The 88,574-nt window shown below is 57.3% G+C and carries 86 protein-coding genes and 1 pseudogene; 46 read left to right on the forward strand and 41 right to left on the reverse strand.

Translation table 11 applies throughout. The annotated features are described in order from the left end of the window. Positions 1–39 precede the first annotated feature (39 nt). The 9 genes from ccoS to ccoN all read right to left on the reverse strand — a co-directional run bounded on the left by ccoS (position 40) and on the right by ccoN (position 9,023). Positions 40–198 carry a cbb3-type cytochrome oxidase assembly protein CcoS gene (gene ccoS / locus AKU79_RS01610; RefSeq protein ID WP_050521845.1) on the reverse strand — a complete coding sequence of 53 codons (159 nt, stop codon included), beginning with the start codon at positions 196–198 and terminating at the stop codon, positions 40–42. A 4-nt stretch (positions 199–202) separates the two neighbouring features. After that, the gene (locus AKU79_RS01615; RefSeq protein WP_050521846.1) at positions 203–2,407 is read right to left on the reverse strand and encodes a heavy metal translocating P-type ATPase; all 2,205 of its coding nucleotides are present in this window, start codon (positions 2,405–2,407) and stop codon (positions 203–205) included. 3 nt (positions 2,408–2,410) lie between these two features. Continuing rightward, positions 2,411–2,884 carry a FixH family protein gene (locus AKU79_RS01620; RefSeq protein WP_231580077.1) on the reverse strand — a complete coding sequence of 158 codons (474 nt, stop codon included), beginning with the start codon at positions 2,882–2,884 and terminating at the stop codon, positions 2,411–2,413. 1 nt (position 2,885) lies between these two features. Then, a complete protein-coding gene (gene ccoG, locus AKU79_RS01625; RefSeq protein ID WP_050521847.1) occupies positions 2,886–4,316 on the reverse strand; it encodes a cytochrome c oxidase accessory protein CcoG in 1,431 nt (476 codons plus the stop codon). A gap of 642 nt (positions 4,317–4,958) precedes the next feature. Then, complete coding sequence (locus AKU79_RS01630; RefSeq protein ID WP_050521848.1) at positions 4,959–5,516, reverse strand: uracil-DNA glycosylase family protein; 558 nt, start codon at positions 5,514–5,516, stop codon at positions 4,959–4,961. A 71-nt stretch (positions 5,517–5,587) separates the two neighbouring features. Further along, a complete protein-coding gene (gene ccoP, locus AKU79_RS01635) occupies positions 5,588–6,475 on the reverse strand; it encodes a cytochrome-c oxidase, cbb3-type subunit III (RefSeq protein ID WP_050521849.1) in 888 nt (295 codons plus the stop codon). Continuing rightward, on the reverse strand, positions 6,472–6,672 hold the full coding sequence (locus AKU79_RS01640; RefSeq protein WP_050521850.1) for a CcoQ/FixQ family Cbb3-type cytochrome c oxidase assembly chaperone: 201 nt from the start codon (positions 6,670–6,672) through the stop codon (positions 6,472–6,474). Before AKU79_RS01640 ends, ccoP begins: the two co-directional genes overlap by 4 nt. Positions 6,673–6,683: 11 nt before the next feature. Further along, positions 6,684–7,409, reverse strand: coding sequence for a cytochrome-c oxidase, cbb3-type subunit II (gene ccoO / locus AKU79_RS01645; RefSeq protein WP_050521851.1), 726 nt, complete (start codon positions 7,407–7,409; stop codon positions 6,684–6,686). Between the two features lie 12 nt (positions 7,410–7,421). Next, complete coding sequence (gene ccoN / locus AKU79_RS01650) at positions 7,422–9,023, reverse strand: cytochrome-c oxidase, cbb3-type subunit I (RefSeq protein ID WP_050521923.1); 1,602 nt, start codon at positions 9,021–9,023, stop codon at positions 7,422–7,424. Positions 9,024–9,219: 196 nt separating this feature from the next. Between ccoN and AKU79_RS01655 the strand changes: the two genes are divergently transcribed. Beyond that, positions 9,220–10,068: a universal stress protein gene (locus tag AKU79_RS01655; protein WP_050521852.1), complete on the forward strand. Its 849-nt coding sequence runs from the start codon at positions 9,220–9,222 to the stop codon at positions 10,066–10,068. A gap of 100 nt (positions 10,069–10,168) precedes the next feature. Continuing rightward, a complete protein-coding gene (locus AKU79_RS01660) occupies positions 10,169–10,774 on the forward strand; it encodes a pyridoxamine 5'-phosphate oxidase family protein (protein WP_050521853.1) in 606 nt (201 codons plus the stop codon). Between the two features lie 40 nt (positions 10,775–10,814). Here the strand turns inward: AKU79_RS01660 and sugE are convergent, their stop codons facing one another. Both sugE and AKU79_RS01670 read right to left on the reverse strand, forming a co-directional pair. Beyond that, complete coding sequence (sugE, locus tag AKU79_RS01665) at positions 10,815–11,129, reverse strand: quaternary ammonium compound efflux SMR transporter SugE (protein WP_050521854.1); 315 nt, start codon at positions 11,127–11,129, stop codon at positions 10,815–10,817. Next, positions 11,130–12,089 (reverse strand): acetyl-CoA carboxylase carboxyltransferase subunit alpha, encoded by a 960-nt coding sequence (locus AKU79_RS01670; RefSeq protein WP_050521855.1) that lies wholly within the window; start codon positions 12,087–12,089, stop codon positions 11,130–11,132. A gap of 165 nt (positions 12,090–12,254) precedes the next feature. Here AKU79_RS01670 and AKU79_RS01675 point away from each other — a divergent pair, with 165 nt between their 5' ends. The 3 genes from AKU79_RS01675 to pheT all read left to right on the forward strand — a co-directional run bounded on the left by AKU79_RS01675 (position 12,255) and on the right by pheT (position 16,444). Beyond that, entirely contained in the window at positions 12,255–12,719 is a 465-nt protein-coding gene (locus AKU79_RS01675) for an AraC family transcriptional regulator (RefSeq protein ID WP_050521856.1), read from the forward strand. Positions 12,720–12,831: 112 nt separating this feature from the next. Beyond that, positions 12,832–13,425 carry a DUF4304 domain-containing protein gene (locus AKU79_RS01680; protein ID WP_050521857.1) on the forward strand — a complete coding sequence of 198 codons (594 nt, stop codon included), beginning with the start codon at positions 12,832–12,834 and terminating at the stop codon, positions 13,423–13,425. A gap of 601 nt (positions 13,426–14,026) precedes the next feature. Then, positions 14,027–16,444: a phenylalanine--tRNA ligase subunit beta gene (pheT, locus tag AKU79_RS01685; RefSeq protein ID WP_050521924.1), complete on the forward strand. Its 2,418-nt coding sequence runs from the start codon at positions 14,027–14,029 to the stop codon at positions 16,442–16,444. Between the two features lie 63 nt (positions 16,445–16,507). On the opposite strand, the gene AKU79_RS01690 is transcribed toward pheT, so the two are convergent. The 3 genes from AKU79_RS01690 to AKU79_RS01700 all read right to left on the reverse strand — a co-directional run bounded on the left by AKU79_RS01690 (position 16,508) and on the right by AKU79_RS01700 (position 20,185). Beyond that, positions 16,508–17,968 carry a heme biosynthesis protein HemY gene (locus tag AKU79_RS01690; protein WP_050521858.1) on the reverse strand — a complete coding sequence of 487 codons (1,461 nt, stop codon included), beginning with the start codon at positions 17,966–17,968 and terminating at the stop codon, positions 16,508–16,510. A 9-nt stretch (positions 17,969–17,977) separates the two neighbouring features. Beyond that, entirely contained in the window at positions 17,978–19,372 is a 1,395-nt protein-coding gene (locus tag AKU79_RS01695) for a hypothetical protein (protein WP_050521859.1), read from the reverse strand. A gap of 78 nt (positions 19,373–19,450) precedes the next feature. Then, positions 19,451–20,185, reverse strand: a complete 735-nt coding sequence (locus AKU79_RS01700; RefSeq protein WP_197087185.1) for a uroporphyrinogen-III synthase — start codon at positions 20,183–20,185, stop codon at positions 19,451–19,453. Between the two features lie 46 nt (positions 20,186–20,231). On the opposite strand from AKU79_RS01700, the gene tsaD reads away from it, so the two are divergent. Genes tsaD through AKU79_RS01720 form a run of 4 tightly spaced genes read left to right on the forward strand, consistent with a single transcriptional unit; the run spans position 20,232 to position 22,941 of the window. Next, positions 20,232–21,311, forward strand: a complete 1,080-nt coding sequence (tsaD, locus tag AKU79_RS01705; protein ID WP_050521861.1) for a tRNA (adenosine(37)-N6)-threonylcarbamoyltransferase complex transferase subunit TsaD — start codon at positions 20,232–20,234, stop codon at positions 21,309–21,311. Continuing rightward, a complete protein-coding gene (locus tag AKU79_RS01710; RefSeq protein WP_050521862.1) occupies positions 21,308–22,243 on the forward strand; it encodes an NAD(P)H-dependent glycerol-3-phosphate dehydrogenase in 936 nt (311 codons plus the stop codon). The genes tsaD and AKU79_RS01710 overlap by 4 nt, the downstream gene beginning before the upstream one ends. A gap of 6 nt (positions 22,244–22,249) precedes the next feature. Beyond that, entirely contained in the window at positions 22,250–22,522 is a 273-nt protein-coding gene (locus AKU79_RS01715; protein WP_050521863.1) for a YciI family protein, read from the forward strand. Continuing rightward, positions 22,522–22,941: an EVE domain-containing protein gene (locus AKU79_RS01720; RefSeq protein ID WP_050521864.1), complete on the forward strand. Its 420-nt coding sequence runs from the start codon at positions 22,522–22,524 to the stop codon at positions 22,939–22,941. Before AKU79_RS01715 ends, AKU79_RS01720 begins: the two co-directional genes overlap by 1 nt. Positions 22,942–23,218: 277 nt before the next feature. On the opposite strand, the gene AKU79_RS01725 is transcribed toward AKU79_RS01720, so the two are convergent. Continuing rightward, positions 23,219–23,560: a DUF2853 family protein gene (locus AKU79_RS01725; protein WP_050521865.1), complete on the reverse strand. Its 342-nt coding sequence runs from the start codon at positions 23,558–23,560 to the stop codon at positions 23,219–23,221. 213 nt (positions 23,561–23,773) lie between these two features. Next, on the reverse strand, positions 23,774–25,162 hold the full coding sequence (gene ahcY / locus AKU79_RS01730) for an adenosylhomocysteinase (RefSeq protein ID WP_050521866.1): 1,389 nt from the start codon (positions 25,160–25,162) through the stop codon (positions 23,774–23,776). 110 nt (positions 25,163–25,272) lie between these two features. Between ahcY and AKU79_RS01735 the strand changes: the two genes are divergently transcribed. Continuing rightward, positions 25,273–25,863 (forward strand): HD domain-containing protein, encoded by a 591-nt coding sequence (locus tag AKU79_RS01735; RefSeq protein ID WP_050521867.1) that lies wholly within the window; start codon positions 25,273–25,275, stop codon positions 25,861–25,863. A gap of 4 nt (positions 25,864–25,867) precedes the next feature. Here the strand turns inward: AKU79_RS01735 and AKU79_RS01740 are convergent, their stop codons facing one another. The 3 genes from AKU79_RS01740 to AKU79_RS01750 all read right to left on the reverse strand — a co-directional run bounded on the left by AKU79_RS01740 (position 25,868) and on the right by AKU79_RS01750 (position 27,552). Continuing rightward, complete coding sequence (locus tag AKU79_RS01740; RefSeq protein ID WP_050521868.1) at positions 25,868–26,182, reverse strand: H-NS histone family protein; 315 nt, start codon at positions 26,180–26,182, stop codon at positions 25,868–25,870. 146 nt (positions 26,183–26,328) lie between these two features. After that, entirely contained in the window at positions 26,329–26,883 is a 555-nt protein-coding gene (locus tag AKU79_RS01745; RefSeq protein WP_050521869.1) for an ActR/PrrA/RegA family redox response regulator transcription factor, read from the reverse strand. Between the two features lie 54 nt (positions 26,884–26,937). Next, a complete protein-coding gene (locus AKU79_RS01750) occupies positions 26,938–27,552 on the reverse strand; it encodes an SCO family protein (RefSeq protein ID WP_050521870.1) in 615 nt (204 codons plus the stop codon). 115 nt (positions 27,553–27,667) lie between these two features. On the opposite strand from AKU79_RS01750, the gene regB reads away from it, so the two are divergent. The 8 genes from regB to trxA all read left to right on the forward strand — a co-directional run bounded on the left by regB (position 27,668) and on the right by trxA (position 39,670). Then, positions 27,668–29,056 carry a sensor histidine kinase RegB gene (gene regB / locus AKU79_RS01755; protein WP_050521871.1) on the forward strand — a complete coding sequence of 463 codons (1,389 nt, stop codon included), beginning with the start codon at positions 27,668–27,670 and terminating at the stop codon, positions 29,054–29,056. A gap of 455 nt (positions 29,057–29,511) precedes the next feature. Beyond that, entirely contained in the window at positions 29,512–30,786 is a 1,275-nt protein-coding gene (locus tag AKU79_RS01760; protein ID WP_231580078.1) for a PAS-domain containing protein, read from the forward strand. 48 nt (positions 30,787–30,834) lie between these two features. Then, complete coding sequence (tsaE, locus tag AKU79_RS01765; protein WP_050521872.1) at positions 30,835–31,314, forward strand: tRNA (adenosine(37)-N6)-threonylcarbamoyltransferase complex ATPase subunit type 1 TsaE; 480 nt, start codon at positions 30,835–30,837, stop codon at positions 31,312–31,314. After that, positions 31,307–32,317: an aminoglycoside phosphotransferase family protein gene (locus AKU79_RS01770; RefSeq protein WP_050521873.1), complete on the forward strand. Its 1,011-nt coding sequence runs from the start codon at positions 31,307–31,309 to the stop codon at positions 32,315–32,317. The genes tsaE and AKU79_RS01770 overlap by 8 nt, the downstream gene beginning before the upstream one ends. Next, the gene (locus tag AKU79_RS01775; RefSeq protein ID WP_050521874.1) at positions 32,293–33,000 is read left to right on the forward strand and encodes a nucleotidyltransferase family protein; all 708 of its coding nucleotides are present in this window, start codon (positions 32,293–32,295) and stop codon (positions 32,998–33,000) included. The genes AKU79_RS01770 and AKU79_RS01775 overlap by 25 nt, the downstream gene beginning before the upstream one ends. Continuing rightward, a complete protein-coding gene (addB, locus tag AKU79_RS01780) occupies positions 32,990–35,938 on the forward strand; it encodes a double-strand break repair protein AddB (RefSeq protein ID WP_050521875.1) in 2,949 nt (982 codons plus the stop codon). The genes AKU79_RS01775 and addB overlap by 11 nt, the downstream gene beginning before the upstream one ends. Next, on the forward strand, positions 35,935–39,291 hold the full coding sequence (gene addA, locus AKU79_RS01785) for a double-strand break repair helicase AddA (RefSeq protein ID WP_050521876.1): 3,357 nt from the start codon (positions 35,935–35,937) through the stop codon (positions 39,289–39,291). The genes addB and addA overlap by 4 nt, the downstream gene beginning before the upstream one ends. Before the next feature lie 58 nt (positions 39,292–39,349). Beyond that, entirely contained in the window at positions 39,350–39,670 is a 321-nt protein-coding gene (gene trxA, locus AKU79_RS01790) for a thioredoxin (protein WP_050521877.1), read from the forward strand. A gap of 53 nt (positions 39,671–39,723) precedes the next feature. Here the strand turns inward: trxA and AKU79_RS01795 are convergent, their stop codons facing one another. Beyond that, a complete protein-coding gene (locus AKU79_RS01795) occupies positions 39,724–40,680 on the reverse strand; it encodes an L-malyl-CoA/beta-methylmalyl-CoA lyase (protein ID WP_050521878.1) in 957 nt (318 codons plus the stop codon). A gap of 259 nt (positions 40,681–40,939) precedes the next feature. On the opposite strand from AKU79_RS01795, the gene dgcN reads away from it, so the two are divergent. The 3 genes from dgcN (at position 40,940) to AKU79_RS01810 (ending at position 43,861) form a co-directional block, all read left to right on the forward strand. Further along, positions 40,940–41,941, forward strand: coding sequence for an N-acetyltransferase DgcN (gene dgcN, locus AKU79_RS01800; protein WP_050521879.1), 1,002 nt, complete (start codon positions 40,940–40,942; stop codon positions 41,939–41,941). A 90-nt stretch (positions 41,942–42,031) separates the two neighbouring features. Beyond that, positions 42,032–42,994, forward strand: coding sequence for an N-acetyl-D-Glu racemase DgcA (gene dgcA, locus AKU79_RS01805; protein WP_050521880.1), 963 nt, complete (start codon positions 42,032–42,034; stop codon positions 42,992–42,994). Positions 42,995–42,997: 3 nt separating this feature from the next. Further along, positions 42,998–43,861, forward strand: coding sequence for a D-amino-acid transaminase (locus AKU79_RS01810; protein WP_050521881.1), 864 nt, complete (start codon positions 42,998–43,000; stop codon positions 43,859–43,861). Positions 43,862–44,018: 157 nt separating this feature from the next. On the opposite strand, the gene AKU79_RS01815 is transcribed toward AKU79_RS01810, so the two are convergent. From AKU79_RS01815 to AKU79_RS01825, 3 genes are all read right to left on the reverse strand, one after another. Next, positions 44,019–44,954: a YHYH protein gene (locus tag AKU79_RS01815; RefSeq protein WP_050521882.1), complete on the reverse strand. Its 936-nt coding sequence runs from the start codon at positions 44,952–44,954 to the stop codon at positions 44,019–44,021. Between the two features lie 286 nt (positions 44,955–45,240). Then, positions 45,241–45,552: a DUF1244 domain-containing protein gene (locus AKU79_RS01820; protein ID WP_050521883.1), complete on the reverse strand. Its 312-nt coding sequence runs from the start codon at positions 45,550–45,552 to the stop codon at positions 45,241–45,243. Continuing rightward, a complete protein-coding gene (locus AKU79_RS01825; RefSeq protein ID WP_050521884.1) occupies positions 45,545–46,300 on the reverse strand; it encodes an N-formylglutamate amidohydrolase in 756 nt (251 codons plus the stop codon). The genes AKU79_RS01820 and AKU79_RS01825 overlap by 8 nt, the downstream gene beginning before the upstream one ends. 210 nt (positions 46,301–46,510) lie before the next feature. Between AKU79_RS01825 and pyk the strand changes: the two genes are divergently transcribed. From pyk to aroC, 6 genes are all read left to right on the forward strand, one after another. Beyond that, positions 46,511–47,959, forward strand: coding sequence for a pyruvate kinase (gene pyk / locus AKU79_RS01830; RefSeq protein WP_050521885.1), 1,449 nt, complete (start codon positions 46,511–46,513; stop codon positions 47,957–47,959). A 33-nt stretch (positions 47,960–47,992) separates the two neighbouring features. Continuing rightward, positions 47,993–48,217, forward strand: coding sequence for a hypothetical protein (locus AKU79_RS01835; protein WP_050521886.1), 225 nt, complete (start codon positions 47,993–47,995; stop codon positions 48,215–48,217). Positions 48,218–48,337: 120 nt separating this feature from the next. After that, entirely contained in the window at positions 48,338–48,538 is a 201-nt protein-coding gene (gene rpmI, locus AKU79_RS01840; RefSeq protein WP_050521925.1) for a 50S ribosomal protein L35, read from the forward strand. A gap of 12 nt (positions 48,539–48,550) precedes the next feature. Continuing rightward, complete coding sequence (gene rplT, locus AKU79_RS01845; protein ID WP_050521887.1) at positions 48,551–48,940, forward strand: 50S ribosomal protein L20; 390 nt, start codon at positions 48,551–48,553, stop codon at positions 48,938–48,940. A 136-nt stretch (positions 48,941–49,076) separates the two neighbouring features. Then, positions 49,077–50,153, forward strand: a complete 1,077-nt coding sequence (gene pheS, locus AKU79_RS01850) for a phenylalanine--tRNA ligase subunit alpha (RefSeq protein ID WP_050521888.1) — start codon at positions 49,077–49,079, stop codon at positions 50,151–50,153. Then, positions 50,150–51,250 carry a chorismate synthase gene (aroC, locus tag AKU79_RS01855; RefSeq protein ID WP_050521889.1) on the forward strand — a complete coding sequence of 367 codons (1,101 nt, stop codon included), beginning with the start codon at positions 50,150–50,152 and terminating at the stop codon, positions 51,248–51,250. The genes pheS and aroC overlap by 4 nt, the downstream gene beginning before the upstream one ends. Before the next feature lie 82 nt (positions 51,251–51,332). On the opposite strand, the gene AKU79_RS01860 is transcribed toward aroC, so the two are convergent. The 3 genes from AKU79_RS01860 to AKU79_RS01870 all read right to left on the reverse strand — a co-directional run bounded on the left by AKU79_RS01860 (position 51,333) and on the right by AKU79_RS01870 (position 53,958). Further along, positions 51,333–52,910, reverse strand: a complete 1,578-nt coding sequence (locus tag AKU79_RS01860; RefSeq protein WP_050521890.1) for a gamma-glutamyltransferase family protein — start codon at positions 52,908–52,910, stop codon at positions 51,333–51,335. A 259-nt stretch (positions 52,911–53,169) separates the two neighbouring features. Next, the gene (locus tag AKU79_RS01865; protein ID WP_082223881.1) at positions 53,170–53,613 is read right to left on the reverse strand and encodes an ATP-binding protein; all 444 of its coding nucleotides are present in this window, start codon (positions 53,611–53,613) and stop codon (positions 53,170–53,172) included. A 9-nt stretch (positions 53,614–53,622) separates the two neighbouring features. After that, on the reverse strand, positions 53,623–53,958 hold the full coding sequence (locus AKU79_RS01870; RefSeq protein WP_050521892.1) for an STAS domain-containing protein: 336 nt from the start codon (positions 53,956–53,958) through the stop codon (positions 53,623–53,625). A gap of 87 nt (positions 53,959–54,045) precedes the next feature. Between AKU79_RS01870 and AKU79_RS01875 the strand changes: the two genes are divergently transcribed. The 4 genes from AKU79_RS01875 to AKU79_RS01890 all read left to right on the forward strand — a co-directional run bounded on the left by AKU79_RS01875 (position 54,046) and on the right by AKU79_RS01890 (position 56,951). Continuing rightward, positions 54,046–55,233: a thiolase family protein gene (locus AKU79_RS01875; RefSeq protein ID WP_050521893.1), complete on the forward strand. Its 1,188-nt coding sequence runs from the start codon at positions 54,046–54,048 to the stop codon at positions 55,231–55,233. An 85-nt stretch (positions 55,234–55,318) separates the two neighbouring features. Continuing rightward, entirely contained in the window at positions 55,319–55,774 is a 456-nt protein-coding gene (locus tag AKU79_RS01880; protein ID WP_050521894.1) for a GAF domain-containing protein, read from the forward strand. Positions 55,775–55,806: 32 nt separating this feature from the next. Further along, entirely contained in the window at positions 55,807–56,166 is a 360-nt protein-coding gene (locus AKU79_RS01885; RefSeq protein WP_050521895.1) for a VOC family protein, read from the forward strand. A 134-nt stretch (positions 56,167–56,300) separates the two neighbouring features. After that, positions 56,301–56,951, forward strand: a complete 651-nt coding sequence (locus AKU79_RS01890) for an RluA family pseudouridine synthase (protein ID WP_050521896.1) — start codon at positions 56,301–56,303, stop codon at positions 56,949–56,951. A 188-nt stretch (positions 56,952–57,139) separates the two neighbouring features. On the opposite strand, the gene adh is transcribed toward AKU79_RS01890, so the two are convergent. From adh to AKU79_RS01920, 6 genes are all read right to left on the reverse strand, one after another. After that, positions 57,140–58,663 carry an aldehyde dehydrogenase gene (adh, locus tag AKU79_RS01895; RefSeq protein ID WP_050521897.1) on the reverse strand — a complete coding sequence of 508 codons (1,524 nt, stop codon included), beginning with the start codon at positions 58,661–58,663 and terminating at the stop codon, positions 57,140–57,142. Between the two features lie 130 nt (positions 58,664–58,793). Further along, a complete protein-coding gene (locus AKU79_RS01900) occupies positions 58,794–59,750 on the reverse strand; it encodes a GAF domain-containing protein (protein WP_082223882.1) in 957 nt (318 codons plus the stop codon). Positions 59,751–59,913: 163 nt separating this feature from the next. Beyond that, complete coding sequence (locus AKU79_RS01905; RefSeq protein WP_050521899.1) at positions 59,914–61,416, reverse strand: FGGY-family carbohydrate kinase; 1,503 nt, start codon at positions 61,414–61,416, stop codon at positions 59,914–59,916. Next, on the reverse strand, positions 61,413–62,375 hold the full coding sequence (locus AKU79_RS01910; protein ID WP_050521900.1) for a transketolase family protein: 963 nt from the start codon (positions 62,373–62,375) through the stop codon (positions 61,413–61,415). The genes AKU79_RS01905 and AKU79_RS01910 overlap by 4 nt, the downstream gene beginning before the upstream one ends. Further along, positions 62,375–63,193 carry a transketolase gene (locus tag AKU79_RS01915; protein WP_050521926.1) on the reverse strand — a complete coding sequence of 273 codons (819 nt, stop codon included), beginning with the start codon at positions 63,191–63,193 and terminating at the stop codon, positions 62,375–62,377. Before AKU79_RS01915 ends, AKU79_RS01910 begins: the two co-directional genes overlap by 1 nt. A 9-nt stretch (positions 63,194–63,202) precedes the next feature. Continuing rightward, positions 63,203–64,669: an L-fucose/L-arabinose isomerase family protein gene (locus AKU79_RS01920; RefSeq protein WP_050521901.1), complete on the reverse strand. Its 1,467-nt coding sequence runs from the start codon at positions 64,667–64,669 to the stop codon at positions 63,203–63,205. 277 nt (positions 64,670–64,946) lie between these two features. Between AKU79_RS01920 and AKU79_RS01925 the strand changes: the two genes are divergently transcribed. The 5 genes from AKU79_RS01925 (at position 64,947) to AKU79_RS01945 (ending at position 70,064) form a co-directional block, all read left to right on the forward strand. Continuing rightward, the gene (locus AKU79_RS01925; protein WP_050521902.1) at positions 64,947–65,888 is read left to right on the forward strand and encodes a D-ribose ABC transporter substrate-binding protein; all 942 of its coding nucleotides are present in this window, start codon (positions 64,947–64,949) and stop codon (positions 65,886–65,888) included. Between the two features lie 6 nt (positions 65,889–65,894). Next, complete coding sequence (locus AKU79_RS01930; protein ID WP_231580079.1) at positions 65,895–66,596, forward strand: DUF2291 family protein; 702 nt, start codon at positions 65,895–65,897, stop codon at positions 66,594–66,596. Beyond that, complete coding sequence (locus AKU79_RS01935; RefSeq protein WP_050521903.1) at positions 66,593–68,122, forward strand: sugar ABC transporter ATP-binding protein; 1,530 nt, start codon at positions 66,593–66,595, stop codon at positions 68,120–68,122. Before AKU79_RS01930 ends, AKU79_RS01935 begins: the two co-directional genes overlap by 4 nt. Next, entirely contained in the window at positions 68,119–69,162 is a 1,044-nt protein-coding gene (locus AKU79_RS01940) for an ABC transporter permease (protein WP_050521904.1), read from the forward strand. The genes AKU79_RS01935 and AKU79_RS01940 overlap by 4 nt, the downstream gene beginning before the upstream one ends. 128 nt (positions 69,163–69,290) lie before the next feature. Next, complete coding sequence (locus AKU79_RS01945) at positions 69,291–70,064, forward strand: DeoR/GlpR family DNA-binding transcription regulator (RefSeq protein WP_050521905.1); 774 nt, start codon at positions 69,291–69,293, stop codon at positions 70,062–70,064. 249 nt (positions 70,065–70,313) lie between these two features. Here the strand turns inward: AKU79_RS01945 and AKU79_RS01950 are convergent, their stop codons facing one another. Further along, positions 70,314–70,745: a YybH family protein gene (locus AKU79_RS01950; RefSeq protein ID WP_050521906.1), complete on the reverse strand. Its 432-nt coding sequence runs from the start codon at positions 70,743–70,745 to the stop codon at positions 70,314–70,316. An 87-nt stretch (positions 70,746–70,832) separates the two neighbouring features. Further along, positions 70,833–71,468: a sulfotransferase family protein gene (locus AKU79_RS01955; RefSeq protein ID WP_050521907.1), complete on the reverse strand. Its 636-nt coding sequence runs from the start codon at positions 71,466–71,468 to the stop codon at positions 70,833–70,835. A gap of 113 nt (positions 71,469–71,581) precedes the next feature. Here AKU79_RS01955 and AKU79_RS01960 point away from each other — a divergent pair, with 113 nt between their 5' ends. Next, positions 71,582–72,541, forward strand: coding sequence for a LysR family transcriptional regulator (locus tag AKU79_RS01960; protein ID WP_050521908.1), 960 nt, complete (start codon positions 71,582–71,584; stop codon positions 72,539–72,541). Between the two features lie 179 nt (positions 72,542–72,720). Here AKU79_RS01960 and tal read toward each other — a convergent pair whose 3' ends face one another. The 6 genes from tal to AKU79_RS01995 all read right to left on the reverse strand — a co-directional run bounded on the left by tal (position 72,721) and on the right by AKU79_RS01995 (position 81,460). Next, positions 72,721–73,665, reverse strand: a complete 945-nt coding sequence (gene tal / locus AKU79_RS01965; protein ID WP_050521909.1) for a transaldolase — start codon at positions 73,663–73,665, stop codon at positions 72,721–72,723. 21 nt (positions 73,666–73,686) lie between these two features. Continuing rightward, positions 73,687–75,690 (reverse strand): transketolase, encoded by a 2,004-nt coding sequence (gene tkt / locus AKU79_RS01970; protein WP_050521910.1) that lies wholly within the window; start codon positions 75,688–75,690, stop codon positions 73,687–73,689. Positions 75,691–75,929: 239 nt separating this feature from the next. Further along, the gene (locus AKU79_RS01975; RefSeq protein ID WP_050521911.1) at positions 75,930–76,877 is read right to left on the reverse strand and encodes an ABC transporter permease; all 948 of its coding nucleotides are present in this window, start codon (positions 76,875–76,877) and stop codon (positions 75,930–75,932) included. After that, positions 76,874–78,358 (reverse strand): sugar ABC transporter ATP-binding protein, encoded by a 1,485-nt coding sequence (locus AKU79_RS01980; RefSeq protein ID WP_050521928.1) that lies wholly within the window; start codon positions 78,356–78,358, stop codon positions 76,874–76,876. Before AKU79_RS01980 ends, AKU79_RS01975 begins: the two co-directional genes overlap by 4 nt. Before the next feature lie 105 nt (positions 78,359–78,463). Continuing rightward, complete coding sequence (locus AKU79_RS01985) at positions 78,464–79,402, reverse strand: sugar ABC transporter substrate-binding protein (protein WP_050521912.1); 939 nt, start codon at positions 79,400–79,402, stop codon at positions 78,464–78,466. Between the two features lie 1,125 nt (positions 79,403–80,527). Next, positions 80,528–81,460 (reverse strand): LysR substrate-binding domain-containing protein, encoded by a 933-nt coding sequence (locus tag AKU79_RS01995; RefSeq protein WP_050521913.1) that lies wholly within the window; start codon positions 81,458–81,460, stop codon positions 80,528–80,530. Between the two features lie 92 nt (positions 81,461–81,552). Here AKU79_RS01995 and AKU79_RS02000 point away from each other — a divergent pair, with 92 nt between their 5' ends. Genes AKU79_RS02000 through AKU79_RS02035 form a run of 8 tightly spaced genes read left to right on the forward strand, consistent with a single transcriptional unit; the run spans position 81,553 to position 87,692 of the window. Continuing rightward, complete coding sequence (locus tag AKU79_RS02000) at positions 81,553–82,668, forward strand: NAD(P)/FAD-dependent oxidoreductase (protein WP_050521914.1); 1,116 nt, start codon at positions 81,553–81,555, stop codon at positions 82,666–82,668. Continuing rightward, positions 82,634–82,942, forward strand: a complete 309-nt coding sequence (locus AKU79_RS02005; protein ID WP_050521915.1) for a (2Fe-2S)-binding protein — start codon at positions 82,634–82,636, stop codon at positions 82,940–82,942. Before AKU79_RS02000 ends, AKU79_RS02005 begins: the two co-directional genes overlap by 35 nt. Beyond that, a complete protein-coding gene (locus AKU79_RS02010) occupies positions 82,935–84,302 on the forward strand; it encodes an FAD/NAD(P)-dependent oxidoreductase (RefSeq protein ID WP_050521916.1) in 1,368 nt (455 codons plus the stop codon). Before AKU79_RS02005 ends, AKU79_RS02010 begins: the two co-directional genes overlap by 8 nt. Further along, positions 84,299–85,066, forward strand: a complete 768-nt coding sequence (locus tag AKU79_RS02015; RefSeq protein ID WP_050521917.1) for an ABC transporter ATP-binding protein — start codon at positions 84,299–84,301, stop codon at positions 85,064–85,066. The genes AKU79_RS02010 and AKU79_RS02015 overlap by 4 nt, the downstream gene beginning before the upstream one ends. 30 nt (positions 85,067–85,096) lie before the next feature. Then, entirely contained in the window at positions 85,097–85,879 is a 783-nt protein-coding gene (locus tag AKU79_RS02020) for an ABC transporter substrate-binding protein (protein ID WP_050521918.1), read from the forward strand. A gap of 47 nt (positions 85,880–85,926) precedes the next feature. Next, a complete protein-coding gene (locus AKU79_RS02025) occupies positions 85,927–86,616 on the forward strand; it encodes an ABC transporter permease (RefSeq protein ID WP_050521929.1) in 690 nt (229 codons plus the stop codon). Continuing rightward, positions 86,613–87,338, forward strand: a complete 726-nt coding sequence (locus AKU79_RS02030) for an ABC transporter permease (protein ID WP_197087187.1) — start codon at positions 86,613–86,615, stop codon at positions 87,336–87,338. Before AKU79_RS02025 ends, AKU79_RS02030 begins: the two co-directional genes overlap by 4 nt. A 12-nt stretch (positions 87,339–87,350) precedes the next feature. Continuing rightward, positions 87,351–87,692: a RidA family protein gene (locus tag AKU79_RS02035; protein ID WP_050521920.1), complete on the forward strand. Its 342-nt coding sequence runs from the start codon at positions 87,351–87,353 to the stop codon at positions 87,690–87,692. Positions 87,693–88,074: 382 nt separating this feature from the next. On the opposite strand, the gene AKU79_RS02040 is transcribed toward AKU79_RS02035, so the two are convergent. Beyond that, positions 88,075–88,269, reverse strand: a complete 195-nt coding sequence (locus tag AKU79_RS02040) for a hypothetical protein (RefSeq protein WP_050521921.1) — start codon at positions 88,267–88,269, stop codon at positions 88,075–88,077. A gap of 170 nt (positions 88,270–88,439) precedes the next feature. Here AKU79_RS02040 and AKU79_RS02045 point away from each other — a divergent pair. Then, positions 88,440–88,574: pseudogene (locus AKU79_RS02045) on the forward strand (tyrosine-type recombinase/integrase); the annotation flags it as partial.

Here is an 88,574-nt window from a genome sequence, read left to right on the forward strand (position 1 = left end):
CCCCCACCCCGAGGATATTTGAGCCGAACAGAAAGAGGTTCAGCGCTTTGGGTGGTCGTCGTAATCGGTTTTAAGGATGCGTGCGGCATCGCCCTGCGGGTCGTCAAACTGCTTGGTTTTGAGCGCCCAGAAAAAGGCGGCAAGGCCAATGCCACCCAGCAAAAGCGAGACAGGGATCAGGATGGTGAGGATTTCCATTTGGCTACCTTAGGCGCAAAGCGTTCAGTGACACCGTAATCGAAGACGCCGACATCGCCAAGGCCGCCATAAGCGGGGTGGCGACGCCTATGAGCGCGAGTGGCACAGCGATGACGTTATATGCCGCCGAAAGCGCAAAGTTTTCACGGATGCGGCGGGTTGATTGTTTGGCAATGCGCAAAGCATCGGCCACCGGCGCAAAATCTTGCCCCAACAGCACGATATCGGAAGCAGTCCGCGCAGCATCGAGTGCAGAAGCGGGCGAGATGGAAACATAGGCCTGCGCTAGTGCCGCTGTATCGTTTAGACCATCACCGATCATCAGCACTTTGCGGCCTTTATCTTGCAATCCCTGCACATGGGCGCGCTTTTCGTCGGGGAGTTGGCCAGAGGCCCATTCGTCGATGCCGAGACGTTTGGCCAGTTCCGACACAGGGGCTTCTGCATCGCCTGATAGCAGGATAAGCTGTAGCCCCGCTTTCTTCATCGTGGCAACGGCTGTTTCAGCGCCGGGACGCAACTTATCGGCAAAGTGGATGGCAAAGGTTTGGCCAGCCAAGGCTAGATAGGTAGCCGTTTCGGCTACTGGAGGGGCGCCCACCCATTCGGCGCGGCCCAAGCGAACGATGTGACCGCGATAATGCGCCTCAACCCCGTAGCCCGGCACTTCACGTAGGTCGGTGACGGCTGCGGGTGGTTGTTGGGCCGCGCGGGTTAACGCGATGGCAAGCGGGTGCGACGAACCAGCCGAAAGGCCCAGCGCCACTGCCAACACATCCGCAGGCAATTGGTCCAGATTGGTCGGGGTTGGGGTGCCCAATGTCAGCGTGCCGGTTTTATCGAATACGACATAATCGACCTCGGCCAAGCGCTCCAACGCTGTGCCATCCTTGATCAGCAAGCCTTTGCGAAACAGCTTGCCGCTGGCCGCAGTAACCACGGCAGGCACAGCAAGGCCCAAGGCACAGGGGCAGGTGATGATCAGCACCGCCGCCGAAATGTTGATGGCGTAGCGCATATCGCCGCCGGTCGCCCACATCCAATAGGAAAAAGCGCCGAATGACAGTAAATGCACCAGCGGCGAATAGGCCCGGGCGGCACGTTCGGCGAGGCTGGTGTATTGGGTTTTACTGCTTTCGGCCACGGCAACCAGATCGGCCATTCGGTGCAAGCTGCTATCGCGCCCTGCGGCAACCACGCGCACCAATAGCGGGCCGGTCAAGTTGATTTCGCCTGCAGCTACCTCTGTGCCGGGCGCGGCCAACACGGGCAGGCTTTCGCCAGTTAGCAGTGAGCGGTCCACCTCGGACGCGCCAAAGGTTATGACGCCATCAACCGGCATCCGGCCACCGGGGCGCACGCGCACAACGTCGCCAACGGCCAGAGCTGAAATAGCGACGGTTTCCTCAACCCCGTCCACGACGCGGATTGCGCGGGGCACCTCGAGCGCGGCAAGTTCCTCGGCGGCTGAACGGGCCACAGCGCGGGTGCGGTGATCGAGATAACGGCCGGCCAGCAGAAAGAACGTCAGCATTACAGCCGCGTCAAAATAGGCATGATGGCCGGAATTATAGGTTTCAAACAAGCTGATCGATGACGCCAGAATGATCGCCAGAGAGATTGGTACATCCATGCCCAGCCGCCCAACGCGCAAACTTGCCCAAGCCGATTTGAAAAACGGTTGCCCTGCAAAAACCACCGTGGGCAAGGCAATGGCCGCCGAAATCCAGTGGAACAGATCGCGGGTCGCATCGCCCGCACCTGACCAGATCGCGACCGAGAGCAGCATCACGTTCATCATCGCAAAACCCGAAACGCCAAGGCGCATCAGAAGCTCGCGGCCTTGGCGGTCACTTTCGGTAGAGGACAAAAGGCCCGGATCCAATTCATGCGCCTCATAGCCTAGGCCGGCCAGAATTGGGATCAGGCTTTCCGCTGTAATCTCGGGCGAAGCGTCAATGCTCACCCGCCGTTGGGTCAGATTCACGCGGGCCGATTGCACGCCGGGCACGGCCTGCAACCCGTTTTCGACCGTAGACATGCACGCCGCACAATGCGCGGTGGGCAAAGACAACATCAGCCGCGCTTTGCTAGGGCGGCTCAACTCGGCCATCCGCTCGGCCGAGGGGGCAATCGCACATGCCGGGCAAGCCGAGGGACTTGCATGGCCCGGATCAAGCCTTACGTCATATTCCTCGGCCAAGGCCATGGTTTAGTTCCTTACGGTCAAGTTGATGCGCTGGCGAAAAGCGGTGCCATCGGGCGCGAGCGCCTCGACCTGCATCATCCACCTACCCATTGGCAATTCAACCTTAGCCACGAACACACCTGATTCACGCACAAATTCGGGGCGAACGTCTTGGCGCGCCTCGGTTGTACGCCCGACAAGAACGTCAAGATTAGAAAGCTCTGCGGGGTATCCGGCCTTATCGGTAAAGGCCAGACGCAGTTCTTTGGCGGTGGCGTCATATTCGGGGACCAACGTCCAACCCAGTGCCTGTTGGGCGCTCCGTTCGACATCGAATGTTTGGCTGGCAACGTAAGAGTTGCTGACTTCAAGTCCCGGAAAGGTTTTGACGGCCTGATATGCCATCAAAACATTCACCGCGATAATCACCGAAAACGCCGTAACAGTGAAAACCAGAACCTTGCGGCCTGTAATCCGAAATTCCGAAGTTTCAGCCACTTTATTCACCTTTTCCGTTAAAAATCGTGTCGTGATAGGCACGGTTAGAGGACTCAGTCTGTTCGACCCACAAACGCAGATCTGTTCTGTCAGACTTGGCAGCAGGTGAGTTTGGCTCGGCAGTCACATAGACACGTTGGGTTTTTTGCTCATTTGCCTTAACAGTTACAATCAGGTCTTTGGTACCCTCCAATGAAATCTGTAATGCTTTCGGCGATGTCAGCGAGATGTTGAACACCGCATCATTGCCCTGTTTGTTTAGCAAACGAACGTCATAGGTGTTGCGGATCGATCCGTCTGACAGCGTTACAAAGGTAGGATTTCGAACTGGCGTAACGTTCATATCAATATCGGATCGCAAAAACAACGCAACGACAAGCCCGATGCCGATAGCCGACCACAGCGTCGTGTACATAATCGTGCGCGGCCGCAGAATATGCTTCCAAACCGATTTCGGCTCTTTGCCCGCGACTTCGGCAACTTCATCGGTCAGGGCCATGTAGCTGATCAGATCACGTGGCTTGCCGATCCGGTCCATAACATCATTGCAAGCGTCGATACACAGCCCACAAGTGATACAGGCCATTTGCTGACCGTTTCGAATGTCGATCCCCATCGGGCAAACGTTGACGCAGGCCATGCAATCAATGCAATCGCCTTGTCCCTCTGCTACCTGGCCCTTGTGCAACTTGCCGCGTGGCTCTCCGCGCCAATGGCGATAGTTGATCGTTAGCGTGTCTTCGTCGATCATCGCAGCCTGAATCCGGGGCCACGGGCAGGCATAAATGCAAATCTGTTCGCGGAAAAAACCGCCGAAAAAGAAAGTCGTCGCCGTAAGGACAAGGATAGTCAAATAGGCGATGGGATGTGCTTGGCCCGTCACAAGGTTAACTGCCAGCGTTGGCGCATCCGTAAAGTAAAACACCCAAGCACCGCCTGTTGCGATAGCGATAAGCAGCCAAGCTGTCCATTTTGTTGCGGTTTTACGGATTTTCTCGGCGGTCCACTTGCTGCGATGCAGGCGCAAACGGGCATTTCGGTCCCCTTCGACCCAACGCTCGACTAGGATGAACAGGTCCGTCCACACCGTTTGCGGACAGGCATAGCCGCACCAAACACGCCCGGCAGCCGAGGTAAACAGGAACAACCCCAAACCCGCCATGATCAGCAGGCCCGCGACAAAGTAAAATTCATGCGGCCAGATTTCGATCATAAAGAAAAAGAACCGACGATTAGCCATGTCAATCAGCACGGCTTGGTCGGGCAAACTTGGCCCGCGATCCCAGCGGATCCATGGTGTGATATAGTAGATCCCCAAGGTAAAAGCCATTAAGAACCACTTGAGGTTCCGAAACGCCCCTTTGACCCGCCTTGGAAAAATAGGTTCGCGCTTGGCGTAAAGGCTTTTGGGTTCGATATCTTCACTGCTCACGGCATGTCTCCGGCGTCATTCATGGCTTGGGTATCTAGCATCAGCTAAAAGAGTGCTTTGACCTGCATCAATATGACATCAGAGATGCAAGTTTGCACTCTAACTTCTGTGCGACATCTGCGCGCGCACCCGCATGAGCGTAAGATCAATTCACCGACACCCCAAAGAGAATGCGCGAACAAGAAATGGGGTATCGGTGAAAGGGTCGGACGGGTCCAACGTGAACTGTCTAACACAGTCATTCGGGCGCAGGTTTGACGCAAATCAAACCACCAGCTTTTCGCGCGACTGCCGCAAAGCCCATTGCGCAAAAGCTTTGGCCACGGCCCCAGTTTAGGCAAAAGCCTTTAATGCGTTCAAGCGTGGCAATTCGCGCCAGTCATTCATGTAAAAATTCCTTACATAAGAATAACTTTCCTGACCTGATAATTAGAATAAAACTTTGGAGAATTGCAGGGACGAAATGCTAAAAATGAAAATGCCATGTAGGAAATACTTGCGCACAGTTTGATGACAGCAACACGTACCGAAAACAAGTTTTGGGCGCGCGGTGTCGGCCAAAGTGAAACTAACCGCTACAAGAACCGGCACTTCTGGAAAGGGCGCAAGTGGCGACAGATTGACATGGGGAAAACTGTGAAATCAGGCCATCACATCCGCAATCCGCGCCCGCAACTGCGGCAAAACCTCTTGCTCAAACCATGGGTTTTGCCGCAACCAGCGGGCGTTGCGGGGGCTTGGATGGGGCAAAACCTGGGTTGGCCCCATATGCTGCACCAACTCGGCCAAGGGCTTGGCCTTGTCGTGTGGTAGATGCCATGCAACGGCATAGCGGCCTATAACCAAAACCTGTTCAAGCACGGGCATTGCCGCCAACAAGCGCAGACGCCATTGCGGGGCACATTCAATACGCGGCGGCAAATCGCCTGACCTGCCAACGCCGGGAAAACAAAACCCCATCGGAAGGATCGCCACGCGGCTAGCATCATAAAACTGCGCGCGGCTTAATCCCAGCCATTGGCGCAAGCGATCGCCAGACGCATCGTCAAAGGGTATACCCTTTGCATGCGTCACCCGCCCCGGCGCCTGCCCGGCAATCAACAACCGCGCCGTAGCACTGGCCTGAACCAACGGGCGCGGGCCCAAGGGTAACCCTTTGCAAATCTGGCACGCCCGCACCTCAGCCAACAGCTGTTCCATCGCCCTACCCCAAAAATGCAAAAGGCCCCCCAGTGTAAACCAGAGGGCCTTTCAATTTCCAGAGAGAAAGATTACTCGCCGCCGCCCAAGCCGTGGACATAGACGGCAACAGCGCGGATATCGGCCTCGGACAAACGGGTGTTCCAGTTTGGCATTACGCCATGCCGCGAATTCGTGACTGTATAGGTCAGATCGGCAACATCGCCCCCAAACAGCCAGATTGCATCGGTCAGGTTTGGTGCACCCAAGTCGCGGTTACCTTTGCCTTCTTCGCCATGACAGGCTGCACAGTTCTCTTCAAACACCACCGCACCTTCGGCGGCCATTGCAGGGTCATTCTCTTGTTTCGAAATAGAGCGCACAAATTGCACAACATTATCGATCTGAGATTTTTCCAACAGCTCATCAGCGCCAAAACGTGGCATATCCGAGATGCGGGCCTCTTCATCGGTGGTGTTGCGGATACCGTGGGTGATCGTTGTGTGGATTGCTTCGATATCGCCACCCCAAAGCCAGTCGTCATCCAACAGGTTAGGGTAACCCTTGGCACCGGCAGCACCCGAGCCGTGGCACTGGGCGCACCATGTACGGAATACTGCAGCGCCTGCATTGTTGGCAAAACTCGACAGCTCTGGATCTGCCGAAATAGCCGTCAGTTCTGCAGCTTCCAATTTTGCGCGAATTGGCGCGTTACGGTCCGAGAACTCTTGAATCTCGGCCGCGACATCGGCGCGCGTAGATGCGCCCAGTAAACCCGGCGTTGCGCGGCTGATCATTGGCCAAGCCGGATACATGACCGAGTAAACCAGCGCAAAAGCGATACAGGCGTAGAAGGACCACAACCACCAGCGTGGCATTGGGTTATCGAATTCCTCAATACCATCCCAGCTGTGGCCCGTTGTGTTCGGATCACCTTCTTGGTGGTTTTTGGCTTGGTGACGTACAGAATTTTTACTCATGTCCGCGCCTCCTTGGAACGGTCCACCATTTCAGCGGCGGGTTTGTCATCATGGAGAAAGATGGATGATGCAATCTCATCGTGAACCTTGCGGCTGCCCGGGCGAAAAGCCCAGAAAATCACTGCAGTAAACACGGCCGTCAGAAAAATCAGCATCCAGCTATCCGCGAATTCACGCAGCAGGCTATAGGTATCCATATCGCCCCCCTTTACCGGCTTGCGTCAGGCTGGAAGGTCGAGAAATCAACCATCGTACCCAACACTTGCAAATAGGCGACCAAAGCATCCATCTCGCTAATCCCCGGCGCGCCATCAAAATTGCGCACAGTGGCTTTGCCATAGCGTTCCAGCAAACCGTCATAGTCACCATCAGGATTAGTCTGTGCTTTGAAATCCGCCGTAGCGTTTTCCAGCATGTCATCGGTATATGGCACACCAACGACACGATGCACTTTCATGGTATCTTCAATGTATTTGCCGTCGATCATGTTGCGCGACAGGAAACCGTATTTAGGCATTACCGATTCCGGCACAACAGATTGCGGGTTGGTCAGGTGGTCAACATGCCACGCGTCCGAATACCGCTCGCCTACACGGGCCAAATCCGGACCTGTGCGTTTAGATCCCCATTGGAACGGATGGTCATACATCGATTCCGCTGCGAGGCTGTAGTGACCATAACGTTCCACCTCATCCCGCATAGGACGGATCATCTGGCTGTGGCACACGTAGCAGCCTTCGCGCACGTAGATGTCGCGGCCGGTCAGTTCCAGTGGCGTGTAGGGGCGAACCCCTTCCACTTTTTCAATCGTGTTCTCAAGGTAGAACAGCGGTACGATCTGCACCAAACCACCAATGGTCACTACCAAGAAAGACAGTACCAGCAGCAAAGAGGCGTTGGTCTCAATGACCTTATGTTTGTCAAGAATTCCCATTATTGCCTCCGGTTATTCTGCTGGCACGAACGCGTTGTCACTTGCCTTTTCAGGCTGTGCTTTCACGGTCATCCACAGGTTGTAGCACATGATGATTGCGCCGGTCAGGAACATCAGACCACCGGTCCCACGCACCACATACATCGGGAATTTTGCGGCCACGGTATCGGCAAATGCGTTTACCAAGAAACCGTTTGCATCCACTTCACGCCACATCAGGCCTTCCATGATCCCGGTCACCCACATCGAGGACGCGTAAAGAACGATCCCGATGGTGGCGAGCCAGAAGTGCCAGCTGACGAGTTTCAGGCTATACAGACCCGAACGGTTCCACAGTCTTGGCGTCAAGAAGTACAGCGCGCCGAAAGTGATCATACCGTTCCAGCCAAGCGCACCAGAATGGACGTGACCAATGGTCCAGTCAGTGTAGTGGCTAAGCGAGTTCACAGCCTTGATCGACATCATCGGCCCTTCAAAGGTCGACATCCCGTAAAAGCCGATGGACACAACCATCATACGGATGATCGGATCGGTACGCAGCTTGTCCCATGCGCCAGATAGCGTCATCAGGCCGTTGATCATACCACCCCAGCTAGGCATCCACAGCATGATCGAAAAGACCATCCCGAGGGTCGAGGCCCAATCTGGCAAAGCGGTATAGTGCAAGTGGTGTGGACCAGCCCAGATATAGAGGAAGATTAGCGCCCAGAAGTGGATGATCGACAGCTTGTACGAAAACACGGGCCGTTCAGCCTGTTTTGGCACAAAGTAATACATCATCCCAAGGAAACCAGCGGTCAGGAAGAAGCCCACAGCATTGTGGCCGTACCACCACTGCACCATCGCGTCCTGCACGCCCGAGAACACCTGAACTGACTTGGATCCAAACAAAGATACCGGAATCGACAGGTTGTTGAACACATGCAGCATGGCCACAGTGATGATAAACGACAGATAGAACCAGTTGGCTACATAGATATGCGGCTCACGGCGCTTTACCAATGTCCCGAGGAATACAGCCAGATAGGCCAGCCAGACAACGGTCAGCCACCAGTCGGTCAACCACTCCGGCTCGGCATATTCCTTGCTTTGGGTTGCACCCAACAAATAGCCGGTTGCCGCTAGCACAATCACCAACTGGTAACCCCAGAACACAAACCAGGCCAGATTACCCCCCCAAAGACGCGCAGCGCTTGTACGTTGAACCACGTAAAACGAACTTGCGATCAGCGCGTTGCCACCAAATGCGAAGATAACCGCAGATGTGTGCAAAGGCCGCAAACGGCCAAAGTTGGCATAGCCTTGCGCCCACTCGAAGTTCAGGCTGGGAAAAGCCAGCTGGAAGGCAATGATAACCCCCACCAAAAAGCCCACCACACCCCAAGCGGCGGTTGCGATGACGCCTGCGCGCACAACACCGTCCATATACTCGTTTTGCGAGGCAACCGCTTTCGGCTCTCCCACACGACGGACCGTCCACAAAAACAGCCCCCCTGCAACAAGCATGATCGTCAGTGCGTTGACCAGATAGGCCGGATCGCGCGCGTAATTGGCCCCGATCGCGGCAAGCACCGCTATCAGGCCCAGCGCGATCAGTTTAAAGTAATCCCACATTTTGCGTCCCTTCGTCTTCGCCCAGTCCAAACCAAGGTTCGGCCAGACATTTTTTGTCATCCTGCTTTTGAACAGTTCAGCGGATTGGCGCTTTGATCCATGTCAAGCAATTGTGAACATATCTTTGACCCTGATCAAAGCACAAACTATTCGTCGGCGTTACCGTGGCTTATTGTCACAACAGGAGGCTTCATTCATGGCATACAAATCTTTGCTGACCATCTGTGCTGACCCGGCCCGCGCCCCGCAGACATTTGCAACCGCAGCTTCACTCGCTATCGCCCATGACGGGCATCTTGATGCCCTTTCGCTTGGTATTGATCGGGCACAGCTTGGCTATTCCTATGTTGGCGCCAGTGCAATTGTTATGCAGGCTGCACAAGAAAACGCCACGAATGATGCGAAAGCGGTTGAAGCGGCCATTAAAGGTGCTGCAGCTGCGGCAGGCCCATCGCTACGCTGGTCATCTGAAACCGCGCTCGCGATGGTTGGTGGGTTGGCAGATCTGGTCGCCTTGCGCTCTCGCTTTGCCGATTTGGTCGTTCTGGCCAAACCCTACGGCAAGAGCCATGGCGATGAGGAAGAGGCTATCGTTGAATCGGCGATGTTTGAAGGACAGGCACCCGTACTGGTGCTGCCCGATGCACCGATGGACGCCACAGATTTAGGCAAACGCATTGTCATCGCATGGAATCAAAGCCGCGAGGCGATGAATGCGATTCGTCGGGCGATGCCATTTCTCAAGCATGCCGAACAGGTCTGGATCACGATCATCGACCCGCCACAACATGGGGCCGAGCGGTCCGACCCCGGCGGCGCCTTGTGCCAAATGCTGGTGCGCCACGGCGTCAAAGCCGAAGTAACAGTATTGGCCCGCACGATGCCGAAAATTTCGGATATCTTGAACCGCCATAGCCGCGATGTTGATGCAGATCTGCTGGTTATGGGTGCCTATAGCCACTCGCGTTTCCGCGAGGCTATTTTGGGTGGCGCGACGCGCAACATGCTGGAAGCCGCCGAAATTCCGGTATTCATGGCCCATTAAAAACAAGGCGGCGATTTTAGGCAGGGGAACCCCCTGCCTTTTTTATTGCCACATTGCACAGCCCTACATATCGTCCGACTTGATCACAATGCGGGGGTATATGGATTTTATTGAGACTGAAGACGGTTTGCACGCACTATACGGCGCGCCCGCACAGGCATCTTTGCTAAAGGTGACAAATGCTCTAACCCCAGCCTATTCGGCTTGGGTGGCGCGCTCACGGCTTTGCATCCTGTCAACTATTGGCCCAGAAGGCACCGATGCCAGCCCGCGCGGTGATGACGGCCCTGTTATCCTCGTGTTGGACCCGCAGCACATCGCTTTGCCTGATTGGCATGGTAACAACCGCATCGACAGCTTGCGCAATATCCTGCGTGACCCGCGTGTCAGCCTGATGTTTTTGGTTGCAGGTGCAACAAATGTCGTTCGCGTAAACGGCACGGCCCGCATAACCAATGATGCCGATCTTTGCGCCCGTTTTGCCCGTTCCTCTAAACTGCCCCGCAGCGTCATAATTGTTCAGATTACCGAGGTTTACTTCCAATGCGCCCGCGCGCTTATGCGGTCTGGCATTTGGCAAACCGGCGACCAATCTGCAGGGCTACCCAGTATGGGGGATATCCTTGCCGAGATAACCTCGGGCGTATTTGACGGGGCCACCTATGATTCTGAATGGCCGGAGAAAGCCGTCAAAACCATGTGGTAAGCAGATCAAGGATCACACACTATCCGACACTTGCAACGGCCTAGGCCAGCTTCAGCGCGACGATCCCTGCAACGATCAACCCGATCCCGCCGATCCGCACAGCATTCACCGGTTCGCCCAGCATAACTACCGCCAGAATGGCCGTGCCCACTGTGCCAATGCCAACCCAAACGGCATAGGCCGTGCCCACAGGCAAGGATTTCATCGCATAACTAAGCAACCAAAAGCTGACAATCGCGCCCAACACGGTGACCACCGATGGGGTCAATTTAGTAAAGCCATGCGAATATTTCAGGCCCAGCGCCCAAACCACCTCAAACAGCCCCGCCAAAACCAACGCTGTCCAAGCGCCCATTTATGCGGCCAGCCCTTTTGAGCCCATGTTGATAAACTTTTGCCGACGGTCTTTGATCAAAGCGTCCGGCTTCATATCTGCCATTTCAGCCAGCATCGTTTCGATTGCCTTGCCTACAGCCGCGATGGTTTCGCGCTTGCCGCGTTGTGCACCGCCCAAAGGCTCGCTTACAATCCGGTCAATCACGCCCAGCTTTTGCAAATCTTGCGCAGTCAGGCGCAAGGCTTCTGCAGCTTCGCGCATCTTGTCAGAGTCCTTCCACAAAATGCTGGCACAACCCTCGGGTGAAATCACGGAATAGACCGAATGCTCTAGCATCGCGATCCGGTTGGCTGTGGCAAAGGCTACCGCCCCACCCGAACCGCCTTCGCCAATAATCACCGACACCAGTGGCACGCCAAGCTCCAGACATTTCTGGGTTGAACGCGCAATCGCCTCGGATTGCCCACGCTCTTCGGCACCCTTGCCAGGATAGGCGCCGGGCGTATCGACAAGTGTAATGACTGGCAGGCCGAAACGATGCGCCATATCAAGCAAGCGCACGGCCTTGCGATAGCCCTCGGGGCGCGCCATGCCAAAGTTCCGCTCGATCCGCGATTTGGTATCATGGCCCTTTTCATGGCCAATCACCATAACCGGCGCATCGTTAAAGCGTGCCAAACCGCCCATAACCGCATGGTCATCGGCAAAATTCCGGTCTCCGGCTAGCGGCGTATATTCTGAAAACAACGTGTCGATGTAATCTTTGCAATGCGGTCGGTCGGGGTGGCGCGCCACCTGACATTTCTGCCAAGGCGTCAAGCCTTTGTACAAATCACGCAACATGCCGGCGGCCTTGGCATCCAACGCCGCCGCTTCCTTTTCAACGTCCATCTCTTTGTTGGTTCGCGCCATTGCGCGCAACTCTTCAGCCTTGCCTTCAATAGCCGACAACGGCTTTTCAAACTCGAGATAGTTCATCTGGCTCTCCGCTTTCGCATTTCAGTGCTATATGCCGTCTGGACGGGCCAAATGCAACTGAACAGGCCGTTCACTGCGCAAATGCCTGCACAAAACTCTGTGCCCGGCTTGAAACTGTGCCAAACTGGCGCAAAGCAAACACAAGATACATAAGGACGCGACACAATGTACCCCATCACCGTGAAAAAACTCCGGTCTCGGACCCTGATCGGTTTGCCACATGCGGGCGATTACCAGCAGATGTCGCAAAGCTATGCCAAACTGTTTGACATCCTTGACGCACGCGACATGACGGAAAAAACCCGCCAAATGGTGGCGATCTTTTATGATGATCCTGCAAGAACAGTTCCTGCCGAGTTGCGATCATTCGCAGCCGTGACAGCACCGAAAACGATGCCCTGCGCGCCGCCCCTGCAATCGATTGTATTGCCCACCGGCCGCCACGCGGTTTTGCGCTTTACCGGGCATTATGCTGGTTTGCCTGCCGCATATGCTTACCTTTATGGCCCGTGGCTGACGCAATCGGGCGAAATGCCATCGGGCCAGCCCAGTTACGAGGTCTATCTTACCTCTCCGCGCGACAACCCGCCTGAGGAATGGGTGACAGAAATTTGCTTGCCGCTGAAATAGATTTGTATTCAGAAAATGGGGGGCGTTTGCATCAAATGATCCCTCTTTTCTTGGCGTCGTCGGCCCTATCAGCGCATGCTTGCCCCGCGCCCTCCGGATAAAGGTCAACCCAATGTCCCTTACTTCATTTCTAAATGCACTTTTTAAAAGGCGTTCAGAAAATGCTGTCGATTCTGCGGTGCCCGCCACAAAACCGCACGTATCACCCACGAACTCCAAAGCCGAAACCGTCGACAACGGTGTTCGCATGCATATTGCGGCCCATGATCCAGCGTTTCCCGCCAAGCGCGAAGCGGCTGTCGGCATAATTGTTGCTGGGATTGATGCCGTCGCACAGGCGCATGGTTTCGACAAAAAGGCGAAGTCTTGGGCAAAAAGCGGCGATTTAGGAACCGTCTCAATTCATTTGCAGCGCAGCCGGTTTGGTTTTGATTGCCAGGTAAACCTTGGGTTTCAATCGCTTGATAGTAACACCTCTGGCCCCTGGGCACAGGATGATTTCGTCCCGCTGGAACGATTTTTGTTACTGGATGTAGCCGCCTCTGAACCGTTGGCATTGCTTACATATCTGGATGTGTACGAGGATCCGACCATCCTTGCCAAATCAATGCGGATTTTGTCCGAAGATGCGTTGCCGTGGCTTTTGGCGCATTTGACCGACCCGAATGCTTCAACGCAGCCAATGCCACAGCGTGCGGCACCATAGGCCTGACCTTGTACTGTTTTGAAAATAATTGCCTCGGGCTTTGCTCAACCCCTTGGGTTGGGAAATGCGGTCATCAACAGGCCGCTGCCAAATTCATGGCTAGCGCCCCAAAAACGTGAGCAGCATCAAAATTGTTAACGCCAATATGAAACACAGCAGCCCAGCAGGTTGCCGCTTTCGATCCTTCGGAATTTCAAGCCATTTGTCCATATTATGGCTATAACATGGCAATCGCTAAGAATTTGGCACTTTTTTGCCATATTTCAGAAAAAACCCGTTTCCGAATTGGAAACGGCAGGCTTTTGGGCGCTAAAACCGCTCTGTTTCCACATTCTGCATCGTCAGCACATTTCACCCATTGGGCATCTGGCGCGATCCACTTTCAGGCCTGCCTGAAACCGCTCAAACCATGATTTGCTATGCCAACACCGCAACAATGCGCGTTGCCTCTGCAATCCGGTCTTTCCAATTCTTCAACATAATCGTACCACCCTTTCCCAACACCCCTGCTTGATGTAGGGAAAATTTGTATCGAGTTGGTTATTTGGCAGGGCATTCCCTGTCTGTTGCCCACCCTGCCGCGCTAATGAAGGAGCCTGCCATGAAATTCACCCTGTCCTGGCTCAAGGATCACCTTGAAACCACAGCCTCGCTGGATGACATCCTGTTTGCCCTTACCGATCTGGGGCATGAGGTTGAGGGCGTCGAAAACCCTGCCGATACTTTGGGTGCTTTTCGCATTTGCCGGGTGATCGAGGCAGTGCAGCACCCCAACGCCGACCGCTTGCGCCTGTGCCGTGTCGAAACCTACCCGAACGGCCCCGGTACCGCACCCGAAGAAGTGCAGGTTGTCTGCGGCGCGCCGAATGCCCGCACCGGCCTTGTGGGGGTATTTGCCCCCGTCGGAACCCATGTTCCCGGCACTGGGGTTGATCTGAAACCTGGCAATATTCGCGGCGTTGATAGCAATGGCATGCTGTGTTCCGAACGCGAGTTGATGTTGTCGGACGACCATGACGGCATTATCGACTTGCCCGAGGATGCCCCGCTGGGCCAACGTTTCATCGATTATCGCGGCCTGAATGACCCAATGATCTATGTAAAGATCACCCCCAACCGGCCCGATGGTCTTGGCGTGCGCGGCCTTGCGCGTGATTTGGCTGCACGCGGCATCGGCAAGCTGAAAGCCCTTGATATTGCCGAGATTAAAGGCGAGTTCCCCTGCCCTGTCGCCGTTAAAATCGACGCTGATCTGAAAACCAAGGCCGCGCCACATTTCACCGGGCGGCTGATCCGCGGCGTCAAAAATGGCCCGTCGCCAAAGTGGATGCAGGACCGCCTGCGGGCCATTGGCTTGCGGCCAATTTCGGCGTTGGTGGATATTACCAATTACTTCACTATGGGTCTAAACCGGCCATTGCATGTTTTTGATGCTGCCAAAGTTGCCGGCACGCTGCACATCCGCCCCGCGCAGGAGGGCGAGCAACTGCTGGCGCTTGATGCAAAAACCTATGCATTGCGCGCGGGCCAAATGGTCATTGCCGATGATAACGGCCCGGAATCTCTAGCGGGCATTATGGGCGGCGAGGCCTCGGGCGTGACCGAGGAAACCACAGATGTGTTCCTTGAATCCGCCTATTGGGACCCGATCACCATTGCCGCCACTGGCCGCGCGCTGAAAATCAATTCCGATGCTCGCTACCGGTTTGAGCGAGGCGTAGACCCTGCGTTCACCCTGCCTGGCTTGCACGCGGCCACACAGATGATCCTCGATCTGTGCGGAGGTACGGCTTCGACCGTGGTAAGCGATGGCGCAGCGATTGACACGACCCGCCAATACAAGTTTGACCCTGCACGGACCGGCTCGCTTGTCGGGATGGATATCCCCGAATCAACCCAGCGGCAAACGCTGACGGCCTTGGGCTTTACCCTGTCCGGCAACATGGTCACCCCGCCCTCATGGCGCCCCGACGTGCAGGGCGAGGCCGATCTGGTCGAAGAGATTGCCCGCATCGCGTCCTTGTCCAAGCTGAAAGGCATTCCACTGCCGCGCACCCAACCGGGTATCCCTGCGCCTATCCTGACAGCAGCGCAAATCCGCGAACGCAGCGCCCGGCGTACATTGGCGGCCTTGGGCTATAATGAATGCGTTACCTACAGCTTTATTGACCAAACTTCGGCCACGCTGTTCGGTGGCGGAACGGATGCTGTGCGGGTCGACAATCCGATTTCATCAGAAATGTCGCATCTGCGCCCCGATCTGTTGCCCGGCCTGCTGCGTGCCGCCGCCCGCAATCAGGCGCGCGGATTCATGGATCTGTCGTTGGCCGAAGTAGGCCCTGCCTTTTCAGGTGGCGAACCTGGTGATCAACAGACCCAAGCCGCTGGTATTATTGTTGGCCACGTAGCCCCGCGCGACCCCTACGGCTCGCGCCGCGCCGCCGATATTTATGATGCCAAGGCCGATGCCGAGGCCGTGCTGGCGGCCCTTGGTGCGCCCGCACGTGCGCAAATCAATCGTAAGGTGCCAGCTTGGTTCCACCCCGGCCGCGCGGGTACAATCGCTTTGGGGCCGAACACTCTGGCGACCTACGGTGAAATCCACCCGAAAATCGTGGCCGAGATGGACCTAAAGGGCCCCGTCATGGGCTTTACAGTTTACCCAGCCAATGTGCCGCAACCCAAAGCCAAAACTACCCTGCGCGCCGCCTTGCCTATCAGTAACCTGCAAGCCGTCGAGCGTGACTTTGCATTTGTTGTTGATGCAGGGGTCGAGGCACTGGCCGCTGTAAACGCGGCAATGGGCGCTGACAAAACGCTAATTGAATCCGTTCGGTTGTTTGACCAGTTCACCGGTGAAAAGGCCGCAGCACAGATGGGCGAGGGCAAAAAATCTATTGCACTGACGGTGCGTTTGCAGCCCACAACGACGACTCTGACTGACAAAGAGATTGAAGCTGTTTGCGCCAAGATCGTTGATAAAGTCAGCAAGGCAACAGGCGGCAGTTTGCGCGGGTAATTCGCGCTTCATCCCAAAGATAAACGGGGTGGCACTCAATGCCACCCCATTTTCATTTCCGGCCTATTTTTCGGCTTTTTCGTCCTGAACAACCTCGGCATCTTCGGGCTCATCCGTCACGTCTGTCACGTCGATCACCGGTTGCTCTGGCTTGCCAATGATTAGCGGCAGCAACTCGGTGCCCGTCGCGCTTGGCCCTGTGGCATCTGCAGGCTCGCGCCACGACAGGGTATCAAAACCGCCGCAGTTGTCACAAACAGGCACCCAAGCCGTATGGATCGCTTGGCATTTGTCACAGCACCACTGTGGGCCACGCGGGGCGGTCAGTGCACGCGCCAGCCAGCCGCGAATAACTGCATCATCCGCACCTTCGCCACGCTCAACCGCGGCCATAATCGCCAAGGTCCGCGCATTGGGATGGCTGGTTGCCAAATCACCCAAGGCACGACGGGCTGCAGGGAAATCCTCAGCCGTCAGGTTCAGCTCGGCCAACAGCAATCGGGTTTCCATGTTGTCGGGGTTTTGCTTGGTCAAAACCGCAAAGCGTTTCAGCCGCGCGGCGCTGCTCTCATCCGGTGCGATTTCTGCAAAGGCTGCGGCCAGATCGGGGTGCGGCAGCACTGACCATGCTTTTTTCAGCACTTTGGTCGCGTTGCGGCTGTCGCCTTTGGCGATATAGCTGCGGGCGGCCATTGCAGCGGCGGGGATCAGGTCGGGCGACAGGCGGTTCGCCTCAATCGCGGCTTCGCGTGCCTCGATGGTTGCGTCTTCGTCCAGCACACCGCTTGCCTCTTGCAGCGCCAGCACCGCATCGCGGCGGCGGAACACATCGCGCGGCAAAGCGCCGGCTTTCAGTTTGGCGCCCAAAGTCACCCGCGCACCTTTCCAATCGCCTTGGCCCGTTTGTAGGTTCAGCAAGGTTTCCTGCGTTTCCTCATGCTTGGGCTTCAAAGCAAAGGCTTTTTCGGCCAGCTTTAGCGCCGTCACGGTATCGCCCTCGGCAATCTTTTGGCGCATCAACCCACGTACTCCGACAAAGCGGGTTTTGTTGTCATCCAGCAGCAGCTTATAGGCCTCGGACGCGCGCTTGGTATCGCCGGTCATCTCGGACGCTTGGGCAATCAGCAGGGTTGTCAATTCGGGCCTGTCGAGCAGCTTGTCAGCTTTGGCCGCCCGCGCCAGCGCAACGCGCCCTTCGCCCGAGGCCAGCGCCATAAGGCCATCCGACAACGCCTGATAGCCTTTGCGTTCGCGGTTGCGGTCGAAATAGCGCGAAATGGCGGTTTCATCGCCATTCAAAAAGCGCAGAACTGCGACCATCAAACCAACCAGCTTTAACAACAGCCACAAGGCCGCCAGCAAAACCAACAGCGCGATGGCGGCTTGCAACGGCCCCAGCGTGAATTCCATGCCAAGCAAGGCGATCTGTATACCGCCGCCGGTATCCATCAACACACTCGCGCCATAGGACAGGCCAGCAATAGCGCCGACAAACAGCAAAACTTTGATGAGCGACCAAATCATTTCTATCAGTTACCTTTCGCTCAACGCTGTCGCCAACGCGGCAGTCGCTGCTTGTGCGTCAAAACGCAGTTTAGCCTGTGCAACCCATGCAGAAAGCGCCTCTTGCGCGGCTTCGGGCAGGGTGGTGATTTCTGTCAGGGCGGTTTGAATATCGCCCGTGGCAACAGCCGCATTCGCGCGGGACAGAATGGCGTCAGGGTCGGTACCCTCTTGCGGCGTCAGCGACCGGGCACCGGTTTGCGCCCGCAGGAACGACCCGACACGATCTGTCCATGTGCTACCCATATTGCCGCGCAGGCTCGCTTCCAATGCGGCGCGGGCGGGTTTGTCAAAGCTGGCCATCAAGGCCGCGACTGTCGGCACACCGTTTTCAGCATTTTCCGACAGGATCGCCGGAATTGTCAGGCCGGCATTTGTCAGCTCGGTCAAGGGTTCGGCAAAAGATGCACCGTTTTGCATCGCTGCTTCTACATTGGTCAACGCGGCTTTCAACAGCACCGTTTGCGCCTTGGCAGCGGCATCAGCGCGCACGGCCTCCGCCTCGGCAACCAGTTGCTCGGCCGCAGCTTTTTGGTCGGCAAGACCGCTGCGCAGCGTGTCAATCTCGACCGTCAGCTTGCCAAGTACCGCCGGATCAACAGCGCCATCCGCCGCGGGACGGGTTTCCAACGCGGTCAGACGTTCCTGCAAAGCTGTGATTTGCGGCGTGAAATCGGGGCCTTGCGCAGATTCGGGCAGTGCCGCAGCGGCAAGTTTGGCCTCTTCGGCTGTCGCAAGCGCATTGGCGGCAGTATCACGAACAGCACCCAGTTCATCCAGCACTGCCTTGGTGTCATCCTTGGGCATTGCCTGCAACTCGGCGCGCAAGGCTTTGATCTCTTCGGCTTGCTGGCTTAGTTGTGTCTGCAATGGCGAAGCACCGGGGACGGGCCAACCTTCGGGCGTCATTTGGGCAAGACCAAAACCCAACCCCGCGGCGACAACCCCACCCAGAACCAATGGCACAAAACCGGGGCCTGATTTTACCACTGCAGGGGATGCAGCAATTGCAGCAGGCTTTGGTGCAGCATGTTCGTTTCGCGACTTTTCTTGTGGCTTTTCATCGGGTTTTGGCTCTTCCCTCTCGGCCTTTGGCTCATCCAAAACGATGGCTTCTTCAGTGGCGCTGCCTGGGTCGGGAGGGCTTGGTTCGGCGCTTAACACGGGTTCGGCTTGGGGTGTATCGCTCTGGGCAATTTCTGCTGCCTCTGGCTCGTCCAAAGACAAAAGCTTGCCGGTTCCATCTGCTTCTTGGCTGGTTTCAACCATGGCACCCTCGGCCTTGGTCACATCAACTGACGGGTCCTCAGCCTTTTCCTGAACCGATTTGGCCGCATTTTTGCGCGGGGTCTTTGGGGTTGCCATCAATGCGCCTCCATATCAACGCCCCGGTTTTCGGGGATTTCCTCAATCTAGACTGACTGCGCCACAGGCTCAAGCCATCTACGCCACAGCATAAAATTGCGCGATTACATCAATCAGCGATGCAGCAGTCGGTTTTTCTGCATAGCACAAGTTTGCGTTTTGCACCTCGGACAAAGAGTCGCCCACAGCTTTGCTGAGAACGGCATAGGTCGGTCGCGACAATAGAGACAGCGCCGAGACTTGCTTGCAAAATAACCCTGCGCTGCGCGGCGAGAAAAGCGGAACCATCACTGCCCCTTCCCCTCGCAATAAGGCAACAGCAGCTTTGGTCAGCTTTTGTTCAATTTGGTCGTAGAGCACGCAGCTTTGCGTCGGTAGCCTGACATCGGTCAGGGTTTGCGCAACATCGCCGCGGGTGTGCTTGCCGCAAATATGCAGCAACGGGCCGCGCTGGCCCTTTTGCCGGATAAGTAAAATTAAGTTGGCCGCATCACCATCTGCCGAAACCGGCTCTAAACCCGCATTTTGCGCAGCTTTTGCAGTTCGCTCCCCCACGCAATAGGCCAGTTTGGGCAGGTCTTTGGGGCGGGCGGGATGGGCCAGAAACGCTACCACTCCGGTTTCTGACGTAAAGATAAGCGCTGAAAACGGGCCTTGCGGGATGGGCGGTTCCAGATAGTGCGGCGCAAGCAAAGGGCTGATGGTCACTGTGATGTCAGGGCCAAAGCGCTGATGCAGTTGCGCGGCAAAGCGGTGGCTCTGCGCGGCGGGGCGTGTTAGCAGAAAGGCGGGCAGGCGGGATTGTGTGGCCATGATGCAGGTGTTACCTGCTATAAAACCCTCTGGCAACGGGCCTGACATGCACAACACGATTACCCTTCTTGGCATTGAAAGCAGCTGTGATGACACGGCTGCCGCGATTGTGCGTGACGGACCTGACGGTCGGCAGATCCTTGCCTCGATTGTCGAAGGGCAAACCAGCCTGCATGCGGCCTTTGGCGGCGTCGTCCCCGAAATCGCCGCCCGCGCCCATGCCGAGCGCGTCGATGGCTGCGTAGCGCAGGCGATGGCGGCCGCAGGTTTGGGGTTTGGCGAACTGGATGGAATCGCTGTGACCGCAGGACCAGGGCTGATTGGTGGTGTGCTGGCGGGCGTGATGTGTGGCAAAGGGCTGTCGGCTGCGACAGGCCTGCCGCTGATCGGGGTCAACCATTTGGCGGGCCATGCGCTGACACCGCGTTTGACTGACGGGCTGGCGTTTCCCTATCTGATGCTGCTGGTTTCGGGCGGGCATTGCCAATATTTGCGCGTTGACGGGCCGGACAGCTTTACCCGCCTTGGCGGGTCAATTGACGATGCCCCCGGAGAGGCATTTGACAAAGTTGCCAAAGTGTTGGGCCTGCCACAACCCGGCGGCCCAATGGTCGAGGCCGAGGCGCGCAACGGCAACTCCAAGCGTTTCACACTGCCCCGGCCGTTGCTGGATAGGCCGGGCTGCGATATGTCATTCTCGGGGCTCAAAACTGCGCTATTGCGCGCACGCGATGCCGTAATCGCCGAAAAAGGCGGGATGACCCGTGCCGATCGCGCCGACCTCTGTGCAGGTTTTCAGGCGGCAGTCGTAGATGTGATGGCCGAAAAGACCCGCCGCGCCTTGGATGCGTCGCAAGTGTCGGCGCTGGCAGTCGCAGGTGGCGTGGCCGCAAACCAAGCCATTCGCGCCGCGTTAGAGACTGTTTGCACCGATCTGGGCGTAGAATTTCTGGCCCCGCCGATGGCGCTCTGTACCGATAACGCCGCCATGATCGCTTGGGCCGGGATAGAACGGTTTAGGATGGGCGAACGCGACGATCTGACGCTTTCGGCCCGTCCGCGCTGGCCATTGGACCAAACCAGCCCAGCATTGCTTGGCTATGGCAAAAAGGGGGCCAAGGCATGATTGGCATTATTGGCGCCGGCGCATTTGGTGGCGCGTTGGCGATCACTTTGGGGGCCAAACAACCCGTTACCCTATGGGGGCGGGGGCAAACAGGGCGCAGCATTGCGCGGCTGCCGGGGGCAGAATTGCCCGCGCTAGTGACGATTGCAGATGGTTTGGCACAGGTCGCCAAGGCAAAAACCGTGCTGCTAGCCCTGCCCGCGCAAGCGATGGGGCGGTTTTTGGCAGATCATTCGGCACTGTTTCAAAACCACAACCTTGTGGCCTGCTGCAAAGGTGTTGACCTAGGGACTGGCCTTGGCCCGACCGGCGTTATTGCCGCCCATTGCCCCAACGCCGTAGCGGCAATTTTGACAGGGCCAAGCTTTGCCAGCGATATCGCCAAAGGTCTGCCAACCGCGCTGACGCTGGCCTGCGCCGACGAAGGCGCGGGTGAAACATTGCAGCACCAACTGTCGACCGAGGTGCTGCGGCTTTATCGCACGACAGACGTGACGGGCGCCGAATTTGGCGGCGCGCTGAAAAACGTGATCGCGATTGCGTCAGGTGTGGTGATCGGCGCGGGCTTGGGCGAAAGCGCGCGGGCAGCCCTGATGACCCGCGGCTTTGTTGAGATGAAGCGGCTGGCATTACACCTTGGCGCGCGCTCGGAAACCCTAAGCGGGCTGTCGGGCTTTGGCGATCTGGTACTGACCTGCACGTCACAGCAATCACGAAATTTCCGCTTTGGTGCGGCACTGGGCGCGGGTGCCGTATTTGACGCAGGCGTGACCGTCGAAGGGGTTGCGACTGCGCAAGCCGTAGCTACACTGGCCCGGAAACACGAAATAGACATGCCGGTAACCCAGATGGTTGCGGCCCTGACCCAAAACCAGATCACGCTTGAGGATGCAATTCGCGCCCTCATGTCCCGCCCTTTGAAACAGGAGTAACCTTTGATGCGCGTCGCCCTTTTTTGCCATGACAAACCCGGTGCCTTGCAAGTGCGCAAGGATAACCGCGCCGCCCATTTGGCCTATATCGAGGCCACAGGCGTAGTAGAAATGGCCGGGCCATTGCTGTCACCCGAAGGCGAAATGAACGGCTCGCTGGTTGTGCTGAACGTGGAAACGCTGGCGCAGGCACAGGATTGGGCGGCAAACGACCCCTATGCCAAAGCAGGGCTGTTTGCTTCGGTTACGATCACCGAATGGAAAAAGGTTGTGGGCTGATGGCCTATTGGCTGTTCAAATCTGAACCCGATGCATGGAGTTGGGACGATCAGGTTGCCAAAGGTGACGCAGGCGAGGAATGGGGCGGCGTGCGCAATTATCAAGCCCGCAACAACATGCGCGCAATGAAGCTCGGCGACCTTGGGTTTTTCTACCATTCCAATGTCGGCAAAGAGATCGTCGGCATTGTTGAAGTATGCCGTACCAGCGAACCTGACAGCACAACCGATGATCCGCGCTGGGATTGCGTGATGATTAAGGCAGTCGAGCCACTGTTACACCCCGTTACTTTGGAAGATTGCAAAGTGTGGCCGGGGCTGGAGAATATGGCGCTGATCAAAAGTATGCGGCTGTCGGTACAGCCGGTTACAGCCGAAGAATGGGCAATTGTGCGCCGCATGGGTGGGTTGACTGAATAAGCCATCGCAGCAAATACCCTGGAAATAAATAGGAGGGCCCCGACCCCATCAGGACCCTCCTACCACACCACGTGCTCCCTTAGCACCACACGTGTTCTGTTTGAAAAGGTCCCGAGCGTCCTGCTCTGTTCTTCTTATGTACGTTAGAATCGCATTCACCGCAAAACCAAAGCCTTTAGAAATTAAGGCAAATGCGTTTAAGGTTTTAGCATTGGCAAAGCAAAACACCCGCGCCGGATGATCGGGGCGGGTGTTGTATTGGGCGTTACGTCCTTAGTCAGGCGTAAACGGATTCTTTGCTGAAATGCTTGGTCAGCATGTAGTAAATTACCGCACGGTACTTGTTGCGCTCGGATTTTCCATAGGTGTTGATAACAGCGTCAATGGCTTCCATCAAAGCCGGGCTATCAGCAAGGCCAAGCTTTTTCATTAGAAAGTTCTTTTTGACGGTTTCCAGTTCTGATGGATCAGTGCCCGCAACAGTCGAGCTATCAGCGTTATAGATTGCAGGGCCGCAGCCGATGGTCACTTTGGTCAACAGCGCCATGTCAGGCTCCATTTTGCATTTATTGCGCAGATCGTCGGCGTATTTCGCAATCAATTCGTCTCTCTTGCTCATTTCCTGTCGCTCCTGTGTTTGTTGCATAGTCGAACAAGCCCATCACGGACCCCCATATCGGACCTTAGGCACAAAGACTGGCACAGACAAAGGGAAAATAACGCAGTTTTCTCCCCAATTTGGGGCTGCAAAGCGCGTATTCATGCAAAAGGCCCGACAATTATGCCGGGCCTCAATCGCCAAAACTTACGTAATTACGCGCTAGGTAAGGTTTTAGTAGCGGTAGTGTTCGGGCTTGAAGGGGCCTTCGACAGGCACGCCGATGTAATCAGCTTGATCTTTGCGCAGCTCGGTCAATTTTACACCGATACGGCCCAAGTGCAGACGCGCCACCTTTTCATCCAAATGCTTGGGCAGAATGTAAACGCCCGGCGCGTATTCGTCGCCTTTGGTCCAAAGCTCAATCTGCGCCAAAACCTGGTTGGTAAAAGATGCTGACATCACGAACGAAGGATGGCCCGTTGCGTTACCGAGGTTCAACAAACGCCCCTGCGACAACAGGATAAGGCGGCTGCCGGAGGGCATCTCGATCATATCGACTTGATCTTTGATGTTGGTCCATTTGTGATTGCGCAGGCCCGCCACCTGGATCTCATTGTCAAAGTGACCAATGTTGCCAACGATCGCCATATCTTTCATCTCGCGCATATGCTCGATACGGATCACGTCTTTGTTGCCGGTCGTGGTGACAAAAATGTCGGCAGTTGCAACAACATCTTCCAGCAGCACCACCTCAAACCCGTCCATCGCGGCTTGCAACGCGCAGATCGGGTCAACTTCGGTCACTTTCACGCGCGCACCAGCGCCTTGCAGCGACGCTGCCGAACCTTTGCCCACATCGCCATAGCCGCACACAACAGCGACCTTGCCGGCCATCATCGTATCGGTCGCGCGGCGAATACCATCGACCAGCGATTCCTTGCAGCCGTATTTATTGTCAAACTTCGATTTGGTAACACTGTCGTTCACGTTGATCGCGGGGAAAGGCAGTTGGCCTTTCTTGTGCAGATCATAAAGGCGATGAACGCCTGTCGTGGTTTCCTCGGATACACCTTTGATCGCCGCGCGAGTTTTGGCAAACCAGCCGGGCGACTCTTTCATACGCTTTTTGATCTGCGCTTTGATCACTTCTTCTTCTTCGGATTGCGGCACAGCCAGCACGTCTTCGCCAGCTTCCATGCGGGCACCCAGCAGAACGTACAAGGTCGCATCACCACCATCATCAAGGATCATGTTCGCGCCTTCGGGGAACAGGAACGAACGGTCAAGATAATCCCAATGCTCGGTCAGGGTTTGGCCCTTGATCGCGAAAACCGGCGTGCCGCCAGCGGCAATCGCTGCGGCAGCGTGGTCTTGGGTCGAATAGATGTTGCACGATGCCCAGCGCACATCGGCGCCAAGTTCTACCAGTGTTTCGATCAACACGGCGGTTTGAATGGTCATGTGCAAGGACCCGACGATCCGCGCACCCTTCAACGGTTTAGCCGCGCCAAATTCCGTGCGCAGCGCCATCAAGCCTGGCATTTCGGTTTCAGCGATATTCAGTTCCTTGCGGCCATATTCGGCCTGTGCAATGTCTTTAACGATGTAATCTTGCGACATACCCCGTGCTCCTTGGCAAATGTTCAATTAACGGTCAGGTAGCACCGAAGTGGGGTCAGGGCAATGTCGGACAAGGTTTTCAGTGTGTCAAAGAGCCGGAGAATATCTGAATGAAACAACCGCGCGCATGGCAAAGGATGCTTTCTGGCCGCCGATTGGACCTGTTAGACCCGACACCGGTTGATATCGAGATCGAAGATATTGCGCATGGGTTGGCCTTTGTGGCGCGTTGGAATGGGCAAACCATTGGCGATTGGCCTTACTCGGTTGCCGAGCATTCCCTGCTGGTCGAACAGATTTTCCGCAAGTCCAATCCGGGAGAAGGCGCGCGCTGGCAACTTGCGGCGCTTTTACATGATGCGCCGGAATATGTGATTGGCGACATGATCAGCCCGGTCAAAGCAGCTGTCGGCCCTGGCTATGGCACGTTGGATGATCGCTTGACCGCGGCAATTCACATCCGGTTTGGCTTGCCCGCAGTTCTACCTGCCGCCATCAAAAAAGCCATCAAGGCGGCAGATACTGTTTCGGCCTGGCTCGAGGCCGTGCACATTGCCGGTTTTTCCACGGCTGAGGCTGATAAGATTTTTGGAAAGCAGGCGGCCCAGCTTATCAAAGGTCTGTCGATAGAACTGAGGCCGCCGGTACAAGTGCGCGCTGCGTTTATTGCACGCCACGCAGAGCTGTTGGCGAAAGTATAACGCCTTAAATAGAAAGCTGCTCCGGCGTTTTACCTGCTGCCAATGCTGCAACAAACCAACGCGGCTTGCGGCCGCGGCCCGACCAGGTATCCGTGGAATCGTCAGGATTCGCATATTTGGCAACAGCGGGTGACCGTTTGCGCGCGACAGTGGCACCCGTCAGTTCAGCCAAGGTAAATCCAAGTTCTTTTGCTTTTTCTTCCAGCATTAAAAGAGCGTTGTTCTTTTTGCGTGCTTCAAAACCAGCAATTTCTTTGGCAACCTTGGATTGCATTTCCTTTAGATCTTTTAAGGAATAAGTACTTAGGTCGATTTCCAATTCCGGGTTCCCTTCTTTATTGGATCCAAACCATTACCTTAAACCGATTGCGGCTTCAATCGCCGACGTATGGTCAATCAGAAAAATGCAATGTCTTTAGATACACAAGTATCTAAAGCCTGCGCATGAATTGAAAGCCATTATTTTTAACGCGGGCTGCGCTTGGCAAGAATACGCTGCAAAGTACGACGATGCATGTTCAAACGGCGCGCCGTTTCGGAAACATTTCGATCACACATTTCATAGACACGTTGAATATGTTCCCATCGCACCCTATCTGCCGACATCGGGTTTTCGGGCGGTTCGGGCAACGTCTCTCCTCGCGAAAGCAGCGCGTTTGTGACCTCATTTGCATCGGCAGGTTTTGACAAATAGTCAATCGCACCGATTTTTACCGCCGCGACAGCGGTTGCAATAGCGCCATAGCCCGTTAAAACAACAATCCGGCAATCAGGGCGCTTTTCACGCAGCACCTCAACCACATCAAGGCCATTCCCGTCTTCAAGCCGCAAATCAACTACCGCAAAAGCTGGCGGTCGTGACTGCGCAATCGCTTTGCCCATTGCTACGGTTTCAGCAGTTTCCACTGAAAACCCGCGCTTTTCCATCGCACGGGCAAGGCGTTTCAAAAACGGCTCGTCATCATCAACCAAAAGAAGCGTCGTATCAGCCCCAATTTCCAGCTTTAGATCCTCGGACATTTAAAAACCTTCTTTTGTTCCATTCTGACAGCTCGATTTAACACATACCTGTGATCAGCTTGCCCCGATAAAGCACGCAACCGTTTCGGCCAACTGATCTGGCGTAGTCTCTCGCTTAAAGAAATCCATAAAACCAAGCCCCGGCATCATCAGATAAGTAAAGGTCGAATGATCAACGAGATAATACTGATCCCCCGAATCTTGCTTTTTGAAATACGTTTTATAGGCAAGCGAGGCAGCTTTTACCTGCTCTTCGCTTCCGGTTAGCCCAATCATTTTTGGATGCATGATAGAAGCAAATTCGCCCATCTTTTCAGGTGTATCGCGCTCGGGGTCGATGGAAATAAAGATTGGCGTCACGTCCAGCCCCATTTCCTCCAGAATATCCACGGCCTCGGCATTGCGGGCATTATCAAGCGGACAAACGTCAGGGCAAAAAGTATAGCCAAAATAAACAAGTGACGGCTTGGTGATGACATCTTTATCTGTCACCGTCTCGCCTTTGGAATTTACCAGCGTGAACGGCCCGCCAATCGATCCGCCACCAACCTGGCCACCGCGACATTGGGCATATTTATCGCCCGACTGGTTGCTATAAACCCAATAGGCAGACCCTCCCAAAAGCCCGGCCATAGCTGCAACAGCAATTCCTGCGTAAATCTTGGTCATCTTCTTATCCTCACTCGCAACCCTTCCGGCAACACCTGTGGCGGGTTTGCGTTGAAACCCCAGCAAGCGCCTCTTATCAGTTGAGATAGTCTTTTTGTGCTGGCGGGGCAATGCAATGATAAAAACCGGAACAAGTGCCTTTTTCGGCGCAGGCGGCGAGAACAGATTGCGGTTGCGCACTTTGATCGTCTTGCGCTGGATGGCCATCGGCGGCCAGCTTTCCGCGATCACCGTGGCCTATTTTTTTCTTGGTATCGGTTTGCCACTCGGGCTGTGCTGCCTTGTGGTGGGCGCGTCGGTTATCGCCAATCTTGTGTCTTCGGTAGCCTATCCTATGAACCGGCGACTCTCGGATATGGAGGCAATGCTGGTCTTGCTATTCGATTTGGGGCAGCTTTCATTCTTGCTCTATTTGACCGGCGGCCTGACCAACCCATTTGCGCTGCTGATCATTGCACCTGTAATCATTTCGGCTTTTGCCCTACAATCACGAACAACCATCATTATCGGCCTTATGGCGATCTGGTTGGTCAGCCTTGCGGCAGTTTTCAACATTCCGCTGCACTATGCTGATGGAACCACTCTGACAGTGCCGCGTTTGCTAGAGGTCGGATTCTGGCTGTCCATCGTGATCGGCATTCTGTTTCTCGGGCTCTATTCGCACCGGGTTTCGTCTGAAATCCGGTCGATGTCCGATGCGCTTTTGGCCACGCAAATGGCGCTGGCGCGCGAGCAGAAACTGACAGATCTGGGCGGCGTCGTCGCCGCCGCCGCGCATGAACTGGGCACGCCGCTGGCAACGATCAAACTGGTTAGCGCTGAACTGATCGAAGAACTGTCCGACCACCCCGATCTGCGTGATGATGCGAAACTAATCAAAGAACAGGCCGACCGGTGCCGTGATATTTTGCGGTCTATGGGGCGGGCGGGCAAAAATGACCTGCATCTGATGCGCGCACCGCTTGGGGCGGTGTTGAAAGACGCCGCAGAACCTCACGCTGACCGCGGCAAAAAGATCTTGTTCGATCTGCATGCCACTGCGGGGGCGCCGACTTCACAGCCAATGATCCAGCGCAAACCCGAAGTGATCCACGGCATCCGAAACCTGATCCAGAATGCCGTGGATTTTGCAGAAACAACCGTTTGGATTGACGCCGAGTGGAGCACCAAGGCCCTGACTGTTCGCGTGGTCGATGATGGGCGCGGTTATAGCAATGACATCCTTGTCCGTATTGGCGACCCGTTTGTCCGCCAGCGCAATAGCGCGCAAAAACAAGAGACGCGGCCGGGCTATGAAGGCATGGGGCTTGGCCTATTTATCGCCAAAACCCTGTTGGAGCGCTCAGGCGCCGAGTTGTCTTTTGCAAACGGGTACGATTCGACCTCGCAAACCTCCGATCGACCGGCCCGTTGCGGCGCGATTGTCGAACTCATTTGGGCATTACCTGACATCGTGGCCCAGGGCGATGGTGCGTTGGGCGTTAACACCCCGATCGACAGCTAACCCCATATTCACGTCGCGACTGCAATACTGTCGCCATAATGTACATACCTTCAATCTATTGATGACGTATTAATGCCCCATTAACCCTCTGCAATGCAATCTTAGGATGTATTTGGCAAAAATGGGGGCCAGTCATGACAATAGATCATTCGCTTGCGATAACCTTGTTGGTGACCGGATTTTTTTCGGCCTTTCTGGGCCTTCTGTTGGTGTCTCTTTTACAAAGAAAGGCACTGCGCAGACCTGATAGCCTTTTCCTCGAAACTCATGGAAATGCGGAATATTTGTTCGACAACAAAGTATTGATCGACGCGACGCCCGTGGCGCGTAACCTGCTGCCAAAAGCGTGCCAAGACAAAACTTCCGCGTGGCCTGGGTTGATAAGCTATCTCGAACAAAAATTTCCTGGCGCAGCAACCAAACTCGATTCTCTTGCAACCCAAGGCAGTCTGACGATGGGTAGCGCCGAAGATGATAGCAGCGCGCCCTTGTTGTTGCGGGCCGAAATGCGCGGCGGGCTGACCAGAATCAGCGTGATAGAGACCGAGCATGCCGGCTCAAACACAGCTCTTGACCCCCTAACGCGGCGTGCCATCCGTGATGAGTTGGAGCAGCTGCGTCAAATTTCTGCCAAAGCGCCGCTGCCAATCTGGCGGGAATCGGAGGCCGGTGACGTCATTTGGGCCAACACAAGTTATCTGAACCTTGCAACCGAACGGCTGAATGAAGATGAAGATCTGACTTGGCCCTTGCCCAAGCTTTTTCCGCGATTGCCCCCCCAAACCGAACCCATGTTGGGTGAACGCAAGAAAATTCTTTCCCATGAGGGGGCCGAGCCACGGTGGTTTGACATCTTTGCATTCTGGCAGAATGAGGAACTGCAATGCTATGCGCTGCCGGCCGACAAAACCGTCAAGGCCGAAGAGGGCCTGCGGGCCTTTATGCAAACCCTGACCAAAACATTTGCGCATCTGCCAACCGGCCTTGCGATTTTTGACCATGAGCGCAAGCTGGTTTTGTTCAACCCGGCACTACTTGATCTGACAGGCCTGTCCCCTGATCTCTTGACCAAACGGCCCACACTCCCAACTTTTTTTGATGCCTTGCGAGAGGCGTCGATGATCCCCGAGCCACGCAACTATAAAAGCTGGCGCAACCAAATTACCGACATCGAAGAGGCCGCCGCCTCGGGCCTTTATGAAGAGACCTGGAGCCTGTCAGGCGGGCAAACCTATCGGGTAACAGGAAGGCCGCATCCGAACGGCGCGCTTGCGCTGTCATTTGAAGATATTTCCGGTGAAATGACCCAGACCCGGCGTTATCGGGCCGATCTTGAACTTGGGCAGGCGGTGATTGATGCTGTAGATGCAGCGATTGCTGTGTTTTCCGCTTCGGGTGTTTTGGTCATGTCAAACGCGGCCTATTCCGACCTCTGGGAACACGATCCAGCCGCGTCACTGGGTTCAGAGGGCAGTTTTGCAGCCGTCTGCAAGCATTGGCGCGCGGTATCTGCGCCAACCACACTCTGGGACCGTGCCGAGGATTTCGCCGTCGAAATGGGCCCGCGCCAAGCATGGCAAGACGATGTAAGACTGTCTGACGGGCGGCGCTTGGTCTGCAGGTTTTCACCATTGGCCGGCGGTGCCACAATGGCCACATTCCGATTGGAAGGAGGTGATGCAGAAGGTTCCGGATTCACGTCCTCGGCCCCTTGTAAATTGGCAGGTTAGGTCTGCTTCTCGCTTGCGCAGGAAACTGTAGCGCGTAAAACTACGCGCATGCCAATCAACACCCCGATCACATGTTACTTACCCGATGATGCCGCGACGACAGCTTTGGGGCATCTTTTGGCAACTCTTTTGCAGCCGGGCGATACGGTTTTGCTTGGCGGTGGCATTGGGGCCGGCAAAACCCACCTCTCGCGTGCGTTGATTCAGGCCAGGCTTAACCGCGCCGAAGATGTCCCCTCGCCCACATTCACATTGGTTCAAACCTATGAAGCGGATGATTGTGAAATTTGGCACGCCGATCTGTACCGCCTGTCACACCCGAATGAGGTGCTGGAACTGGGGCTGGAGGCTGCGTTCGAAAGCGGCATTTGCCTGATCGAATGGCCAGACAGATTGGGCGATCTAGTGCCCAAAACTGCCCTGAGCATAGTGCTCCGCCCCAAAAACGATGGACGCGAGGCCGTGCTATCCGGCGGCCGCACTGGCCTGCTGCAAGCAATTCAAAAGGCATTGCCACCACATGAATAGCCGAGCCAGCGCCGCAACCTCTTTTCTGGCCGATGCAGGGTGGGGCCAAGCAACCCGTACCTTTCTGGCCGGCGACGCTTCGGACCGGCGCTATGAGCGGCTGCATTTGCACGGTAAAACCGCGGTTCTGATGGATGCTCCGCCAGGAAAAGGCGACGACCCTGCCGATTTCATCGCCATTGCCACACATTTGAATGCACTGGGCCTGTCTGCCCCGCAGATCATAGCCCGCGAATTGCAACAGGGGTTCTTGTTGATCGAGGATCTGGGCGACGCCCTTTTTGCACGATTGGTTGCAGCAGACCCGTCGCAGGAACCCATGCTTTATGCCGCGGCCACCGATGTTTTGTTGCACATTCAATCCCATCCAGCGCCAAAAGGCCTCGCCAATTTGCAGACCAAAGAATGGGCCGAGGCTGCCGGTTTTGCCCTGACATGGTATCGGTTTGCCATAACCGGTGACGCTGGCAATACCACTGCTTTTGCCAGCTGCTTAACGCAAGCCCTAAAGGCCCATGCCGATGGCCCGCGCGTATTGATATTGCGTGACTATCACGCTGAAAATCTGCTCTGGCTGCCCGACCGGATGGGAAATGCGCGCGTCGGTTTACTTGATTTCCAACTCGGGCAAATGGGGCAGCCTGCCTATGATCTGGTGTCCTTGCTGCAAGACGCGCGGCGCGATGTTTCCCCCCGGACCGAGGCCGCAATGATTTTGCGGTTTCAGGCGGGCGCCAATAGCCCCAACTTTGACGCAGCCTATGCCACAATAGGCGCACAGCGGGCACTGCGCATTCTGGGCGTCTTTGCGCGGCTGTGTTTGGTCGCGGGCAAGGCGCAATATGTATCACTTATCCCGCGGGTCTGGGGCCAGCTGCAACGCAATTTAGCACATCCTGCGCTTGCCGATCTGGCCGAAATTTGCGCACTCTGGTTGCCAGAACCAAACCCTGACGCCCTTGAAAGGATACGCGCGCAATGCGGAACAAACCCGACGCGGTGATGCTGTTTGCGGCGGGCTTTGGCACCCGCATGGGGGCTCTGACCGAAAACCAGCCCAAACCAATGATCAAAGTTGCGGGCAAGGCCTTGCTTGATCATGCGCTTGATCAGGTTGCGGGCGCCGGGTTGACCAAAACAGTGGTAAATCTGCACTACAAGGGTGACCAAATTGCCGCACACCTGCAAGACAGGCCCGAAATCGCCCTGTCGTGGGAAACGGCGCAAATCCTGGAAACCGGCGGCGGCTTGCGCGCGGCCTTGCCCCAACTTGGCACGGGGCCGGTTTTCACACTGAACACCGATGCCGTCTGGACAGGGCCAAACCCGCTTGTCACCCTGCAAGATGCGTGGGATCCCAGCCGGATGGATGCGCTTTTGCTGCTGGCCCCGCCGGCGCAGATCAAAGGGTTTCGCGGGGCGGGTGATTTTATTCTGGCATCTGATGGCCGAATTTCGCGCGCAAATGGCGCCGCGGGTTTGGCCTATCTGGGCGCGCAAATTTTGTTGCCATTGGGCATCGATGCCATTTCCGCGCAATCTTTTTCTATCAACATCCTGTGGGATCAAATGATCGCACAGGGCCGCGCATATGGCGTGCTGCATTCGGGCGGTTGGTGCGATGTCGGCCGCCCCGAAGGCATCACCGAAGCCGGAAACATGCTGGACGCCGCCGATGTTTCCTAATCCAGGTCCGCATATCTTTGCCCTGCCTCCGGGTGCCGATTTCCCTGCCCAACTGGTCGCAGGGCTAAAGCAACGCCTGATGGGCGAACCGCCCGAGGCGATGGCGCGGGTCACGCTTTATGTCAACACCACCCGCATGCAGCGCCGCATACGCGAGTTGTTTATCGCCCAAGGTGCCAGCTTTTTACCGCGCCTACACCTTGTTACTGACCTTGAAACCGCCTTTCCCGCCGCAGGCATTCCGCCCTCTGTCTTACCTTTGCGGCTGCGCTTGGTGTTGGCACAGTTGATCGAAGGCTTGCTGCAGCAACAGCCCGATCTTGCGCCACGTTCAGCGCTCTATGACCTTGCCGATAGCCTTGCGACCTTGCTGGATGAAATGCAGGGCGAGGGCGTTTCGCCTGACACAATTGCCACGCTTGATGTCGCCAACCACTCGGCGCATTGGGCGCGGACGCGCGAATTCATGGCAATTGTTGCGCAGTTGCTGGCCCAGATGGACCAGCCCGACAGCCAAACCCGCCAGCGTATGTTGGTGCAAGCAATCGCTGCACAATGGAAAATCGCACCCCCCAGCGATCCGGTGATCATTGCGGGCTCAACCGGTTCACGTGGCACCACAGCGCTGTTCATGCAGGCTGTGGCAAAGCTGCCGCAAGGCGCAATCATTTTGCCAGGGTTTGATTTTGATCTGCCAACGGCGGTTTGGTCCGGCTTGGGCGATGCACTGACCGCCGAAGATCACCCGCAATACCGCTTTTACAAGCTGATGCAGATGCTTGGCCTTGGCCCCGACGATGTTCAGCACTGGCACCCCCAACCCGCCCCTAACCCCGCACGAAACCGGCTGATCTCATTGTCGCTGCGCCCCGCCCCTGTAACCGACCAATGGCTGACCGAGGGTCGGCATCTGCCCGACCTAACCCAAGCCTGCGCCGATATAACCTTGATCGAGGCGCCGACCCCACGCGCCGAGGCAATGGCGATTGCGCTGATCTTGCGCAAAGCTGCCGAAGATGGCGTGACGGCCGCGCTGATCTCGCCTGATCGTGGGCTGACGCGGCAGGTTACCTCGGCGTTAGATCGATGGCGCATCTTGCCCGATGACAGTGCGGGCCGGCCCTTGGCCCTCTCTGCACCGGGGCGGTTTTTGCGCCATGTGCTGGACCTGTTTGAAAACCGGCTGACGTCTGAGACCCTGTTGATTTTGCTAAAGCATCCGCTAACCGCCAGTGCCAAGGTGGCCGAGGGCGACATTACGCGCGGCGACCACTTGCTGTTCACCCGCAACCTGGAACTAAAGCTGCGCCGCCACGGCCCCGCCTTTCCAAAAGGTGCAGATTTGGTCGCTTGGGCAGGCGCCGAAAAAGACCCGAAAGTGTTGCCTTGGGCGCAGTGGTTGGCGGCAACCCTGACAGGCCCTACAATCGACTCGATGCCGCTGTCCGATCACTTGGCCCGGCACCGCAAACTGGCCGAGGCATTGGCCCTTGGTCCAGCCCCCAGCACGCAAGCCAGCCAGCTTTGGGAAAAAGAGGCGGGCATTAGTGCACTGGCCACGATGACGGAACTGGAATCCGAGGCCGCGTTTGGCGGCACCATGACCCCTGCCGATTACCGCCATTTGTTTGAGGCAATCCTGAACAAAGGTGAGGTGCGCGAATCTGTGCAATCGCACCCGCGCATCATGATTTGGGGCACCATCGAGGCCCGCGTGCAGGGGGCGGAACTGGTCATCCTTGGCGGGTTGAATGATGGCATCTGGCCACAATCGCCGCCGCCCGACCCGTGGATGAACCGCGCCATGCGGCTCGAGGCCGGGTTACTGCTACCCGAGCGCCGGATTGGCCTTTCGGCACATGATTATCAACAGGCAATTGCCGCGCCCCACGTTGTCATCAGCCGCGCAGTTCGCAGTGCCGACGCCGAGACCGTGGCCTCGCGCTGGGTGAACCGTTTGACGAACCTGTTGAACGGGTTGCCCGATCAAGGCGGCGTAACCGCCTTGGCGCAGATGAAAGCACGCGGCCAATACTGGCTTGGCCTTGCCGCAACGGCCGAACGCGCCGCTGAGGTCGCCAACGCTCGGCGCCCTGCCCCGCGTCCGCCTGTGGCCGCGCGGCCCGCCAAACTGGCGGTGACTGGCATCAAGACCCTTCTGCGCGATCCCTACGCCATTTATGCCCGTTACATCTTGCGGCTGTTCAAATTGAACCCGCTCCGCCCGTCTCCCGATGCGTTGTTGCGCGGGTCGGTTCTGCACAAGGTGTTAGAAACCTTTACCCGCAGCCGCCCACCGAACGAGACGCGCGATGCCGCCCATGCCCGCCTGATCGCCGTTGCCGAGACTGTTTTAGCAGAGGAAGTACCTTGGCCGGCCGCCCGTGCGCTCTGGCTGTCACGCATGCACCGCGCCGCCGATTTCTTTTTGGGGGTCGAGGCGTCGTTGGGTGGCACCCCCGTTGTGATCGAGGAACAAGGTGCGATCAATCTGACCGGCCTGCCCTTTACCCTAACCGCCAAGCCTGACCGGATAGATGCCCTGCCCGATGGCCGCGTGCATATATTTGACTATAAAACCGGCAACCCGCCAAATGCGAACCAACAAAAATACTTTGACAAGCAGCTGCTGCTAGAGGCGGCAATGGCCACGCGTGGCGCCTTCAAAGCGCTGGATGGCCCGCGCGATGTGCAGGGCATCACCTATATCGGTCTTGGGTCCAGCCCAAAACAAGACACCAGTACACCCGATGAAGCAACCCTTGGCCAAGTGTGGGAAGAGTTGCACCATCTTATCGCTGAATATATGTCGCCCGATCGCGGCTATGTTTCACGCCGCGCCATGCATGGCGAACGTTTCCCCGGCGATTATGACCACCTCGCCCGTTTTGGCGAATGGGAAATGACAGATGCGGCCAACCCCGAGGACATAACATGATCCGCAACGCAGCCTCGGAACGGCAGGTGCAATCGGCCAACCCGCGCGCCTCGACCTGGCTATCGGCCAACGCAGGTTCGGGCAAAACGCGGGTGCTGACTGACCGCGTGGCGCGGATGCTGCTGTCGGGTGTCGATCCGGGGCGAATTTTATGCCTGACCTACACCAAGGCGGCGGCGTCCGAGATGCAAAACCGGCTGTTCGCCCGCCTTGGCGAATGGGCGATGAAGGAAGACGCGGCCCTACGGCAGGCGCTGGCTGATCTGGGCGTGGATGATGCCATTGATGCCGCCCGTCTGGGCCGCGCCCGCCAGCTATTTGCCCGCGCGATTGAAACGCCGGGCGGCCTGCGCATCCAAACCATCCACTCGTTCTGCGCCTCGCTTTTGCGGCGCTTTCCGCTAGAGGCAAAGGTCTCGCCGCAGTTCACCGAGATGGATGACCGCGCCGCCGCCCTGCTGCGCGATGAAATCATAGACGAACTGGCCGATAGTGGCGCGCCCGAGGTCATCTCTGCACTCGCCGGCGCCTATACGGGCGAGGATTTCGGTGCACTTGCCGCCGAAGTTGCAAACCGCCGCAATGATTTTACCAGCTTTCTTTCCGATGCCGACTGCCGTGCCCTGTTTGACGTGCCCGACGACCAGACCGAAACCGCCATATTAGAGCAGGTTTTTCTGGGCGGTGAGGAGGAGTGGCTGGCCGAGGCCGCCGACATCATCGCCACGGGGTCAACCAATGACGCAAAGGCCGCTGGCAAATTGCACGCGCTAAACCTTGATACGCCCGACATGCGCCTGCTGTCGGGCCTAGAGGGTATATTGCTAACCGGTGCAGGGGCCAAAGCGCCGTTTAGTGCAAAAATAGGGACGTTTCCGACCCAAAAAACCCAGCCAAAACTCGGGGCATTGCTGGACCGGCTAGAAGCCCTGATGCGGCGGGTAGAGGCAGCGCGGGGCGCCCGCATCGCGATGAATGCCGCCAAACGCACCGCCATTTTGCACCGCTTTGCCGCCGCCTTCCTGCCCGAATACAAGGCCCGCAAAGAGGCGCGGGGCTGGCTCGATTTTGACGATCTGATCACCTATGCCAAGGCGTTGCTGACCGACCCTTTGGTCGCGCAATGGGTGCTGTTCCGGCTGGATGGCGGCATCGACCATATCTTGGTCGATGAGGCCCAAGACACCAGCCCCGACCAATGGCGCGTGATTGAGCTGCTGGCGGATGAGTTCACCTCGGGCCGTGGCGCACGCGACGAGCCGCGCACAATTTTCGTCGTGGGCGATAAAAAGCAGTCAATCTATTCGTTTCAAGGCGCCGATGTAGAGGCGTTTGACCAAAAGCGCGATCTGTTCAAAGCCAAGCAGAAGCAGGTTGAAGACCCTCTCCAAGAACTGCTGCTGGAACATTCCTTTCGATCCTCAAACACGATTTTGCGGCTGGTTGACATGACCTTTGACGAGCGCCGCGAAAAGGGTTTGGGCGGCGAGGTAAAGCATATCGCCTTTTTCCCCGACATGCCGGGGCGGGTTGATCTGTGGCCGGTGATCGAAAAATCGCCCAATCCCGAACCGGATAATTGGTACGACCCCGTTGATCTGATTTCCGAGGAACATCACGCCGCCAAACTGGCGCAGCGGGTTGCCGAAACCATCCGCCACACCATCGCCAAAGGCACGCAAATCCCGATCAAAGGCGGCAAGGAAACCCGCGCCGTGCATGCGGGTGATTTCCTGATCCTTGTGCGCCGCCGGTCCGAAATTTTCTCCAGCATCATTCAGGCCTGTAAGGCACTTGACCTGCCGATCGCAGGGGCAGACCGGTTAAAACTTGGGGCCGAACTGGCGGTGCGCGACCTTGCCGCCCTGCTGTCGTTTCTGGCCACGCCCGAGGATGACCTGGCGCTTGCCGCCTGTCTCCGCAGCCCGCTGTTTGGCTGGACGGAACAACAGCTTTACAGCCTTGCCCAGCCGCGCAAAGGCTTCCTTTGGCGGGCGCTGGAAAATGACCCGCAGCACGCCACAACAGTCTCTATCCTTGCGGATTTGCGCGATCAGGCCGACTTTCTGCGCCCCTATGATCTGATCGAACGCATGCTGACGCGCCATGATGGCCGCCGCAAGTTGCTGGCCCGTTTGGGGGCCGAGGCCGAGGATGGCATTGACGAACTACTGTCGCAGGCACTTGCCTATGAACGCAATGATGTACCCAGCCTGACCGGCTTTTTAGGCTGGTTAGAGACTGATGACGTCGAGGTGAAACGCCAGATGGACAGCGCGGGCGAACGTATCCGCGTGATGACGGTGCATGGCTCCAAGGGGCTTGAGGCGCCGATTGTTATTTTGCCCGATACCGCGCAATACAACGCCCGCGAGCGGAACGAACTATTCGTTTTGCCCGAAGGCCCCGCGTGGAAAACACCAAAGGACGAAAGCCCCGAGGCTATCGCCAACGCCCGCACCGCCCGCAAAGCCCGCGAAGACGCCGAGGCAATGCGCCTGCTTTATGTCGCAATGACGCGGGCGCAAAGCTGGCTGATCGTGGGGGCTGCGGGCTCTATCGGCAAAGACAAATCAGATGACGAAGATGCGTCAAACGTGGTCTGGTACCGGCTGATTCAAGAGGCGATGATCGCCGCCGGTGCCACCAGCGCCCCCGGCGGCGGCTTGTGTCTCGCCGAAGGTGACTGGCCCGCCGATATTGGGCCAATCGTGAAACCCGCTGCCGAAACGCAGGCGCTGCCTGCGTGGGTGCAGGACCATGCGGCGGTCGAAAACCGCCCCGACCTGCCGCTGAACCCGTCCAAGCTTGGCGGGGCAAAGGCGCTGCCCGGTGATTTCACCACCGATGATGACAATCGCGCGGCAAAGGATCGTGGCACCCGCCTGCATGTGTTGCTGGAACATCTGCCCAAACATCCGCCCGCCGATTGGCCCGGCTTGGCCGCAGCTTTGCTGGCCGATGCCCCCGATGCTGCCGAATTGCTGGCCGAGGCGCAAAACGTGCTGACGACCCCTGCCTTTGCCGACCTTTTCGGCCCCCGTGCATTGGCCGAGGCCCCTATCACCGCCACGCTGCTGGGCAAGCCTATGGTCGGCACGATTGACCGGCTTTTGGTCACCTCCGACCGCGTGCTTGCGGTGGATTTCAAATCCAACCTGTTGGTGCCCGATTCGATTGCGACGGTGCCGGATGGATTGCTGCGCCAAATGGCCGCCTATCACACAGCGCTGTGCCAGATTTACCCCGACAAACAGATCGAGGTTGCCCTTCTTTGGACGCGCTCGGCACAGCTTATGCCGATATGTCCCAATATCGTGAGGTCGGCGCTTAGTCGAACCACACTCCCTTGACGTCCCTTGGACGCCCCCTTACCTTCCTAGCAAATACATTCCATTCAGGAGATATGTAATGGCCACGATCCCAGTCACCGACGCAACCTTTGACGCCGAAGTCCGCAAATCCGACATCCCTGTTGTCGTCGATTTCTGGGCAGAATGGTGTGGCCCGTGCCGCCAGATCGGCCCAGCCTTGGAAGAGCTTTCTGCAGAATACGAAGGCAAGGTAAAGATCGTCAAAATCAACGTAGATGAAAACCCGAACAGCCCGGCCGAGCTGGGTGTGCGCGGCATTCCGGCGCTGTTTTTGTTCAAAGACGGCGAAGTTGTATCGAACAAGGTCGGCGCTGCACCCAAGGCTGCGCTGGCAACATGGATCGCTTCGGCAGTCTGATTTGACCCACAGTTTGAATTGGGGCGGCTTTTCAGCCGCCCTTTTTCATGGCCTTAGCCAGCCAGCATTTCCGATTGTTTTACAATCACTTCGGCCTGTTTGATCGAGGCAATATCAACCAAACGACCCTTATACACGGTGGCACCTTCGCCCCGCGCCTTGGCCTCTTCCATCGCGGCCAAAATCTCGCGCGCCTCATTCACGGCCTCGTCCGACGGGGTGAAAACCTCATTCGACAGGGCGATTTGTTTGGGATGGATGGCCCATTTTCCGACCATCCCCAGCACCGCAGAACGCCGCGCCTGCGCACGAAAGCCCTCATCATCTGAAAAATCGCCAAACGGACCATCAACCGGCAAAATGCCGTGCGTGCGGCATGCTGCGACAATCGCGGCTTGCGCCCAATGCCACGGGTCGGACCAGTGCTTTTGCCCCGCTTGCAGCATGTAATAGTTTTCTTGCGTACCGCCGATGCCGGTGGTCTGCATTCCCATCGAGGCGGCAAAGTCAGCCGCGCCAAGGCTCATCGCTTGCAAACGCGGCGACGAGGCGGCGATTTCCTCGACATGGGCGATGCCCGCCGCAGATTCGATAATCACCTCAAAGCTGATCGGCTTCTTGCGGCTTTTGGCACGTTCAATCGCTGTGACCAGCGCATCGACGGCGTAAACATCGGCAGCACAGCCGACTTTGGGGATCATAATCTGATCCAACCGATCACCCGCCTGTTCCAGCAAATCAACCACATCGCGGTACCAATAAGGCGTATCCAAACCATTAATCCGCACCGAAAGCGTTTTGTTCCCCCAATCCACCGCACCAATCGCCGCAATGACGTTGGCCCGCGCGCTGTCTTTGTCGCTGGGCGCCACCGAATCCTCGAGGTCGAGGTTGATGACATCCGCCTGTGACGCTGCCATCTTTTCGAACAGCGCAGGGCGAGAGCCTGGGCCAAAGAGCTGGCAACGGTTCGGACGGGCAGGTGGCGTGGGCTGAAGGCGAAAGCTCATGTCGGACCTCTTGGTAATGAAATGTCTTATTTTCCGCCACAATGGTTAGATTGTTGCGCAGCGCCCTGCAACCCAATTCTTTTTGCGGCGCAGCAATTTTGCGGCGGCGCGGCACATCTATCACGGAATATTACAGCGATATTTGCGATAAATGAGCAAGAATCTTGTCATATAGGCTTGAATTTTTGGAATAATAATTAACACATTTCAGAAAATATGGCACATTCTACGCCAGAAGTGACCGAAAGTGAGAGCCACCATGATTAACACACCTTACCTCTTGTTCCTTGGCGATGCCGCCGACCCGCTTGCTGCCAAAGTGGCACAGGGCATCAGGGATTGGCGCCCGGAATATGCGCTTGGCCAGTTCCGGATGGAAGGCTGCAAAGCTGATATGAAGCTGCCCGATATGACCTTGGCCGAGGCCAAGGCTGCCGGATGCAAAACGCTGGTAATCGGTGTGGCGAACCGCGGCGGGGTAATTTCGCAAGCGTGGAAAAAGGTGCTGGTTCAGGCGCTAGAGGAAGGGTTTGACCTGGCCTCGGGCCTGCACAACCTGCTCCGCGATGAGCCCGATTTGGCAGCGGTGGCGAAGGCGACAGGCCGGAAGCTGCATGATGTGCGCATTCCATCTGTAAAATACCCGATCGCGAACGGGGTTAAACGCAGCGGCAAGCGGATGCTGGCCGTTGGCACCGATTGTTCGGTCGGGAAAATGTACACCGCCCTGTGCATGGACCGCGAGATGCGCGAACGCGGGGCCAAGGCCACATTCCGCGCAACCGGCCAGACAGGGATTTTGATAACCGGCGGCGGTGTGCCACTGGATGCCGTGATCGCCGATTTCATGGCAGGGTCGATCGAGTATTTGACGCCCGACAATGATGCCGACCACTGGGATTTGATTGAGGGGCAAGGCAGCCTGTTCCATGTCAGCTATTCGGGCGTGACCTTGGCGCTGATCCATGGCGGGCAACCGGACGCACTGGTGATTTGCCATGAGCCAAAACGCGGCCATATGCGCGGCTTGCCGGATTATACTTTGCCAAGCATCGAGGCGGTGCGTGATATGGCGCTGTCTTTGGCGCGGGTGGCGAACCCTGCCTGCGTGGCGATCGGGTGTTCTATCAACACGGCAGCGATGCCGGATGATGAGGCGATCGCCTATTGTGCCGAGGTTGAGGCACGGACCGGCCTTGTGACAGTCGATCCGTATCGTCATGGTGCGGCGCGGTTGGTGGATGCTATGCTGGCTGTTTAAGGGCGGGTCTTGTGGCCAGCGCCGGAGGGCTGTCTGCCCTCCGGACCTCCCGAGGATATTTGAGCCGAAAAGAAAGCGCGGGGATTTGCTATGATTACGGTTACGCCAGATGTGTTTCGATTGGCGCAGGTGTTTACGATTTCGCGCGGGTCGCGGACGGAAGCCAAAGTGCTGACGGTGCGGATTACGCGGGGCGGTGTGACGGGGTGGGGGGAATGTGTACCATATGCCCGTTACGGTGAGACCTTGGAGTCGGTGACGGCGCAGATTGAGGGGTTGGACCCTGCGATTACACGCGCAGCTTTGCAGCTGGCACTGCCTGCAGGGGCGGCGAGGAATGCTGTGGATTGTGCGCTGTGGGATGTTGAGGCCAAGCTGGCGGGCAAGCGGGTTTGGGAGCTGGCGGGTCTGGCGCTGCCGGGGCCTGAAATTACGGCATTTACCCTTTCATTGGATACACCCGAGGCAATGCGGGCCGAGGCGGCCAAACATGCGCATCGGCCGTTGCTGAAGATCAAACTGGGCACGCCGGATGATATGCCACGGTTGGAAGCGGTACGGGCCGGCGCGCCGAAGACGCGGATTATCATTGATGCGAATGAAGGCTGGAGCGCCGAGGTTTATGCAGAGCTTGCGCCGCATTTGGTGGCGATGGGTGTCGCCTTGGTAGAGCAGCCTTTGCCTGCAGGGGCCGATGATATGCTGGCCGAGATGGCGCGGCCTTTGCCGGTTTGTGCCGATGAAGCGGCGCATGATTGTGCGAGCCTGCCCCATTTGAAGGGCAAGTATGATGTGGTGAACATCAAGCTGGATAAGACCGGCGGTTTGACCGAGGGGCTGGCATTAAAGCAAGCGGCGCTGGCCGAAGGTTATGAATTGATGGTCGGTTGTATGGTCGGGTCTTCGCTGGCGATGGCGCCGGCCACATTGCTTGCGCAAGGCGTGGCCTTTACCGACCTTGACGGGCCGCTGCTTTTGGCCGAAGACCGAGAGGACCCGCTGGTTTTTGACGCGCAAGGCGTCCATCCGCCCAGCGCCAAATTATGGGGATAGAGTATGTCGCGCATCGTTTATGTAAATGGCCAGTATTTGCCCGAGGCAGAGGCTACGGTTTCGATCTTTGACCGTGGGTTTCTGATGGCGGACGGGGTGTATGAGGTGACGAGTGTTCTGGATGGCAAACTGATTGACTTTGCCGGCCACTCGGTGCGCCTTGCCCGCAGCTTGAAAGAGCTGGATATGGCGGCGCCTTGTTCGGACGAGGACCTGCTGGAGATTCACCGCGGATTGGTGGCCCGCAACGATGTGACCGATGGGATGATTTATTTGCAGGTCACGCGCGGCAACCCCGGTGACCGTGACTTTGCCTTTCCGGACCCTGAGACAACAAAGCCAACGCTGGTTATGTTCACGCAATCCAAGCCCGGGATGGCGGAGAGCCCGATGGCGAAAACCGGGATCAAGGTGATCTCGATCGAGGATATTCGCTGGGGGCGGCGCGACATTAAAACCGTGCAGCTTTTGTACCCTTCGATGGGCAAGATGATGGCCAAGAAAGCAGGCGCGGATGATGCGTGGATGGTCGAAGATGGCCACGTGACCGAGGGGACCTCGAACAACGCCTATATCGTGAAAAATGGCCGGATTATCACGCGCCAGCTTTCGCATGAAATTTTGCATGGCATCACGCGGGCGGCGGTTTTGCGGTTCGCGAAAGAGGCACAAATGGTGGTCGAAGAGCGGCCTTTTACGATTGAAGAGGCCAAGCAGGCGGATGAGGCATTCTTTACCTCGGCCTCGGCTTTTGTGATGCCGGTGGTCGAGATTGACGGGGCCAGCCTGGGGGGCGGCACGCCCGGACCGGTGGCAAAACGGCTGCGGGAAATCTATTTGGAAGAAAGCCGCAAGACAGCGATTTAACGGCCAAGTTTTGCGATTTCAACCTGCGTGACCGCGCGCGGACAGAACGGGAAGCCTTTGATAAACAAAGGTTTCCCGTTTTTCGTTAACCTGATTTTAACCGTTGAGACCGCGGACGACCATCGCCAATCAGATTGCGATGCGCGTTTTCACCAACCTATCGGGTTCTGGCATTTGGGCCTTGGCCAAGATTACCCCGAACACCGCGCTGACGTGGCGGGCCCATGGCAGCGCGGATCGCGCTGATCGTATCGCGCTGCACCTTGCCGGTAAAACAGCCCAAAATGTAGGGATATTCTGGCGTCAGGCGATACGCATAGTCATAGGCGCGCCCTTTGATTGAAATATTTTCAGAGCGTCCGTGACAAGCATCAAGATCGGCGTTGTTAAGCGTGCGACCCGAGGCATCAACCATGCCAAGGATCGGATAGCCATCAAGGGCCCACCCTACCAGCGCATTGCGGTCAGCCCCTGCCAAACAGGGCGAGCTGCTGTGATAGTGATACTGCCCCTTGCCCTGCGGGTGGCCGTTGCACAGGTCTTGGACCTCATGCGCGGCAGCATCACGGCCCGCGTCATCAAGCGCGTTGTAAAACGCCACACCAGTGACGGTAAAGCCGATCATACCCATGGACAGGCAGCCGGGTTTATTTGCCTTTGAAGGCTGGCTGGGTATGCTGAATTCCATCGCGACCTTTGCGATGGAATTTGGATTTGTATCAAAGGCGTAGGCGGGATCAGACCGTGCAATCGGAAAGGTTCCGGTTGGCGCCCCGACAGGCAGCCCGTTGCCGGTGACGGTCAGTTGGTTGCCATCGGATTTGATATCAAACCGCGCTTGTGGCCAAGTTACCTTGCCCTGCACATGCGGCTTATCAAGCGGGTTCCACGTGTCACCATGAAACCAATCCCCTACATGGCGGGCCCCGCCCCCCCAGAAGTTCTGGTTGCAGGCAAAGACGTTTCCAACGGCAGGATAGGCTGTAACCTTGCCATCCCCTACCGGAAGGTCATGGGCAAAGGCAGGCGGTGCCAATGGTATCAGGGCCGACAGCGACGCAAGCGCGGCGAGGAATGTGCGATAAGGTTTCATTGGGCCTACTCGTTGGATTTAAGCATAGAGTGCATTGAAAAACATGTTGGGTTTCTGATTGGTCAGGCGGGTGTTGGTGTTTCAAACGATCCGCTTGGCCGAATCCGTCGCTGCGGCGGGCAGTTTTGCTGGCGCGGGCAAAGCGTTGGCATTTGCCGGACGATTATTCGCCAGACATGTACATGCCTTGCCAGCCCCCAAAACAGCGGCCGCAGGGGGCGGTAAATAAATATGGGGCTAGTAGAGTTGGGCGCGGGGCAGCGTTTTGCCGCATCCCGCGCGCGCCTTAGGCTTCGCCTACGTTTTCTTTGAAGGCTTTGGCAAAAGCTGCCTGCTTTTCGGCATCGGCGGGGGTTTGGTTGGCGGCGCGCCACTGCTCATACGGCATGCCGTAGATCACCTCACGGGCGGCGTCTTTGTCCATGTCGATGCCGCGCTCGTTGGCGGCCTCTTGATACCAGCGCGACAGGCAATTGCGGCAAAAGCCCGCCAGATTCATCATGTCGATGTTTTGCACATCGGGGCGCTTATCCATCAGATGCTCAACAAGGCGGCGGAAGGCGGCGGCTTCAAGCTCGGTGCGGGTGGCGTCATCCATTTTGCGTTTCCTTTTCGACATCGTTCAGCGCAGCGACAAGCAACGGTGCAAGGCGTTTTGCCCATGCGGTTTGATCGGCTTTTGTCACTATCAGGTCATTGCGCAATTCGATCAAGGTGTTGTGACGGCCCATTTGCAGGGCGTGACGATCAATCGCATCACCGGGCAGATGGCCGAGGTAGGGTTCGTTATCGCCGACGCAGAGGTCTGGTTGGGCGTTCAGATGCGCCAGAAAGGCACGGCTGAGGCGGCCATCCTGCGGGGCGTGCAAAATGCCGATTTCCCAAGGGCGGGGGCAGCGGCCTTGCAGGCAGGGGGTAAAGGAATGCACGGCGACGATAACGGTATCGGGGCGGCGGGCGGCCAGCGCTGCATAGGCCTGATGGTAGGGGGTATAGAGGCTGTCGCGGCGGGCCGCGATTTGATCAGCTGTGACATGGCGATTGGCAGGGATCAGGGTGCCGTCATACAGTTTCATCACCAAAGTCGGGTCGTCATCGCCGCGATTCGGGTCGATCACCAGACGGCTGAAATTGGACAGGATTGCCGGCGCATCCAAGGCCTCGGCAAGGGCCACGGTCACACCAGCGGCGCCGGGATCATAGGCGATGTGGCGGGCCATATCGGCAGCAGCAATGCCCAGATCGCCACCATTTACCGCCACCGGCACGCGATTTGTGGCATGATCACAGGTGATCAAAAACCGCGAAGGCCGATTCTCGCCGAGGATATGATATGCGTCTGTCATCTATTGTTTACCTGTTTCGCGTAGCAAGTTGCTAATATTTGTAATATCGATTGGGCTGTGAACCATGTAGACCCCGCTTATGATCGGGAAACAGAATGGGCGAAAGGCTGTTAGCGCTATCGACTTTCCGTTGCCCCCTGCGCCGATTTGGGCCATAACGCAGGTCATCCACGCCCTAAAGCAGCTTATAACAGATAGGAATGAGGCAATATGAGACGCCTTCGCAATGTTAAAATTGTGGCCACCCTGGGCCCAGCCTCTTCGACATATGAAACCATCCGCGCGCTTTTTGAGGCCGGCGCTGATGTGTTTCGCCTGAACATGAGCCACGGCACGCATGACGAACAGCGCGCCCGCTATGATATTATTCGCAAGATCGAGGCTGATACCGGCCGCCCGATCTGTGTGCTGGCCGACCTTCAGGGGCCGAAACTGCGCGTTGGTGTGTTTGCCAGCGATGATGGCGAGGAACTGGTTGAAGGTGCCACCTTCCGCATGGATCTGGACAAGGCGCCGGGCGATGCCAAGCGCGTAAACCTGCCCCACCCCGAGATTTTTGCCGCGCTGGAAGTTGGCTCTACGCTATTGGTCAATGACGGCAAAATCCGGTTGAAAGTGCAAAACTGCGGCGATGATTTTGCCGATTGCGTGGTCGAGGTTGGCGGCGTTATTTCGAACCGCAAAGGCGTGAACGTGCCGGACGTGCTGTTGCCGCTGGCCGCTTTGTCGGAAAAAGACCGTGCGGATCTGGAATTCGCCTGCGAAATGGGTGCCGACTGGTTGGCGCTGTCATTCGTGCAGCGGGCCGAGGATGTGCTTGAGGCACGCGAATTGGCCAGAGGCCGCGCTGCGATTTTGTCCAAGATTGAAAAGCCGGCTGCCGTGAAATCGTTTGATTCGATTCTGGCGGTATCGGACGGGATCATGGTTGCGCGTGGCGATCTGGGTGTGGAATTGCCGGTGCATGCGGTGCCGCCGATTCAGAAACGTCTGATTCGTGCAGCGCGGGCTGCAGCCAAGCCGGTTATCGTGGCGACACAGATGCTGGAATCGATGATTACCGCGCCTGTGCCAACCCGCGCCGAAGTGTCGGACGTGGCAACGGCGATCTATGAAGGTGCGGATGCGGTTATGCTCTCGGCCGAATCGGCTGCGGGGGACTACCCGGTTGAGGCCGTGACCACGATGAACAACGTGGCGATTTCGGTGGAAAGCGACAAGATTTACCGCGAAGTGATCGAGGCAAGCCGCCGTGGGTCGAAAACCACTGTGGCCGATGCGATTGTTTCGGCAGCGCGTGAAATTGCGGAAACCACCGACATCAAAGCGATCTGCTGCTTTACCCAATCGGGCACCACGGTTAGCCTGGTGGCCCGTGAACGGCCACGCGTTCCGATCATCGCGCTGACACCTTTGGCGCGGACAGCGCAGCGCTTGACGCTGACATGGGGCGCGCATTGCGTCATCTCGGAACCACAAGACCGGTTCAAGGGCGCTGTGCTGTCGGCCGTTCGGGTGGCACGCGCGGATGGTTTTGCCAAACAGACCGAGCAAATCGTGGTAACTGCCGGCGTGCCGTTCAACGTGCCGGGCACCACAAATATTTTGCGCGTCGCCCCCTGCGATGAACGTTTGATTTACGCTTCCGAGGCAGAATGAGTCCTAGAGGTTTCTAGGAATTCGGAGCGTTGCATGGATCCCGATTTGTTTTTGGTCATTGGCCTGCTGGTCGGGGTCCTTGCTGTATCAACTGTTCTTTCTGGAATTTCCAACAGGCGCACCCCGCGTGTCGGCGCCGCATTGGTGCTGGTTTCGGGTGTGCTTTTGGTGCTGGCCTTTCAAAATAAGGCCGGCGGCTATACCGTTGCCGAAATTCCGCGCGTGTTTTTTAAAGTGCTTGACCGATATACCCTTTAGCGGCGTTTAAGGCTTGCGCTTGGTGGGTTTGCCCCCTATAGACCGCGCTTCTACAACCGTGTGACCGGCCTAAAGTGGCATGCCGAGTCGCGCGATAACCACTCGAACGAGGAGATGGAAATGCCCAAGATGAAGACCAAATCTGCGGCCAAGAAGCGCTTTCGCTTCACCGCATCCGGTAAGGTGAAAGCTGGCGCTGCCGGCAAACGCCACGGCATGATTAAACGCACGACGAAATTTATCCGTGACTCGGCCGGCACTATGTTGCTGTGCGACTCGGATGCTAAAATCGTCAAAAAATACATGCCCTATAACCGGTAAGGAGAGCCAAAGATGTCCCGCGTAAAATCTGGCGTCGTTACCCACGCCCGTCACCGCAAGGTAATTAAGGCTGCTAAGGGCTATTATGCCGCGCGCAGCACCAACTTCCGCACTGCAACGCAAGCGGTTGATAAAGCAAACCAATACGCAACACGCGACCGTAAGACCCGCAAGCGCAACTTCCGCGCGCTGTGGATCCAGCGGATCAACGCGGCTGTGCGTTTGTTTGATGCAAGCTTCACCTATTCCCGTTTCATCAATGGTTTGATGCTGTCGGGTATCGAAGTGGACCGTAAGGTTCTGGCCGATCTGGCAGTGCATGAGCCGGAGGCGTTCAACGCCATCGCAGCATCCGCCAAAGCGGCATTCGACAAATCCGAGGCTGCAAAAGCAGCTGCCTGATTTGATGTGAATTCGTGAAAGGCCCCGCAATTTGCGGGGCTTTTTGCGTTTCAGGGCCAATGCGGGGCCGTGCTGCCACTTGCATTCTTGCCCCCTGCCCGATAGCACCAAGCCACAAATTTCCGGAGAAAAACCTATGACCGCGCTTGATGACCTGAAAGGCAAATACCTGACCGCCTTGGCGAATGCCGGCGATGAGGCATCGCTGGAAGAGGTGCGGCTGGCGGCATTGGGCAAAAAAGGCGAGATCAGCCTGAAAATGCGCGAGCTGGGCAAGATGACGCCCGAAGAGCGCAGCACATTCGGCGCAGCGCTGAACGCCCTTAAGGATGAGATTGACGCCGCTTTGCGCGCGAAAAAGGCAGCGATGGCCGATGCGGCGCTAGAGGCGCGTTTGCGCACGGAATGGCTGGATGTAACCCTGCCCGCGCGCCCACGGCCTGCCGGAACCATTCACCCCGTATCTCAGGTGACCGAGGAACTGACCGCGATTTTTGCCGATATGGGCTTTGCCGTGGCCGAGGGCCCGCAGGTTGAAAGCGATTGGTATAACTTTGACGCGCTGAACATCCCGCCCGAGCACCCTGCGCGGCAGGAACATGACACGTTTTTCATGAACCGCGCCGAGGGCGACGACCGCCCGCCACATGTGCTGCGCACCCATACCAGCCCCGTGCAAATCCGCGCGATGATGGCGCAAGGCGCGCCGATCCGTATCATCTGCCCCGGCCGCGTGTACCGCATGGATATGGACCAGACCCATTCGCCGATGTTCCACCAAGTCGAAGGTTTGGTGATCGGCAAAGATGTGTCGATGGCCAATCTGAAATGGGTCTTGGAAGAGTTTTTCAGCGCGTTTTTCGGCAAGCCGGTCAAAACCCGTTTCCGCGCCAGCCATTTCCCCTTTACAGAGCCGTCGGCCGAGGTGGATATTCAATGCTCGTGGATTGACGGCCAGTTGCGGATTGGCGAAGGCGACGGCTGGATGGAGGTTTTGGGCTCGGGGATGGTGCACCCCAAGGTTCTGGCGGCGGCGGGCGTTGACCCGACTGAATGGCAAGGTTTTGCCTTTGGCATCGGGATTGACCGTTTGGCGATGCTGAAATACGGCATCCCCGATCTGCGCGCGTTTTTTGAAAGCGATCTGCGTTGGCTGCGGCACTATGGCTTTTCCGCGCTGAATGTGCCGGAACTGGCGGGCGGCGTGGCATGAGCTTTAACACCTTTGGCCATATGTTCCGCGTGACAACCTGGGGCGAAAGCCACGGGCCGGCGCTGGGGGCGACGGTTGATGGTTGCCCGCCCGGCGTGCCGCTGACCGAGGCCGATATTCAGCCGTGGCTGGACAAGCGCAAACCCGGTCAAAACAAGTTTACGACCCAGCGGCAAGAGGCCGATCACGTGCGCATTCTGTCGGGTGTGTATGAGGGGCGGACCACCGGCACGCCGATCCAGCTGATGATTGAGAATACCGATCAGCGGTCCAAGGATTACGGCGATATTGCGCAGAAGTTCCGGCCCGGCCATGCGGATATTTCCTATCATCAGAAATATGGCATCCGTGATCCGCGCGGTGGCGGGCGGTCTTCGGCACGCGAAACCGCAGCACGCGTTGCGGCGGGTGGCGTGGCGCGGGCGGCGCTGGCGCAACTGGTGCCGGGGCTGTCGGTGACGGGCTATATGGTGCAGATGGGGCCACACAAGATTGACCGCGCGCGGTTTGATTGGGACCAGATTGGCGAAAACCCGTTCTGGGTGCCGGATGCTGTCGCGGCAAATGACTGGGCCGTTTACCTTGATGATTTGCGCAAAGCGCATAACTCGGTCGGCGCGGTGATAGAGGTGACGGCGCGCGGTATGGTTGCGGGCCTTGGCGCGCCGATTTATGCCAAGCTGGACACGGATTTGGCGGCGGCGATGATGTCGATCAACGCGGTCAAAGGTGTCGAGATTGGCGAAGGCATGGCAGCAGCCAACCTGACAGGCGTTGAGAATGCCGACGAGATCCGGATGGGGGCGCAGGGACCGGAGTTTCTGAGCAATCATGCCGGTGGTATTCTTGGCGGCATCTCTACCGGGCAAGATGTGATGGTAAGGTTTTCGGTAAAGCCTACATCTTCGATTTTGACGCCGCGCCAGACGGTGACGGTTGCGGGTGAGGAGGTGGATTTGATTACCAAAGGCCGGCATGACCCCTGTGTTGGCATCCGCGCCGTGCCAGTAGGTGAGGCGATGATGGCCTGTGTTTTGCTGGATCATTTTCTGATGGACCGCGGGCAAACGGGTGGCCTGCGCGGTGTGATCGGCTAGCGTCTGTTCGGCACCGAGGGCAAACGGGGGCTGACTGCCCCCGCACCCCCGTAGGTATTTTTGCCAAGATGAAAGAGGTGGGTTAATACCCCAAGGCACAGCCGTCTTTGCGCGGGTCTGAGGCGCCTTCGAGCAGGCCTTCGGCGTGGATTTTGATGGCTTGCGAGCCGCCAAGCGGCACCACCGGGATTTTGACATCATGGCCACGTGCCGCCAGATCGGCGCGAACTGCGTCGGAATAGCCGCGCTCGACCTCCATCCCTTCGGCACCCGAAAAGCCGCGCGGGGCGTCCATCGCGGATTGCGGATCCATGCCGAAATCCTTGATATTTGAGACAAAGCGCGCGTGACCACAGGGTTGATAGGCGCCGCCCATCACGCCGAAAGGCATGGTGACACGGCCGTTTTCCACGATCATGCCGGGGATGATGGTGTGCATCGGTCGCTTGCCGCCGCCAGCCTCATTCGGGTGGCCTTGTTGCAAGGTGAAGCCTGCGCCGCGATTCTGGAAATTGATCCCGAACCTATCCGAGGCAAGGCAGGCGCCGAAGCTGTGGTAAACGGAATAGATCAGCGAGACGGCCATACGGTCTTTATCAACCACGGTGATATAGATCGTGTCTTTGTGCACCGATTCGGTCAGCGGGGCCGCGCTTGGCATGGCGCGTTTGGGGTTGATCAGGGCGGCGAGTTTTGCGGCGGTGTGCGGGTTGAGCATATGGTCCAGCCGCTTGGTGTGATCGGGATCAGCGATAAAACGGTTGCGGGCATCATAGGCGAGCTTGGTCGCTTCGGCCTCAATATGGGCGCGGTCCGCGCCGAAGGGGTCCATCGAGGCGATGTCGAAATGCGACAGGATTTCGAGGAGGAGGATCGCCGTAGCACCTTGGCCGTTTGGCGGATGTTCATAAAGATCAACGCCTTTGTAGGGGCCGGACACGGGGTTGACGTACTCACATTTGGTGGCGGCAAAATCATCCAAAGTGTGGGTGCCGCCCAGCGCATTCAGCGAGGCGACCATGTCTTGCGCGACTTCACCCTCATAAAAACCGGCGCGGCCTTGGGCTGCGATTTTGCGCAGCACCTCGGCTTGACCGGGGGCGCGGAAGATTTGACCCAAGGTCAGCGCCTTGTTGTTCAAAAGAAGGGTATCGCGGGCGCGGCCTTGCAGCAGATGTTCGGCCTCGGCCCAATCTTTGGCAACGCGGGGGGCGACGGGCACGCCTTCATCAGCGTAGCGGATCGCCGGGGCGAGCGTTTCGGCCAGAGACATGCGGCCCCAATCGGCGGAAAGTTGGCAAAACGCATCAACCGCACCGGGGATTGTAACCGCCTCGGGCGCATAGAGTGGCATCGCCGTTAGGCCACGCGCGCGCAGGGCATTGGCATCCAACCCCTTGGGTGCACGGCCCGAACCGTTCAGCGCATGAACGTCTTTGGTGCCTGCAGGTTTGAACAACACAAAGCAATCCCCACCGATACCGGTCATCTGGGGTTCACAAAAGCCAAGCAAAACGGCGCCGGCGATGGCCGCATCAACCGCGTTGCCACCAGCCTTTAGCACATCGATCGCAGTATTTGCCGCAAGCGGGTGGGACGTAGCACACATGCCATTGGCAGCGTAGACAGCAGAACGGCCCGGCATTTGAAAATCACGCATGTCATGTCCTCAGATTGGTTTTGCGAAGTTAATCTGAAAAATGCGTCGGCTGGAACCGGTATTTTGCGCCGTCCGGCTTTGTTTGAACAAGCCAGAGAACGCGAAGAGAAGGCCTCGGCACGGCGGATAATCTGGGGGCAATGACCACCGCGCCGAGGGAGTTTATTTGCAGCTGCGACCCTAACTTAGGGGCCGAAGATGTCTGTGTCAGGGGGAAATTCACGTGCGGCGCGTCATGCAACGGGCCCAGGCCAGGCATTCAAAACAGGTCTGCTGCGGTGACAGCGCCGGGCAGAACAAACGAAAGGTGATTGGTCGATTGCAGGCGTCGATAGGTAAGATCCTTGACAAGGGTGCGAATGAGGTACCACCCAAACCCGCCCTCGGGCAAATCCGCGGTTGTGTCAATGGGCGGGAGCTTGCCTTGTGGCAACTGCTCTTGCGGGAAAGCACGCCCCTGATCGGTGACGACAACCTCTACCCCTGCGCCCAAGTCGCACAGGGCAATCGAGATGCTTCCCTTTTGTTCGGAATAGGCATGTTCGACGATATTATTCAAAACCTCTGCCAAAACGATTTCTGCCGTGCCGCGTGCGCATTCATCCAAATCGCGCATAGCCGAGCACGCCAACAAGCACGCCAAACCATGCCGAACCTCAATAGGGCTGCTTTCTATCGTAAAATACATCGGCTGCCTTTTCATACTGCTACCCTAGCTTGCCTGTCGCAGGCCCCCGGGCATTGTGGAATGAATGGTGAAAACGGTATCCATCCGGGTTAGGCGAAACACCTTGGCCACGGTGGGCGTCAGGCCAAACAGGTCAAGCTTGCGATCCGGCCCCAAAAGCTTCATCACCCCGACGACCGCCCCCAAACCAGAGCTGTCCAGAAAGGCGACCTGCGACAGATCGAGCAAAACGCGGTCGGACGGGGTTTGCGCAACCTCGCGCATACGTTCCTTGAATTGGATCGCACCGGCGGCATCGATACGATCTTCGTTAACGGTAACAACCAGATAGGCATTTTGAACGTTTGCAGACAGGTTCATCCTGAGCACTCCTTTCGTCAATCAGAGCTTGCAGCCTATGCCCCAGTGGTTAGCATTCGGTAACCGAAACCCGAATGTGGGGGCAAAATGCATAAAGTTGTTATCTCTGGCGCCGCGCGTACGGCGATGGGCGGATTTCAGGGCGCTTTTTCGGGGGTACCTGCCGCCAAGCTGGGCGGAGCGGCGATTCGTGCAGCTTTGGGCGGATGCAGCCCAGTGCTTGTCGAAGAGCTGCTGATGGGCTGTGTGCTGCCCGCGGGCCAAGGCCAAGCACCGGCGCGGCAGGCAGGCTTTGCTGCCGGCCTTTCCGATGCGGTGCCCGCAACCACGTTGAACAAGATGTGTGGCTCCGGGATGAAAGCGGCGATGATGGCGCATGACCAGATTGCGCTGGGGCAGTCCAAAATCATGCTGGCCGGAGGTATGGAAAGCATGACCGAGGCGCCGTATCTGCTGCCAAAAATGCGCGGCGGGGCACGGCTGGGGCATGCGGTGGCCCTGGACCACATGTTCCTCGACGGGCTTGAGGACGCCTATACCCGCGACAGCAATGGCGGTGCCCGCCTGATGGGCAGCTTTGCCGAAGATTGCGCGCAGGACTTTGGTTTTAGCCGCGCCGATCAGGATGCCTATGCGCTGGCATCTTTGACACGGGCGCTGGCGGCGCAGGCCTCGGGGGCATTTGCCGCCGAAATTGCGCCAATGACGGTATCCACCCGCAAAGGCGACATAACGGTAGCCAGCGATGAACAGCCCGCCCAGGCACGCCCTGAAAAAATCCCCGGCCTGAAACCCGCCTTTCGCCAAGGCGGCACCATCACTGCGGCCAATGCGTCCTCAATCTCGGACGGCGCGGCGGCTTTGCTCATGGCGTCAGAAGGAGCCGCCAAAACCCACAACCTGCCCATCCGCGCCTATGTTTGCGGTCATGCCAGCCATGCTCAGGCCCCCGCCTTGTTCCCCACTGCACCCGCACCCGCCGCGCGCAAGCTGCTGGAACAGCTGGGCTGGACCACAAGCGATGTAGACCTATGGGAGGTAAACGAAGCCTTCGCCGTCGTTCCCATGGCCTTTATGCGCGACCTCAACATCCCGCATGAAAAAATGAACGTAAACGGTGGCGCATGCGCCTTGGGTCACCCAATCGGCGCATCCGGTGCGCGGATCATCGTGACCCTATTGCACGCCCTCGAATTCCATAACCTCAAACGCGGCATCGCCGCCATTTGCATCGGCGGCGGCGAGGCTACAGCAATCGCGATTGAGCGCCCATAGCCCTCTTGCCTAATCATCTATCCCCAAATATCCCACGGGGGTCCGGGGGTGTGAAACCCCCGGCTCTTACCCAAAAGGCCGCCTAATGCCCGATTACGCCCAGCTTTCTCAAACCCTCCACGCGCTTTGCACGGGCGAAACCGATAGCGTTGCTCTTATGGCCACTATCGCCTGCGAATTGCACCATGCGCATGACCTGTCGGATTGGACCGGCTTTTACCGCGTCACCGCGCCTGAAACCCTCAAGATCGGCCCTTATCAAGGCGGGCACGGCTGCTTGGTCATTCCGTTTTCGCGCGGGGTTTGCGGGGCTGCGGCGCGTACAGGGCAGCCGCAATTGGTGCCGGATGTCGATGCCTTTCCGGGCCATATCGCCTGCGCGTCCTCTACCCGCTCGGAATTGGTCCTGCCAGTTTGGAACGGAGAGGGCCAGTTGTTAGGCGTGCTTGATCTCGACAGCAACACCCCCGATGCTTTTACCGAAACCGATGTGACCGAACTGACCCGTCTTATGGCAGATCTGTTCAAGGCCGCGACATAAGGTAGGGCGGGACTCAAAACGCCGGAGTTCACATGCTTATTGCCCTTCACCATATCCAACTCGCCATGCCCCAAGGGGGCGAGCCTCAGGCCGTGGCGTTTTACGCGGGCATCCTTGGCATGACGCAGGTGCCCAAACCTGCGGTGCTGGCCGGGCGGGGTGGAGTTTGGTTCACAGCAGGGCCGATCCGCCTGCATCTGGGCGTAGAAACCCCCTTTACCCCTGCCCGCAAGGCCCATCCGGCATTTGAGGTGCCGAACCTCGACTTGGTGATCAAACATCTAAAGACGGCAGGTATTGAAACGAAAGCCGATCAAGACCTACCCGATATCCGCCGCATCTATATCAACGACCCCTTTGGCAACCGTATCGAACTGCTGCAACGCCTGTAGGTCGGGGTTCACCCCGACTCGTCGAATACCGGCACCTCCAACGGCTACATCAGCCCGCTTGCTTCAGCCCCGCTTGCTTCAGCCCCACTTGCTTCAGATTGTCTGTCGCCGCCATTTGCGTTATGGGCCACAGGATGACCGAATTTATCTATACCCCCCCCAACGCGCCCCTTGTCGTGCTGTATTCCGACGATCACATCGTGGTCGCCGACAAGCCGTCCGGCTTGCTTTCTGTGCCCGGCAAGGGTGAGGACCGCGATGACTGCTTTATCAACCGCCTGCGCGACGTATTCCCCGATATCCTGCTGGTGCACCGGCTGGATCTGGATACTTCGGGCGTGATGATCTTTGGCCGCAACAAGGCCGCGCAAGGGTTTCTGGGGCAGCAATTCGAGAAACGGCTGACCAAGAAAATCTATCTCGCGCGGGTGTGGGGCGAGGTCGCGGAAAATGCGGGCAGAGTAGACCTGCCGCTGGTCGTGGACTGGCCGAACCGGCCGCGCCAGCATGTGAATTTTGAAACCGGCAAGCCCTCGGTCACCGACTGGCGGGTTTTGAAACGCGGCGGCGGTGAGACGCGGATGAAGCTGACCCCGCTAACAGGGCGGAGCCATCAATTGCGGGTTCATATGCAGTCGATCGGGCATGTGATTCTGGGCGACCCTTTGTATGCTGACGGGCCCGCGCGGGATTTTGAGCGCTTGATGCTGCACGCCGACAGCCTGAAAATCCGCCACCCCGAAAGCGGCGCCGCGATGAGCTTTTCGGCCGCTTGTCCATTTTGATAGCGGGAATGACCGCGCGCGGACAACAATTCAAACCATTGATTTATAATGGTTTTCGTGTTTTTATTTACGTGATGTTAAGGTTTGGCGCCGCAATTGCCGCTTGGCGCGCGTGTAAAGCACCGTGATCTGACAATGTAGGCGATGCGGCCTTTGCATGCATGCGCAAAGGCCGCTTTTTAAGGTGTTTAGAAGAAGCCCAGTTTATTCGGGCTATAGCTGACCAACAAGTTCTTGGTTTGCTGGTAGTGGTCCAGCATCATCTTATGGTTTTCACGACCAATCCCCGACTGCTTATAGCCGCCAAAGGCTGCGTGGGCTGGATAGGCGTGGTAGTTGTTCACCCAGACGCGGCCCGCCTCAATAGCGCGGCCAAAGCGGTAGCAGGTGTTCATGTCACGCGACCAGACGCCAGCACCAAGGCCATACATCGTGTCATTCGCAATTTCCAAAGCTTCGGCCTCATCCTTGAATGTCGTGACCGAAACGACCGGGCCAAAGATTTCCTCTTGGAAAACCCGCATCTTGTTGTGACCTTTGAGGATGGTCGGCTGGATGTAGTTGCCGCCCGCCAGTTCGCCGTTGAACCGTGCGGCATCGCCACCAGCAAGCACCTCTGCGCCTTCTTCGCGACCGATGGTGAAATAGCCCATAATTTTATCGTGTTGGGCCTTGCTGACTTGCGCACCGACCATGGTCTGAGGGTCGCGCGGGTCGCCGTGCTTGATCGCGGCCACACGTTTGATACAGCGCGCGATGAACTCTTCGTAGATGTCTTCTTGGATCAGCGCACGGGATGGGCAGGTGCAGACTTCGCCTTGGTTAAAGGCAAACAAAACAAAGCCTTCGACGGCTTTGTCCAAAAACGCGTCATCCTTTGCCATCACGTCGGAAAAGAAGATGTTTGGCGACTTGCCACCCAGTTCAAGCGTGACAGGGATAAGGTTCCTGGTCGCTGCCTCCATGATTTTGCGGCCTGTGGCTGTGGACCCCGTAAAGGCGATTTTTGCGATGCGCGAGGAACTGGCAAGGGCTGCGCCAACCTCTCCACCAAAGCCGTTGACGATGTTTAGCGTGCCTGCCGGCAGCAAGTCGTTGATCAATTCTGCGAAAACCATGATCGCGGCGGGCGTTTGCTCGGCCGGTTTCATGACGATGCAATTGCCTGCAGCCAAAGCCGGCGCCAGTTTCCATGCCGCCATCAGCAGCGAAAAGTTCCAAGGAATGATCTGGCCGACAACGCCCAAAGGTTCGTGGTAGTGATAGGCGATGGTGTCATTGTCGATCTCGCTCATGTTGCCTTCTTGCGCCCGCAGGACACCGGCAAAATAGCGGAAGTGGTCGGCGCACAGTGGCACGTCAGCGTTCATTGTTTCGCGGATTGGTTTGCCATTGTCCCATGTCTCGGCCGTTGCCAAGAGTTCTAGGTTCGCCTCAATCCGGTCGGCAATTTTAAGCAAGATATTCGCGCGTTCGGTTGCAGAGGTTTTGCCCCAAGCCGCTTTGGCAGCGTGGGCTGCATCAAGTGCCAGTTCGATATCGGCGGCATCCGACCGCGCACATTCGTTGATCATGCCGCCTGTGATCGGGGTCACGTTTTCAAAGTATTTGCCGTTGACGGGTGGCACAAACGCACCGCCGATAAAGTTGTCATAGCGCAGTTTGAAGGGCGAGGTGTATGTGCCTGCCTCTGTGTGGGTCATATCGTTCATCTGAATTCCTCCTTTTGCAATCCGGCTTCTCCTCCCGGATTGCAAAGACTATGACGAACGCAGGATGCGCTGTCTTGAGGAGGCAAGGCGTCAGCGGGTTGAAACTGTCTCAGCCCTGAGACAGTTTTCCCTAACTATCGTCCAGTCCAAGCCGCTTCATGCGCCGATAGAGCGTCGCACGCCCTATCCCAAGCTGACGCGCGGCCTGTGAAACATTGTTTCCGGCCCGCGCCAAGGCACGAATCACTGCGGCCTTTTCGGCTTTCTCAAAGCCGGTTGGTCCATCTTCGCGCCCCAATATGTCGGCCGCGGGGCGGGCTATCAAATCACCGGAGCGTGGCAGCCCAAAGACGCGGCGGGCCTTGCGGGTGGCCCCTATGACCAGATCATTTTCGTTGATCGCCAGCAGGGTTGCGGCATCGTCATCACTTTCGGCCACAATTATCCTTGCGGATGCGTAGGCGGCCCTGAAATTGGCAGCTTCTATTGCGCGGGCGGTTTGTGCCACTTGGGCAGCGATCAGACGGTTAAACGCCTCGGTTTGATCTGCGCGTGCCGAGGATAAATCAAGCGCCGCCACAAGTTGCCCGTTGCTGCCATAAATCGGTGCGTCGATGCAGCTCATGCCCGTGTTGCGTGTATAGAAATGTTCGTCTTGATGAATGATTACATGACGTTGTTCTGTCAGGCAGGTGCCAATTCCGTTGGTGCCTTCTTTCTCCTCGCTCCAGTCGGCGCCTGTCGTCAGGCCCCAACCTTCAAATGCCAAAGCGTCGGCATCAGATAGTCTTTGGTCCAAAATTATGCCGTCAGTATCTGTTAGGAAAACTGCGCAGCCGGATTGCCCGACCAATGAGAATAAGGCATCCAAGCGCGGGCGTGCGACGATCATGAATTTTTCGAGCGCCTCGACGCGGGATTGAAGGCTTTTTTGTTCAATGCGGTCAGGCGCGCGGCGTTCGTCCGGATTTAGCTTGTGCTTGAGTGCCGAGCGATGCCAGCTGGCCGCCACCCGCGACTTTGCCGCAGCCGAAGTAGACTGCGTTACCTCTAGTACAATGTCAGCATGCGATGCCTTTGATGTCATCTTGACCTCCCTAGAAGATCATTAAGACGGGTCGATCCGGTTTTGTCGATCATTCATCTTGGCGCAGCGACTTATTGACCTGCAGGGAGGTGTAGCCTGCCGAGGCGCAATTCAGCCCCGCCCGGCATAGGTTGTTTTTTGGGACGCCCAGACAAGGCCTTTGTCAGCTATTTTGATCTGTATGAGGTGCACCGCTCTGGGGGATTTTGAGGTGTGTGCGCGCCTTTTCAAGCGCGGCGGCCCAATTTTCCCGCGCGTGTTTGCGATCATATGCGGGCAGTGTTGGATTGAACGCTGTCACTTTTCCGTCGGATTCACCATCGGCAGACAGGTTTAGCGCCATCGCCGCCACGCCGATTGCCCCGATCTCGGGCAAGTCAGAGCGCAGCACGCGGCGACCCAGTATATCAGCCTGCAACTGCATGAGAAACGCGTTTGCAGATGCACCGCCATCGGCGCACAGTTCGGGTATCGTGGCTCCAATATCCTTTTCCATCGCTTCAAACACGTCGGTAATTTGATGTACGATTGCGTCAAAAGTCGCCCGTGCCAGATGCGCCTGGGTTGTTGCATGTGTCATTCCGGTGATTGTGCCGGTCGCGTGGTCGTCCCAATGCGGCGCACCCAGACCTGCCAGGGCCGGTACAAACACAGCGCCCCCACTGTCGGGCACGGTTTGCGCAAGTTGAGATAGGGCCTGTGCATCGCCGACCCCCAGAATCTGGCCCATAAAGGCCGCTGCCTGCGCCGATACGGTGATATTGCCCTCGAGCGCATAGACTGTGCCCTTGCGGGTGGTCCAGGCTATGGTACCCGACAGGCCGAATCTTGAATCAACGCGCTGTGGCGTAAGGGTCATCAACGATGACCCGGTGCCAAAGGTTGCCTTAACCGCCCCTGGTTCGCGAACACCATGGCCATAAAGGGCTGCATGGCTATCGCCCATCATCGTCAGAATCGGGATGCCAGCAGGCAGTGCGGATGCTGTGGCAATGGTTTGCCCGAATACGCTGTCTGATGGCATAGGGGTTGGAAGACAGTCGATCGGGACGCCGTAAAGGTCGCACAGATGGGGGCTGAAGACCAAGCTGGACGTGTCAAAAAGCTGGGTACGAGAGGCGTTGGAATGGTCGGTGGCAAAGGCCACTCCCCCTGTCAAATTCCACAACAACCACGCATCTACAGTGCCTGCACGCAAGTGACCCGCGCTTGCCAGATCGGCTGCACCATCCACATTCTGTAGCACCCATGCGAGCTTGGACGCAGGAAACAGCGGATTGATGGCAAGGCCGGTTGCCGCAACAACAGCGTCATTATGCCCCGCCGCGACCAGCGCATCGCACATAGGCGCGGTGCGGCGGCATTGCCAAATGATCGCAGGGCAAAGCGGGCGCGAGGTGCGCGCATCCCAAACCACCAGCGTTTCGCGTTGGTTGGCAATGGCGATGCCGTCAATATGCCCGACGGTTTGGGCGACGATTTGACCAATCACGTCCTGCACCGACGCCCAGATTGCTGTTGCAGATTGCTCGGCCCAACCCGGTTGCGGATAGGTAGTGGTTAGCGGGCAAGAGGCCCGCGCCAGTACCGCACCCGCCGCATTGACCAACAGCGCCTTGGTGTTTGTTGTGCCTTGGTCAATTGCCAGAACTTGCCGAGGCGTCATTTTCGCGCCCGACCAATCGCGCGGCGTGCGGCGGCGGCGATGCCTTCTGGCGACAGGCCAAATTCCTTGAACAGCCAATCAACCGATCCGGTGGGCACAAAGCCGGGAAAGCCGACACGCTCGACAGGGACGGCGTGGTTGGCTGCCGTAAGTTCGGCAACAGCCCCGCCCAAGCCACCACGGATCGAGGCCTCTTCAACCGTGACAATAGCACCGGTTTCACGGGCAGCTGCCAAAACAGCGGTTTCATCCAAGGGATTGAGGGTTGCCATATTCAACACACGCGCACCAATGCCTTCGGCTTGCAAAGCCTCGGCAGCGGATGCGGCAAGATGCACCGTGGTTCCGCAGGCGATGATGGTTACATCGGAACCGGCATGGACCAGCTCGGCCTGACCCGCGCGGAAAACGCGGTTTTCGATGTTCAACTCTGGCACGGGCATCCGCGAAAGACGCAGATAGACCGGCCCTTCATGCGCTGCCGCCCATTTCACCGCTTCGGCGGTTTCCCATGCATCGGCGGGTGTGATGACCGTCAATGTGTTGAACAACCTTAGCCAAGCGAAATCCTCTATCGAGTGGTGCGTTGGCCCCAGCTCGCCATATGCGACGCCCGAAGACTGGCCCACCAGCTTGACGTTGAAACCTGCGTAAACAATGTCTGCTTTGATCTGCTCTAATGAGCGGCCAGTCAAAAAGCACGACGCGGCCGACACGAAAGGAATGCGCCCGCCATTGGCAAGGCCCGCGCTGACGCCGACCATGCATTGTTCGGCAATACCGACGTTGACCAAGCGGTCGGGAAACTTCTTTTGAAACCCGCCGAGTTTTGACGACCCGACCGAGTCGTTCACCACGACGACGATACGGTCATCTTCGGCTGCAAGGGATTCGAGCGTGGTCACCCAAGCTTCGCGGCAGTCAGAAAGGCCCTTTGGGGCGGAGGCGTGCGCGGCCATCAGACCAACTCCTTCATTGCGGTGGCGAATTGATCGGCATTGGGCACACCGTGGTGCCAGCTGGCCTTGTTTTCCATGAACGACACGCCTTTTCCTTTGATCGTATTGGCAATAATCGCGCGGGGTTTGCCGGTTGGGGCAGCTGTTAATGCAGTCAGCAAAGCTGCATGATCATGCCCGTCAAGCATCTGAACATCCCAGCCAAAGGCCTCGAACTTCTTATCCAGTGGGTCCAAGCCGTTGGTTTCCTCGGTCCCGGCACCCTGTTGCAGGCGGTTGCGGTCAACAATCCATGTCAGATTGCCCAACTTGCGGTGGCCTGCGGTCATCGCCGCCTCCCAGTTAGAGCCCTCTTGCAGCTCTCCATCCCCTGTCAGCACGAATGTCCGGTAATCGGAACCTGTGATTTGCCCCGAAATCGCAATGCCGGTGGCGACAGGCAGGCCGTGGCCTAACGGGCCGGTGTTGGTTTCAACCCCCGGCAGATAGTTGCGGTTCGGGTGGCCATTCAGCAAAGACCGTGGCTGCATATAGGTATCCAGCCAGCTTTCCGGAAAATAGCCCGCCGCACAGAGCACGGTATAAAGCGCACCGGTGGCATGGCCTTTCGACATAATAAACCGATCCCGATTGGGCAGGTTCGGCTGGGTCGCGTCATAGGACATCACGCCGAAATACAGCGTGGCAATCACGTCGATCGCTGAAAAATCGCCCCCTGGATGGCCCAATTGTGCATCATGCACCATTTTGAAAGCCCGCCGGCGCATCCACAGCGCTTTGTCTTTGATCCGCGATACGGTGTCATTGTGTAGGGTCATGTTCATTCCTCAATACCGCTCGGGCATGGTCAGTTTCGGTTCCACGGGCGCGTTGTGGTGGTAATGCGGCCATTTCAGATAGCGGCCGATGGCCTCTTGGACGACATCGGCATGATGACCGCGCACCATTGCGACGTGATGCTCGAACCCGTTTTGGGTCACAAAACGCATCAGCTCGCGCAGGCGCTTGACGTGGGTTACAGCGATGCCTCCGTCCATCGGGAAAGGATCATTGGTGAATTCGCCTTCGCCGAGATAGCATTTAAGCGTGCCTGCGCGATCATCGGACGACAGGCGGAAATAGGTCATGTCACCCGCTTTGACCTTACCCTTCACGGCGCCAAAGCACTTGGAACGACCAATGCTTTCGCCCAATACATCCAGTTCGGAAATCTCTGGCGTATGGCCGATAAAGGATTTCGGGAAGTTGCCGCAATGCGTGCAGACGCATTTATCAACCTCATGGCCATAGTTGTTGTTCCAATCCAGAATTGCGGGCGGCGCACCAGAGGCGAGCGCAAGCGCATACATCGACAGCGCGCCCATGATGTCGACCTCACAAGCTGAAGGCATCAGTTCCTCGCCCATCATCGACATGGTCACACAGGTGGCGCAGCCGAAATTATCCTGCAACGAGCGCCAGCATTGAATCGCGCTGGCGTCGCATTCGTTTTCTTCAATCCAGCGGTTGACGGCGAGGGTCCATTTCGCTTGGGTCAGGATTTGCTGCGGTTTGATGTGATCGGGTATGGTGCCGTAAGCCTTGATCTTGGCCATCTTGGCCAGCAATTCCGGCGCGTCATCTTTGATTTTGCCCGCAGCACCCATCATTTCAGACAGATCCACCGTAACCACGGTGATAGCGGACGCCTGCAACAGCTTTTCCGAATAGCGCATGGTCTGGAATGCACCTGTGCGCGCGCCAATTGCCCCGAGCCGCGCCCCGCGCAGGCCGCGAACCGTACGGCAGACGCGTGAAAAGCGTTCAATATCCGCGCCAAACTCTGCCCCGCCCGCATCGCAGGTGTGCGAAGTGGTTTCGGTAAACGGCACGCCATATTGCCAAAAATTGTTGGTGACGGATAGCTTGCCACAAAATGCATCGCGGCGGCTGTGGATATCGACTTTATCCACCTCGTCATTGCTGGCTTGCAGCAGGATCGGTACGTTCAGCTTGGCCCGGTTGACCAGTTCAGCGATAGCGATCTCATCACCAAAGTTGGGCAGGCAAATGACCAAGCCGTCGATCTCGTCGCGGTGCGCCTTGAAATGCGCGGCATAGAGTTCGGCATCCTGAATGCTTTGCACCGCGCCGTTGGCTGTGGCCTCATAGGGCAGCATGACGGCCTTGATTCCCAGCTTGGCGAAATGGGCCAGAACCTCGTTGCGCGCGGTCTGGCAAGGCGCCGGGCTGAAAAAGGCCCGACTGCCGATTACCAGCCCCAGCGTTACTTGGCGACGAATTGTAAGTGTCATGAAACCTCCTCACGGCGGATCCGATCAGAATCACGCCAAGTATACTTTCGATTACTTTCACTTATTGAGTATTTTATCGCAAGTGTTTTTCTGCCTGTCCTGAAAAGTTGCTGCTTTCCCGCAAAATCCTGCCCATAGGAACATCAATGCGGGCGCTTTTGCGATTATGACAAAAAAACCGATTTCAAACGAAAGCAATTGACAGGATGCAAAAGTATTTGCCACAGTAGTGAACGAGGAATCGCATCACTGACCGATGCGCTCAAGGGAGGAAGACATGAACCTGAAACGCCGCCTACTTATGTCCGCTGTGGCAATCGCCATGGTTGGCGCACTGCCGTCATTTGCTGCAGCAGCAGATACAATCGCAATCATCACCCCCAGCCCGGACAACCCGTTCTTTAAGGCCGAAGCCGATGGCGCTGCTGCGAAAGCCAAGGAATTGGGCTATGAAGTCATGGTCATGGTGCATGACGATGACGCCAACAAACAAAGCGAGCTTTTCGACAGCGCAATTGCGGCTGGCGTAAAGGCGATCATTCTGGATAACGCTGGCGCCGATGCTTCGGTTGCTGCGGTTCAAAAGGCCAAAGACGCGGGCATCCCCAGCTTTTTGATCGACCGTGAAATCACCTCGACAGGTGTTGCGGTTAGCCAGATCGTTTCGAACAACTACCAAGGCGCACAGTTGGGTGCCGAAGAATTCGTCAAGCTGATGGGCGAAAAGGGTGAGTTTGCAGAACTTCTCGGCAAAGAATCCGACACGAATGCTGGTATCCGGTCAAAGGGCTATCACGATGTGATCGACCAATATCCAGACCTGAAAATGGTCGCACAGCAAACCGCAAACTGGTCGCAGACCGAGGCCTATACGGTTATGGAATCGATGCTTCAGGCCAACCCCGGCATCATGGGCGTGATTTCCGGCAACGATACGATGGCGATGGGCGCTTATGCAGCGCTTGAGGCTGCTGGCCGCAAGGACGTGATTGTTGTGGGTTTTGACGGCTCGAATGACGTGCGCGATTCCATCCTTGCAGGTGGCATCAAGGCGACCGTGTTGCAGCCTGCCTACCAGCAAGCGCAGTTGGCTGTCTCGCAAGCTGACCAGTTCCTCAAAACCGGTTCGACCGGCGTTGATGAAAAGCAGTTGATGGATTGCGTCTTGGTGAATGGCGACAACGCCTCCAAGCTTGAGACCTTCGCGCTCGCTCAGTGAAGCTAGATGACCAAAGCCCCGGTGCTGTTGCGGTTGCGCAATGGCATCGGGCATTTACTGGATATTCCCATGCGCCCCATGCACGCCACTGCGGGTCTTTTGCTGATTATGCTCAGCCTGTCCGCCTGCAAGATAGTCAAAACCGAAACCGTCACGACAGAAGAGGGGCAAGCAACTGCTGGCCTCGATAAAATCGCGCAATTGGCCGAAGATAGTTTTGCAGCCAAGCTGCTGCCATTGATCGACACGACCGCGCTGGATATTGCTGCGTTGCGCAGCGCGATTGCCGCAGATCTGGACGGCGCGGGTGCCAAACATGGCAACCGTGGTGCGGGTCAAGGGGCAGCCTGGACCTTTGCCGTAAAGGGCGAAGGCGTGGTGGTTTCTGCCAACCTGACCAGCCGCGCCCGCAAGGCGGAGCTGGACACCGATGGCGATGGCTCTGCCGATCTGACGCTTTTGCTGGGGCCTGTCATCGCGGGTACCGCTTTGCGCGATGTCGCCCCGTTTTATGATTTTGGGTCCTTTAAGGACCAGATCGAATTTGCCCAGCTGGCCCGCGCCTTGAACGATAAGGCAAGCCCGGCATTGGTGCTGCCCGAAGGCGATTTGACCGGAAAGCGCCTGTCTTTCAAAGGGGCTTTGGCGCTGAAATCAGCCAAGGATGCGTTTGTTGTGACGGCCGTCAATGTTGCGGTGCTGCCATGACAGTAGCCCATCCGGTTGGCCTGACCATTCGTGGCGGCGTCAAAGTATACCCTGGCACGCGGGCCCTGAAAGGCGTGGATTTTGATCTGCACATGGGCGCGGTTAACGTGCTTGTGGGCGAGAACGGTGCCGGTAAATCCACTTTGATGAAGGTGATTGCAGGCGTCGAATCCCTGACCGAAGGCACGCTTGCCATGGAAGGTGTGGTTCACAATTTCCGCTCTAAATCGGACGCGGTGGACCACGGGATCGGGATTGTGTTTCAAGAGTTGAACCTGTTTCCCAACCTGACGGTCGCTGAGAATATTTTTATCGCCCGAGAGCCAACGCGTTTCGGGATTGATGTCGATGCGCGCGCCCAAACCGATGCCGCCCGCGCGTTGATGAAGCGCCTGGAGCAAGATATCGACCCCGACGCACCACTTGGCACCTTGCGGATTGGCCAACAGCAAGTCGTAGAAATCGCCAAAGCACTGGCGCAAAATGCCAAAATCCTGATCTTGGATGAGCCGACCTCGGCCCTGTCCGCGACCGAAGTCGAAGTGCTGTTTCGCGTCATCAATGATCTGCGCGCCGAAGGGGTGGGGATTGTCTATATCAGCCACCGGCTGGAAGAGCTGATCCGCATCGGGGATTATATCACCGTGCTCCGCGACGGTGTGATCACTGGCGCTCAATCGATGCAAGGTGTGGATATTCCTTGGATTGTGCGGGCGATGATTGGCGAAGGCTCCAAAGAATTTCCCCGTACCGAGGTCGCGAATTACGGTGAGGAGGTGTTCCGCGCCTCTGATATCTGCCTGCCGCGGCTGGGCGGCGGATTCACCGTCGATCATGTGTCACTGTCTGTTCGCGCGGGTGAGATATTGGGGCTGTACGGGTTGATGGGCGCAGGGCGCACCGAATTTCTTGAATGCATCATGGCGCAACATCCGCTGTCATCCGGCCAGTTCTTTATCGCAGGTAAACCCTTGACGGAAAAAGACGTGACCGGGCGCATTGCACGTGGGCTTGCCTTGATCCCCGAGGATCGCAAACGTGACGGCCTGGTTCAAATTATGTCGATCCGTGAAAACATTACGCTGTCTGCGCTCGACCAATTTGCGCGATTGTTTCATTTGGACTTGCGGGCGGAATTGGCGGGCGCGGCTGATTTTATCAAACGCCTGACCATCAAGGTTGCCAGCCCGGAAAACCCGGTGTCCAGCCTGTCGGGCGGCAACCAGCAAAAGGTGGTTATCGGCAAGGCTCTGATGACCAACCCCAAGATTTTGCTGATGGATGAACCCTCACGCGGGATCGACATTGGCGCCAAGGCCGAGGTGTTCCGCACCATGCGCAAACTGGCGGCCAGCGGGCTTGCGATTTTGTTTGTCACGTCTGATCTCGACGAAGTTCTGGCCCTTTCAGACCGCATTCTGGTCATGGCCGATGGCCGGTTAACCGGCGAATTTTCACCAAGTGCGGGACATGCCGCCGTTATCTCTGCCGCATCACGGCACAAATCCAAGGAAGTCGCAGCATGACCGTTAAATCAGACCGTACCAGCCTATTACTACTGCTGCTGCGCCTTCGCACCTTTGTCGCGCTCATATTGGTATTTGCATTTTTTTCCTATGCTGCACCTAATTTCCTGTCCACAGCGAATGCGGTGATCGTTTCAAAACACGTGGCGCTGAATGCCTTGCTGGCCATCGGCATGACCTTTGTCATCATCACTGGCGGGATTGATCTTTCCGTCGGCTCTATCGTCGGGCTGTGCGGGATGGTTGCGGGTTGGCTGATGCTAAACGGGGTTGATTTGGGCATCGGCTATACGGTCTGGTTCAACACAATTGAAATTGTGGGAATCGTGGCTCTGGTTGGTGTTCTGGTTGGTGCGGCCAACGGCCTGTTGATCACGAAAATGGGCGTGGCGCCTTTTATTGCTACGCTTGGCACGCTTTACATTGCACGTGGTGCGGCGCTGTTGTCATCAGGGGGGCGGACATTTCCGAACCTGACAGGTAGCGCAGAATTCGGCACCAAGAGCTTTCCATTTATCGGCACTGGAACAATCCTTGGCCTGCCGATGATGATCTGGATTCTTATCGTTGTCGGCCTTGCCGCCCACTATTTATCCCGCCGCACGACGCTGGGGCGTCATATCTATGCGGTCGGCGGCAATGAACGGGGCGCTGCGCTGTCGGGGGTAAAAGTCAATCGGATCAAGATGTTCGTTTATATGTTCTCGGGCTTTTGTGCTGCCCTTGTCGGCATCGTCATTGCCAGCCAGTTGCAAGCCAGCCACCCCGCGACGGGCGAAACGTTCGAGCTGAACGCCATTGCCGCAGCCGTTTTGGGCGGCACCTCAATGGCGGGTGGACGGGGGCGCATCGCGGGCACGATTGTCGGGGCATTTGTGATCGGCATTTTGTCAGATGGGCTGATCATGATGGGCGTGTCATCGTTCTGGCAAACTGTCATCAAGGGCGTAGTGATCATCACCGCCGTCGTCATCGACCAAGCGCAGAGCAAATTGCAAGCGCGGGTGGCCTTGCAGCAAGAGGCGGCGATCAACAAATAGACACAAGTGCTTTGCCCCGAGTTCATTATCATCTAAAAGCAATCGAAAGCGTCCGCAGGTAAATCGAGCCTGCACAAAAAAGGAAACCTTTGATGCAGCAACATGATCCCAATACTCGGGGGGACACAATGGCTGGCCTTTTGTCTGAACCACGCAGGCGGCGCATTCTGGAATGGATCCAAGAAGAGGGCGCTGCCCGCGTGCGTGATCTGGCTGGCGCCTTTCAAGTGTCCGAGGCCACGATCCGCCAAGACCTTGAGCGGTTGGAAACCGAAGGCATGATCACGCGTGAACATGGTGGTGCATTCCTGAACTCACCTTCGCCGCAAGTTGGCACGATGACGCTGCACCATCAGGAAAATATGGACAAAAAGGCCAAAATTGGGGCGCTGGCGGCAAGTCTGGTTAAGAATAACGAAACGATCATTCTGGACGCCGGGACAACCACCACCGAGGTGGCGATGCGGCTTTTGACGCGGAAAAATCTGACCGTTATTACCAATGCCCTGAACATCGGTATTGTCATGGGTTCGGTTCCGGGCTTTGCCGTCCACATGCCGGGTGGCCAGTTCAAAGCGCCGACTTTGTCGCTGTCGGGCGATAAATGTGTGGAATATTTTCGCAGCATTTTTGCCGGAAAGCTGTTTTTGGCAACTGCGGGCGTGTCATTGGATTCGGGGCTGACCTATCCCAGTTTTGCCGATCTGGAATTGAAAGAAGCGATGATACGGGCGGCAAGCCATGTCTATCTTGTGGCAGATTCGACCAAGATCAATAAATCCTCTTTCACGCGGCTTGGCTCATTAGAGGTGATCCATACCTTTATCACGGATGACGGGATTTCGGATGCCGATGCAAAAGCCTTTGAAAGCCGCGGGATTGATCTGCTTATTGCTGAATAAGGTGCTGGTTTTGTGTACACATATCAGCCCCCGCCATTTTTGCCTGTGCTGTGTATTTGCCCGAACGGGTCAGATCAGCTGAGTATCTGCGTTCCAAGGCGGCAATCTGTGAGCGACTTTTTCTAGCTGGCACTTGGGGAAACTGACGGTCCCGTTTTTCGACGCAATTTTCGCGTGGTTGGGTATTTCAACAGGGCAAGCCCAAAGCGGGCGGCGCATGCGTCTGCTTTGGGCTTGCGGTTTCGTATGTCATGCTGCTTTGGTCAGCCGTTCAAGGATTTCCAGCATGCCTGGTGACAGATCTGTATGGTGGTGCGCCAGTTTCCACGCCCCGCCCTGCCGCTGATAGACGTTGGTTACCCGATGCTCGATTCTGGCTTGGTGGCCGGCAAGGGTTAAAGTTCCGACCTCTACACCGGTTTCTACGGCCATATCCGATCCGACGTTGATCGCCTGATCCTCTAGCCGGATGTCACCGCCGCCTGCAATTTTGGCGACCTTGTTGAACGAGGCCAACACAGTATCTGAACCGATGTCGCGCCCGCCGATGGGGTGCAATGCGGTGACGCCGGCGCCCTTGATCCACACGGCCTGCATCGCGGTATCATCGCCCTGTGCCATTTTGTTTAGCGCAGCGTAGAACGTGGCCGAGGCGCGGCGAACTTCATCAAGGTTGGTCATGGTTTGGTTCCTTCTGGCTGTTGGCAAGCCGGGGGTGTGCCCAGCCCATGCCGAACGCCCCGTTGCCAGTGAATTGGTTGGGATGGCCTAGACAGCGGCCTCTTGCATTCCGGATTTGACGGACGCGAAAAAACCGGCCCGCGCATTGGTTTTGGGGAAAGGCGCATCCGGCACGTCAACGCCCAGAAAGCGGCAGAGCGGGTCCCATCCGTCGCGGACACTGAACACCAGTGCCTTGCCCAGCGCCGCCAGTTCCCGCGCGGCCGCTTCGTTAGCTTGGTATGCCTTTAGAATGCCGTCCCTATCGGTGCGGCCACCCAAGGCCTTGCCGATGATGACCTTTTCGATCATTTCGAACCAAGGAACCGCGTTTTTGGGCCATGCCTCTTTGTCGAGGATCAGCGGCAGGATGGTCTGGGAAAAGCTGCCGTACCAATCCTCGGCATCGCGGTGCGAAAGGATGACTTTGGCATCCGGTGTGGCCGAAAGCACGTCTTGCCAATAGGCCGAAACCGGAAAATCCACAGCCGACCGAAAGCCCGCGAAGACCGTGCCAAAGTCGGGCCGCCCCTTTGCCACGTCGGACCATGCTTTGATCTGACTGGGGTCATTGATGACCTCGGACATGTGGTGGCATGGGCCGAAGCCCAGATATTCCAACGCCGCCTTTAATGAGTAAGTGCCGGTTCGACCGAACCCCGCGCCAATGATTTCGAGTGCCATTGCGTCCTACCTTTGCTATGAATAAGATCAATCAATGTTGCTTGATCTGCGCCTATTGAGGGTAAGATGAACTGTTTACAGCAAGAAAGTCGAACGAAACGATTTCATAGACCATGAATGAAATTGATTTACATCGCATTGACCTGAATTTGCTGGTGGTTTTCGAGTCTCTGATGGAGACCCGAAGCGTTACGGTGACGGCAGACAGGATCGGGCGTACACAATCGGCGGTCAGCCACTCGCTTGCTCGGCTGAGGGAGCAACTTGACGATCCTGTGCTGGTGCGGGTTGGCGGCAAGATGCACCCCAGCCCGTTCGCCGAGGCCCTTATTGAGGACGTCCGACCCATCCTGCGCAGCATCCGCCGCGTGATCGCGCCGCGCAACCTGTTTGACCCCGGCCAAAGCGAGCGGGTGTTTCGTATCGCAATGCCGACGCTGACCAAAGTCATTGCAGAGGTGTCAGCAAGGGTCGAGGCCGAAGCGCCACGGGTAAAGATCGAGTGGTTGCCAGCGCATCACGATGTTTATCCGGCGCTTAGCGAAGGCTTGATCGACCTTGCCCATCTGGGCGGAGAGCCGCGCTTGCCGGATGGTCTGGACCATCAGATCATGGAGCCGTTTTCCTGGGTGACATTCGCGCGGCGGGGTCACCCGGCAGCCACGGATTGGGGGATCGACGCCTGGCGCAAATACCCGCATGTCATGGTCAATGTTACCCGCGCGCAGCAAAATCCTTTCCCTGTTACGCCCGCTGCTGATGCCGGTGCGCGACGGGTCAGCGCGATGATCGGGGATTCGGCCGGGGTTGCCTCGCTTCTTGCGCGTTCGGATTTTCTGGCCACGTTCCCGGCGGTTCTGATGGCGTGGGACATGGAGGCCCACGGCCTGATTGCGATGAGGCCACCTGTCGATTTGGGGCCGGTTCTTGTTCGCTTTTTCTGGAGCTCGCGCCTTGCCAATGACGCTGGTGGCATCTGGATCAGATCAATCGTGATTGAAGCTTACCGACGCCTGCAGGCTGAGGCAGAGGCGAAACTCGCATTGCCAAAGCTTATTCAGCCGATTGGGTAGCCGGCTTTTGTGCCTGTTCGAGAATGGGCAATTCTTTGAGGGTTGTGCCAATCGCAAAGGCGGCGTGGGTTTTGGGTACAGTCCGATTTCCAACAGTTTGCCGCCCTTGCAGCGGCAATCATATCGGAAAATTTCCGCGCTCAGGCTGCAAATAGGTTTGCGAGCCAACGCGTTGGCGTCTAACGCATGCGCTCGGCGATCAGCGCGATGAGTTGCTTGTGGTCGGCATCAAAGGCGCGAATGCCTTGGGCAAGTTTTTCTGTTGCCATTGCGTCGGCATTCATTTGCCAGCGGAAGGTAGCTTCGTCAATGATTTGCCGCTCAGAACCGCTGATCCCTGTCGCAGACAAGGCGCGTGGCAGGGGTGCGGTTTCCTTGGCCAATTCGCCGAGAAGTTTGGGGGCGATTGTCAGCCGGTCGCAACCGGCCAGTGCCTTGACCTGATCGGTGCTGCGGAACGAGGCGCCCATTACAACGGTGCGGATGCCGTTCGATTTGTAGTAGTCATAGATGCGCTTGACTGACAGGACACCCGGGTCCACTTCAGGCGCATAGCTGTCGCGGCCCTCGGCTTTTTTGTACCAATCGGTAATCCGGCCAACAAATGGCGAGATAAGGAATGCCCCGGCATCGGCGCAGGCGATTGCCTGAGCCATCGAGAACAAGAGGGTCAGATTGCAATCGATCCCTTCGCCTTGCAAGATTTCGGCGGCGCAAATGCCTTCCCAAGTTGATGCCAGTTTGATCAGGATGCGGTCGCGGGGAATACCGCGTTCGCCATAATCAGCTATGATCGCGTGGGCGCGATTTACCGAGGCTTTGGCATCAAAAGACAGCCGCGCGTCAACTTCGGTGGAAATGCGGCCCGGCACCAGTGCCGCCAGCTCTGCGCCAACGGCGACCGTCAACCGATCTGCCACACCTTCGGGGGTGCAGCCCGTTTTCTGCCCAAATTCGATTTCACGGGCGATCAGTTCCTCGGAAGCGGGGTCTTTGAAGGCATTGAGAATGAGCGAAGGGTTGGTCGTGCAATCAAAGGGAGCGTATTTCCTGATTTCACCCACATTACCGGTATCTGCAACGACAACGGTCATTTCCTTGAGTTGGTCCAATGCGCTTTGCATGTTTGCGTTCCTTGCTCGGGTTCAGTTTCGGGTAAGCTGCATCGCGCGGACGATGATAGCGTCTTTGGTAATTTCGAAAAATTTGTACAAGCTTTCGGCAGGCCCGGAGGCGCCAAATCCTGGCATTCCGATCACATCTGCCTCGCATTCGACATAGCGTGTCCAGCCGAATTTGCTGGCCGCTTCGATTGCGATGCGGGGTGCTTGGCCCAGCGTTTCGTCGCGATATGACTGTGATTGGTTTTCAAAGAGTTCCCAGCTTGGCATTGATACAACGGCAACGGCCAAACCTTGTTGGTGCAGGGCCGCGGCGGCATCGACCGCCAGTGAAACTTCTGTGCCAGTTGCGATCAAGGTAACATCGCGGCCTTCGCCGAAATGCCGCAGAACATATGCACCCTTGGCCGAAAGGTTTTCTTTGCTGGGTTCAATGCGAAGTTGCGGCACCGCCTGTCGCGACAGTGCCAAAAGCGAGGGTTTTGCGCGGCTTCGCAAGGCGATATCCCAGCATTCCAAGGTTTCGACGGCATCGGCTGGTCGAAATACGTTCAGGTCGGGGATCGCACGCAATGAAGCCAAATGCTCGACCGGTTGATGTGTCGGCCCATCCTCGCCAAGCCCAATGGAATCATGCGTCATCACATAAATGGTTCCTATCCGCATCAGCGCAGACAGGCGAATTGCGTTTCTCGCATAGTCGGAAAACACAAGAAAGGTGCCGCCATAGGGGATCAGCCCGCCGTGCACGCTGATGCCGTTCATCATTGCCGACATGCCGAATTCGCGTATGCCATAGCCGACGTAATTCCCGGCATGGGTGTCGGTGAACTGGTCGTTCACGGCAGCAACCCGCGTCAGGTTGGAGCCAGTCAGATCAGCCGATCCGCCGATCAATTCAGGAAGCGCAGGCGCGAGCATTTCCAGCGCCATCTGGCTGGCCTTGCGCGTGGCAACGGCTTTGGGCGCATCGAAAAGTGCCTTTCGCGCGGTCGCAAAGGCAAGATCGTAGGTTGCAGGCAGATCACGTGCCATCCGGCGGGCGAACTCTTTTCGTGCCGGATGCGCGGCGAGCCGGGCCGACCAATCTTTGCGTTCTTCGGCGCAACGTCGGCCAATATCGCGCCACGCGGCGGCGAGGTTTGCCGGAATTTCGAAAGGGGCTGCCGTCCAACCTAGCGCCTCTTTGGCGGCAGCAGCCTCGACTTTGCCCAAAGGGGCGCCGTGACATTCGTGGCTGCCCGCCTTGGTTGGAGCACCGAAACCAATCAGCGTTTTCAGGGCAATCAAAGAGGGGCGATCGCGTTCGGCTTTGGCCGCCGACAGCGCCACATCAACAGCGTTAGCATCATGCCCATCGGCGGTTTGAACATGCCAACCAGAAGCAGCAAAGCGCATCGGAATGTCGTCAGAGAAGGATATCGAAGTCGGGCCGTCGATGGTGATTTGATTGTCGTCATAAAGCACAACGAGTTTTCCCAGCCGCAAGTGGCCGGCAAGTGAAATCGCCTCTTGGCCAATGCCTTCCTGAAGGCATCCATCGCCGACGAACACATAGGTCCAGTGATTGACAAGGGTGTCGCCGAACTCCTCGGCCAGACGGCGTTCAGCCAAGGCCATACCGACGGCGCTTGCGAGCCCTTGGCCAAGCGGTCCGGTTGTCACCTCAACGCCTTGGGCATGACCATATTCAGGATGCCCCGCCGTGATCGACCCCAACTGGCGGAACCTGCGTATCTGCCCGATTGTCATGTCTGCATAGCCGGTCAGGTGCAATAGGCTGTAAAGCAGCGTCGAGGCATGGCCATTCGACAGAACAAAGCGGTCGCGGTTCGGCCATTCGGGCGCGCTTGAATCAAATCTTAGGTGCTTGCGAAACAACACCGTTGCCGCATCTGCCATCCCCATTGGCGCGCCCGGATGACCGGAATTGGCCGCCTCGACCGCGTCAATCGATAATGCGCGGATACAATTTGCCAGCGCGAAATTTTCGGGGTCGATCCGCGACTTCTCGGAGATATTAATCATGGAAGAGTCTGTCCTTTGATCGGGTTATATTTATTTGATCCAACGGCATTGGGTTGCGTTGCCGGCCGGTCTTTTTGAATGAACGCGCGGGCGCATCATTTTTTGATGTGAAATTTTGTGCGATTTACCCGACATTTCGCGCCTGCAACGGCGCCAAGACCTGCGCGATCCATCAGGGAACCGCCTGCCGCAAAAGGCCAGACCGGACCGGCGCTTTGTGATCAACCGCGAAGGCGCACCTACCTTTGCGACGATCGCAGGTTGGACATCATGACCGCAAAGACGATGATCGAGCCAATGACAATGCCCTGCCAGTAGGGATCAACGTCGATGATGTTCAAACCGTTTGATATGACGGCCATCAAAAACGCCCCGACGACCGTTCCGAGCACATTGCCGCGCCCGCCGCTAAGGGACGTACCGCCAATAATCACGGCTGCAATCGCGTTAAGTTCATACCCCATGCCTGCCGATGGCGGCGCGGCGCCAACACGTGCGGCAAACACGATTCCCCCCAAGGCGCAACAGAACCCGCTGATTGAATACGTCGCGATGCGCACCAACGGGATATTGATACCCGAAAGCCTAGCTGCTTCCTCATTTCCGCCGATGGCATAGATTTCCCGGCCCAGACGGGTATATTTTAACAAAACGACAGTCGCTATGACCATGAGGAGCGAGATCAGGATCGGCACCGGCACATCTGCGATGGTGCCGTCGGCAATCCACAGAAAACCCGCCGGAAAGGACATCGAGGGATGGCCGCTCGATATGAGAAGAACAACGCCGCGCGCGACACCCATCGTGCCCAGCGTCGCAATGAAGGCTGGGACCTTTCCATATTGAACGATAATACCGTTTAATGTGCCTGCGACGATGGTAACTGCGATACCGATGAACGAGGCCAGAACAATATTGATTCCGTTCGCGACGCTTAAAACTGCGGTCACGGAAATCGTCAGCGCGAGCAACGACCCCACGGACAGATCAATCCCTGCCGAGATGATAACGACGGTCATCCCCAATGCGATAATCAGGTTGATAGAGGCCTGCTTGCCGATATTGAACAGGTTGCTGACCGTCAGAAAGTATTCCGACAGGAACGATAGCAATATCACGATGACAACCAAGGAAAGCGCCGCGATGATTGGCTGGCGGTTTTCTCTGAAGATGCGGTCCAATTTCATTTCTCTCCCCCGGCGATTGCTTCAAGAATTTTTTCTCGTGCCAGGCCGGCGCCGGTCAGTTCCCCGACCAGCCGACCCTTGCGCATGACAAGCGCGCGATTGCAGATACCGCTTATTTCCTCGATTTCGCTTGAAGCCACGATCACGGTATTCCCCGCCTCGGCCAATTTGACGATCATCGAATAGATTTGAAACTTGGCGCCGACATCAATGCCGCGTGTCGGTTCGTCGAACAGCAACACCTGACAATCGCGCATCAGCCATTTGGCCAGCACGACCTTTTGTTGATTGCCGCCGCTCAGGTTGACCACGCGGTTGTGCGGGTCGGCGGGCCGGATTTCCAGCCGCTTGAAACTGTCGATTGCGATGTCGGCCTCGGCACCAAGCGCCAGAAAGGGTTTCGATATCTTGTCGAGTGAGGCAAGGCTGACATTTTGCGCGCAGCTTAACGCCAGCACCAATCCTTGTTCTTTGCGGCTTTCGGGCAACAAGCCGATACCTTTGGCCACCGCCTGTCTGGGTGTCTTGGGGCGAAAATCCTGCCCAGCCAAGGTGATCGAGCCGCTTTCAAACCGGCGCGCACCGAACAAGGTTTCGACCATTTCCGACTTGCCCGCCCCGACAAGCCCGGTGATGCCGAGAACCTCGCCCTTGCGGGCCGAAAACGAGACATCCGTAAAGCCGGGGCCAGTCAGCTTATCGACGTTCAGGTAAATCTCGCCCAAGGCCGTGCATTTCTGCGGGTAGTGCTCGGCCAGATCGGCGCCGATCATCTTGGTGACGATGTCGGATATGCTCAGATCCTGTGCCTGTTCTGTAGAAACCTTTTGGCCGTTGCGAAACACCGTGACCCGGTCGCAGATCTGTTTGATCTCGTCCAGTCGGTGCGAAATGTAGATGACCGAAACACCCTGCCCCCGCAACGTTCTGATAAAGCCGAACAGGGTTTTCGCCTCGCCCTCGGACAATGATGAGGTTGGCTCGTCCATGATCAGGATTTTCAGGTCTTCGCGGTGCAGCACCTTCAGAATTTCGACCATCTGGCGGGTCGCGACACCCAGAGAGCTTAGAACATCGTCGGCACGCGCATTTACGCCAAAACGGCTTAGCAGTGTTGCCGCAGCCGCATTCATTGCTTTCCAGTCGATAAGGCCGCGGCGGGTCGGATAGTCGCCGAGGAACAGATTTTCGGCCACTGTCAGGCTCGGAACCAGCGAGAATTCTTGATAGATGACCCCAATGCCCGCGCGCTGCGCGTCACCGGGTGTGTGAAAATTGACCTCTTGGCCCGCGACAAAGATGTTGCCCGAGTCCATGCGATATGCACCGGTGATAATCTTGACGAGTGTCGATTTGCCCGCGCCGTTTTCGCCAAGCAGCGCGTGAACCTCGCCGGGGGCCAGATCGAAATCGACCCGATCCAGCGCCAGAACACCGGGAAATCGCTTTGACACATTCCGCACTTTTAGAAGGGATTCCATATCAGTGTCCTGTTGGTCAGAAAACGGGGGGCCGCAAAACAATGGCTTCGCGGCCCTCTCACTCTTTTCAGTGCTGCATCAGGCAGTGGCCCGATGCGCGGCCAATCACTTGATATACTGGTCGACTTCGGCGGAAGTCACCAACTCGGGGCTGATGTATGTTTCCGGCGCAATGCCGTCCCGCGACTTGTTATTCTTGATGTACTGAACGGCTGCATCGATGCTTAACTGCACCATTTTGTGGGCGTCCATGCGGATCGTAGCGGCCACTTCGCCAGCTTTGATCGCCTGATAACCGCCTTGTTGGCCATCATAACCGACAAAGATGATTTCCGAGCGACCGGCCGATTTGGCGGCGCGTGCAGCACCGACGGCAAGGTTATCGGACTCGCCGAACACTGCATTCACTTCGGGATGTGCCTGCAGGATGTCTTCCATGACCTTCAGGCCTTCTTCCTCGGTCCAGTGCGCGCCTTGTTGTGCGACGACTTCCAAGCCGGGGTGGACCAGCGCGCCCAATTCAAAACCTTTGGTGCGCAGGATTTGCACCGGGTTGCCCGTTTCGCCTTGGATCAAAGCGATTTTGCCAACGCCCCCGAGTTTGGAGGCGATATAGTCAACAGCCATCTTGCCGCCTTGGCCGTTATCAACACCGACATAGGACACCACATTGTTGGTGTTCAGCCGGTTGTCCATGTTCACAACAGCAATCCCCGCAGCCATTGCCTTATCGACAACAGGAACGAGCGCGGTGGTATGGCCGGCAACCAGAACAATAAAATCGACGTGCTTGGTGATGAGGTCTTCAATGATGGAAATCTGGCCTTCATAGTCGCCAAACGATCCTTCAGGCGCATAGGCCTTTACGTCGGCGCCGATTTCTTTGCCGTAGGCAACCGCCTGATCTGCCATTTCGATCTGAAATGCATTTGTTGTCAGATCCATCACCACGATGGCGCCCTTCAAGTCGGCAGCATAGGCAGCCGAAGACAGTAGCACCGCGCCAGCGGTTGCCACCAAGCTTTTGAATAAAATCTTGAACATTCTTCTCTCCCCAAACGACTGCCGTGTCGCCTCCTCGCGACAGGTGCAAATCGTGAACCACGGTTTTTCGGTTAGCATTGGCGCCGGACTGCCTTTGATACGACGTGTGGCATTTCGACGTTGCGGGCTTGCAGTTGATACTCAAAACATTCTCGAATCATTGTGAATGTTGTCGAATACTGTCGGCTTTCATGGCATTTGGGAAAATATATGTCAAATAGATTCGATATACCTTCGTATTTGGCGATCAATGCTTACGTATAGGGCGCTTTGATTTCGATATTTTCCATGCCGCTATCGTTTCGACCGGTTCCGGCGCGGTCGCGCCAGCCCGCGAGGCGTTCATTGGCGACGATTTCAGCGTAAGACTCCGCTATAGCGCAGATGGTAGAGCACAGTATTCGCATTGCCGATGTCGCGTGTTTTGGTCACGTAAGCGGCACGTGCACTGAAGCGGCGTCACACATTGCCCAGATTGTGAGATGCTTGGAAAACATAAGCCGACCGAGTATTTATGATTATTTTCAAGGTGGTTACGCGCTTTTCTGCGTCATCTACAATGAAGCGCTGCGGCTGCTGGATGCATTGGCTCAGCTATCGGCCTTGGACCGTAGCCGAACCACTCTGCCTGCCAGCCCGACCGGTGGCGTTCCACCCATCGTGGCATCAGGGCGACCGGCCTGTGGGCGGGCCAGTATCTGAACCAGGCCTTCCGGGTTGATGGCATATGGTTGCGATTGATGCCACATGCGGTGATTGGCGTGGATCGCGGGTGCGGCGGTTTTTGTGGTCTGGAATGGCAGCGCTTGGGAGCCCGCTGGCGTGCAACTGGATGTGTCGGACGCCATTTTCAGTTTGATGAATGCTGTCGATCCGACGAAGCGGGCTATCGGTTTGCTCTGTGCTTGTTGCCGGAATGGACGGCTTTAAGTATCGATCGCGACAAGCAGTGTTGGCACGGGTATGGTCGGCAAGGCAACTTTGAGACTCGGGCTGAACGAGGCCTGCTTGCGTTAGCCACGCTATGAGTTTTGCGCAGGTTTCTGGTGTTGTTTCTTTTCAAATTGTCCGGAATTGCGTCTCTAAATCTGAGGCATTCGGATGCTGGATAAACGTATCCGCTCATCACCCTCTGACGGCCATATCTTCAATCCGGCGATTCATTGCGGTGAACCGTTCTTCGACTAACGTCAAAAACTGCATGGCAACCCGTGACGGCTCTCGCAGGGCGGGCAACAGCAGATCATAACGAAACGGTTGTTGGGGATGCAGTGGTCGCAAGATCACTTTGCCTGTTTCGGCAAAATTCAGCGCCGTAACCGGCTCCACTATCGAAATCCCCGACCCTGCTGCGACCAATTCACAGATGGATGCCGATAGCTGGGCCACCGCCACAAGGCGCGGGCGGGCCTGACCGAGGGCCAGAAAAGCATCTGTCTCGGTTCTTGTCGCAATCTCGGCACCCAGGGCGACGAAGGCCTGATCATGGAAATCGGCAGGCTCTAGCCGTGGCTTTTGCGCCAACGGGTGCCCGAGTGGCAGCACCGCCATCATCGGCGCGGTACAAATCGGGCTGCGGCGCACAGCGGGGTGATCGGTATCCAACGCCGCAAAGCCCAAATCGAATTGCTGCGAAACCAGATGTTGCAAGACCGCTTGCGAGCTGCGCGCGCGCAGTGACACCACAATTCCGGGGGCGATTCTGGCGAAATCAGCCATCACTTGCGGTAGAAATTTCAAAGCCAGCGCAGGCATTCCGGCTATCGACAATCCGCCTTGGCGAAAATCGCGAATGTCGCGCACCACGCGGGAAATTTCAGCCAACCCGACAAACGACCGCTCTACCTCTTCATAAAGCGCCAGTGCCTCGGCGGTGGGCATCAGTGTGCGGCCGGTCCGTTCAAACAGCCGAAAACCGACCGCCTGTTCCAGATCGGCAATTTGTCGGCTGATGGAGGGTTGCGTGGTGTTGAGCAATTCAGCCGCAGTCGTGACCTTGCCGCTTTCAATGACGGCACGGAACGCTTCTAGCTGGCGATGGGACAGGCGATGCAACATTCGCGATACATACCACAAGCGTATGGGTTTGGCAAAAACAAGAATTATTCGCATGAATGGTTTTATGCGATTTTCGAAGCCGGAGGAATCGCATGGGCCAATCAGACATCACCCTTATCGGCGGCGGCGTTGTGGGCCTTTCGGTGGCGCTTGGCCTGTTGCGTGCGGGCCAAGCGGTGACAGTTCTGGACGGAGCGGACGATGATTTCCGCGCGAGTCAAGGCAATTTCGGGCTGGTCTGGCTGCAAGGCAAAGGCGCCGATTTTGCGCCCTATGCGCGCTGGACGGCGCAGGCGGTGGCGGCGTGGCCGGAATTTGCCGCCTCGTTGCGCCAGACCTCGGGCATTGATGTGGCCCTGTCGCAATCGGGCGGATATGAGTTTTTCACCGATGTCGCAGAGCTGGCCGATTTCACCGCAGATCTGGCGCGACAAGAGGCACATCTGGGCAGGAAATCCTATGAGGTTCTGACAGGCGACGACCTGCGGCGCGAGATGTCCGGCATCGGGCAAGGCGTGGTTGGCGCGAGTTTCTGCGCCCTGGATGGCCATCTAAATCCTTTGCGGTTGCTGCGCGCGCTGCGGCGGGCGGTGGCAACGCTGGGCGGGCGGATCATCACGGATGCCAAGGTTACGAAAGCCACGCCGGCCTCGGGTGGTGGTTTTGATCTGACGCTGGCCAATGGCGCGCGGCGCGGGGCGGGCAAGCTGGTGCTTTGTGCAGGGCTTGGTGCTGCGCATCTGGCCACAAGCCTTGGTTTTAACGCGCGCATTCGGCCGCAGCGTGGCGAGTTGCTGATTACCGAAAGGCTGGCAGACCGCTTGCCATTTCTCTCTAGCACGATCCGGCAAGTTGACGAGGGCGGCGTGCAGATCGGGGGCACCCATGCCGATGCGGGGCTGAATGATGCGGAAACGCTGACGATGATGCGCGGGCTTGCACGTCATGCGGTCACGGTGTTTCCGGCGCTGGCGGGGGTGCGGGTGGTGCGGTCCTGGGGCGCGCTGCGGGTGATGTCGCCCGATGGCTATCCGGTTTATGCGCGCTCGTCCCTGCATCCCGAGGCCTTCCTCGTGACCTGTCATAGCGGTGTCACGCTGGCCCCGCTGCATGCATCCAACCTGAAGGATTGGATTGTGAATGATGCCACCGCACCAGAAAAGGGGGCTTTCGATGACAATCGCTTCGCGCTTTCAACCGCGGCCTGAGGGGGCATTGCGCCTGACGCTGGATGGTGCGCCTTTGACCGCGCATCCCGGCGACAGCCTTGCCGCCGCAATTCTTTGCCATTCAGGTGAGGCCAGTCGCACCACGGGGCGCGATAGCCCGCGCACCGCGTTTTGCATGATGGGTGTGTGCTTTGAGTGTCTGGTTGAAGTGGATGGCCTGCCCAACGTGCAGGCCTGCATGACCGAAGTGCGCGATGGCATGGCCGTGCGCCGCCAGATGGGGTTGCGCAAACTGGGGGCAGCAGATGTCTGACGCCGATCTGATCATCATCGGCGCTGGCCCCGCAGGCATGGCCGCCGCGTCAATTGCCGTGCAAGGTGGCATGCGCGTTTTGGTGCTTGACGAACAGCCGCGCGCCGGTGGGCAGATTTACCGCAATGTCGGCAATGGTGCGCCGCGCGGCTGGCTGGGCAAGGATTATGCGGCCGGAGCTGGGTTGGTTGCAGACCTTGGCCACCCCAACATCCGTGCCGAATTTGGCGCAACGGTTTGGCGGGTTGAGGTTGGGGGCCGTGTGATCTGGTCGCAAGGCGGTATCAGCCATATCAGCGCAGCGCCACATCTGCTGTTGGCAGGCGGCGCGCAAGAGCGCCCGACGCCGTTTGCGGGCTGGACCTTGCCGGGGGTGATGCCCGCAGGGGCTGCGCAAATCCTGATGAAAACGGCGGGTCTGCTGGCGCGCGATGCCGTTCTGGCAGGTTCTGGCCCGCTGCTTTATCTGATTGCCGCGCAGATGATTGACGCAGGCGCACCGCCCAAGGCGCTGGTGGAAACCCAGACCCGTGCGATGATGCTGCGTGCCCTGCCATCCCTGCCGCGTGCGGTGCTGGCCTTGCCAACGCTGGTCAAGGGCGTCGGGCTGTTGCAGAAAATCCGTTCCGCGGGCGTGGTGCGCCACACAGGGGCTGCGGCGTTTCATGCCGAGCCGAACGACAAAGGCGATATCGCCTTTTCCTTCACCGCCAAGGGCCGCCGCCACCGGATAGAAACGCCGCTTTTGCTGACCCATCAAGGCGTTATCCCTGCCACCCATATCAGCCGCGCCGCTGGTGTCCGCCATCGCTGGAACCACGCGCAACAGGCGTTTGAGCCGATTGTTGGCCCATGGGGCCGCACCGATCAGCCGCACATCCACATTGCAGGCGATGGCGCGGGCATTGCGGGGGCGGATGCGGCGCAGGCGGCGGGCGCGTTGGCAGCCCTTGATATCTTGCACCTCGCGGGTCGTATTGGCGAAGACAGCCGCAACCAACGCAGCACAGCGCCGCGCGCGGCCCTTACCCGCGCCCGCGCGATCCGGCCGTTTCTGGATGCGGCCTACGCGCCAAGCCCCGAGATTCTGGCGCCCGAAGGCAAGACCATTGTGTGCCGCTGCGAAGAAATCACCGCCGCCGACATCCGCCAGTCGGTGGCCGAAGGTGCGAACGGCCCCCGTCAGGTCAAAACCGCAACCCGCGCCGGAATGGGGCCGTGTCAGGGCCGCATGTGTGAAATCACGACGCGCGGCATTCTTGCCGCCTGTGGAACAAGCCCAAGCCCTCCACGTGCGCGCACCCCTATCAAACCCATCACACTCGGCGAAATCGCCAGCCTACAGGAGCAGAATGCATGACCGAAGCCGCATTGAAAGTCGTTGATCTGCACAAGAGTTTCGGCGCACACGAGGTGATCAAAGGCGTCTCGCTCGAGGCGCAAAAAGGCGATGTGATTGCCATTCTGGGCGCATCCGGTTCGGGCAAAAGCACGTTTTTACGCTGCATCAACCTGCTCGAGACGCCCAATTCCGGTGATGTCTACCTTGCCGGGGAAAAGATGCAGATGACGCGCAACCGCCATGGTGATGTTATCCCCGCAGATATTGCGCAGGTCGAACGGATGCGTGCCCGCGCCGCGATGGTGTTTCAGGGGTTTAACCTGTGGTCGCATATGACCGTGATGGAAAACGTGCTGGAAGGCCCGCTCTACGTCCGAAAAATCCCGAAGGCGCAGGCGCGCGAACAGGCGATGGCCCTGCTTGCCAAGGTTGGGCTGTCGGACCGCGCCGATTATTACCCCGCGCATCTGTCGGGTGGCCAACAACAGCGTGTCGCCATTGCCCGCGCCTTGGCGATGGACCCCGATGTGATGCTGTTTGACGAGCCCACCAGTGCGCTTGACCCCGAATTGGTCGGCGAGGTTCTTGCCGTGATGCGCGATCTGGCCGCCGAGGGCCGCACCATGCTGGTTGTCACGCATGAGATGGCCTTTGCCCGCGATGTCTCGACCAAAACCGTGTTTTTGCATCAGGGCGAGGTCTGTGAGGCAGGCCCGCCCGAGCAACTGTTTGCCAACCCGCAAACCGACCAATTCCGCGCCTTTCTGGCCCGGATGAACTGACCCTGAACCCGCAACCGAAAAGGAAATCCCATGATCAGAAGAACCCTTCTTTCCACATTTGCCGCCCTGATGCTGGCCACCCCCAGCCTTGCCAATGAGCCGCTGCGCATTGGTGTCGAAGGCGCCTACCCGCCGTTCTCGTTCAAAGAGGCCGACGGCACACTTGCAGGTTTTGACATCGACATCGCCAAGGCGGTTTGCGCACAGATGGAGCGTGACTGCGAGATGGTCGAACAGGAATGGGATGGGATGATCCCGGCGCTGAAGGCCAAGAAATTCGACGCCATTGTTGCCAGCATGTCGATCACCGAAGAGCGCAAGCGCCAGATCGATTTTTCTGCGAAATACTACCAGACTCCGGCGCGTCTGGTCGCCAAAAAGGATGCAGGCTTTGAAGGCACCGATGCCGGTCTGACAGGCAAGCGCATCGGTGTGCAGCGCGGGGCAACCCATCAGTGCTATGCCGAAAAGATGTTTCCGGGTGCGGAAATCGTGCTTTACGGCACCCAAGAGGAAGTGTTCCGCGATCTGGCACTTGGCCGCATCGACGCGCAATTGTCCGACAGCCTGATCGCACAGGAAAGCTTCCTGTCCAAGCCGGAAGGCGCTGACTACGGCTTCCTTGGCGGCGATCATCTGGATGTGGATTGCTATGGCGAAGGCGTGGGTATTGCCGTGCGCAAGGGCGATGACGCGCTGCGCGATGCATTGTCGGCTGCGATCACCGCAATCCGCGACGATGGCACCTATGCCAAGATCAACGATGCCTATTTCCCCTTTGATATCTACGGCGGCCGTCCCGCTGGGAACTAACACAAAAAGGGGGCCGCTATTGGCCCCCTTTACTCATGGAGACAGCGATGGATTTAATCTTCGAATACCGCGCGCAATTGCTGTCTGGCACTTTGCTGACAGTGCAACTGGCGCTGGCCTCATTGGTGATTTCAGTGATTTTTGGCCTGCTGGGCGCCTGGGCAAAGCTGTCGGCGAACCGCATCGCACGTCGTTTTGCCAATGCCTATACCACCCTTGTGCGCGGCGTGCCGGACTTGGTGCTGATCATGCTGGTGTTTTACGGCGGTCAGGTCACGCTGAACAATCTGGGCGAGGCCTTGGGCCTGTGGGGCTATATCGAGATCAGCCAGTTTGCGGCGGGTGCGGGCACCATCGGCGTGATTTTCGGCGCTTATTTCACTGAGACTTTCCGCGGCGCGATCATGGCGATTCCGCGCGGTCAGATCGAGGCGGGCATCAGTTGCGGCATGCCGCGCGGGCTGATCTTTCGCCATATCATCTGGCCGCAAATGGTGCGTTTTGCCTTGCCGGGGTTCACCAACACCTGGCTTGTGCAGCTGAAGACCACGGCGCTCGTCTCGGTGATCGGGTTGCAAGATCTTGTTTACAATGCCTTTACCGCAGGCCGTTCGACGGGGCAGCTGTTTACCTTTATGGCGGCGGCCTTTGTGATCTATCTGACGCTGACCGCGATTTCCGATATCGCGCTGCGCGCCCTTGATCGGCGCTATAGCGTTGGCGGGGTGCGGGCATGATGGAACAGTTCCTTGCATGGTTCCCGCTGGACATCAGTCTGATCGCGGCAAATTTTGACCGGTTTCTGTATGGCGTCTGGCTGACGCTGAACCTGACCTTTCTGTCGCTTGTCCTTGGCGGGCTTATCGCGATCCCAATGGCCATCGCCCGCGCCAGCCGTCACCGCATCCTGAACCCGATCATCTGGGCCTATACATATGTGTTTCGTGGCACACCCTTGTTGGTGCAAACCTACCTGATCTATTACGGGGTCGGACAGTTTGAGGTGATCCGCCAAAGCTGGCTTTGGGATCCGATCCTTTCACAGGCCTGGTGGTGTGCGCTGATCGCTTTCACCCTGAACACCGCCGCCTATTCCACCGAACTGCTGCGCGGCGCGATTGTTGACACACCTCTGGGCGAGGTCGAGGCTGCAATTGCTTCGGGCCACAGTAAATGGGGCCGCTTGCGCCGCATCATCCTGCCTTCCGCCTTTCGCCGCGCCATTCCTGCCTATTCCAACGAAGTGATCTTTATGCTGCACGGCTCGGTCGTGGCCAGCACCATCACCCTGCAAGATATCCTTGGTGTCGGGCGCTGGCTCAATGGGCGCTATTATCTTGCCTATGAAGGTTTCATCACCGCGGCTGGCCTGTATTTCCTGATCGTTTTGGCCATCACCTTTGCCTTTCGCAAGGCCGAAACCCGCTATCTGCGCCACTTGACGCGCCGCAACACCTAAACAGGAGCCCCCATGATCACCCGTGTTGATACATCTGCCCGCATGAGCAAAATCGTCATTCACAACGCCACCGCCTATCTATGCGGACAGGTGGGAAGCGGCGACGATGTTGGCGCCCAGACCCAAGATTGCCTTGCCCGCATTGATGCGCTGTTGGCAAAGGCCGGATCATCGTGCGACCGCATTTTGCAAGCGGTCATCTGGCTGGCCGATATCAAGGACTACGACGCCATGAACGCGGTTTGGGATCATTGGGTGCCGAAAGGGTCCGCCCCTGCACGGGCCTGCGGCGAGGCCCGGCTGGCGGGGGATGATCTACTTGTGGAAATCATCATTACAGCAGCAATTGATTGATGTGTTTGCGGGCTTTCGCAAAAGCGCGCTGACGTATTTTTGATCGCGTAGTTAGCGTCGCCTAGATAGTCAAAACGCCTTGTTTTAACCGAAGGCTGGCCCCATCGCGGCGCAAAGTCGATCAAATCTTGAAGCGGTCTGCGGGGGCTTCTCGAGGTTAAAACGCAAAAGGCCCCCTGGGTCTCAGAGGGACTCTGTAAACGTTGCCGTGGCGTTGACGTAAAACGGGTGTGCTTGTACACAAGTGTTTTTGTCGGATTTCAAGTATTTGTTATAAAACTGTTTTATGGTTGCGGGAGGGGGATTTGACCTATACCGAACATCAGTAAACTTGCGAAAGCCACCTAATCCTCATCTTATATTACCCACACAACTGCGACCTTCAGATTATGAGCCAAAGCTCTAGCGATTCCAATAGCTTATAGATTTCAGTCGCTTCCACGCCAAGGCTTTGATTTCGCGCACTTCCCATTCCGGCAAAGCCCGGCATTGACCCGCTTTCACCGTCGCCGACCGGGCCAAAGTGGCGTTCGCGGTTTGACATGCGCTCTCCCACTGCTTCGACAACCTTGATCATAAATGAGCCGGAACCTAAATTTTGCGAAATCGGCCCTTGGACGAAGCCGCTTCGCGGCATTGGTGCATTTGGCTAATGGCGTGACACGCCCCCAAAGTGGTGCGCATTTTGCGTTTTGACCGACCTGCCTGACGATTGGGGTCTTCTCAATCATCAGACAGGAGGTTCCCATGACAGAAGAGAAAGTAACCCCGCTGCGCCAGCGGATGATCGAAGACATGCGCATCCGTGGAATGGGGGACAAGGCGCAGAAGTCCCACATCCGTGCGATCAAGGATTTCGCCGTTTTCCTCGGACGATCACCC

The organism is Pseudorhodobacter wandonensis, assembly GCF_001202035.1.
Taxonomy (GTDB): domain Bacteria; phylum Pseudomonadota; class Alphaproteobacteria; order Rhodobacterales; family Rhodobacteraceae; genus Pseudorhodobacter; species Pseudorhodobacter wandonensis.

Excerpts from the sequence above, each read along its gene's own strand:
- ccoS (WP_050521845.1), bottom strand. The coding sequence starts at position 198 with ATGGAAATCCTCACCATCCTGATCCCTGTCTCGCTTTTGCTGGGTGGC.
- AKU79_RS01615 (WP_050521846.1), bottom strand. The coding sequence starts at position 2,407 with ATGGCCTTGGCCGAGGAATATGACGTAAGGCTTGATCCGGGCCATGCA.
- AKU79_RS01630 (WP_050521848.1), bottom strand. The coding sequence starts at position 5,516 with ATGGAACAGCTGTTGGCTGAGGTGCGGGCGTGCCAGATTTGCAAAGGG.
- ccoP (WP_050521849.1), bottom strand. The coding sequence starts at position 6,475 with ATGAGTAAAAATTCTGTACGTCACCAAGCCAAAAACCACCAAGAAGGT.
- AKU79_RS01640 (WP_050521850.1), bottom strand. The coding sequence starts at position 6,672 with ATGGATACCTATAGCCTGCTGCGTGAATTCGCGGATAGCTGGATGCTG.
- ccoO (WP_050521851.1), bottom strand. The coding sequence starts at position 7,409 with ATGGGAATTCTTGACAAACATAAGGTCATTGAGACCAACGCCTCTTTG.
- ccoN (WP_050521923.1), bottom strand. The coding sequence starts at position 9,023 with ATGTGGGATTACTTTAAACTGATCGCGCTGGGCCTGATAGCGGTGCTT.
- AKU79_RS01655 (WP_050521852.1), top strand. The coding sequence starts at position 9,220 with ATGGCATACAAATCTTTGCTGACCATCTGTGCTGACCCGGCCCGCGCC.
- AKU79_RS01660 (WP_050521853.1), top strand. The coding sequence starts at position 10,169 with ATGGATTTTATTGAGACTGAAGACGGTTTGCACGCACTATACGGCGCG.
- sugE (WP_050521854.1), bottom strand. The coding sequence starts at position 11,129 with ATGGGCGCTTGGACAGCGTTGGTTTTGGCGGGGCTGTTTGAGGTGGTT.
- AKU79_RS01670 (WP_050521855.1), bottom strand. The coding sequence starts at position 12,089 with ATGAACTATCTCGAGTTTGAAAAGCCGTTGTCGGCTATTGAAGGCAAG.
- AKU79_RS01675 (WP_050521856.1), top strand. The coding sequence starts at position 12,255 with ATGTACCCCATCACCGTGAAAAAACTCCGGTCTCGGACCCTGATCGGT.
- AKU79_RS01680 (WP_050521857.1), top strand. The coding sequence starts at position 12,832 with ATGTCCCTTACTTCATTTCTAAATGCACTTTTTAAAAGGCGTTCAGAA.
- pheT (WP_050521924.1), top strand. The coding sequence starts at position 14,027 with ATGAAATTCACCCTGTCCTGGCTCAAGGATCACCTTGAAACCACAGCC.
- AKU79_RS01690 (WP_050521858.1), bottom strand. The coding sequence starts at position 17,968 with ATGATTTGGTCGCTCATCAAAGTTTTGCTGTTTGTCGGCGCTATTGCT.
- AKU79_RS01695 (WP_050521859.1), bottom strand. The coding sequence starts at position 19,372 with ATGGCAACCCCAAAGACCCCGCGCAAAAATGCGGCCAAATCGGTTCAG.
- AKU79_RS01700 (WP_197087185.1), bottom strand. The coding sequence starts at position 20,185 with ATGGCCACACAATCCCGCCTGCCCGCCTTTCTGCTAACACGCCCCGCC.
- tsaD (WP_050521861.1), top strand. The coding sequence starts at position 20,232 with ATGCACAACACGATTACCCTTCTTGGCATTGAAAGCAGCTGTGATGAC.
- AKU79_RS01710 (WP_050521862.1), top strand. The coding sequence starts at position 21,308 with ATGATTGGCATTATTGGCGCCGGCGCATTTGGTGGCGCGTTGGCGATC.
- AKU79_RS01715 (WP_050521863.1), top strand. The coding sequence starts at position 22,250 with ATGCGCGTCGCCCTTTTTTGCCATGACAAACCCGGTGCCTTGCAAGTG.
- AKU79_RS01720 (WP_050521864.1), top strand. The coding sequence starts at position 22,522 with ATGGCCTATTGGCTGTTCAAATCTGAACCCGATGCATGGAGTTGGGAC.
- AKU79_RS01725 (WP_050521865.1), bottom strand. The coding sequence starts at position 23,560 with ATGAGCAAGAGAGACGAATTGATTGCGAAATACGCCGACGATCTGCGC.
- ahcY (WP_050521866.1), bottom strand. The coding sequence starts at position 25,162 with ATGTCGCAAGATTACATCGTTAAAGACATTGCACAGGCCGAATATGGC.
- AKU79_RS01735 (WP_050521867.1), top strand. The coding sequence starts at position 25,273 with ATGAAACAACCGCGCGCATGGCAAAGGATGCTTTCTGGCCGCCGATTG.
- AKU79_RS01745 (WP_050521869.1), bottom strand. The coding sequence starts at position 26,883 with ATGTCCGAGGATCTAAAGCTGGAAATTGGGGCTGATACGACGCTTCTT.
- AKU79_RS01750 (WP_050521870.1), bottom strand. The coding sequence starts at position 27,552 with ATGACCAAGATTTACGCAGGAATTGCTGTTGCAGCTATGGCCGGGCTT.
- regB (WP_050521871.1), top strand. The coding sequence starts at position 27,668 with ATGATAAAAACCGGAACAAGTGCCTTTTTCGGCGCAGGCGGCGAGAAC.
- AKU79_RS01760 (WP_231580078.1), top strand. The coding sequence starts at position 29,512 with ATGGGTAGCGCCGAAGATGATAGCAGCGCGCCCTTGTTGTTGCGGGCC.
- tsaE (WP_050521872.1), top strand. The coding sequence starts at position 30,835 with ATGCCAATCAACACCCCGATCACATGTTACTTACCCGATGATGCCGCG.
- AKU79_RS01770 (WP_050521873.1), top strand. The coding sequence starts at position 31,307 with ATGAATAGCCGAGCCAGCGCCGCAACCTCTTTTCTGGCCGATGCAGGG.
- AKU79_RS01775 (WP_050521874.1), top strand. The coding sequence starts at position 32,293 with ATGCGGAACAAACCCGACGCGGTGATGCTGTTTGCGGCGGGCTTTGGC.
- addB (WP_050521875.1), top strand. The coding sequence starts at position 32,990 with ATGTTTCCTAATCCAGGTCCGCATATCTTTGCCCTGCCTCCGGGTGCC.
- addA (WP_050521876.1), top strand. The coding sequence starts at position 35,935 with ATGATCCGCAACGCAGCCTCGGAACGGCAGGTGCAATCGGCCAACCCG.
- trxA (WP_050521877.1), top strand. The coding sequence starts at position 39,350 with ATGGCCACGATCCCAGTCACCGACGCAACCTTTGACGCCGAAGTCCGC.
- AKU79_RS01795 (WP_050521878.1), bottom strand. The coding sequence starts at position 40,680 with ATGAGCTTTCGCCTTCAGCCCACGCCACCTGCCCGTCCGAACCGTTGC.
- dgcN (WP_050521879.1), top strand. The coding sequence starts at position 40,940 with ATGATTAACACACCTTACCTCTTGTTCCTTGGCGATGCCGCCGACCCG.
- dgcA (WP_050521880.1), top strand. The coding sequence starts at position 42,032 with ATGATTACGGTTACGCCAGATGTGTTTCGATTGGCGCAGGTGTTTACG.
- AKU79_RS01810 (WP_050521881.1), top strand. The coding sequence starts at position 42,998 with ATGTCGCGCATCGTTTATGTAAATGGCCAGTATTTGCCCGAGGCAGAG.
- AKU79_RS01815 (WP_050521882.1), bottom strand. The coding sequence starts at position 44,954 with ATGAAACCTTATCGCACATTCCTCGCCGCGCTTGCGTCGCTGTCGGCC.
- AKU79_RS01820 (WP_050521883.1), bottom strand. The coding sequence starts at position 45,552 with ATGGATGACGCCACCCGCACCGAGCTTGAAGCCGCCGCCTTCCGCCGC.
- AKU79_RS01825 (WP_050521884.1), bottom strand. The coding sequence starts at position 46,300 with ATGACAGACGCATATCATATCCTCGGCGAGAATCGGCCTTCGCGGTTT.
- pyk (WP_050521885.1), top strand. The coding sequence starts at position 46,511 with ATGAGACGCCTTCGCAATGTTAAAATTGTGGCCACCCTGGGCCCAGCC.
- AKU79_RS01835 (WP_050521886.1), top strand. The coding sequence starts at position 47,993 with ATGGATCCCGATTTGTTTTTGGTCATTGGCCTGCTGGTCGGGGTCCTT.
- rpmI (WP_050521925.1), top strand. The coding sequence starts at position 48,338 with ATGCCCAAGATGAAGACCAAATCTGCGGCCAAGAAGCGCTTTCGCTTC.
- rplT (WP_050521887.1), top strand. The coding sequence starts at position 48,551 with ATGTCCCGCGTAAAATCTGGCGTCGTTACCCACGCCCGTCACCGCAAG.
- pheS (WP_050521888.1), top strand. The coding sequence starts at position 49,077 with ATGACCGCGCTTGATGACCTGAAAGGCAAATACCTGACCGCCTTGGCG.
- aroC (WP_050521889.1), top strand. The coding sequence starts at position 50,150 with ATGAGCTTTAACACCTTTGGCCATATGTTCCGCGTGACAACCTGGGGC.
- AKU79_RS01860 (WP_050521890.1), bottom strand. The coding sequence starts at position 52,910 with ATGCGTGATTTTCAAATGCCGGGCCGTTCTGCTGTCTACGCTGCCAAT.
- AKU79_RS01865 (WP_082223881.1), bottom strand. The coding sequence starts at position 53,613 with ATGAAAAGGCAGCCGATGTATTTTACGATAGAAAGCAGCCCTATTGAG.
- AKU79_RS01870 (WP_050521892.1), bottom strand. The coding sequence starts at position 53,958 with ATGAACCTGTCTGCAAACGTTCAAAATGCCTATCTGGTTGTTACCGTT.
- AKU79_RS01875 (WP_050521893.1), top strand. The coding sequence starts at position 54,046 with ATGCATAAAGTTGTTATCTCTGGCGCCGCGCGTACGGCGATGGGCGGA.
- AKU79_RS01880 (WP_050521894.1), top strand. The coding sequence starts at position 55,319 with ATGCCCGATTACGCCCAGCTTTCTCAAACCCTCCACGCGCTTTGCACG.
- AKU79_RS01885 (WP_050521895.1), top strand. The coding sequence starts at position 55,807 with ATGCTTATTGCCCTTCACCATATCCAACTCGCCATGCCCCAAGGGGGC.
- AKU79_RS01890 (WP_050521896.1), top strand. The coding sequence starts at position 56,301 with ATGACCGAATTTATCTATACCCCCCCCAACGCGCCCCTTGTCGTGCTG.
- adh (WP_050521897.1), bottom strand. The coding sequence starts at position 58,663 with ATGAACGATATGACCCACACAGAGGCAGGCACATACACCTCGCCCTTC.
- AKU79_RS01900 (WP_082223882.1), bottom strand. The coding sequence starts at position 59,750 with ATGACATCAAAGGCATCGCATGCTGACATTGTACTAGAGGTAACGCAG.
- AKU79_RS01905 (WP_050521899.1), bottom strand. The coding sequence starts at position 61,416 with ATGACGCCTCGGCAAGTTCTGGCAATTGACCAAGGCACAACAAACACC.
- AKU79_RS01910 (WP_050521900.1), bottom strand. The coding sequence starts at position 62,375 with ATGGCCGCGCACGCCTCCGCCCCAAAGGGCCTTTCTGACTGCCGCGAA.
- AKU79_RS01915 (WP_050521926.1), bottom strand. The coding sequence starts at position 63,193 with ATGACCCTACACAATGACACCGTATCGCGGATCAAAGACAAAGCGCTG.
- AKU79_RS01920 (WP_050521901.1), bottom strand. The coding sequence starts at position 64,669 with ATGACACTTACAATTCGTCGCCAAGTAACGCTGGGGCTGGTAATCGGC.
- AKU79_RS01925 (WP_050521902.1), top strand. The coding sequence starts at position 64,947 with ATGAACCTGAAACGCCGCCTACTTATGTCCGCTGTGGCAATCGCCATG.
- AKU79_RS01930 (WP_231580079.1), top strand. The coding sequence starts at position 65,895 with ATGACCAAAGCCCCGGTGCTGTTGCGGTTGCGCAATGGCATCGGGCAT.
- AKU79_RS01935 (WP_050521903.1), top strand. The coding sequence starts at position 66,593 with ATGACAGTAGCCCATCCGGTTGGCCTGACCATTCGTGGCGGCGTCAAA.
- AKU79_RS01940 (WP_050521904.1), top strand. The coding sequence starts at position 68,119 with ATGACCGTTAAATCAGACCGTACCAGCCTATTACTACTGCTGCTGCGC.
- AKU79_RS01945 (WP_050521905.1), top strand. The coding sequence starts at position 69,291 with ATGGCTGGCCTTTTGTCTGAACCACGCAGGCGGCGCATTCTGGAATGG.
- AKU79_RS01950 (WP_050521906.1), bottom strand. The coding sequence starts at position 70,745 with ATGACCAACCTTGATGAAGTTCGCCGCGCCTCGGCCACGTTCTACGCT.
- AKU79_RS01955 (WP_050521907.1), bottom strand. The coding sequence starts at position 71,468 with ATGGCACTCGAAATCATTGGCGCGGGGTTCGGTCGAACCGGCACTTAC.
- AKU79_RS01960 (WP_050521908.1), top strand. The coding sequence starts at position 71,582 with ATGAATGAAATTGATTTACATCGCATTGACCTGAATTTGCTGGTGGTT.
- tal (WP_050521909.1), bottom strand. The coding sequence starts at position 73,665 with ATGCAAAGCGCATTGGACCAACTCAAGGAAATGACCGTTGTCGTTGCA.
- tkt (WP_050521910.1), bottom strand. The coding sequence starts at position 75,690 with ATGATTAATATCTCCGAGAAGTCGCGGATCGACCCCGAAAATTTCGCG.
- AKU79_RS01975 (WP_050521911.1), bottom strand. The coding sequence starts at position 76,877 with ATGAAATTGGACCGCATCTTCAGAGAAAACCGCCAGCCAATCATCGCG.
- AKU79_RS01980 (WP_050521928.1), bottom strand. The coding sequence starts at position 78,358 with ATGGAATCCCTTCTAAAAGTGCGGAATGTGTCAAAGCGATTTCCCGGT.
- AKU79_RS01985 (WP_050521912.1), bottom strand. The coding sequence starts at position 79,402 with ATGTTCAAGATTTTATTCAAAAGCTTGGTGGCAACCGCTGGCGCGGTG.
- AKU79_RS01995 (WP_050521913.1), bottom strand. The coding sequence starts at position 81,460 with ATGTTGCATCGCCTGTCCCATCGCCAGCTAGAAGCGTTCCGTGCCGTC.
- AKU79_RS02000 (WP_050521914.1), top strand. The coding sequence starts at position 81,553 with ATGGGCCAATCAGACATCACCCTTATCGGCGGCGGCGTTGTGGGCCTT.
- AKU79_RS02005 (WP_050521915.1), top strand. The coding sequence starts at position 82,634 with ATGACAATCGCTTCGCGCTTTCAACCGCGGCCTGAGGGGGCATTGCGC.
- AKU79_RS02010 (WP_050521916.1), top strand. The coding sequence starts at position 82,935 with ATGTCTGACGCCGATCTGATCATCATCGGCGCTGGCCCCGCAGGCATG.
- AKU79_RS02015 (WP_050521917.1), top strand. The coding sequence starts at position 84,299 with ATGACCGAAGCCGCATTGAAAGTCGTTGATCTGCACAAGAGTTTCGGC.
- AKU79_RS02020 (WP_050521918.1), top strand. The coding sequence starts at position 85,097 with ATGATCAGAAGAACCCTTCTTTCCACATTTGCCGCCCTGATGCTGGCC.
- AKU79_RS02025 (WP_050521929.1), top strand. The coding sequence starts at position 85,927 with ATGGATTTAATCTTCGAATACCGCGCGCAATTGCTGTCTGGCACTTTG.
- AKU79_RS02030 (WP_197087187.1), top strand. The coding sequence starts at position 86,613 with ATGATGGAACAGTTCCTTGCATGGTTCCCGCTGGACATCAGTCTGATC.
- AKU79_RS02035 (WP_050521920.1), top strand. The coding sequence starts at position 87,351 with ATGATCACCCGTGTTGATACATCTGCCCGCATGAGCAAAATCGTCATT.
- AKU79_RS02040 (WP_050521921.1), bottom strand. The coding sequence starts at position 88,269 with ATGATCAAGGTTGTCGAAGCAGTGGGAGAGCGCATGTCAAACCGCGAA.